The sequence below is a fragment of the Candidatus Eisenbacteria bacterium genome, assembly GCA_035577985.1.
GTDB lineage: Bacteria > Desulfobacterota > Binatia > DP-6 > DP-6 > DATJZY01.
This window is the reverse complement of sequence record DATJZY010000022.1, coordinates 1-86,734: the sequence shown is the minus strand read 5'-3', so window position 1 is coordinate 86,734 and position 86,734 is coordinate 1. Positions and strand designations below refer to the sequence as shown.

Annotated in this window: 76 protein-coding genes and 1 tRNA gene; 43 read left to right on the top strand and 34 right to left on the bottom strand. The window is 70.6% G+C overall.

Going from position 1 to position 86,734, the window contains the following annotated elements; all coding sequences use genetic code 11:
- On the bottom strand, positions 1 to 820 hold an 820-nt coding region (locus tag VMS22_03090; protein HXJ32999.1), incomplete at its 3' end, for a hypothetical protein.
- A gap of 60 nt (positions 821 to 880) precedes the next feature.
- A complete protein-coding gene (locus VMS22_03085) occupies positions 881 to 2,605 on the bottom strand; it encodes a hypothetical protein (GenBank protein ID HXJ32998.1) in 1,725 nt (574 codons plus the stop codon).
- A 136-nt stretch (positions 2,606 to 2,741) separates the two neighbouring features.
- Between VMS22_03085 and VMS22_03080 the strand changes: the two genes are divergently transcribed.
- Complete coding sequence (locus tag VMS22_03080) at positions 2,742 to 4,208, top strand: NAD(P)/FAD-dependent oxidoreductase (GenBank protein HXJ32997.1); 1,467 nt, start codon at positions 2,742 to 2,744, stop codon at positions 4,206 to 4,208.
- On the opposite strand, the gene VMS22_03075 is transcribed toward VMS22_03080, so the two are convergent.
- Complete coding sequence (locus VMS22_03075) at positions 4,177 to 6,243, bottom strand: S8 family peptidase (protein ID HXJ32996.1); 2,067 nt, start codon at positions 6,241 to 6,243, stop codon at positions 4,177 to 4,179. The genes VMS22_03080 and VMS22_03075 overlap by 32 nt on opposite strands.
- Before the next feature lie 103 nt (positions 6,244 to 6,346).
- Here VMS22_03075 and VMS22_03070 point away from each other — a divergent pair, with 103 nt between their 5' ends.
- Together VMS22_03070 and VMS22_03065 are read left to right on the top strand one after the other, a co-directional pair.
- Positions 6,347 to 6,895 (top strand): alpha/beta hydrolase, encoded by a 549-nt coding sequence (locus VMS22_03070; protein ID HXJ32995.1) that lies wholly within the window; start codon positions 6,347 to 6,349, stop codon positions 6,893 to 6,895.
- A 335-nt stretch (positions 6,896 to 7,230) separates the two neighbouring features.
- The gene (locus tag VMS22_03065; GenBank protein ID HXJ32994.1) at positions 7,231 to 7,527 is read left to right on the top strand and encodes a hypothetical protein; all 297 of its coding nucleotides are present in this window, start codon (positions 7,231 to 7,233) and stop codon (positions 7,525 to 7,527) included.
- 9 nt (positions 7,528 to 7,536) lie between these two features.
- Here the strand turns inward: VMS22_03065 and rlmJ are convergent, their stop codons facing one another.
- Both rlmJ and VMS22_03055 read right to left on the bottom strand, forming a co-directional pair.
- A complete protein-coding gene (gene rlmJ, locus VMS22_03060; GenBank protein ID HXJ32993.1) occupies positions 7,537 to 8,415 on the bottom strand; it encodes a 23S rRNA (adenine(2030)-N(6))-methyltransferase RlmJ in 879 nt (292 codons plus the stop codon).
- A 95-nt stretch (positions 8,416 to 8,510) separates the two neighbouring features.
- Complete coding sequence (locus VMS22_03055) at positions 8,511 to 8,897, bottom strand: HU family DNA-binding protein (GenBank protein HXJ32992.1); 387 nt, start codon at positions 8,895 to 8,897, stop codon at positions 8,511 to 8,513.
- A 191-nt stretch (positions 8,898 to 9,088) separates the two neighbouring features.
- Between VMS22_03055 and VMS22_03050 the strand changes: the two genes are divergently transcribed.
- On the top strand, positions 9,089 to 9,859 hold the full coding sequence (locus tag VMS22_03050) for a VCBS repeat-containing protein (protein HXJ32991.1): 771 nt from the start codon (positions 9,089 to 9,091) through the stop codon (positions 9,857 to 9,859).
- Positions 9,847 to 10,383, top strand: coding sequence for a VCBS repeat-containing protein (locus VMS22_03045; protein ID HXJ32990.1), 537 nt, complete (start codon positions 9,847 to 9,849; stop codon positions 10,381 to 10,383). The genes VMS22_03050 and VMS22_03045 overlap by 13 nt, the downstream gene beginning before the upstream one ends.
- On the opposite strand, the gene VMS22_03040 is transcribed toward VMS22_03045, so the two are convergent.
- A complete protein-coding gene (locus VMS22_03040) occupies positions 10,380 to 10,847 on the bottom strand; it encodes a hypothetical protein (GenBank protein HXJ32989.1) in 468 nt (155 codons plus the stop codon). The two genes, VMS22_03045 and VMS22_03040, sit on opposite strands and share 4 nt — an antisense overlap.
- Positions 10,848 to 10,978: 131 nt before the next feature.
- On the opposite strand from VMS22_03040, the gene VMS22_03035 reads away from it, so the two are divergent.
- From VMS22_03035 to VMS22_03020, 4 genes are all read left to right on the top strand, one after another.
- Complete coding sequence (locus VMS22_03035) at positions 10,979 to 11,626, top strand: glutathione S-transferase family protein (GenBank protein ID HXJ32988.1); 648 nt, start codon at positions 10,979 to 10,981, stop codon at positions 11,624 to 11,626.
- 2 nt (positions 11,627 to 11,628) lie between these two features.
- Entirely contained in the window at positions 11,629 to 12,024 is a 396-nt protein-coding gene (locus VMS22_03030; protein HXJ32987.1) for a DUF4260 domain-containing protein, read from the top strand.
- Positions 12,025 to 12,104: 80 nt separating this feature from the next.
- Complete coding sequence (locus VMS22_03025) at positions 12,105 to 13,250, top strand: amidohydrolase family protein (protein HXJ32986.1); 1,146 nt, start codon at positions 12,105 to 12,107, stop codon at positions 13,248 to 13,250.
- A gap of 100 nt (positions 13,251 to 13,350) precedes the next feature.
- Positions 13,351 to 13,980, top strand: coding sequence for a hypothetical protein (locus tag VMS22_03020; GenBank protein ID HXJ32985.1), 630 nt, complete (start codon positions 13,351 to 13,353; stop codon positions 13,978 to 13,980).
- Positions 13,981 to 13,990: 10 nt separating this feature from the next.
- On the opposite strand, the gene VMS22_03015 is transcribed toward VMS22_03020, so the two are convergent.
- The 3 genes from VMS22_03015 to VMS22_03005 form a co-directional block, all read right to left on the bottom strand.
- Positions 13,991 to 17,746: a DUF4215 domain-containing protein gene (locus VMS22_03015; GenBank protein ID HXJ32984.1), complete on the bottom strand. Its 3,756-nt coding sequence runs from the start codon at positions 17,744 to 17,746 to the stop codon at positions 13,991 to 13,993.
- A gap of 195 nt (positions 17,747 to 17,941) precedes the next feature.
- Complete coding sequence (locus VMS22_03010) at positions 17,942 to 19,270, bottom strand: NF038122 family metalloprotease (protein HXJ32983.1); 1,329 nt, start codon at positions 19,268 to 19,270, stop codon at positions 17,942 to 17,944.
- Between the two features lie 275 nt (positions 19,271 to 19,545).
- On the bottom strand, positions 19,546 to 19,767 hold the full coding sequence (locus VMS22_03005; protein ID HXJ32982.1) for a hypothetical protein: 222 nt from the start codon (positions 19,765 to 19,767) through the stop codon (positions 19,546 to 19,548).
- A gap of 134 nt (positions 19,768 to 19,901) precedes the next feature.
- On the opposite strand from VMS22_03005, the gene VMS22_03000 reads away from it, so the two are divergent.
- The 3 genes from VMS22_03000 to VMS22_02990 all read left to right on the top strand — a co-directional run bounded on the left by VMS22_03000 (position 19,902) and on the right by VMS22_02990 (position 25,669).
- On the top strand, positions 19,902 to 21,083 hold the full coding sequence (locus VMS22_03000) for a hypothetical protein (GenBank protein HXJ32981.1): 1,182 nt from the start codon (positions 19,902 to 19,904) through the stop codon (positions 21,081 to 21,083).
- 145 nt (positions 21,084 to 21,228) lie between these two features.
- Positions 21,229 to 23,481 carry a CSLREA domain-containing protein gene (locus VMS22_02995; GenBank protein HXJ32980.1) on the top strand — a complete coding sequence of 751 codons (2,253 nt, stop codon included), beginning with the start codon at positions 21,229 to 21,231 and terminating at the stop codon, positions 23,479 to 23,481.
- Between the two features lie 286 nt (positions 23,482 to 23,767).
- On the top strand, positions 23,768 to 25,669 hold the full coding sequence (locus VMS22_02990; protein HXJ32979.1) for an Ig-like domain-containing protein: 1,902 nt from the start codon (positions 23,768 to 23,770) through the stop codon (positions 25,667 to 25,669).
- Between the two features lie 41 nt (positions 25,670 to 25,710).
- Here VMS22_02990 and VMS22_02985 read toward each other — a convergent pair.
- Positions 25,711 to 25,806 (bottom strand) — tRNA-Sec (locus VMS22_02985).
- Between the two features lie 160 nt (positions 25,807 to 25,966).
- Entirely contained in the window at positions 25,967 to 26,197 is a 231-nt protein-coding gene (locus tag VMS22_02980; protein ID HXJ32978.1) for a hypothetical protein, read from the bottom strand.
- Between the two features lie 94 nt (positions 26,198 to 26,291).
- On the opposite strand from VMS22_02980, the gene VMS22_02975 reads away from it, so the two are divergent.
- From VMS22_02975 to VMS22_02960, 4 genes are all read left to right on the top strand, one after another.
- Positions 26,292 to 26,540 carry a hypothetical protein gene (locus VMS22_02975; GenBank protein HXJ32977.1) on the top strand — a complete coding sequence of 83 codons (249 nt, stop codon included), beginning with the start codon at positions 26,292 to 26,294 and terminating at the stop codon, positions 26,538 to 26,540.
- A gap of 63 nt (positions 26,541 to 26,603) precedes the next feature.
- Entirely contained in the window at positions 26,604 to 27,350 is a 747-nt protein-coding gene (locus tag VMS22_02970; GenBank protein ID HXJ32976.1) for a hypothetical protein, read from the top strand.
- A 90-nt stretch (positions 27,351 to 27,440) separates the two neighbouring features.
- The gene (locus VMS22_02965; protein ID HXJ32975.1) at positions 27,441 to 27,920 is read left to right on the top strand and encodes a hypothetical protein; all 480 of its coding nucleotides are present in this window, start codon (positions 27,441 to 27,443) and stop codon (positions 27,918 to 27,920) included.
- A gap of 29 nt (positions 27,921 to 27,949) precedes the next feature.
- Positions 27,950 to 28,666, top strand: coding sequence for a hypothetical protein (locus tag VMS22_02960; GenBank protein ID HXJ32974.1), 717 nt, complete (start codon positions 27,950 to 27,952; stop codon positions 28,664 to 28,666).
- Here the strand turns inward: VMS22_02960 and VMS22_02955 are convergent.
- From VMS22_02955 to VMS22_02915, 9 genes are all read right to left on the bottom strand, one after another.
- Positions 28,603 to 30,351, bottom strand: coding sequence for a creatininase family protein (locus VMS22_02955; protein ID HXJ32973.1), 1,749 nt, complete (start codon positions 30,349 to 30,351; stop codon positions 28,603 to 28,605). The genes VMS22_02960 and VMS22_02955 overlap by 64 nt on opposite strands.
- Positions 30,348 to 31,436 (bottom strand): GTP cyclohydrolase II RibA, encoded by a 1,089-nt coding sequence (ribA, locus tag VMS22_02950; GenBank protein ID HXJ32972.1) that lies wholly within the window; start codon positions 31,434 to 31,436, stop codon positions 30,348 to 30,350. Before ribA ends, VMS22_02955 begins: the two co-directional genes overlap by 4 nt.
- Positions 31,433 to 32,245 (bottom strand): cytochrome c, encoded by an 813-nt coding sequence (locus VMS22_02945; GenBank protein ID HXJ32971.1) that lies wholly within the window; start codon positions 32,243 to 32,245, stop codon positions 31,433 to 31,435. Before VMS22_02945 ends, ribA begins: the two co-directional genes overlap by 4 nt.
- Before the next feature lie 61 nt (positions 32,246 to 32,306).
- Entirely contained in the window at positions 32,307 to 32,972 is a 666-nt protein-coding gene (locus tag VMS22_02940) for an alpha/beta fold hydrolase (protein ID HXJ32970.1), read from the bottom strand.
- Positions 32,973 to 33,131: 159 nt separating this feature from the next.
- Positions 33,132 to 35,363: a PQQ-dependent sugar dehydrogenase gene (locus tag VMS22_02935; protein HXJ32969.1), complete on the bottom strand. Its 2,232-nt coding sequence runs from the start codon at positions 35,361 to 35,363 to the stop codon at positions 33,132 to 33,134.
- Between the two features lie 16 nt (positions 35,364 to 35,379).
- Positions 35,380 to 36,648 (bottom strand): DUF1501 domain-containing protein, encoded by a 1,269-nt coding sequence (locus VMS22_02930; GenBank protein ID HXJ32968.1) that lies wholly within the window; start codon positions 36,646 to 36,648, stop codon positions 35,380 to 35,382.
- Between the two features lie 52 nt (positions 36,649 to 36,700).
- Positions 36,701 to 39,079: a hypothetical protein gene (locus tag VMS22_02925; GenBank protein ID HXJ32967.1), complete on the bottom strand. Its 2,379-nt coding sequence runs from the start codon at positions 39,077 to 39,079 to the stop codon at positions 36,701 to 36,703.
- Positions 39,080 to 39,311: 232 nt separating this feature from the next.
- Complete coding sequence (locus VMS22_02920) at positions 39,312 to 40,958, bottom strand: proprotein convertase P-domain-containing protein (GenBank protein HXJ32966.1); 1,647 nt, start codon at positions 40,956 to 40,958, stop codon at positions 39,312 to 39,314.
- 64 nt (positions 40,959 to 41,022) lie between these two features.
- Positions 41,023 to 43,224 (bottom strand): thioredoxin domain-containing protein, encoded by a 2,202-nt coding sequence (locus VMS22_02915; protein ID HXJ32965.1) that lies wholly within the window; start codon positions 43,222 to 43,224, stop codon positions 41,023 to 41,025.
- Positions 43,225 to 43,333: 109 nt separating this feature from the next.
- On the opposite strand from VMS22_02915, the gene VMS22_02910 reads away from it, so the two are divergent.
- Positions 43,334 to 45,157, top strand: a complete 1,824-nt coding sequence (locus VMS22_02910; protein ID HXJ32964.1) for a PQQ-dependent sugar dehydrogenase — start codon at positions 43,334 to 43,336, stop codon at positions 45,155 to 45,157.
- A gap of 52 nt (positions 45,158 to 45,209) precedes the next feature.
- A complete protein-coding gene (locus VMS22_02905; protein HXJ32963.1) occupies positions 45,210 to 45,623 on the top strand; it encodes a peptide chain release factor-like protein in 414 nt (137 codons plus the stop codon).
- Here the strand turns inward: VMS22_02905 and VMS22_02900 are convergent, their stop codons facing one another.
- The 3 genes from VMS22_02900 to VMS22_02890 all read right to left on the bottom strand — a co-directional run bounded on the left by VMS22_02900 (position 45,624) and on the right by VMS22_02890 (position 49,901).
- Positions 45,624 to 48,311: a hypothetical protein gene (locus VMS22_02900; protein ID HXJ32962.1), complete on the bottom strand. Its 2,688-nt coding sequence runs from the start codon at positions 48,309 to 48,311 to the stop codon at positions 45,624 to 45,626.
- 81 nt (positions 48,312 to 48,392) lie between these two features.
- On the bottom strand, positions 48,393 to 49,094 hold the full coding sequence (locus VMS22_02895; protein ID HXJ32961.1) for a type I 3-dehydroquinate dehydratase: 702 nt from the start codon (positions 49,092 to 49,094) through the stop codon (positions 48,393 to 48,395).
- The gene (locus VMS22_02890; protein ID HXJ32960.1) at positions 49,095 to 49,901 is read right to left on the bottom strand and encodes a hypothetical protein; all 807 of its coding nucleotides are present in this window, start codon (positions 49,899 to 49,901) and stop codon (positions 49,095 to 49,097) included.
- Positions 49,902 to 50,274: 373 nt separating this feature from the next.
- On the opposite strand from VMS22_02890, the gene VMS22_02885 reads away from it, so the two are divergent.
- The 6 genes from VMS22_02885 to VMS22_02860 are packed head-to-tail and all read left to right on the top strand — an operon-like array spanning position 50,275 to position 55,635.
- Entirely contained in the window at positions 50,275 to 51,666 is a 1,392-nt protein-coding gene (locus VMS22_02885; GenBank protein ID HXJ32959.1) for an OB-fold domain-containing protein, read from the top strand.
- 3 nt (positions 51,667 to 51,669) lie between these two features.
- Positions 51,670 to 52,470, top strand: coding sequence for an inositol monophosphatase family protein (locus VMS22_02880; GenBank protein HXJ32958.1), 801 nt, complete (start codon positions 51,670 to 51,672; stop codon positions 52,468 to 52,470).
- Entirely contained in the window at positions 52,467 to 53,417 is a 951-nt protein-coding gene (locus tag VMS22_02875; GenBank protein ID HXJ32957.1) for a S1/P1 nuclease, read from the top strand. The genes VMS22_02880 and VMS22_02875 overlap by 4 nt, the downstream gene beginning before the upstream one ends.
- Positions 53,414 to 53,848, top strand: a complete 435-nt coding sequence (locus tag VMS22_02870) for a hypothetical protein (protein ID HXJ32956.1) — start codon at positions 53,414 to 53,416, stop codon at positions 53,846 to 53,848. Before VMS22_02875 ends, VMS22_02870 begins: the two co-directional genes overlap by 4 nt.
- Positions 53,849 to 53,880: 32 nt before the next feature.
- A complete protein-coding gene (locus VMS22_02865) occupies positions 53,881 to 55,023 on the top strand; it encodes an acetyl-CoA acetyltransferase (protein HXJ32955.1) in 1,143 nt (380 codons plus the stop codon).
- A gap of 9 nt (positions 55,024 to 55,032) precedes the next feature.
- Positions 55,033 to 55,635, top strand: coding sequence for a VanZ family protein (locus VMS22_02860; protein ID HXJ32954.1), 603 nt, complete (start codon positions 55,033 to 55,035; stop codon positions 55,633 to 55,635).
- Positions 55,636 to 55,810: 175 nt separating this feature from the next.
- Here VMS22_02860 and VMS22_02855 read toward each other — a convergent pair whose 3' ends face one another.
- Together VMS22_02855 and asnS are read right to left on the bottom strand one after the other, a co-directional pair.
- Entirely contained in the window at positions 55,811 to 56,248 is a 438-nt protein-coding gene (locus tag VMS22_02855) for a hypothetical protein (GenBank protein HXJ32953.1), read from the bottom strand.
- Between the two features lie 39 nt (positions 56,249 to 56,287).
- Complete coding sequence (asnS, locus tag VMS22_02850; protein HXJ32952.1) at positions 56,288 to 57,583, bottom strand: asparagine--tRNA ligase; 1,296 nt, start codon at positions 57,581 to 57,583, stop codon at positions 56,288 to 56,290.
- Positions 57,584 to 57,680: 97 nt separating this feature from the next.
- On the opposite strand from asnS, the gene VMS22_02845 reads away from it, so the two are divergent.
- From VMS22_02845 to VMS22_02820, 6 genes are all read left to right on the top strand, one after another.
- Positions 57,681 to 58,508 (top strand): efflux RND transporter periplasmic adaptor subunit, encoded by an 828-nt coding sequence (locus VMS22_02845; protein HXJ32951.1) that lies wholly within the window; start codon positions 57,681 to 57,683, stop codon positions 58,506 to 58,508.
- A gap of 9 nt (positions 58,509 to 58,517) precedes the next feature.
- Positions 58,518 to 59,672 carry an ABC transporter permease DevC gene (gene devC, locus VMS22_02840; protein ID HXJ32950.1) on the top strand — a complete coding sequence of 385 codons (1,155 nt, stop codon included), beginning with the start codon at positions 58,518 to 58,520 and terminating at the stop codon, positions 59,670 to 59,672.
- A complete protein-coding gene (locus VMS22_02835) occupies positions 59,672 to 61,012 on the top strand; it encodes an ATP-binding cassette domain-containing protein (protein HXJ32949.1) in 1,341 nt (446 codons plus the stop codon). The genes devC and VMS22_02835 overlap by 1 nt, the downstream gene beginning before the upstream one ends.
- Before the next feature lie 257 nt (positions 61,013 to 61,269).
- Complete coding sequence (locus VMS22_02830; GenBank protein ID HXJ32948.1) at positions 61,270 to 62,409, top strand: acyl-CoA dehydrogenase family protein; 1,140 nt, start codon at positions 61,270 to 61,272, stop codon at positions 62,407 to 62,409.
- Entirely contained in the window at positions 62,406 to 63,098 is a 693-nt protein-coding gene (locus tag VMS22_02825) for an HAD family hydrolase (GenBank protein ID HXJ32947.1), read from the top strand. Before VMS22_02830 ends, VMS22_02825 begins: the two co-directional genes overlap by 4 nt.
- 47 nt (positions 63,099 to 63,145) lie before the next feature.
- A complete protein-coding gene (locus VMS22_02820) occupies positions 63,146 to 64,969 on the top strand; it encodes a trypsin-like serine protease (protein HXJ32946.1) in 1,824 nt (607 codons plus the stop codon).
- Between the two features lie 74 nt (positions 64,970 to 65,043).
- Here VMS22_02820 and VMS22_02815 read toward each other — a convergent pair whose 3' ends face one another.
- Positions 65,044 to 66,075: an AraC family transcriptional regulator gene (locus VMS22_02815; protein ID HXJ32945.1), complete on the bottom strand. Its 1,032-nt coding sequence runs from the start codon at positions 66,073 to 66,075 to the stop codon at positions 65,044 to 65,046.
- A 143-nt stretch (positions 66,076 to 66,218) separates the two neighbouring features.
- On the opposite strand from VMS22_02815, the gene VMS22_02810 reads away from it, so the two are divergent.
- The 5 genes from VMS22_02810 to VMS22_02790 all read left to right on the top strand — a co-directional run bounded on the left by VMS22_02810 (position 66,219) and on the right by VMS22_02790 (position 70,677).
- On the top strand, positions 66,219 to 68,072 hold the full coding sequence (locus VMS22_02810) for a hypothetical protein (GenBank protein HXJ32944.1): 1,854 nt from the start codon (positions 66,219 to 66,221) through the stop codon (positions 68,070 to 68,072).
- Between the two features lie 85 nt (positions 68,073 to 68,157).
- Positions 68,158 to 69,309 carry an acyl-CoA dehydrogenase family protein gene (locus tag VMS22_02805; protein HXJ32943.1) on the top strand — a complete coding sequence of 384 codons (1,152 nt, stop codon included), beginning with the start codon at positions 68,158 to 68,160 and terminating at the stop codon, positions 69,307 to 69,309.
- 23 nt (positions 69,310 to 69,332) lie between these two features.
- Positions 69,333 to 69,689, top strand: coding sequence for a hypothetical protein (locus VMS22_02800; protein ID HXJ32942.1), 357 nt, complete (start codon positions 69,333 to 69,335; stop codon positions 69,687 to 69,689).
- A 5-nt stretch (positions 69,690 to 69,694) separates the two neighbouring features.
- Positions 69,695 to 69,949: a hypothetical protein gene (locus VMS22_02795; GenBank protein ID HXJ32941.1), complete on the top strand. Its 255-nt coding sequence runs from the start codon at positions 69,695 to 69,697 to the stop codon at positions 69,947 to 69,949.
- Between the two features lie 65 nt (positions 69,950 to 70,014).
- Positions 70,015 to 70,677, top strand: a complete 663-nt coding sequence (locus VMS22_02790; protein HXJ32940.1) for a glutathione S-transferase family protein — start codon at positions 70,015 to 70,017, stop codon at positions 70,675 to 70,677.
- Positions 70,678 to 70,684: 7 nt separating this feature from the next.
- On the opposite strand, the gene VMS22_02785 is transcribed toward VMS22_02790, so the two are convergent.
- Positions 70,685 to 71,962, bottom strand: a complete 1,278-nt coding sequence (locus VMS22_02785) for a metallophosphoesterase (GenBank protein HXJ32939.1) — start codon at positions 71,960 to 71,962, stop codon at positions 70,685 to 70,687.
- A gap of 34 nt (positions 71,963 to 71,996) precedes the next feature.
- Positions 71,997 to 72,419, bottom strand: coding sequence for an NUDIX hydrolase (locus tag VMS22_02780; GenBank protein HXJ32938.1), 423 nt, complete (start codon positions 72,417 to 72,419; stop codon positions 71,997 to 71,999).
- An 85-nt stretch (positions 72,420 to 72,504) separates the two neighbouring features.
- Here VMS22_02780 and VMS22_02775 point away from each other — a divergent pair, with 85 nt between their 5' ends.
- The 4 genes from VMS22_02775 to VMS22_02760 are packed head-to-tail and all read left to right on the top strand — an operon-like array spanning position 72,505 to position 78,684.
- Complete coding sequence (locus tag VMS22_02775) at positions 72,505 to 74,508, top strand: ABC transporter substrate-binding protein (GenBank protein HXJ32937.1); 2,004 nt, start codon at positions 72,505 to 72,507, stop codon at positions 74,506 to 74,508.
- Positions 74,508 to 76,718 carry a YfhO family protein gene (locus tag VMS22_02770; protein HXJ32936.1) on the top strand — a complete coding sequence of 737 codons (2,211 nt, stop codon included), beginning with the start codon at positions 74,508 to 74,510 and terminating at the stop codon, positions 76,716 to 76,718. Before VMS22_02775 ends, VMS22_02770 begins: the two co-directional genes overlap by 1 nt.
- Positions 76,718 to 77,683 carry an ABC transporter permease gene (locus tag VMS22_02765; protein ID HXJ32935.1) on the top strand — a complete coding sequence of 322 codons (966 nt, stop codon included), beginning with the start codon at positions 76,718 to 76,720 and terminating at the stop codon, positions 77,681 to 77,683. The genes VMS22_02770 and VMS22_02765 overlap by 1 nt, the downstream gene beginning before the upstream one ends.
- On the top strand, positions 77,680 to 78,684 hold the full coding sequence (locus tag VMS22_02760) for an ABC transporter permease (protein ID HXJ32934.1): 1,005 nt from the start codon (positions 77,680 to 77,682) through the stop codon (positions 78,682 to 78,684). Before VMS22_02765 ends, VMS22_02760 begins: the two co-directional genes overlap by 4 nt.
- Before the next feature lie 4 nt (positions 78,685 to 78,688).
- Here VMS22_02760 and VMS22_02755 read toward each other — a convergent pair whose 3' ends face one another.
- Both VMS22_02755 and VMS22_02750 read right to left on the bottom strand, forming a co-directional pair.
- The gene (locus tag VMS22_02755) at positions 78,689 to 78,829 is read right to left on the bottom strand and encodes a hypothetical protein (GenBank protein ID HXJ32933.1); all 141 of its coding nucleotides are present in this window, start codon (positions 78,827 to 78,829) and stop codon (positions 78,689 to 78,691) included.
- Between the two features lie 50 nt (positions 78,830 to 78,879).
- Positions 78,880 to 79,206, bottom strand: coding sequence for a YajD family HNH nuclease (locus tag VMS22_02750; GenBank protein HXJ32932.1), 327 nt, complete (start codon positions 79,204 to 79,206; stop codon positions 78,880 to 78,882).
- Between the two features lie 97 nt (positions 79,207 to 79,303).
- Between VMS22_02750 and VMS22_02745 the strand changes: the two genes are divergently transcribed.
- Complete coding sequence (locus VMS22_02745) at positions 79,304 to 80,056, top strand: GntR family transcriptional regulator (GenBank protein HXJ32931.1); 753 nt, start codon at positions 79,304 to 79,306, stop codon at positions 80,054 to 80,056.
- Complete coding sequence (locus VMS22_02740) at positions 80,053 to 81,150, top strand: ferritin-like domain-containing protein (GenBank protein ID HXJ32930.1); 1,098 nt, start codon at positions 80,053 to 80,055, stop codon at positions 81,148 to 81,150. The genes VMS22_02745 and VMS22_02740 overlap by 4 nt, the downstream gene beginning before the upstream one ends.
- A gap of 3 nt (positions 81,151 to 81,153) precedes the next feature.
- Here VMS22_02740 and VMS22_02735 read toward each other — a convergent pair whose 3' ends face one another.
- The 4 genes from VMS22_02735 to VMS22_02720 all read right to left on the bottom strand — a co-directional run bounded on the left by VMS22_02735 (position 81,154) and on the right by VMS22_02720 (position 84,697).
- Positions 81,154 to 81,546, bottom strand: a complete 393-nt coding sequence (locus tag VMS22_02735; GenBank protein ID HXJ32929.1) for an MAPEG family protein — start codon at positions 81,544 to 81,546, stop codon at positions 81,154 to 81,156.
- On the bottom strand, positions 81,543 to 82,487 hold the full coding sequence (locus VMS22_02730; protein ID HXJ32928.1) for a DNA-formamidopyrimidine glycosylase family protein: 945 nt from the start codon (positions 82,485 to 82,487) through the stop codon (positions 81,543 to 81,545). Before VMS22_02730 ends, VMS22_02735 begins: the two co-directional genes overlap by 4 nt.
- 112 nt (positions 82,488 to 82,599) lie before the next feature.
- Positions 82,600 to 84,081, bottom strand: coding sequence for a HAMP domain-containing sensor histidine kinase (locus VMS22_02725; GenBank protein ID HXJ32927.1), 1,482 nt, complete (start codon positions 84,079 to 84,081; stop codon positions 82,600 to 82,602).
- Positions 84,038 to 84,697, bottom strand: coding sequence for a response regulator transcription factor (locus VMS22_02720; GenBank protein ID HXJ32926.1), 660 nt, complete (start codon positions 84,695 to 84,697; stop codon positions 84,038 to 84,040). Before VMS22_02720 ends, VMS22_02725 begins: the two co-directional genes overlap by 44 nt.
- 155 nt (positions 84,698 to 84,852) lie before the next feature.
- Between VMS22_02720 and VMS22_02715 the strand changes: the two genes are divergently transcribed.
- Together VMS22_02715 and VMS22_02710 are read left to right on the top strand one after the other, a co-directional pair.
- Positions 84,853 to 86,091, top strand: coding sequence for a hypothetical protein (locus VMS22_02715; GenBank protein ID HXJ32925.1), 1,239 nt, complete (start codon positions 84,853 to 84,855; stop codon positions 86,089 to 86,091).
- Between the two features lie 15 nt (positions 86,092 to 86,106).
- Positions 86,107 to 86,625, top strand: a complete 519-nt coding sequence (locus tag VMS22_02710; GenBank protein HXJ32924.1) for a hypothetical protein — start codon at positions 86,107 to 86,109, stop codon at positions 86,623 to 86,625.
- Positions 86,626 to 86,734: the final 109 nt, after the last annotated feature.

Below are 86,734 nucleotides of genomic sequence, written 5' to 3'. Positions count from 1 at the left end.
TCGCGACGATCTTCACCGCGAGCAGGACGACGACGACGTACGGCACCGCCCCCCACAGCGTGGTCGGGAACTCGAACGAGCCGACGAACATGAGGCGCACGTACTTGAGGAAGAGCTCGACGAGCTGATCGGGATGGACGGCGTAGTTCGCCGCGTGGGTCGAGATGAACGGGAAGTACGTCCCGACGCGCCGGTGCCAGTAGGCGCACGTCGCGGCGTGGACGACGAGGCTCGCGATCGCGAACGCGATCGCGCCGCGCCAGCGGCGTCCGACGAGGTAGTAGAGTCCGAGCGCCGGCAGCGCGTAGACGACCCACAGCTTCACGTAGAAGCCGAACCACAGGCACAGGGCGAGCACGATGCCCTGCCACACGGGCCACCCCTCGAGCAGGACGAGCGCGGTGAAGCCGGCGGCGATCGCGAGCTCCAGGTACGAGTCGTTCGCGCGCACCGTCCCCAGCACCACCTCGAACGGCGCCGTCGCGACCAAGAGGCCGCCGAGGAACGCCTGCAGCCGCGTGTATCGCCACCGCACGAGGATGGCGTAGGCCATGATGGGAAACGTCGACGTGAGGATCCACGTCGGCGCGAGGAACGCCGTCTCCGAGACGCCGAAGAGGAGGAAGGCCAGGTGGTTGAAGATCCAGCCCGCGAAACGGACGTGGAGCTGGTCGGTCAGCAGCGGTCCGTTCGCCAGGATGTGCAGGAGCACCGCGAACTCCTGCGGGTCGTCGCCGAGGATGAGGCCCTGGAGGAGCCACCACCGCACCACGAACGCCGTGGCGAACAGGACCGTGGCGGCGAGCACGTGCACACGCATGGTCGCGTGCGCCGCTAGCGGCCGGACGGCGGGGGTGTCAAGCGCGCGGAGTCGCCGGCGTCAGTGCACGCAGTCCGGAATGTCGTCCGGCCCGCAGTCGGGATCGGTCGTGATGCCACCGTGCCCGCACGGGTCCAGGAACGTGTCGACGACCGGGCCGACGGTCATCGTGCCGACGTGAATCAGGATCGTGTAGTGGAGGTGGACCATCGGACACGAGGGGTGCGCCGGTTCCACGCAGCCGTCCGGGGCGGGCTCGACGTCCGAGAGGCAGATGTTGCCCGCGGGGACGCCCGGAATCTGTGCGAGTGGCACGAGCGCCCGCCCGGGCGGCTGCGTCGTCGTGGTGACGGGCGTGGTCGTCGTGGTCGTCGTCTCGTTGTCGACCTTCCCGGTCGGCGTGCAGAGCATGGCCGACTTCGTGATCTTCACGTCGGCGGTGCCGAACTGGTTCGAGATCGAGACGGTGCGCTTCTCGCGCTGGGGCTTCAAGGCGTAGCACACGAGATGATCGAGCGGGTTGCGGATGCCCTCGCCGTTCTTGCTGACCGGGTTGCAGAGCACGATCGCGCGTCCGGCCTTGTTCTCCTCGGTCTTGAACTGGTCGACCATCCGCACGTCGCGCTTGGCGGGGCCGCCCGGGAACTTGCCCGTGTAGCAGAAGAAGTGGTCGACCTCGATGGCGGCACCCTCGCCGTTCTTCTCGGTCGGCAGACAGAGCAGGCTCGTCTTCTTGGTCGTCACCTGTCCTTGCCCGAACTGGTTGTGGATCGTGACGGTGTGCTTCAGCTTCTCGGGCTTCACCGCGTAGCACGTGAGGTGGTTCGTTTCGTTGTAGAGCGGCTCGTTGCCCTTCGTGCTGGGCGTGCACAGGAACCGCGGCTTCAACACCTGCGCCTGGCGCTGGCCGAACTGATCGAGCAGCGTCACCTGCTGCTTGGTGAACTTCGGGAACTTCGCCGTGTAGCACTTGAAGTGGTCTGGCGGCGACTTCGGGCAGTGCTCGTGGGCGAGACCCGCGACCTGGTAGCAGTCGGGATTCGTCGCCGAGTGGTACGGCGGCAACGAGGCGACCTGGTTCGTCACGTGCACCGGCGCTCCCGGCGGACCGCCGGGCGGCCCGCCCTGCAGGACGGTGCCGCCGACGTCGACGTCGAAGAACACGTCGAAGAAGCTGTCGGCCTTGAAGTCCTTCGTCGGATCGGGGTTCGTGTCGGTCACCTTGCCGACCGAGGTCTGCATCGGGTCCTCGAACACGGTCACCATCACGTCGCCGGTCGGGAGCGCGCAGCCGACGCCGCCCACCACCGTCGCGATGCCGGTGAGCTCCATGGCGAGCATCTCGGTGTCGATCTGGCGCAGGCCGCCGCCCAGGTCGATCGGATCGCCGCGCCGGACCACGGTCGGGCCGTGCGCGTCGAAGTCGACGGTGCAGACGCCGAACGGCGTCGCAAGGTCGTAGCCGTCGAGCGTCATGTGCGAGTCGAAGACGTCGATCCCCGAGGGCGGGAAGACGTCCTCGACCGCGGGCGGAACGAGGCAGCCGGGATCGTCGATGTCGGTCGCGCCGTCGCCGTCGTTGTCGATGCCGTCGAGGCACGCCGGTGGATTGGCGACGCTCTCCGGCGTCTTGGTCGCGTCCGCCGGATCGGAGCCGAGCAGCGTCTCCAACCCATCCAGGTATCCGTCCTGGTCGGTGTCGACCGCCGCGGGCAGTGCGTACGCGAACGTGCCCCAGAGCAGAAGCGTTCCCACGAACCAGCCGCAAGCCGACATGCGAGCCATCGCATTCCCCCCTTCGGCCAAGCGAGCAGGATCCGATCGTCGTTCCCAGGGCGCCGCTACCAACTGAAGGCTCGCGCGTCAACGCGCCCGCGAAGTCGCTTTCCAGGACGGCGGCGGTGGTATACGCCGGCCGATCGTGCCGGACGAAGCTCCCACGATCGCCGTGCTCGGCGCCGGCGTCGCCGGCATCTGCATGGGCATTCAGCTGAAGCGCGCCGGCTTCGAGTCCTTCACGATCTACGAGAAGTCGCCGGACGCGGGTGGCACCTGGCTCGACAACACATACCCCGGCGTCGCGTGCGACGTGCCGTCGCATCTCTACTGCTTCTCGTTCGAGCCGAATCCGGACTGGAGCCGCAAGTACTCGGCGCAGCCGGAGATCCATCGCTACTTGGAGCATTGCATCGAGCGGCACGGCCTGCGGCCGCACATCCGCTACGGCGTCGAGATCGCGGCCGCGCGGTTCGACGAGGCCGCCGGCACGTGGCGCCTGCGCACGGCCGGCGGCGAGGAGATCACCGCCCGGGTGATGGTGAGCGCGACGGGACAGCTGAATCGCCCGCACGTCCCGGCGATCCCGGGGCTCGAGAGCTTCGGCGGCCGCTGGTTCCACTCCGCGCGGTGGGATCACACGCGCGACCTCACGGGGACGAACGTCGCCGTGGTCGGCAACGGCGCCAGCGCCATCCAGTTCGTGCCGTGCATCGCGCCGCTCACGAAGCAGCTCACGATCTACCAGCGCACGCCCAATTGGCTCGTCCCGCGCAACGATCGCGCGTACCGGCCCGCGGAGAAGTGGATCTTCCGGCACGTGCCGCTCGTGAACCGTCTCTATCGGAGCTGGATCTGGCTCATGCTCGAGGCGCGCTTCTTCGGCTTCTTCAAGGACAGCCGTCTCTCGAAGCTGGCCGAGCAGGCCGCACGGCAGCACCTGGAGGCACAGATCACGAACCCCCGCCTGCGCGCGATCCTGACGCCCGACTACCCCGTCGGCTGCAAGCGCATCCTCATCTCCGACGACTACTATCCGGCGCTCGAGCGCCCGAACGTCGAGGTGGTGACCGACGCCGTCGTCCGCGTGACCCGCGACGGCGTCGTCACGCAGGACGGCACGACACGGCCCGCGGACACGATCATATTCGCGACGGGCTTCGAAACGACGACGTTCCTGGCGCCGATGGAGATCGAAGGCGCCGGCGGCCGGCGGCTCTCGGAGGCGTGGCGCGACGGCGCCGAGGCCTACCTCGGCGTCGCGGTGTCCGGCTTTCCCAATCTCTTCATGCTCTACGGTCCGAACACGAACCTCGGCCACAACTCGATCATCTTCATGGTCGAATGCCAGGTGCGCTACGTCATCGCGTGCGTCCGCGCGATCACCGAGCGTCGGCTCGCGTGGCTCGATGTCCGGACGGATGCGATGGCGCGTTTCAACGCCCATCTCCAGGACGATCTCAAGCAGACGGCATGGGATGCGGGCTGCACGAGCTGGTACAAGACGGCGTCGGGGAAGGTCACGAACAACTGGTCCGGCTTCACGCTCGAGTACTGGTGGCGCACGCGCGAGCCCGACTTCAGCGCGTTCGAAGCGCAACCGGCCGGCTGAGCGCCGCATCCTGGTCCGCATCTTCGACCAGCCGGATCTCGGCGGCGAGGTCGTCGCCCGCGGCGACGTCGACGCTCGACTGTCCGAACACCTCGCCCGTCCCGCCGAGTAGGCCGTCGCCGTCACGGTCGGTGCCCGCCGCGAGGACGTAGTGACCCGCGCGCACCCCGCCGAGCGTGAACGCGAAGCCGCGCCCGGCATCGGTGTCGGTCTGTGCGACCACCGTCTGCGTCGCTGGGTCCACGAGCAGGACGAGGATTTCTTCGTCCACGGGAGGTGTCGGAGGCGTGGGCGGGCCCTCGCCGTCGTCCGGGACGGCGCTCTGCGCGGCCAGCACGGCCTTGTGCGCGTTGACGAGGCCGCGGCCGCCGAACCCGCCCGCGAGCGCGTCCGTGAGCGCACCGGCGCGCAGGAGCGCGTCGAGCGCGTCGGGCGTCATGCGCGCGCCGGCATGCGCCTCCATGAACGCCGCCTGCATGAGCGCGACGACGCCGGTCACGTGCGGGGCGGCCATCGAGGTCCCCTGCAGAAAGCCGAAGACGGCCGTGATCGAACCGCTCGTATCGTCGCCGAGCGTGGAGAGAACACCGTCGGCGAAGCCGTCGCGGTCGGTGTCGACGCGCGTGTCGCCGCCGGGCGCCGCGATGTCGACGACGGCGCCGAAGTTCGAATAGAAGGCCTTGGCGCGGGCGAGGTCGACGGCGGCGACGCACACCACCTCCGGAAACGCCGCGGGGCTGAAGCCCGCGGCGTCCACGTCGTCGTTGCCGGCGGCCGCGACGACGATCGTCCCGGCGGCGCGCGCGTCGCGGATCGCCTCCTGCATGGCGGGCGAGACGCCCGGACCACCCAGGGAGAGGTTGATGACGTCGGCGCGCTGCGCGGGACGTTGGCCGGAGACGTTGTCGAGGCCGGCGGCGAAGCGGATGCCCTGCGCGATGTCGAAATCGGAGCCGCCGCCCGCGCCGAGCACGCGGACCGGCATGATGCGCGCGTTCCAGTCGACGCCCGCGACGCCGGTCCCGTCGTCGGTGGCGGCGCCGATCGTGCCGGCGACGTGGGTGCCGTGGAAAGAGGAGGGAACGCTCGGCGTGCCATCGCCGACGTCGAACGGATCGGGGTCGATGCCGTCGCCGTCCTGCGCCACGGTCGGGTCGGAGATGAAGTCGAAGCCGGGGACGAGACGCCCGCGATCGATGTCCGGATGGCCGATCAGGAGTCCCGTGTCGACGACCGCCACGACGACGTCGGGCGAGCCGATGGTCACGTCCCACGCTTCGGGAAGCGAGATGAGCGGGTAGTGCCACTGGAGCGGGAAGAACTCGTCGTTCGGGACGCGCAGGGGCTTCCGGACGTAGTTCGGCTGTGCCCACAGCACGTCGGCGCGCGCTCGCATCGCGGCGACCGCGTCGAGCGTCTCCCGGCGCGGGTCTCCGAGCGAGCGCGCCCCCGGCCGCGCCGGCGGCGCCACGCGGTAGAGCGCGCCGCCGGTACCGTGCGGGTCACCGGCGAGGGGCGAGCCGGCGTCGGGGCCGGCCGGTCCGTTGGAGAGGGCGCGCGCTCCTTGCTCGCGGAAACGAACGATCATCTCGCCCGGCACGAATTCGGCGTCGGCCGCAGAGGCACCGGCTCCGGCGACGACGACCCGCCCGGTGATCGTCGCCGGAACGCTCGCGCTGAACGCGGCGGCGATGCCCGCGCGTCGCGCGCGAACCACGCCGAGGAGCGTCGTGCACCGCGGTGCCTCGGTCGTGGCAGCGAGCCGGACCTTTCCCGCGACGGCGGCGCACGAGCGGAAGACGGCCTTCACGCGCGTCGCTCCACCGCGGCTGGCGATGCGGGCGCGCGTGGTCCCGCACCCGGTGAGCGTGACTGCGCGATCACCGACATCGACGATCTCCGGGCTCACGTCGGCGGCGAGGAGCGGCGCGTCGGCGACGTACGTGCCGCGACAGGGCGGCTCTGCCGCGCCCGCCGTGGCGAGCAGACCGATCGCCAGCAGCCCTGCCCGGATCACGATCACGGATCGTCGCATCGTCGCCTTCCTGTGGCGCGGCGCCGCGCCGTCGTCACTACGCCCGGCGTGCGGGCGCGGATGCGCGATTGGACCTGCCGGACATTCGTGCTTTCGTGCCCGAATGCCCTCGCCGACCGTCCTCGTGCTGCCCGGGTACGGAGACTCCGGCCCGGAGCACTGGCAGACGTTGTGGGAGCGCCGCTTCGGCTACGTCCGGGTGGTGCAGGACGATTGGGAGCACCCCCAGCGCGACGCCTGGGTGGCGAACCTGGATGCGGCCGTCGGTCGCGCGCCGGGCGAGGTCGCCCTCGTCGCCCACAGCCTCGGGTGCGCGCTTGTGGCGCACTGGGCGGCGCGTGCGGCGTGCGACCGCGTCGTCGGAGCGCTGCTCGTAGCGCCTCCGGACGTGGACGAGGTCCGCCACCTCATCCCCGAGGTCGAGAGCTTCTCGCCGGTGCCGCTCGCGTCGCTTCCGTTTCCGGCGATCGTGGTCGCGAGCGCGTCCGATCCCTACATCGAGCCCGGGCAAGCACGCGCGTTCGCAGACGGCTGGGGCGCTCGGCTCGTCGAGCTGGGGGATCGCGGGCACATCAACGCCGAGTCGGGCCTCGGCGAATGGCTCGAAGGGCACCGTCTGCTGGAGGAGCTGCTGGACGCAGGGAGACGGTGAACCATCGGATTTTGCGCGCGTTTCAGTTTGACAGCGGCTCGGAAGAAGCCTATTATCAACCGTAGCTTGCGTCACCGACCTCGGGTTTCTCTCCAAGGCGGTCGACGTGGCGCCACCGACCCGCGAGTGAGGCCTTCGCGTGGTCGGCGCAGGGTCAAGGCCGCGACCGAGGAGGTCCAATGCCCCCCCGACCGTGGGGTTCCGCTTCGCAACCATATTCCGCCCGCGCCCGACCCTTGCCCGCGCCGACGAAGCGTGAGCGGGCTCCGGTCCTGGCCGTGGGTCGTCGGGTGGTGGTGACCTGCGGAAGCCATGGTTCCCGCCGAGTTGCGCTGATGGACTCGACCGGGACGGCTCCGGTGGCGACCGTCCCCCATGGGGCCGAGGTCGAGATCCTGGCCTGGCAGCCCCGCCGGGCTGCCGACCCGCGCTACCGGGTGCGCACCACGAAGGACGGGGTCGAGGGCTGGCTCGAGGCGGCGAGCCTCAAGCCGATCGAGGTTCCGCCGCCCCCGAAGATCGTCGTCGCGCACGCGCCGGCTCCCCCCGCTCCGGCTCCGAAGCGAAGCCCGGCCCGCGAGGCACCGGCGGCCGCCAAGCGTGGCGCGCCGGCCAAGCGCCGCAAGCGCTGATCGCCGCGCTCACGTCCAGGCCTGCATCCTCGCCGACCAGGCGCCCGCGTGCGTCGCGCACCGCTCGCCGATCACGGGTGCGGCGGCGGAGATCGCCTCGAGCGCTCCGTCCGGCGGACGAACCAGGAGGAGACCGCTGCCGTTCAAGCGCTGGCGCTGGTGCTCGAGCGGCGTCGTGACGAGCTCCGCGATCGTTCCCGGCACTCCCGCCGCCGCGAGCTTCGCGATCATCGCGTTCGGCCGCGTGAGACTCTTCACCGGGTACCAGAGCACGACGCACGCGCGACGCGAATGTCGCAGGGCGCGCACGAGCGCATCGGGCACGAGCGTCCAGTCCGCCTTCTGCGTGTAGGGCGGGTCGACGAGCACGACCTGCGCGTCGGCACCGGCTTCGGCGCCGTGGATCGCGCCGCCCAGCGCGGCGAGGCCGTCGCCGCAGACGAGACGCACGCGCGAGTCACTCTTCGTATGCTCGGCGAGGCGCGCGAGCGTCGTATTGTCGCGCTCCCAGAGCGTCAGCTCGGCATTCGCGCCGAGCACGTCGCGCGCGAGCGCGGGCGAGCCCGGATAGCGCGTGGGACGTTCGCCACCGGCGCCGAGGCGGCGGCAGAGCGCGACGTAGCGTGCAACGGCGTCGTCACGCGTCGTCGTCTCGAACGATGCCCACAGACGGCCGATGCCCTCGCTCCATTCGCCGGTCGGGCCGAGTGGATAGAACCCTTCTCCCGCATGGGTTTCCACGTAGGCGACGCGTCGTGCCGCGGCCACGCGGCGCAGGATCTCGACCAGCACGCAATGCTTCCAGACGTCGCCGACGTTGCCGGCGTGGAAGCGGTGGCTGTAGTCGCGCGTGTCGTCGATGCGATAGCGCGATCGGGGCGTGGTCACGAGCGCGTGATGCTACGCGACCAGCGGGCACTCCGATAGCCGGCCGGGGGCGAGATCTCTCGCTCGCACCGGCCGGCTGCGGAAGTGTTCTGCGATCAGACCATCTCTTTCAAGCCCGCGAGCGGCCGGACGCGCACCACGTTGCGCGCCGGCTTCGCCTTGAACATCACCTGCTCCTTCGTGAACGGGTTGATGCCCATGTGCGCCTTGGTTGCGGGCTTGCGCTTGACGGTGATGCGCATGAGACCGGGCACCTTGAAGACGCCGGCTCCGCCCTTCGACAGATCGGCCTTGATGACGGCCCCGAGCGCGTGGAACACCGACGCCACGTCACGCCGGTGAATGCCGACGCTGTCCGCGATCGTCCGGAAGACGTCGCCCTTGCTGCGCGGCTTGGACGACGCGCCGATCTTGAGCGGCTTGCTGAGGTTCAGCTTCGACTGAGCCCGAACCGGTGACGCCTTCGCTGCCTTCTTCGCCATATCCACATCCTTTCCCCTGGGTAAAAACGACCGGATTGAGGGCCCCGCATAGGTCGTGGCGAAGAGAAAGACAAGCGCTACGGCCCAAAAAATGCGACTTTTGACGGGGAAAGCGAGCGCGTGGCGCGGCGCATTGTCTCGCCGGCGATTGCCAAGACCGCTCCGGCTCGGGTAGACGACGCGTCCCGACGATGCCCTCGTCACGCGCCGCCGCCCTCCTCGTCGTGCTGTTCGTGGCGATGCCCGCCGTCGCCAAGGTGCCGCTCCAGGTCTGCAAGGAGAGCTGTGCCGCGCGCGTGGACGGGGACTGCGGCGGCCTCGCGAAGAAGAAGCAGCAGAAGCGCTGCCGCACGAAGCTCTGGCGGCAGTGCCGGCGCGGCCGGATCGTGTGCACGGCCACGGGGACGACCCTGAGGCCGGGGTCGGGCTGCGTCACGACGTTCGTGGTGGGACCCCAGCTCGCCGGGGGCACCGACCAGGCCGTCGCCGGCGCCGACTTGAATGGCGACGGGAAGCGCGACCTGCTGCTCGCCGCCAACCCGAGCGTCATGGTGCGTCTCGGCAACGGCGACGGCACGTTCGGGGAGCTCACCGGGGTCGACGTCGGCGGCGACGTCCACGGCATTGCGGTCGCCGACCTCGACGGGAACGGCACGGTGGATCTGGCGGCGGCGAACTTCATGAGCGACCCGCCGCCCACCGGACCCAGCACGGTGGTGAACGTGTCGGTCCTCATGGGGAGGGGGGACGGGAGCTTCGAGGGCCCCATCCCGTACTTCGTGGGTACCCGCGACTTCCACGACGTCGTCGCAGCCGATTTCAACGGGGACAACAAGCCAGACCTGGTCGTGGCGACCCAGCCGTCGGTGGTCGTGCTGCTGAACAACGGCAACGGCACGTTCGCGGGCAAGGTCAGTACCCCTCGGCCGACATCGGCCGGGCCGTTGCGGTGGCGGACCTGAACGGTGATGGGAAGCTCGACCTGGCCGCGACCGGCGGCGGTCCGCCCGGCGGCCGGGGTGTCGTCGCCGTCCTGCTCGGCGACGGCAGCGGGGGGTTCGGCCCCCCGGTGTCCTACCAGGTGGGCCGGTTCCCCTACTCGATCGTGGCCGGGGACGTGAACGGCGACGGCAAGATCGATCTGGCGACGGCGAACAACAACTCCTCGGACCTGAGCATCCTGCTCGGCCACGGCGACGGGACCTTCGGCTCGAGCGTCGAGTACTACGCCGGCGGCCTGCCCACCTCGCTCGCCGGGGGCGATTTCAACGGCGACGGCCGGCTCGACTTCGTGATCTCGGCCGGGCCGAACGCGACCGTCGGCCTCTTCACCGGCAATGGGGACGGCACGTTCGCGAACGTCGTGGGCACGTTCACCAGCGGGTCGGCGGCGCTGGCGTCCGCGGACTTCGACGGCGACGGGAAGCCCGACGTCGCGACGGCGACCCTCACGGGTCAGCGCGTGCTGCTCAGCCGCTGTCTCTAGCGCGCCTGCTTCGGCCCGTCGTAGGTCTTGCCGTTCCAGTGGCGGACCGGGAACTTCCCGAACCCGGGTCCGCCGACCTCGATGTCGGGCCAGCCCTGGCGTTTGGTCGCGAGCGCCGTCGGCACGCCGGCCTCCTCCAGGAGCGCGCGCCAGGCGCCGCTCTCGTCCTTCGTGACGAGGACGAAGAACTGCTCGGTGTTGCCGTAGCAGAAGGTGCTGCTCTCGGTGACCCAGGCCTCGGGGCGGCCGTCGCCATTCAAATCGACGACCTCGATCTTGCCGGGCACGTACGACGCGGTCGGCGGGTCCTCCTCGCAGCGGACGTACTGGTTGCCGCGTGCCTTGAACCGCGCCGCCTTGAAGACCGCGACACGATCCTGCGGCGTGAGCGCCGCGGGCGGCGGCGCCGCGACGGCCATGGCGGCCAGGCCGGCGAGCAGCGCGACGGCAATCTCGTACCTCATGGTGACGTTCCCCCTCCGTGGAATGACGGCGAAGCGCGAAGCTAGCGGGCCACGCCTCGTGCGACAACGCCTGCGCGTCGCTTGCACCAGTCGGCGTCCCGCTCTACCCGGATCTCCAGAGGAGGTCCGTCATGCTGCGATTCTTCTTCGCGTCCGGCTCGCCGTTCGCGTGGCGCGTGCACCTGGCCCTGGTCGAGAAGGCGATCGAGCACCAGGCCGTGCTCCTGAGCTTCCAGGCGGGCGACTTGAAGAAGGCCGAGTACGTCGCGATCAGCCCGCATGCCAAGGTGCCCGCTCTCGTCGCCGGCGACCTCGCGCTGTACGAGTCGCAACCGATCCTCGAGTACCTGGAGGATCGCCATCCTGCGCCGCCGCTCCTTCCCTCCGACCCGGCCGGTCGGGCCCTCGTCCGGATCGAGGAGACCGAGTGCACGCTGTACTTCTTCGAGGCCTTCAGCGCGCTCGCGCGGCAGGTGTTCTTCACGCCGGCGGACGAGCGGGACCAGAAGGCGATCGACGCGGGACGCGCCGCGGTCCGCGCACAGCTGGGGCGAGTGGATGGGCGCGCGGCCAAGCGCGGCGGCGACTTCGTCATGGGCAAGACGTTCACCCGCGCCGACACGAGCTGGCTGCCGTTCGTCGAGCTCGCGGGTCGGGCGGGCATCGACGTCGGCGGCGTCGCGCCGTGGATCGGCGCCTGGCGCGACCGGATGCGCGCGCGCCCGAGCTACGACAAGACCTACCCGCCACACTGGCGGACGTCGCCGCCGCCGGTGTGACGATGACCGGCGAACCGGGTGTGGTCACGGGATTCCCGGCGGTCCTGCTTCGCAGCGAGGGCGGCGCGCTGCTCGCGCTGTCGCTCTTCTTCTATCCGGCGTTCGGGTGGTCGTGGCTCCTCTACGTCGTCCTGCTGCTGGCGCCGGACGTCGGGATGCTCGGCTATCTCGGCGGGACGCGCGTCGGCGCCGTTGCCTACAACGCCGTCCATACGTACGCGCTTCCGGCCGCGCTCGGCGCCGCGGGTGTCGCCATGGGGAACGGGACGGCCTGCGCGATCGCCCTCATCTGGCTCGGACACATCGGCATGGACCGGCTGCTCGGGTTCGGGCTCAAGTACCCGACGAGCTTCCACCACACGCACCTGGGGATGCTGGGCGGCCGCGCGCGTTCGTGAGGTGGCGGTCGCTGGATCGCCGTGCCGCCGGTGGACTAGGCTGACCGCATGACGGCGTCTTCCGTGGAACCTGGCGCGCGATGACCTACGAGATCGTCCGCTTTCCCTACGACGGCACCATCGACGCCGACGGCCACGTGCTCGAGTCGGCGACGCTCTGGGAGGACTATCTCGAGGAGAAATACCGGACGCGCGCGCTTCGCATCCGCGTCGACGACGCCGGGCTCGAGTACCTGGAGATCGACGGCAAGCCGTCCGCCCGAACGCGCGACGGCTCGCTCGGGCTCCTCGGCGCCATGGGCGACGCCACGGCGCGGCCCGCGCCGGATCGTCGCTACGCGACCTCCATGCCCTTCGGCGCGGGCGACGCGCGTGAACGCGTCCGGCTCCTCGACCGGGAGAACCTCGCGAAGAGCATCCTCTATCCGACGATCGGGCTCCTGTGGGAGTGCGAGCTCGAGGATCCCGAGCTCACGCTCGCCTACCAGCGCGCCTACAACCGCTGGATCGCCGACTTCTGTCGCGACTCCGGGGGGCGGCTCGTTCCCATCGCGCACCTGACGCTGCTCGATCCGGTCGGCTCCGCCGACGAGCTCGAGCGCGCGGTCGCCGACGGGTGCAGGGGCGCGTTCGTGGCGCCGTTCACGCACTCGCGCAAGGCGCACGGACACCCGGACCATGACGCCCTCTACGCGCGCGCGGCGGCGCTCGGCGTGCCGCTCGCGATCCATCCGACCTTCGAGCCGTTCTGGGCCGCACCGGTCCGCTTCAAGCGTCTCGGTCGTGCGCGCGACTTCTTCTACAACGTCATGCTGCGCCAGGGCGTGCAGCAGGCCTATCTCTCGTGCATCGCGCTCGGGACGCTCGACCGCTTCCCGACCCTGCGACTCGGCGTGCTCGAGTCGGGCGCGGGCTGGATCGGGTCCTTCCTCGATCGTGCGAACGCCGTAGCGGAGGTGGGGCAGGGTCTGCCGGCCGGCCTGACACGACGGCCAAGCGACTACTTCCGCGAGCAGTGCTTCATCTCCGCCGATCCGGACGAGACCGCCGCGCCCTGGATCGTCGACCACGTGGGCGCCGACTGCTTCATCTGGGCGACGGACTTTCCCCACCCGGACCACCCCGGCACGTGGGCACGCGCGCTGGAGCGGTTCGTGGCCCCGCTCTCGGCCGAGACGCGCGCCAAGGTCCTCGGACGGAACGTGGCCCGGATCTACGGTCTGTAGACGGGCTCCCTCGCACTCGATGGGGCGCCGGCAGACCCGCATCCCCCCCTGCATCCGTGGCGAGGCCCCGTGCGTAGTGGCTCCGGAAGGAGACCACGACATGACCCCGCGCACCATCCAGACCCTCGCGTTCGCGTCCATCATGCTGCTCGCCGGCGTCGCCGGCGCTGCCGAGGCGAGGAGCACGAGATTCCGCGCCAGGATGCACGGAGCCCTCGCCCAGAGCGGCGTCACCTCCGACGAGATCGCCGACGGGGCGATCGGCTGCGCCGACCTCGCGCCGGAGGTCCAGCCTCCGGGCTGCGCGGAGCCTGGCAGCGATCCCGAGACGGCGGGCGTGCAGAACGTCTTCGTCGACGGCTTCACCCAGACCGACAAGGACCTTCCGAGCACGCCGTCGGCGAACACCCCGGCCGCCTCGATCGCCAAGCTCACCGTCAGCGACGGCAACCACGTCATCTTCGCGTCGATCGTGTGGTCGGCGAGCCCGACCGACTTCAGCGGCATCGTGACCTGTCACCTGGTCCCGCCGAACGGTCCCAACTCGAAGGCCGAATTCATCGGTCACGGCGTGACCACCAGTACGCTCTTCGTGCAGACGACGAACGTCGGCCCCGGCGTCGTCGACTTCCGGTGCAGCGACCAGGATCCGGGGAGCACCGTCCGCTACCGCTTCCTCCAGCTCACGGCGATCCCGGTTCCGGCACTCACGCGGACGCAGCTGCCGTAGTCGCCGACGCTCAGTCGCTCTTCGCTTTGAATTTCCCTCCGGCGTTCACGGTCGGAGTGCTGAACGACCCCTCGAAGCACGTGCCGGCCTCGCTCTGAAGCTGGACGAGGAGCGGCGCGTTGAGAGGTGGCGTCGGCAACCCGAAAGGACGGTTCGAGAGCCCGAAACCCTTTGCCTTGGCGGTGACCTTCGACTTCTGGTCGAGCCCGCTCTGGAGAAGGAGCGACTTCACGCCGTCGGGGAACGAGGAGGGCGGCTTGCTCTGGTAGGCGAACTTCGTCGGTCCCTTGGCCTTCCAGCACGGCTCCGGGAAGCACAGGCCCGACGCGTTCGTGGGCAGCCTCGCCTGGAAGGTCAGCGTGTTGCCCGAACCTTCGTAGAGACACAGCACGTAGTCGTGGGTGTTGAGGGGATCACCGAACTCCCCTGGCGCCACGGCCGGGCCGCGGGACCACTTCCAGGTGAGGCTGTCTCCCGCGTCCTTGGTGCTGTTCTTGATCGACAGCAGGCCTTTGGCCGGCACCGCGGATCGCTTGCACCCCGAGACGGGCGCCGGCGCGCAGGTGAGCGGCGGCGGGATCGTCGTCGACGTGGTGGTTGGTCCGGGGGTCGTGCTCGTCGTCGTCGTGCTACCCCCGGTGCAGCTCCGGTCGAACGGGCACGCGGCGGCAGTCCCGCTGCACACCTCCTCGATGTCGCACGACGCCGTCGACGCGCGGCAGACCTGCTGCGTCTCATCGAAGAGGTCGAAGGGGCAGGTGGGATTCACGCCGTCGCATTGGTCCGTGACGTCGCACGGACCGGCGCCCGGCCGGCAGACCGTTCCGGCCAGCGCCGGGTTCGTGTGGATGCAGGCGCCTGCGCCGTCGCACTGCTCGACGCCACATGGATCGCCGTCGTCGGCGCACGACGTCCCGGCGGCGTCGAGCATGCACGACGACGAGCAGCAATCGCCGTCGAGCGTGTTGCCGTCGTCACACTCCTCGACGCCCACCTTGACGATGCCGTCACCGCAGACGTTCGGCACGCAGCCCGTCGTACACGCGTCGCCGTCGTCGCCGTTGCCGTCGTCGCAGAGCTCGGTGCCTTCGATCGTCCCGTTGCCGCACGTACCGGCGTTCTCGATCTTGAAGAGCTGCGAGGTGCCGAGATGGCGCTCGTCCTTGGCCGAGAAGAAGACCGTCGTTCCGAGCGAGCCGAGGGCCGTCGGCCACGACGAGTCGGGACCTTTGACGACGTCGTCCAGCAACCACGTGCCGGCGTCCGTGCCATCGGTGCGCCAGAGCTCGCCGCCGTGCTCCGGATCCTGGCCCATGAGAAAGAAGACGCCGTCAGCCGAGCCGAGTGCATTGTAGCGGGAGTTGATGAAGGCGTCGTTCGGCACGCTCGGCAAAGGATGCGTGCCGAGTGCGGTGCCGTCGCTCGTCCAGACGCTGCCGTCGGTCGGCACGAAGATGAGGTGCTGACCGATCGTCCCGACGACGCTGGGAAGGTAGACGAACAGGCTGCCTCCGCCAGGTATGCCTCCAGTGACCATCGTGGTCCCCGCCAGCGTGCCGTCGGTCTTCCAGAGTTGCGCCTCGGTTACATTGTTGACGAAGAAGAGCACCTGGCTGCCGACGGTCGCCATGGAGTCGTACATCCCACAGCCGGTGTACAGGTTTCCGGCGGTCCCCGTGTAGGCGACGCCGTAGGTCCCGGCCGCGGTACCGTCGCTCCGCCACACCGCACAAAGGCCCTGGTCGGCCATGTTTCCGAAGATCAAATTGGAACCGGCGGAGAGCATCGCCTCGAGCGGAGGCGCCCCGATGGGGTTCGGCACATAGTTGAGGAGGATCGTCGTTCCCGGGAACGTTCCGTCGCTGACCCACAGTTGGTTGCCGCTGAGGTTCTGGAAGAAGAGCTTGTTGCCGACGGCGTGGAGAGCGTCGGGTGCCCCTGCGTTGAAGAGGACCACCTGAAACGTCCCGGCGGGCGTGCCGTTGGTCTTCCAGAGCGCTCCCTGGGTGGTCGGAAGGGAAGAGAAGTACGCGCTCGTCCCCATCACCACGGGGCACGCCACGAAGTTCGGAACGTCCGCCAGCTTCTGGGTGCCTGCGACGGTTCCGGTGGTTGCGGTAAGCTCCTCGCTGTTCCGGAAGAACAGGGCTCTCGTTCCGAGTCGGGTCAAACAGGGCTCGGTGAGCGTGTCCAGTTGGTACGTTCCGGCGTCGGTCCCGTCGGTGCGCCAAAGCGGCGTGGTCGACGAGCCAGAGACGCTGTCGGTGCCCGCGTACAGCATCGAGCCGGCGAGCTCGGCGGAGGCGCCCTTCAGGCTGGAGCCACCGCCACACGTGTCGCCGTAGTTGGGCGCGCCCAGCGGGGCGCCCGAGGTCGGCACCGTCGGGCGCGGCTGAAGGAGCGAGGTGCCGGGCTGGCCCAGCGCGAAGCGGCGGAAGGCGGGCACGTTGCACTGCGCGGACGGAATCACGAGCGTGTCGCCCACGTCCATACCGCCGTTGACCCCGGCGCCGTCGCCGTGCGGCGTGATGGGGTGGGTTCCACTCGGCGTCCCGTCGGTGATCCAGAGCTGGTCGTAGGTTCCGAACAGCGGCGTGCCGTTCACGAGGTAGAAGGCATTCGGCTGCTTCGGCAGCGTCGTGAGCGACGTTCCCGCCGCGGTGCCGTTCGTCCGGTAGACCCCGGCATCCTGGAAGAGGATGTAGCCGCGAGCGAGGAAATAGACGTCGTCGTCGACCGGGATCAGCGATCCGATGAACGCCTGCGAGTCGTACTCGGTGCCATAGGCCGGATCCCGCAGGATCTGCTTGATCGCCGTCGCGTTGCCGGGGCTGCCGTTCGTCCGCCAGAGCGTGGAGCTCGCGACGTCGCCGGTGATCGGCACGACCGGCGTGTTCGTAACGAAGTAGAGATCGCCGTCCTTCGCGAGCCCGGCCGTGTTTACGAGAATGGCATCGCTTCCCAGCTCCGGTCCTGGCGCATCGAGCACCTTCGTGGTGCCCGCGCCCGTGCCGTCGGTGGTCCAGAGCGAGCCCCCACCGGCCCTCGTCGGATTGATGACGTAGACGCGGTTTCCAGCTGCCACGAAGCGGAGCCGACCACCAAGATCGGTCCCGACCTCTCCGATGTCGGCGAGCATGGTCGTTCCGGCAACCGTGCCGTCGCTGCTCCAGAGCGAACAGATCGTGTCGCAGTTCTCGAACAGGAGAGTGCCGCCGACGGCCTCGGGCGGCAGATACGGCGACGCCGCCGCGTGCGCGAGGGCGAACGTTCCACCCGGCGTGCCGTCGCCCCGCCAGAGAGAGATCGGGGAGCCGCCGGGGTCGGCGACCATGAAGAACAACAGGTTCCCGATCACGCGCAGGGAGAATGGATCGGACCCGACGGCCCCCGGGACGACGTCGAGGTAAAGCGTCGTGCCCTGGGCCGTCCCGTCGGACGACCAGATCTCCCGCCCGTGCACGCCGTCGTCCGCCACGAACCAGATCGTGTGTCCATCGGTAGCGAACCGGTCCGGGAGCGAGTTCCCGAGCGGATTGATGTCCTTCACCAGAACGGTACCGGTGTCGGTCCCGTCCGTGCGCCAGAGCTCCTTCTCGCCGAAGTACCAGACCGATCCTGCACGGACCGCAGCGGTGGCGAACTGTGCGACCGCCGGAAGGTCCGGCCCCAGATCCTTTACCAGCTCGGCCGGGGCCTGGGCCGACGCGCTGCCGGCGTGCAAGGAGGCGACTAGGACGACGAGACAGGAGAAGACGCGGCGCATGTCGGACTCCTCTCGGGGGCAGGGTGAGGTGAGGTTCGTTCCTGGAAGCGAAATACCTTGGTGGTTGTAATACAATCCCATCGTCGGACGCCAGGCCAATTCTCAGCGGAGGCAAGCCTCGCATCTGCGCTCCCGTGCCGCCGGTGCGCCTGGAAGCCCGGTCATGCGTGTGCGTCGAGGGCTTCCGGCAATTGCTCAGCTGCAGGCGTGTGGTCGAGCGCGCTTGCAGCGCCCCACGATGGCGCTCTGACAGCGCTTCTTACACTTCTTCGCACGGGTCGTCGCCGCGCAGCTCGTCTTGCAGGCCGAGATGATCTGCCTGCACGCGGCCGCGCACTGCTTTGCCTTCGTCGGCTGTGCGCAGCACCCGACGTCCGGGAAGCCGAGTGCCGCGTCGCTGCATGGCGTCTCGCCCGAGGGACATTGCGGAGCCTGCGCGACGCAGAGACCATTGGCGTTGTCGCACACGGGAAGGGCCGCAGGGCAACACGCGCCATTGCCGCAGTCGGTTCCACACATGCCGCAGCCCGGCTGGCCCACCGGACAACAACCCACCTGGCCCGGTGCGCATGTGATGCAGAGACCATTGACGTTGTCGCACACTGGAAGGTTCGCGGGGCAGCAGCCCCCGTTGCCACAGTCGGTTCCACACACCCCACAGCCTGGCTGGCCCACCGGACAGCACTCCACCTGCGGCGACGGGCATGGCAGCGTGGTCGTGGTAGTGGTCGACGTCGTGGGTCTCGACGTGGTCGAGCCCGTTATGAGGTCGTAGCCGATGACGTCGAGGTTGATGCCTTCGGGCGAGGTCAGCGTCACGTCGGAGAATTGGTCCGGGCAGCTGAACGCATTCTGCACGAAGGGAGTCGTTTGCGGGCAGGACCCGCTCAGCCAGTCGCCGCGGTCGCCGCTCGGATCCTGGTTGAAGCCGACGATGCTCGTCGCGCCGCCGTCGATCGAGAAATACCGCGATCCGCTGGACGTCAGGCTCCGCACACCTGCCGCGGACCAGCTGAACAGATCCTGCGGCCGGAGGTCGGCACGCACGCCGATGCTGGAGCCGAGGCCGAGGACTTCGTCGATCTCGTGCTCGACCGACCGCTGCGCATCGTACGTCGCGCTCGCGGGCGGGCGCGTGAACGTGAATGCCACGTTCGAATTGATGGTGACGATTCCATCGTACGGCCCACCCAAACCCAGGCTGCCGTCCGCGAACATCACCGGCGGGGTATCGAGGCCGATCGCCCGACCGCTCGCGCTGGCCGTATCGACGTTCGTCGACAACGCCGTGCCGGGGAGTGAGGCATTCGCCGCGGTGTCGTTCGTCGTCGTCCCACCTGCCGCCAGCGCGCCGACGTACGTGTTCCACGGGATCACGTGGATTCCCGACTCGCTCGCGGCGAGGAGATTCGAGGGCAGGGGCGTCACGCCGTCGGCATAGACGGTCGAATAGCGGAACCGGATGGAGACGACGATCGGATCGTCGAACAGCGGCTGGATCACGCTGACGGCTGCGTTGACCATCGCCTCGTGTAGCGCGCTCCGGCCGCCGAGGACACTCCCTCGACACGAAGGGGCACTTCGGTCCGAGTTTCGAGCGCAAGAGGCAAAATGGGCCACACACGTGGTTCGTCACTTGCGATTTGCGTCACTCGAGTCGACTGCGACCGTCGTTCTCCTTGACGCTCCAATGGTCGCGTGTGAGCGTTGCGCCACATGCGCCGTCCGGTTCGTGTCCTTCTCCTCATGGCGCTCTTCGCTGCGACGGCCACGCGTGTTCGAGCAGCCGTCGCTCCGCACTACGTCATCGCCGACCCGTACGAGATGTGCGCCATCGGAGTCGGCGACGTCGGGTCCCAGCTCCCGGACGTGGGGCCCGTGACGTCGACCCCGATGACGATGCCCGACGGCGAGACCGGCTTCAGGGCCGGGTGCGGCGTCGCCGACACCTTCTTCTTCGGCGCCGGGCTGTCCCAGTACTTCGCCGCCCATGCCGCCGTCGCCGCGATCTCCCTCGGCAAGGTCGGGGTGCTGCGCGGCTACGGCTACGCGTTGGCGGAGACGTTTCCCCAGTCCTATGGGCCACCGTTCGTGGAAGCCATGAATGACCTGAGCGCGTACGCGCAGGGCCGGCGCGGGCGGCTTCTTCGTCGACGTGCTCACACCGCCGCCCACGTCGGCGGCCCCGCACGCCGGCGACCCGACGTCGTTCATCCTTACGCCGGTCCTCGACATCGATTGCGACCACTACACCAATGCCTTCATGGAGGTCGCGATCGGCGTCTCGTTCTGGTACGCGGCGCAGTACACCGACACGTCGACTGACTTCCAGAGCCCCGGCTTCATCTTCTCGACGGGTCGGCGAGCGTTCGGCAGCGCGTGCCCCGATTCGTTCGGCTCGTTCACGGTGAGCGGCTTGCACGTGGGACAGCCGGTCGCGATGCGCGTGAGCCTCAGCCTGACTCCCTACATGCAGCTCCTGGCGAGCCAGGTGCAGTTCGGGAGCTTCTATGCGGAGGTCTCCGCGCTGAACACTGCGACGGCGCTGGTCACCACGACCGACGGCGACCCCGTGACCGGAGCCAGTGGCCACGCGTACGTCGCCGTCGATCCGCTGCCGGATCTGACCGTCCCGACGACGACCACGACGATCCTCCCGGCGCCGACGACCACCACCACGCTGCCCGGATGCGGCGAGATGTGCGGCAACGGTACGGTTGAAGCGGCGTGCGGCGAGGCCTGCGATTGTTCGCCGACCGCCGACCCCTTCGCGAGCGCGTACGGCTGCTCGGGCGCCGCGGTCGTTCCTGCGCAGAGCGACTGCGTCGTGTGTCGCGGGTGCCAGCTCCTCTCGTTCTGCGTCGCGCCCACCACGACGACCACCACCACGACGGAGGCGGCGACGACGACGATGCCCGTCGCGACGACGTCGACGATCTTAGGGACCACGACCTCCACCGTCCTCGTGATCACGACTACGACGACGACCGTCCCGGCGTGCAGCGGGCTCGTCGCGGTGGATCTCGCTCGCTGTCGGCTCGCGACGGCTCTCGCCCAGCCGCTGTGCGGAGCCGACACGGTGCCCACGGTGGTGGACCGCGCCGTGCGCACGAAGCTCGAGGCCGCGGACACGGCCCTCGGCTCCGTGACGTCGGCAACCGGGAAGAAGGCGAACAAGCTTCGCAAGCGTGCGGTGGCCGATCTCCGGGCCGCCGGCAGCCGGGCCGCGCGGGCGGTGAACGCGAAGAACGCGGCACGACACGTATCGGCGTCGTGCGCCGCGACGATCACGAGTCTCACGGGTGAGGTGACGCAGGAGATCGCCGCGAGCCCCTGATCTGGCGTCAACGCAAACGCGGGCCGGCGATTGGATCCGAACGGTCGCCGTCCCGCTCGCGTGTCCCGCGACAGTGGCGGACGAGCCGGCGCATCTGGTAGGCAGGATCGCAGAAGGAGGGTTGGCGATCCGAGGCTTCGGGATCATGGCCATGGTGCTCCTACTCCTCGCCGGGCGGGCGGGAGCCCTCACCTTCACCGTCGACAGCACGGGCGACACCTCGGATACGAACACCGGCGACAACACGTGCGTCGCCATCGGCGGCGGCTGCACGCTGCGGGCCGCCATCGAGCAGGCGAACGCGAGCGCCGGCATGGACACGATCGAGTTCGGCATCGCCGGCGGGGGCGTGCACACGATCCAGCCAACGACCGGCCTCCCGCAGATTCTCGGCCCGGTGCTGATCGACGGCTACCAGCAGCCGGGAGCGAGCCCGAACACGCTCGCCAGTGGCGACGACGCCAAGATCCTGATCGAGCTCGACGGCTCGATGTGCGCCAGCTGCGCGGCGCTCGACGTCGAAACCGGCGGCAGCGGCAGCACCATCCGCGGATTGGCGATCGGGCGCTTCGACATGGGCATCATCCTCGACTCCGGCGGGAACACCATCGAAGGCAACTTCATCGGCACCGACCCGACGGGGACGATCGCGCGGGCCAACGCGAACGAAGGGATCGTCCTCGCCTTCCCCGGTGGCAACCTCATCGGGGGTAGCACCCCCGCCGCCCGCAACGTGATCTCGGGCAACGACGGCGCCAACAACACCCTCTCCGGTGGGATCGCCGCGAAGTTCGGATCGGACGCGAACACGATTCAGGGCAACTTCATCGGGGTGGATTCGACGGGCGCCGTCGCGCTCCCGAACGTCCACGGGGTGGTCGTCATCCAGTCGAACAACACCGTGATCGGTGGGACCGCCGCCGCCGAGCGCAACGTCATCTCCGGCAACCGCGGATCCGGCATCTTCCTCAGCCCCGCGGAAGACAGCATCGTGCAGGGCAATTTCGTCGGCACCGACGTCACGGGGACCGAGGCGGTCGGGAACGCCCAGGTAGGCATTCTCGTCGCCGCCGGAACCGGCAACATGATCGGCGGCGCGGCAACCGGGGCCGGCAACGTGATCTCGGCCAACACCCTTCACGGCGTGTTGCTGGCCGCGGGCGCGACCGGCTGCGTCGTCGAGGGGAACTACATCGGCACGGACGTCACTGGCGCGATGCTGCTCGGGAACCTCGCCGCGGGTGTCTTGATCGCCGACTCGAGCGACAACCGCATCGGCGGGACGGATCCGAATGCCGGCAATCTCATCGTGGGCAACGGCACCTACGGTGTCATCCTCAGGAACAATACGGCGGACCCGATCGGCAACCAGATCCTCGCGAACTCCATCTTCGCCAACGGCAACCTCGGCATCGGCCTCGCCGCGGACGGGCCCGACGTGAACGACGCGGGCGACGTCGATACCGGGCCGAACGACCACCAGAACTACCCCGTGCTGGACACGCCGATGTTCCCCGGCGGCTCGAGCGCGTCCGGCACGCTCGACTCGACCCCCGGCCGCACCTATCGCATCGAGGTCTTCGGGAACGCGACGTGCGATCCGTCCGGGTACGGCGAGGGCGAGACGTTCCTCGGGGCGGTCACGACCGGGATGACCGACGGGAGCGGCCACGTCGCTTTCGTCGTCGACTTCGGCCAGACGATCGGGGCGACGGCCCTCACCGCGACCGCGACCGACCTCACGACGAACGACACGTCGGAATTCTCTGCGTGTTCGTCGCCGCCGACGACCACCTCGACCTCGAGCACCACCACGCCGGCCGCGACCTCGAGCACGACCACGACCGTAACGGGGGCGACGTCCACCACCACGAGCACGTCCACGACGACGAGCACGTCGACCACCACCAGCACGAGCACGACGACGACGAGTACGAGCACGTCGACCTCGACCAGCACCTCGAGCTCGACGTCATCCTCGTCCACGTCGACGACGACCGCGGCTCCGGTCACGACGACGACGCTCGTCCCGGGATGCGACGCCGTCCCGACCTTCGCGTCGATCCTCTGCCGGCTGCAGCATCTACGTGCGACCACGGAGGCAACGGCGGAGCTCGGCAAGCTGGAGCCGAAGCTGGATAAGGCACTCGGGGGGGCGCTCGGGGGCACGCAGACGGCACACGACTTCTGCGCGAGCTCGGACAAGAAGCACGCCGCGGCGCGCCTGAAGCAACTCCTCCGCCAGCTGACCGGCTACAGCCATCGCCTGCGCGGGGCGAAGGCGCGGAAGACGGCGCCCGCGGAGATCCGCGAGCCGCTCGCGGCTGACGCCGACGCGATCAAGGGCGACGCGACCACACTTCGCGGGAGGCTCAGCTGTCCCGCCGACGCCACGTAGCGGTGGGATTGGCGGAGACGGGTTGGATTCTGCTGACGGCGTCGTTGACCATCGACCACGATGGCCGCCACGTTCGTATCGTTGGTGATCGCTCCGTCGAACGTGACGCCGCCCCCTTCCGGGGATGGGCCCTCGCTGACGACACGTCCGGCTCCGTTGAATCGCGGCCCTCGGCTCGGCTAGCGTAGCGCCCGCAGTTTTGCTGAGGGAGGTGCTGCCAGTGCTCCTACCACGCAGCTCACGCCGGGGCCTCTTGGCGATATCGCTCGCGCTCGCGGCTCTCGTCATGCCAGCACGTACGTGGGCGGCGCGCGGCGAGACGCTGCTCGTGAGCCGGGCGAACGGGCCGAGCGGCGTCGGCGCTGACGACGACTCCAGCAGGGCCAGCATCTCCGCCGACGGGCGCTTCGTGGCGTTCTACTCCGAGGCCGACAACCTGAGCGCCGACGACAACGACAACGTCACCAACGTCTTCGTGCGCGACATGCAGCTGGGGACGACGACGCTCGTCAGCCGGGCGGACGGCGCGGCGGGGGCCGGGGGCGACGATTACTCCTTCAACCCCACGATCTCCGCCGACGGGCGCTTCGTGGCGTTTTACTCCAGTGCCGACAACCTGAGCGCCGACGACGACAACAACGTCGTCAACGTCTTCCTGCGCGACACGCAACTGGGCACGACGACGCTCGTCAGCCGGGCGGATGGCCCGGCGGGCGCTGGCGGCGACGACTCCTCCTTCGACCCCACGATCTCCGCCGACGGCCGCTTCGTGGCGTTCGAGTCGGACGCCGACAACCTGAGCGCCGACGACAACAACAACGTCACCAACGTCTTCGTGCGCGACACGCAGCTCGGGACGACGACGCTCGTCAGCCGGGCTGACGGCGTGGCGGGGGCCGGGGCCGACGATGGCGCCGTCAACCCGAAGATCTCGGCCGACGGGCGCTTCGTGGCGTTCGAGTCGCGGGCCAACAACCTGAGCTCCGACGACCTCGACTTTGTCTCGGACGTCTTCGTGCGCGACACGCGGCTGGGCACCACGACGCTCGTGAGCCGGGCGGATGGCCCGGCGGGGGCTGGCGCCAACTACCCATCCGGCTCGCCCACGATCTCCGCCGACGGGCGCTTCGTGGCGTTCCAGTCGGGAGCCTTCAATCTGAGCCCCGATGACACCGACGCCGTCGACGACGTCTTCGTGCGGGACACGCAGCTCGGCACGACGACACTCGTGAGCCGGGCGGACGGCCCGGCAGGGGCGGGCGGCGACGGTGGCTCCTCGAACCCCTCGATCTCGGCGGACGGACGGTTCGTGGCGTTCGCGTCGCTCGCCGCCAACCTGAGCGCCGACGACAACAACGTCGTCCTCAACGTCTTCGTGCGCGACACGCAGATGGGGACGACGGTGCTCGTGAGCAGGGCCAACGGCCCGAGCGGCGCCGGCGCCGATGAGGACGTCTATATCTACGGCGACGCCATCTCCGCGGACGGGCGCTTCGTGACGTTCGAGTCGTTGGCCGACGACCTGAGCCCCGAGGACAACAACGGCTTCGCCGACGTGTTCCGCCGCGACCTCCGCGGCGGCCCGCCCCATTGCGCGGACGACGCCCAGACCGTCGTGCGGGACATCGACACGGCGGTCGGTCTCACCTGCGCGGACGACGACGGCGACGCCATCACGCTCGCAATCGTGAGCGGCCCCGCGCAGGGGGTCCTGGGAGCGATCGACCAGGCCGCCGCCACGGTGACTTATTCCCCGAACGCCGGCGCGGCGGGCGCCGATGCCTTCACCTTCCGCGCCTCGGACGTGAACGGGGATTCGGGGCTGGCGACGGCGCGACTGACGGTGGCGGGCTGCAGCGGGGCAGCGACGTTCGGCTCGATCGCTTGCCGGCTCGACGATCTGGTTGCGGCGAAGGCGGCGGGGGTGCCGGCGGGCCGCCTCGCCACCAAGCTCGGGCGGCTGCTGACCCGCGCGCGCGAACGCCTGCTGGCGGCCCAGGCTAACCTCGGCCGCGCACGCCTGGTGCGCAAGGCCCTCGGGCGGGCGGCCAAGGCGCTCGGGGCGTTCGGCCATCAGCTCGGGTCGCCGGCCGGGAAGAAGCTCGACCTGGTCACGGTCGCTGCCCTGCGCGGGGCGGCGGCGGCGCTCCGAGACGACGTGGTGAAGCTGATGCGGGCGAGCGGCTGAAGGGGCATAGGCCCTCGCTGCGCGACGCAATGGCCCCGAGTTGGCGGAGAAGGGAAGGAGTCGAACCTTCCATCCCGCGCTAGGCGGGACAATCCGGTTTTGAAGACCGGTCCGGCCACCGGGCCAGTTCCTTCTCCTTGGGTGTCAGCGGGCGGCGAGCGGCGGGACTCCTTCGGAGAGCGGCGTCACGCGCCAGCCGATGCGGCGGCCGTCCGCGCCGAGATCCGCGCCGGTGCCCCGATCAAACCACGATCGACGCGGATTTCTCGGGGCCGGCGCGGGCATGACGCTCGAGGCCTACCCGGCCCTTCCGGGCGGCGTCAACGCGGCCGCCTCGCCGTGCGCGGCGTAGTAGAGCCCGAAGAACACGATCGCCGCGCTCTGCGCGACGATGCCCATGCCGAACGACAACAGGAACCCCGGGTTGCTCGAGTAGACCTCGAAGCGCGTCGCCGCCATCGCGAGGTTCACGAGCACGTTCACCCCCTGCGCCAGCGCCACCAAGAGAGCCGCCATCCTGAGCGTCATCGCACCCCTCCTCGGCGCGGCTCTACCACGCGGCGGACAGGCCTCCGAATCGGCGGCCTTGCGCGATGAGGGCTCGCGGCGGTACCCGCCATGCGTGGCCTTCATCGCCACCATCGCACCTGCGAGGGCGACCGGCGAGACGCGCGACGTCTATCGCTACATGCGTGACGTCGGCGGCGCGGGCCGCGTGGCGCAGGTGGTGCAGCTCTTCAGCCTGCGCCCGGCGTCGATGCGGCGCATGATCCGCTCGTGGGAGCTCGCCATGTGGATCGGCGACGAGCCGCGATCGCAGCGCGAGTTCCTGGCCGCGGTGACGTCGCGCCTCAACGCGTGCCACTATTGAATCGACGCCCACGAGGCGTTCCTGCAGGCTGCAGGAGGGGACGCGAGCCGGGCCGCCGCAGTGGTGGACGGGCGCATTGCCGGCACACCGATCGAGAGCGCGCTCGTCGCGCTCGCGCGCAAGAGCTGTGAGGCGCCCGCGGGGCTCGAGCCGGCCGACCTGGAGCCGATCCGGCGCCTGGCCGGCGACGGCGCCCTCGACTACGTGCTGGTGCTCGCGTCGTTCCACTTCATCAACCGCATCGCCGACCAGCTCGGCGTCGACCCCGAGGTCGCGGGCCTCGGGTGGCTCCGCCGCATGGAGCCGATCCGGCGGCAGATCGTCGGCGTCACGTCGCGGCTGCTGCGGCGGATGGATCTCGCGAACCGTCCCTACGGCCGTTCGTTCGAGGATGCGCTCGCGCTGCTGCCGGCGTCGGTCGACCGGCAAACGCTGGAGCCGCTCCACCCGCGCCCGCACCTGGTCGAGGCGATCGCGCTCGCGATCGAAGAGCGCGACCGCCGGAGCCGGCTCGCGCCCTCGACCCTCGCGCGCGTTCATCGGGCGGTCGAGGCGTCACTGCCGGCTTGCGCCGACGACGCCGGCGGATTCCACGTTCGTCCCCCCGATCCCGTCCTCGCCTTCGCGTTCGTCGGGACGCGCTACGCGCAGCGGACGACCGAGGCGATGATCGACGACCTGCGCGCCGCCGACTTCGACGACGTCGACCTGCTCGACCTCGCGATCGCCGTGGCCGACGCGAACCAGTGGGCGCGCATGCATCGCCTGCTCGGATTGCCGCCCGGCATCTTCGGCCCGTCACAATCGTGACACGACGTTACGCCGGCAGCGCGTCCAGGGCCCCGAAACACCGGCGGCACATGGGTCGAGGCTGGCACGGCGCCTGCTCCAAGGCCCCGCATGCGGACCCTCGCCCGGCTCGTGCTCGCGCTGCTGCTCGCAGCGCCGCTCGCCGGGGCGCAGACGGTCCGGGACGACCTCGACCAGGACGGGGTCGCCGACGACGCCGACGCCTGCCCGGACACGCCCGCCTTCGACCTCGTCGACGCGGCCGGGTGCAGCGTGTGCGACTGCGAGGCGACGGCGAGCGGCGCTCCCTGGTCGTCGCGTGGCGACTACGTCCGCTGCGTCGTGGGCACCGTGCGCGAGCGGCGCATCGACGGCACGATCACGCGCAAAGAGGCCCGTGCGACGCTGCGGGCGGCGCGCAGCTCGGCGTGCGGTGAGCACCTCGTCCGCTGCTGCGTCATGTTCGACGGGCAGGACGAAGGCATGTGCCGCGTGATGGACGAGCTGCGCTGCGATGCCGGCATCCTCCGCGCGAACGAAGTCACCGACCTCGGCGCCGGGAGCTGTCTCCCGAACCCCTGCGTGCGCTAGCCCGCCGAGTTCGCTAAGAGCGCCCGGCGGTGTTCGCGAGCTGGGAGGCGCTCTACAAGAGCCAGGCGCAGGGACTCTACGCGCTGGTCGTGCTCCCCGCGCTCTTCCTCGGCGCGCTCGCGATCCGCGGGCGATCCCTTGGACCCGGCGTCGAGCGGTACGCATCGCGCTTCGTCCTGGTGTGGGCGATCGTGTTCGCCTGCCTCGCGATCGCCGATCCGATCGCGACCGGCCCACTCGGCTGGCCGCTCCTGCCGTTCGTGCTGCTCGGCGACTACCGGGTATTCGCCCTCGTCCTCGTCGTCATGGCGCCGGGGCGGGCACGGCCGCTGGCGCTCCTCGAAGCGGCGGCCTGGACGTTCGTCGTGCCGCCTGTCGCGTACGGCTGCTACCGCGGCATCGAGGCGCTGCGCGGCCCGCAGCCCGAGACGCTGCTCTGGCTCGTCTACGAGATCGCCTTCGTCGCGCTCGCGCTCGCCATGGCGATCTGGCTCGTGCCGAGGCGCGTCGGCATCGAGCGCATGCGCGTGCGGCGCTACGTGCGCGCCGTCCTCGGCGTCGTCGTGCTCTACTACGCCCTGTGGGGGATCGCCGACGTCGTGATCCTGCGCGGCGAGGACTGGGGCTGGGGGCTGCGCATCGTCCCGAACGTCCTCTACTACGGCGTCTTCGTGCCCGCGGCCTACTGGCTCTTCTTCGCGTCGCCCAGGGCGGCTGCGAGCACGTCGAGCCACGCGGCCAGGTAGCGGCCGCCGCGCGCAGCGGTCGCGGTGCGCGGATCGCCGACCGTCCCGCTCGGCGCCGCGCGCCGGAGATCGGGGTAGAAGATCGCCTGCGGATCGGTCGTGCGCTCCGTGTAGCCGGGCGCGAGCGCGTCGGTGCGCACCAGCTCGGGATGGAGAGCCAGCATGATCGACGTCTCGATCTCGCCGGCGTGGTGGCCGGCGGCCTCGGGCGTGACGCCGAACCCGGCCGCCTCGCGCTGCAGGGACCTGGTCACGAGGTCGAGGTCGGCGAAGACGTGGACGCGGAGCCCCGGCGCGGCCGCGCGCAGCGCCGGCGCGAGCTCCCGCAGCGTCGCGGCGTTGCCGCCGTGGGCCGAAAAGACGAACGCCTCGCGGATCTCGTGCCGGGCGAGCGAGCGCAGCGTGTCCGCCAGGACGGCGGCGAGCGTCGCCGGCGCGAGGTCGAGCGTGCCGGGAAACGACATGTGCTCGATCGAGCACCCGATCGCGAGCGCCGGCAGCGCGATCGCATCACCGGCGCACGCGGCGAGCCGCGCCGCGAGCGCGTCCGCGATGAGCGTATCGGTCGCGAGCGGCAGGTGCGGCCCGTGCTGCTCGGTCGCCCCGAGCGGCACGATGGCGAGCCGGGGCCGGGGCGCGTCGACGTCGGGCCACGTGACCCGCGCGATCCGCCGCTCGCCGATGGGCTGCGCGAGGTCGTAGATCGCCCCTTCCATGCCGCGCCCGGGCCAGGCGATCTGGTCGACGCCCCGCGCCGCAATGTCGCGCAGCATGAGGACGTTCATCATCGCCTCGTGCTCGAAGAGGGCGAGCACGCCCGGCAGCGAGGCGTGGAGACGAACGAGCGTGTGTCGGACGGGATCGAGCATGACGGCGAGGCGCGCCAGCAGCGCGTCCTCGCCGGCGGCATCCGCGCGCGAGAGGGCGAGGAAGGTCGCGCGCCCGTCGAACGCTTGCTGGAACGGCCCGTGCGCGATCTGCAGCGCGTCCCACACTGCCGGCATCGGACGCAGCATGCCTTCGAGCACCTTGTACTGGAGGTTCGCAGCGAGCTCGCCGTACGACCCGCTGGTGACGAACGCGAGCGGCGCGGCGAGCTGCTCCGCCGACATCGCTGGGACCGCGAGCGATCCGAGCGCCCGCTGGACGGGCGCCAGGTCGGGCACGTCGGGACCGCCGAGGGCGCACGCCACCTGGAGAGCGCCGACGTATCCCGCCATCGGACCGATCACGCGGACGAGGGTTCCCATCTCGTCCTCGCCGTCGATCCCGTGCACGACGACGCTGCGCTGCGTGAACGGCGCCAGCCGCTCCCGATCGGTCACGGCCGTGACGAGCACGACGCGCCGCCATCGCGCCGGTGCGGCGAGTGCCACCTGCGCGTTCGGCGACAGGCCCTGAGAGAAGACGACGAGCACGTCGTCGGGTCGGCTCCGGGACGGGTCGACGAAGGTGGAGAGCGGCTCGGTCGTGGCGTCGCGACCGGCGGCGCGGAGCACGTGGGCGAGGAGCGCGGCGTGCGCCGCCGAGCTCCCGACGCCGGTCGCGACCACGCGACGGACCTCGCGCGTCCCGAGGGCGAGCCCGGGAACGGTGCGCGCCGCGGTGCGCGCGATCGCGCGAGGGATCTCCGCGACCCGTGCGGCGAGCAGCGCGTGCCCGCGGCGCCACGCGTCCGTGGTCATGGCGCGATCCCGGCGCAGAGCGCCCGCTCGTCGTCGGCTTCGTCGGGCCAGAAGAGCGGCATTGCGCGTCGTCGGTCCAGATGGGCGCGGACGAGCGCTCCGGCGAGCTCCCGCACGTCCTCGTCGGCGTCCGCGAACACGACGACGGCGCGCCCGTGCGCCGCGATCCGCTCGACGACCGCATCCCAACGCCGGCGAAAGCGCGGCTCGCACAGCGGGAACCGGTCGAGCAGGGTCTCGCGCTGGACGCGGACCAGCACGTCGTCGCCGCCCGATCCGTGTATCAGGACCACGCGCTCGCGGCGCGTCGCCGTGTCGACGTAGGCGTGGAGCCGGAACCAGGCCGCGGCGCCGGCGCGGACCGGCAGCAGGTACGATGCCACGTGCACGAAGCGCGGCGTCGCCGGCAGCGCCTCGGGAGACGCCACGGTGACGGGCTCGGGCAGCGTCGCGGGGTCGATGCCGTCGGTTCGCGCGAGGGTGTGGCCCGCGCGCGACTTCGCGTGCAGATAGTGCTGGCTGTACGCCGACGCGTCGATCCTGATCGGCTCCGTCCCGTCGACGAGCGCGCCTGCCGCCCGCAGCGCGGCGACCTTGTCCGGGTTGTTGGAGAGCAGGCGCAGCGGCGCCGCGATGCCGAGCAGGCGCACCATCGCGGCCACTTCGCCGTACGATCGCTGATCGTCCGGGAGGCCGAGCTTCGCGTACGCGTCGAAGGTCGAGAGCCGGTTCCGGCTCGCCTGGACGAGCATCCGGTCGAGCGCCTTGGCGATGAAGCCCGCGCCGCGCCCCTCCTGCATGAGATAGAAGAGGGCTCCGCGCCCGCGCGCTGCGATGTGCGCCAGCGCCGCATCGAGCTGCTCGGCACAGTCGCAGTCGCAGGCGCCGTACACCTCGCTCGTGATGCAGGACGAGTGCACGCGGGCGAGGAGCGGCCCGTGCGCGTGGAGATCGCCGTGCGTGACGGCGAGCGCCGGCTGGCCCGTCGTGCAGTTGTGGAACGCGTGCACGACGAAGTCGCCGTGGCGGGTCGCGATCGTCTCCCCGCCGGTCGCGACCAGCATGCCGTCGCGGCCGAGGCTCATCGTCCCGCCCCGGGGTCGTGCTTGCGGTCCTTCATGGCGTCGAAGTACGCGACCAGCGCGTCCAGGTCCGCCGCCGAGAGATGCTCGTGCGCCGGCATGTTGCCGTATCGGAAGGTGGCGGGGTTCCTGATGTACGCCTTCATCTGATCCACGGGCCGGTATTCGACGATCGAGCGCGGGACGTTCAAGTCCGGCCCGACCGTCCCGCCCTCGCGGTTGATGGCGTGGCACGCCATGCACTCGCTGCGAAAGATGGCGTAGCCGTGCCACGCGGGGTCCGACTCGGGAAGCCCGGCGGGCACCGTGTGTGGATAGCGGGCGCGGACGTTCGTCAGCTCGATCGCGACCAGCTGATACGGCCAGGGATAGCGGTGCGTGTCGCGCTGCGCGGGCTTCGTCCACACGACGTAGAAGGGCCCCGGATCGAGCGCCTGCCGGCCCATCGGCGCGAAGCCGCTCGGGCGATCGACCTCGGCGAACGCGACGAACCCGCCGTCCTCTCCGGCGCGCGCCGGCGTCGAGACCTTGGCGTAGCCGTCGGCGGCGCGGAACACGACGTCTTCGCCCTCGAGCCGACCCGGCGGTTTGCCGAATCCGGCCTCGAAGACCGCCGCGAGCGGGCAGGCGCGGAAACGCTTGCGCGCCTCGTAGTACGGATCGTCGAGCTCGATCGTGCGCGGTTTGCACGTCTGCGCCAGCGCGGCGGCGTCGAGCGTTCGCACCACGGTGCCGTCGCGCAGGAACTCGAGCGTCGCGGCGCCGCCGGTCGACGCGATGAGCGCGAGCGCCGCGGCGAGAGGCCATCGCATCGACAGTCCGCTTATCGCAAGACGCCAGGGGAGGCGACCCGGCGCGCCGGGCGCGACGGCTTTACGCAGCCAGCTCAGCCACGCGGCCGGCGAGGGCACGGGGTCGCGTGAGGTAGCGCGCGACCGCGCCGAGCGCCCGCTCGTCGGTGAGGAGGCCCAGGTGCCCGCACGCGTCGATGATGCGCATGCGGCGGCGCGCGCGGTCGACGGGTGGCGGGACCAGCGCGTCGTTCGCGGCGAACACGGCGAGCTCCTGCGAGGGGTTCGCGTACGCGAGGTAGGGCGTGCCGAGCGTCACGAGCCGGCGCACGAGGTGCGTGCCGCCCGTCTGCATGAAGTAGCGCGCGGCGAGACCGCCCAGGCTGTGCGCGACGACGTCGACCTGAGCGGCGGCGGTCGCACGGCACACGACCTCGACGTGCTCGTGCAGGTCGCCCGCGAGCCGCTGATAGTCGAGGCGGGGGCGGTAGGCGAAGCTCGAGAAGCGCCGGATGCCGTGGCGCCCGAGGTGGCGGCGGAGGGCGCTGAAGTTCGTGGGATCGCCGAGGATCCCATGGACGAGCACGACGGGGACCGGATGGAGGCCCGCGTCGTCGAGCGTGTCGCTCGCGAGCGACCGCCAGGGGAGGGCGCCGACGACCCCGGCGAGGGCGGAGAGCTCACTCCCGAGGGCTCGCAACCTGCCGAGCCCTCCCGTCCAGCTACCCTTGTCACCCTGGGGCTGCATTCCTACTCGTCTTACGCCTGACCTCGGCTCCTTGGATGCGAGCGGCGTGCCGGAGGTTCCCGGGCGGATCCTCCAGTCGGGACGGGCAGTTCCGGCGGGGCGGCCCGGGTCGGCGCGAAACGATCGTATCGTCTCGCTACGCCACCGCGCCGGCCGGCCTCAGGGTGTGCAGCGGAAGCCCTTGCCCTTCTTCGAGCAGGTGACCGACGCGGAGTAGCACTGGTTGCCGAGCACCAGCTTGGCGGCGATCCCACCGCCGCCGAACGTCAGCAGCTGGTTGTTCTTGCCCTTCGCCTTGAGCGCGAAGGCAGAGCCGTGCTGCTTCAGCTGGAGCTGCTTCAGGCCACCGGCGCTGCCGGAGGCGTCCTTGTACTTGAAGAGGATGGGAGGCTTCGACTTCAGCCACCGCGTGTCGGTCTCGGGGTGGGTGAGCGTGCTCGAGAAGAGCAGCGGGCCGTTGTCGACGGTGAGCACGACGTCGTCCGTCGTCGAGAGCGCCATCGGCGCCGAGGGGAATACCTCGCCGCTGACGGTGATCCCACCGCCCTTCATGACGATCGAGTTCACGTTGAGCGCCTGCGGCGCGGCGACGGCCGCCGCCTGACAGACGCCGGCGGCGCAGGTCTCCGTACCGTTGCAGGCGTCGCCGTCGGGGCACGGCGTGCCGTCGGGCAGCGCGGGACCGGTGACGCAGGCTCCGCCCGAGCACGACCCCGCCGCGTGGCAGCCGTCCACGGCCGCGCAGCCCGTGCCGTCGGCGGCGTTGGAGCCATGCTGGCAGACGCCGCCCTGACACGTCTCGTTGCCGTTGCAGGTGTTGCCGTCGTCGCACGACGTCCCGTCGGGCTGGCCCTGGCACGGACCGCCGGCGCTGAGGCACGCGGGATGCGCGAACGGGTTGTCGATGCCGGCGAAGCAGCTGTCGGGCACGCGGCCCGTCGGACCGGAGTACGGCGTGTAGGTGGTCGCGTACTCGATCCGATAGACGACCGAGTCGTCGGTGAAGCCGGTGCCCTGCTTGCCCGCGACGTAGAGGGTGTCCTTGCCGATCGGGCTCGGGCCCTGCGTGATCGCCGTCAGCACCTGCAGGTTGATGGTGTCGAAGTCGCCGTCGCCGTCGATGTCGTAGATGGCGCGGAAGTCGTTGTCGTTGTTCGAGTCGTGGAAGATGAGCGGCGCGAGCTCGGTGCCCGACGGCATGAAGCACGGCGGCTGGAGGTCGATGCGGTAGATCCGCGCGCTGTCGCGCAGCAGATAGAAGACGTCGCCGTAGAACTGGTCGGGGTAGGCGAGACCGGTGTAGGCGGTGACCCCGCTCACGACCGGGTTGCCCGTGTGCGCGACGATGGGGTGGGCCCACGTCGAATGGTTCGCATAGACGTCGCTCGCCGGGTGCCCCGAGAGGCATCCGGCAACGCCCGAGCTCGCAACGCCGGCGCCTTCGAGGCAGGGCCAGCCCTGGTTGCTCCCGGACGAGACGAGGTCGATCTCGGCCTGCAGCGTGTCGCTGCGGTCGGTGACGTAGACCTGGCCGGTCAGCGGATGCACGGCGACGCCGGCGGGATTGCGCAGACCCGTGCCGTAGACGAACGGCGCACCCGAGAACGGATTGCCGGGGGCCGGGACGGCCGCCGCGGCGCCCTGCACCTCCATCCGCAGCACCTTGCCCGCGAAGTTCGGCGCGCCGTTGTTCATGACGGTGCGCGCCGGGTACTCCGACGCGCCGAGGCAGACGTTCGTGCAGAGGGCGGTGTTCTCGGTGCCCTGGATCGGGTCGGTGCCGCTGAAGAGCTGGGCGTTCCAGCGGTTGCCGCTGCCGTTGTCGCCGATGCTGGCGAGCAGGCAGCCGTCGACGCCGAACGCCATGTGCCCGCCGTTGCGGGTGGTCGACTCGGTGGGCGGCTCGAGCGACGTCTGCACGACGCCTTGGAGGTCGCCCGTGCCCTGGTCGTTCTCGTGGTAGACGCGGATGTGCTGGTTGACGGTCTCGTCGTTCGTCGTGAGGTAGACGTAGACGAGCTTCGAGCTCGCGAAGTCGGGGGCGAGCGCGATGCCGAGGACGCCTTCCTCGTTCGTCGTGGCGCGCACGCCGTCGATCGTCGCCCACACCGCGCCGGTGTCGAGCGTCGAGCCGTCGGCCGACTTGTAGTTGGAGAAGACGCGGATCTCGGCCGTGCCGGGCGTCGTGCCCGACGTCTGGCCGAGGGCCTGGATGGCGGCGAACATCCGGCCGTCGGGGGCGACGGCGATCGCCGAGATCGGATAGGCGGTCTGCGCGACGGCTACTGCGCGGAACCCTGGGGTGTCGAGCACGGCGCGAGCAATGCGCGGCGCCCCCGCACTTGCAAGTGCGAGGGCGAGCGCGAGCGACTGGTGGAAGCGACGGGACACGGCGGGGGCGCCTTCTTCAGGCGATCATGGCGGTGAACGGCGTCACCGTCGGGAGATAGTCCGAGGAGTTCGCGCCCATGAGGGTCACGAGCCCCGCCACCATGTTCGTGACGTCGAGGATCATGCCGCCGTTGTCGGGCGCGCCGGTCGAGAAGTTGACCTTGACGCCTTCCTGCGTGCTGTCGGTCATCCCGAGCGACACGCCGCCCCGCACGCCCTTGCCGACGATCAGCATCGACGTCCACGGGTGATGGTCCTTCCCGTTGTCGCCGTTCAGCTGGGGCGTGCGGCCGAACTCGGAGCAGACGACGACGGTCGTCTCGTCGAGGAGGCTCGGTGCGAGCAGACCCGACTGGGTCGAGAGCCCGGTCACCAGCCCGTTCACGTAGCTGAAGACGCGGTCCCAGCTGTTGTTCTGCTGGGTGTTGTCGGTGTGCGTGTCGAAGCCGCCGAACGGGTTCACCGTGACGCTCGTCGTGAGGCCGCTCTTGAACGCGTTGCCGAGCGAGGTCGCGAGCTGCTGGCCGCTGTTCTGGTTGAGGCTGAGGGCGCCGGCGAGCCGCGTGAGCTTGTCCGCGCGGCCGTTGGCGTCGTGGTAGGCCTCGAGCTTGCCGCTGACGGCGCTCGAGGGACCCGCCTCCGCGTGGAGGCGTTCCCACTCGAGCGCCTGTTGGACGTATGCCTCGCCGAGCGCGGAGACCGCGAGGGCGCTGTTCGTGCCCACGCGGTTGTACGCGATCGCCGTGCCCATCTGGCCGCCGAGGCGTCCGGAGAGGCCGGCGAACTGGCCACCGAAGCTCTGCCCCGAGAGAAGGAGGTGGGGCAGCGGCATGTCGGTGCCGTTCTTGTGCGCCGCCATCACCGCGAAGTCGGCGCGCGTCGGATCGAGGTAGCCCGTGAGGACGAGCTGCCGGCTCTGGTCGTGCGACGTCGAGCGGGTCCCGATGCCGTTCACGACCGCGGTCTTGCTCGCCCAGGTGTTGAAGAAGGTGTCGACGTTGGGCCGGGTCGTCGGATTCGACATGTAGGTGATGCCGCCGGCGGTCGCGATCTGCGACGGGGGCAGCCCCGAGATCGCCTGGGGCACGTCGACGTCGACGCCGTCCGTCATGTCGAGCGGGTCGTGCACGTCGAGCGCCTGGGTCGGATCCCAGCCGCCGTCGGCGATCAGCATGACCAGAAAGTGCGGGTGCAGGGGGTCGGCGTTGGCGAGCCACCGCAAGGGGGGCATCGTCATGAGGGCCGCAGTGGAGAGCCCGAGCTGCAGCACGCTACGCCTCGTCATTGCCTCTTTCCACGTCCACATGGCTCGTTCCCTTTCGTCGCGCACGATTGGTCTAGTAGATGACGATCTTCGGGCTGCGCAGCATCGCCACGAGCAGGCCGCGCCACGCGCGCACGCCCTGCGTGCCGGGCACCTGGCCGCTGCCCGTGCCGGCCTGCGACTGATCTGCGTAGAGATTGCGGTAGAGCTGGAACCAGTTGCTGACGTCCGACCCGTTGGGGTCGACCGTGTCGCCGTAGAGGCGCCGCGAGATGGCGGCGATGGCCGCGCGGATCGTGGCCTCGCTCGTCGCCGGATCCTCGGCGCCCGTGACGCCGTTCAGGAGCTTGCGCTGCCCGTCGGGCAGGAGGAGGTCGTTCGTCACGACGTAGTCCGCAGCCATGGCCGCGACCTTGCGCTGCACCGTGACGACCGAAGCGTTGAGGCTCGTCGACCGGCCCGTCACGCTGACGCCGTTGATGCTGCCCAGGATGATCTTGAACGCGTTCTCCTCGGTCGTGAGGAGCGGCACCGGCGCCATGCGCGGCGGATCCGAGTTCGGATCGGCGTCATCCTCGTCGTTCTCGGGCGCCCGCGTCCAGAGGAAGCCCGTGAGATCCTGGACGAGCGTCTCGAGCCGCTCGGGCGACGCGCGGCGCACCCAGTCGGGGTCGTTGTTCTCCGGCCGCTGCGTGTACGCGTCGGACATCATCCAGCGCTTCACGAGCTGGCGGAAGTTGTAGTTGTCCGCCGTCTTCCACTGCTCGGCGATCTGGTTCGCCAGCGTGATCTCGTGCGCCGTCTTCGGCTTGCGCAGGAAGAGCATCTGGAAGGCGCGCTGCGTCTGGCACTGCGCGAACTTGTCGTCCTGGACCAGCAGGCGCCCCATGTCCTTCAGGCTCGTGCCGGGCATGCCGTAGACCGCGGGCGGCCGCTTGTTCGCGGTGCGCCAGCGCTCGGCGTTGCCGTTGAAGAAGTCGGTGCGGAAGTTCGTTCCGTCGCCTTCCTCCAGCCCGGTCGCGTTGTCGGTCGGGAAGAGGAACGAGGCGAGTGGATCCAGCCGATCGTGGCAGGCCTTGCAGTCCGAGCGCGTCGTCACGGCCGAGAGCACCGCGCCGGCGTTGTTGTTGTCGACGTTGCGGGTCACGTCGACCGGGGTGTCGAGGAAGTTGTAGCAGTGGAACACGATCGACCAGCGGTTCGCGCGCCGGCGGTTGATGTTCGTGTTGTTCGTGTCCCACACCTCGTAGAAGGCGCTCGTCGAGAGCAGCCCCGCGTGCGGCCGCCCATCGAGGTAGTGCGTGGGCTGCCACTCGGAGCCGACGACCGGCTCCATCTGGTACGGCATGCGGCTCATGTCGCGCTGGAAGAGGTCGTTCGCGACCGTGTAGTCGGCGGTGCCGACCTCGGTGAACGGCCGGTCGTTCTTGACGATATAGGCGATCAGCTCGAGCGCCTCGCCGTAGATGGCGGCGGTCTCGTCACGCGCTTCGTCGGTGAAGTCCTCGCGGCGCACCAGGAGGGCGTCGTCGTAGGCGTCCTTCACGCGCTCGATGAACTCGGGCGAGTGGAGGTACTGGTCGACGAAGAACTCGTAGCTGCTCGCGTTGGCCTCGATCGCGTCGAGCTCCGCGGGCGCCGGGCGCTTGCCCTCGAGGTCCATGGCCGCGCGCACGAGGAGATCCGTCGAGTTCATCGCCACCATCGGGGTGTCGGCGGGACCGCCGCACTGCTGGCCGGCGGCGACGAGGTGCGCCCACTGACGGAGGATCCCCTCCTCCTCGCTGCCTGCGACGAGCCGCAGCCCGCCGGCGTGCGGCAGGATCGTGAGCGGCTTGTCGAGAATGCGCGAGTGATCGGGGTCGTCCTTGTTGATGTGCAGCGCGACGCTCGCCTGCGTGGCGAGCGGATCGGTCAGTGTGATCCGAAGCGTCGTGTGCTCGGCCGCGCCGCCCACTACGTGGCAGCCGGCGCAGGTCGTGAGCACGCGCCCCATCACCTGCCCGGTGAAGAAGTCGCTGTCGCAGGTCTGCGGCGGATCGGTGTTCGGCTGGTCGGCGCGCTTGCTCATCGAGAGCGAGCCCTTGGCGCGGACGCCCGTGCCCTTGAGCTTCGCCTTGCCGCTGAGCGCGGAGTCGCCGCTCGCCTTGCCCTTCCAGCTGAGCGTCACGCCCTTGTCGCTCGCGCCCGTGAACTTGAAGCGCGAGCCCTTGATGGAGCCGGTGACGGAGTAGAGGCCCGTCACGCCGGCGGTCGTCGCGTTGATGGCGACCGTACCGGTGAGCGAGCCGCCGGCCTGCATGATGCCGCCGGCCGCGATCGCGTCTTCACCCATCTTCGGCATCGACAACGTACCGTCGTACGACGCCGTGAGGTCCGCTGCGGCAGGCGTCGCCGCCACCAGCGTGACGCCGAGAACGCCGATGCACGCCGCCAGCGTCGGCAGCGACATCAGACCGACGGAACCGCGAAAAACTTGACGAAACCAGCCACTCATTCGCATGTCCGACCCCCGCAGCAAGGCGTGTGACCTCCGACATGGCGACGAAAATTGTGCAGGAACGGTGTGGCCGTTCGTGAACGAGTTGCGGGTCGCCGTGTCCAGGTTCGTACGCATGACGATGAGAGAGGGAGCAAGGCTCGTACCGTCATCGTGTCGCGCGCGTGACGGTCGGCGCGTACGTCTACGGATAGAGGCGTTTGCTGCCGCGAGTGCGGAAGACTCCGCCCCCCGCGAAGCGATGACCGCCGATCGATACGCCGACATTGACGTTGGCGTCGTCGAGCGCGGAGAGATCGAGGCCGCGTCCCTTCACGGTGACGAGCCCGCCGCGCACCGCGACGGTGACCTTGCCGTTGCCGACGGTCCCCGACGCGATGAGCTTCTTACCCTTCTTCACCGCGTCGCCCAGGCCGGCGCAGATGATCGGGCCGTTGCCGTCACCGAAGACGACGATCACGGGGCCGCCGGCACCGTCGGGCATCGGCACGTCGCCGCGCATGGTGAGCGTACCCTTGGTCGACGCGTTCGAGCGGTGCAGCGACATCGCGCCCTCGGCGCAGCCCGGATCGGCCGCGTCGGCGCGGCCGTTGCCGTCGTTGTCCTGGCAGTCGTCGCACACCGCCTCCGGGAGCCGGCACGCGCTCGAGCAGCCGTCGCCGTCCACCGTGTTGCCGTCGTCGCACTCCTCGGCGGGCGGACCGACGATGCCGTTGCCGCACACCGAGACGGTGCAGTTGTGATCGCAGCCGTCGCCGTCGGTGCCGTTGCCGTCGTCGCAGGCCTCGCCCGGGCCGACGACTCCGTCGCCGCACGCGGCGGGCGTCGTGATGTGGAGCTGCCAGCTGTCGAGGCTGCCCGTCACGCCGCCGGTGTCGTCGACGACGGTGAGCGTCCACGTGCCGTTCGGATCCTCGCCGATGAACCCGCCGAGCGCGCCCTCCGGGACGACGGCCGTGAACGGGTTCGGACTGGTGGGAACCGTCGCATCGCCGATCGCGACCGGCGCGCTGTCGTCGAAGGTGGTGCCCTTGTAGAGGTCGACGTTGTTGCCGCCGATGTCCGTGACGAGGTCGATCCGCCGGCCGGACGGCGAGGTGAGAAAGAGGTCGATGTCGCCGCCACGGTTGTGGGTGATCGAGACCGTGACGTCGACGTCGAGGAGATGGGCGCCGAGGCCGGAGACGCCGATCGTCGACGCGAAGCCGGTGGCGTTGTTGTCCGGGATGTTGCCGCCCGGGCCGTCGAAGGTGGCCACGGGCGCCGGCGGCGGCAGCGACGAGAGCGTCGTGAAGGTGAGCGACCAGTTGTGCAGCATGCCCGTGCTGCCGTTCGTGTCGTCGATGACGACGAGCGCCCACGGGCCCGCCGCGGGCTCGCCGACGAAGGCGCCCATGGCCCCTTCGGGCTGGATCGGCCCGGTCGCGAGGAGGTTCGTGAACGTGAAGTTCCGCACGTTGGGTGCGCTGGGCGTCCCCATGGCCTGGTCGTCGAAGGTGGTGTCGGCGAACACGTCGTCGTTGGCGGCGCCGTTGTCGGTGGTCATCGTCACGGTGATGCCGGACGGCGACACGAGGAAGATGTCGAGGTTGTCCGCGGAGGTATGGGTGATGTCGACGTGGAGATCGACGTCGATGACCTGGCCAGCGACGTCGCTCGTCAGCACCGTCACGAGCGAGCCGTTGTCCGGGATCGGGAGATCCGAGTCCGCGCTCGGGACCGTCGTGGTAATGACGCCCGGGAAGACCGGGGCCGACGCTCCTACGTCACCCGCGACCAGTAAAAGCCCGACCGCACAGACGATTGCCCACCAGCCGCTGCGTGCTCGCATACTCGGCTAGCAAGTCGCTCGCCCGCGCGGTGCCGAAGGGAGTGCCGCCGCACATGCTGCAGCTTCACGGTGCGGTGGCGGACGTCACACCGAGCTGCAGCGCGAATGCATCCACGTCGGTCGCCGGCAGCTTGCAGACGTGACGCTCGCACACGTACGCCGTCGGTTTTCCGCCGAGCGGCGGCTTCTCCGCGACGAACGGCACGGCCCGCGCGAGCGCGGCGGGCGGAGCGCCGCCCGCGACGACGACCAGCACGTGGTTCGGGATGAACGACGCCGTCAGGCGGTCGGCGAACGCCTGGACCGCCGCGCCGTCGCCGGGGGCGACGAGGACGATCTCCTTCACCGGCCCGAGCGCGAAGTCGAGACCGACCAACATCTGCGGCAGGTCGCTCGGTTGGTGCGCGAGCACCATGGCGAAGGACTTGAGGAGCGCCGCGGCGCGCTCGCGGTAGCGGTCGTCGGTCGTGAGCTCGTGGAGGCGGAGCAAGTTCGACAGCGCGACCGAGTTCCCCGTCGGCTCCGCCCCGTCGTAGTCCGGCTTCTCGCGCGTGAGCAGCGCCTCGTCGCCGGCGGCGGTGAGAAAGTAGCCGCCGTCCGGATCGGCGAAGCGGTCGTCGAGCACTTGCTGCAGCGCGATGGCCTCGATGAGCCAATGCGGGTCGGAGGTCGCCTCGAAGAGGTCGAGCAGCCCCGCGACGAGAAAGGCATGGTCGTCGAGGTACCCATCGCCCCGAGCGTCCCCATTGATGAGGTAGCGCGGAAGACGACCGCCGCGGCGCGTGTCCAGCAGCGTCTGGGCGGTCCGCCGCGCGACGTCGGTCGAGTGGGGGTCGCCGAGCGCGGCCCCGGCGCGCGCGAACGCGGAGACCGCGAGGCCGTTCCACCCGACCACCACCTTGCGGTCGACGTGCGGGGCGACACGGCGGGAGCGGGCGCCCAGCAGGAGGCGGCGCGCCTCGCCGAGCTCGCGGTACGCCTCCTCTATATGTGTCCGCTGCGCCCCCGCGACCTCGCCGAGGGGGGTGGGCGTCGCGAGGGTCGTCGGCCGGTCGTGCACGTCGAAGTAGGCCGTCACGAGGCGCGCGCGCTCGGGGCCGACCACCGCGGCGACCTCGGGCGCCGTCCAGAGGAAGTACTTGCCCTCCTCACCGTCGCTGTCGGCATCGCTCGCCGCGAAGAAGCCGCCGCCAGGCGCCTGCATGTCGCGCTCGAGATAGGCGAGGGTCGTGCGGGCGACGTCGGCGTAGTCCTCGCGTCCGGTCGCCTGCCAGCTCTCGAGGTACGCGACGGCGATGAGCGCGTTGTCGTAGAGCATCTTCTCGAAGTGCGGCACGCGCCAGGCCTCGTCGGTGGCGTAGCGGTGGAATCCGCCCCCGACGTGGTCGTGGATGCCGCCGATCGCCATCGCGTCGAGCGTGCGCACGACCATGGCGAGCGCCGTCGCGTCACCGGTACGGCGGTAGTGGCGGAGCAGGAGCTGGAGCTGCGCCGGGCGAGGGAACTTCGGGCGTGACCCGAAACCGCCGTGCTCCGCGTCGAACGTCGGCGCGATCTCGTCGTAGGCCGCGGCCAGCGTGCGCGCGTCCGGCGCGCCGGCGTCACCGGGTGCGGCCGCCAGCATCTCCAGGCGTCCCGCGACGTCGCTCGCGGCGATCTCGACCTGACTCGGATCCTTCGCGTACTCGTCGGCGAGACGCTGCAGCAGCTCGAGGAAGCCGACCTGCATGCCGCGCGCGCCGGCGCGCGGCGGGAAGTACGTGCCGCCGTAGAACGGGCGGCGATCGGGCGTGAGCCACACGGTCATCGGCCAGCCGCCGCCCCCGTGCGTCATGAGCTGCACCGCGTTCATGTAGACGGCGTCGACGTCGGGCCGCTCCTCGCGGTCGACCTTGATCGCCACGTAGTGCGCGTTCATGTAGCCCGCGATCTCCTCGTCCTCGAACGACTCCTCCTCCATCACGTGGCACCAGTGACAGGTGGAGTAGCCGACCGAGAGGAGGATGGGCTTATGCTCCGCGCGCGCTTTCGCGAACGCTTCGTCGCCCCACGGATACCAGTCCACGGGATTGTGGGCGTGCTGGCGGAGATAGGGACTCTGCTCGGTCGCAAGACGATTGGTGTAGACGGGCGATCCGTCCGGTGTGAGGTGGCGCGTGCGCGGCGGCTCCTCGGGCGGCGTGTCGCGGTGTGGCCGCACCCCGGCGAGCCAGGCGCTCGCGACGATCGCCAGCAAGGCGAGCCCGACGAGCGCCACGCGCGACATGACGGCCCCTTAGCGCGACGCCGCGCGCGAAGATAGGCGCCGCGCCGCGCGAAATTCCGTTGACGGGAGCGCGCTGAGCACGATAATCGACATGACGGAGGGTTCTCTCGTGCGTAAGACCGCCGCGCTCGTGCTCCTCGTTGCCACCACCGCCCTGGGTGCCGATCATCCGGTCGCCGGCGACAAGCTCGTTCTGAAGGATCGGCAGGGCGACGCGACGCGCCGCACGGTCCGTTTCAAGGCGACGCGCGACCTCGGAATCGACCCGACGGCCGGCGGCGACCCGCGCGGCGGCGGCGCGACGCTCGAGATCGTGGGTCGCGGCGCGGGCGACGGCACGAGCGGGATCGTCCCACTCGATCAGAACCTGTGGGTGGGGCTCGGTACGCCGTCCGGCGCCAAGGGCTACAAGTGGAGCGATCGCTCCGGCGGCGTCGGCATTCGCAAGGTGGCGTTCAAGGGCGGTTCCCACGGCGGCTCGCTCACGATCGCCGGCAAGGGCAGCAGCTGGGGCTACGCCGTCGCCGGCTCGCAGACGGGTCCGGTCGACGTTCGCTTCACGATCGGCGCCGACACCTGGTGCGCGCGCTTCGACGCGACGACGTTCCTCGACAATCGCACCGACAAGCTCCGGGCAGCGGCGGCGTCCGCGCCGGCCGACTGCGAGGTGCCGCCCCCGCCGACGTGCGGCAACGGCGTCGCCGAGGGCACGGAGGAGTGCGACGACGGCAACACCAACGACGGCGACGGCTGCTCGTCGACGTGCGCGCTCGAGAACACGTCCGCGGTGTGCGACGGCGTGCCGACCGTGTCGGGGACGGCGCTCGGCAGCGTCCGCGTCGCGTCCGGGCTCGACCGGCCCGTCTACGTCACCGCGCCGCCGCTCGATCCGAACCGGATCTTCATCGTCGAGCAGGACGGCGTCGTGCGCATCGTCAAGAACGGCACGCTCTTGCCGACCCCCTTCATCGACGTGACCGGCGACGTGACGTGCTGCGGCGAGCAGGGGCTCCTCAGCATGGCGTTCGCGCCCGACTACGAGACGAGCGGCATCTTCTACCTGAGCTACACGAACAACGGCGGATTGCCCGAGGTGCGGCGCTACACCGTGAGCGCGAACCCCGACGTCGCCAACACGTCCGGCACGCTCGTCATCTCGACCGAGGACTTCGCGTCGAACCACAACGGCGGCCTCGTCCTGTTCGGGCCCGACGGCTACCTCTACTTCGCGATGGGCGATGGTGGGGGCGGCGACGATCCGCAGGAGACGGGACAGGATCTGACGCGCCTGCTCGGGAAGATCATGCGCATCGACGTCAATGCGCCCACGTACACGATCCCGCCGTCGAACCCGTTCGTCGGCGCGCCGCCCGCGCTGCCGGAGATCTGGGCGTACGGCGTCCGCAATCCGTGGCGCATCAGCTTCGATCGCGGCACCGGAGACCTCTACATCGCCGACGTCGGGCAGGGCGCCCGCGAGGAGGTCGACGTGCAGCCGGCGTCGAGCACCGGCGGCGAGAACTACGGCTGGGACATCTTCGAGGGGACGCTGTGCCACGAGCCCGAGCCGCCGGCGACGATGTGCCCGAGCCCGCCGACCGGCTTCACCTTCCCGGTCCTCGAGTACGACCACGGACAGGGCTGCTCGATCACCGGCGGATACGTGTATCGCGGGTGTGCGATGCCGGACCTCGCCGGCACGTACTTCTACTCCGACATCTGCTCGGCCTTCATCCGCACCTTCAAGGGCGTCTCCGGCGGCGTCGCGCAGAACCAGGACGATCGCACCGCGGACGTCGCGCCGGGCGGCGGTCTCTCGATCGGCGGCGTCAGCTCGTTCGGCGAGGACGCACGCGGCGAGCTCTACATCGTCGACTACGGCGGGGGTGTCGACGGCCAGGGCGAGGTCTACAAGATCGTCCCCGGGAGCTGACACCCGCCGGCTGCACGCGGGGCGGCGCTCGTGTACCTTCGAGCGCACGCCGATGTTTCCCGTGAGTCCGGACAAGGTGCGCGCGCTCGTGGCCCGCATGGAAGCCCTGGGGATCCGCGAGAGCGAGCTCGAGGAGACCTTCGTGCGCTCCGGTGGACGGGGCGGCCAGAACGTCAACAAGGTCGCGACGTGCGTCGTGCTCCGCCATCCGCCGTCGGACGTCGCGGTCAAGTGTCAGGAGAGTCGCTCGCAGGGCATGAACCGATTCCTCGCGCGGCGTCTCCTGTGCGAGAAGATCGAGACCCGGCGTCTCGGCATTGCGAGCGCGGCCGAGCAGGCGCGCGAGCGCATCCGGCGCCAGAAGCGCAAGCGGTCGCGACGTGCGAAGGAGAAGATGCTCGCCGGCAAGCGCGTGCAGGCCGAGAAGAAGGCTGCGCGCCGCCCCATCCGTAGCGGGGATGAGTAGCTACTGCACCACCAGGCGCACGTGGTCGACGAGGATCGCCGAGTCGTAGATGCTGTCGCCCACGTCCTTGGCGGCGAAGCTGAGGAGGTCGGCCTGGCCCGCGAACGCGGTGACGTCGATCGCCTGCGTGCGCCATCCCGTCATGTAGACGTCGCCCTTGTCGAAGCTCACGTCGGCGGGCGTGACGCTGGCGCACAGGTCGTCGATCTTGGTCGACTGCAGGACGCTCGCGCCGAACTGGACGACGAAGCTGTCCTGGAACTGGCTGCCGCAGTACTCGAGGAACTCCTCGGAGAAGAAGTTCCAGTCGTACGTGAGCGTCATCGAGGTCGCGCCGGGCGGCAGCGCGGGCAGGCAGACGGGCTGGGCGAAGGTGCCCGCCTCGGTCGTGAAGCCGAGGCCCGTCGAGACGAGCGCCATGCGCGTGCCGTCGGTCGGCAACGTGGAGCCGAGCTCGCCGACGATCCGGCCGTCGCCCGTGACGGTGAAGCCGGCGACGCTGGCCTCGAACCCGCTCGCGATCTCGAAGCTGCCGTTGACGATCGGCGTCGCCGTGAGGCTGGTGGCCGGCTGGCCGGCCATGGTGAACGTCGCCGGCGGCGTCGCGCCGTCGCTCTGGCCGGGCGTGAACGCCTCGGCGGCGCTCTTGCCCGACAGGAGCTGCGTGAAGAGATCCACGCCCACGTCGTGCGCGAACGCCGACGTCACGTAGCCGTCGTATCCGAAGTACGTGGCGGCGCCGCGATCGAAGAGGGCACTCGACATGGTGGGATTCGCCGAGCTGCGACACGTGCCCATGTAGACGAGGCTCGCGGGTAGCCGAATGCTGTACGTCGTGACGAACGACGGCAGGATGGCCGCGACCCCGTCGGGGAAGACGGCCAGGCGGCCCAGCCGCAGATCGCGCTCCCAGGTGGCGCGGTTCTCCGACGTGAGCGTCGTCCCCGTCAGCACGATCGCCTGCGCGCCCGTCGAGCTCCACTCCCATTCCGGCCGGTAGGCGTCGCCGAGCCCGCCGAAGAGCGTGTCGCCGTGCGAGGCGACGGCGATGACGCCGTAGTCCTCGAGGTGCTGGAAGTGCTCGAGGGTGGCCGTCGACCCGAAGTGCGACTCGACCTGGAACTGGGGGCACGTGCTGCCGAGGAGGAGCGTCTGCACCGCGAGCGGCTCCTCGCCGTCGAAGTAGGGCGCGAGCAGGAGCGAGCGACGGCTGCCGACGCCGGCCGGACCCTGCGTGATCGGACTGGCGAGGCTGCGCGGCCGCGGATCCGGCCCCGGCACGACGGTGGACGGCGCCGCACGACCTCCGCGACGCGTCGTCTCGTCGTAGGCGAGCACGCCGCCCAGGATGCCGTTCTGGTCGAGCCACCAGGCGCCGAGGCCGCCGTCGGATGGCCCGGCCGCTCGGGCGCCGTTCACGAACGCGAGATTGACGATCTGCTCGAGCACCGCCTCCGGCGAGGCCCCGTGCGCCGCGAGGTTGTCGCGCAGCGTCCGGGCGTCGTTCGCGAGCTTGATCGCCGCGTCGAGCTGCGGCTGCGTCACGCGGTCGACGGTCGGGAGCGACAGCACGGGCGACCACGCGACCAGCTCGGGGTGCGACAGCGTTCGCGCCGAGACGCGGAAGCGCTGGCGCGCGCCGGCCGTCGATCCCGGCAGCGTCGTGAGGCCGGTGTGGACGCCGTCGGCGGCGATCTTGTCGCCGCCCTCGAGCACGCCGTCGTCCCGCAGCGGCATGACGGGGCTCGGGGCGTCGCCGTCGACGCTCTCGAGCTGGACGCTCGCCGGATCGAGGTCGGGGTTCGAGACGATCGCCTGCCGCACCGCGATCTCCGTCACCGCGCCGACGGCGAGGGCGTCGGGTTCGGCGACCGGCACGCCGTCGAACACGATGCCGTTCGTGTTGTAGGCGACGTCGATCGCATCGCTCGCCGTGTTGCCGGCGGCGTCGGCGGCCTCGACCGTAATCCGGTTGTCGCCGGGCTGGAGGGACACGTCCAGGACCGTCCAGTCCGCGCTCGCCGCGAACGACGCCCCGCCGCCGCGGTCGCTCGACCACGTGAGGCCTGCGACGCCGACGTTGTCGAGCGCCACGCCGCCGAGCGTGATGGTCGGCGTCGCGGTCGTCGTCCCGTCTGCCGACGTCGGGCTCGTGATCACGATCTGCGGCGGCACGTGGTCCGCGCCGTCCGCCGCGGGCGCGCACGGCACGAGCGGTCCCGTCGCGATCTTCTTGGTGCCGTGCTTCCCCGAACGGGCGGGCGCGGTCTGCTCGCCGCTCCACACGATGCGCCCGCAGGCGACCGCCTCGGGCATCGCGAGCGCGAACATCACGGGGCTGGGAAGCGTGCCGAGCTCGACGCCCCCGCCGACGACGTCGAGAGTCGCCTTCTTGGCGTTGATCGTCACCTTCTTGACGCCGAGCAGGTAGCTGCGCCACGTGTACACGCTCTTGCGGCGGCGAAATCCGCCGGCGGGAATGTCCACCTTGAGGGCGCCGAACCGCAGCGTGACGGGACCGCCGACGATCACCATGGGGTCGGCGCCGGCAAGACGACCGCGAATACGAAACGGATCCTTGCTGCTCGCCATCAGCGTGGCTTCGATGCGCGGGCTCTCGAGCGTGAGCGCGTGCGCGGCCGCGGCCCATGCGAGAACGGCGGCGATGAAGACTGCACGATTCGGCATGCGCGCGTGGGGCAGCAAGGGGCATGCCGCCGCCGCTCGTCAGCGCGTTGACATGATTCGACGCACTCGATGCGGGCTGACTCAGGTCGGGAACAGCCGGCGCACGAGCACGGCCAGCTCCGCGACGGGCATCTGGCCCGGCGCCGTCGGATCGCCGACCGACGCGTAGGTGAGAAGCGAGCCCGCGGCCGAGAGGACGAAGCGGGAGAGCGGTCCCATCGGCCCCATCGCGAGCGTGACGATCGGGCGCGGCGCGGCGCCGCGCGTGACGTCGATGAGCGTGCGCAGCTCCGCCAGCGTCGCTGCGTGCGTGGCGATCTTCGCCACGTCGGCGCCCGCCGCGAGCGCGCGGTCGGCGCGCGCCAGCAGCTCGCCCGCCGCCGGCGTGGTCGTGAACTCGTGCGTCGAGAGCAGGACCAGGCGCCCCACGGTCTTGGCGCGCGGGATCAGAGACGCCGCGAGCGCCGTCGACGCGATCTCGACGTCGATCGCATCGACGAGTGGCAGGCCCGCCTCGTAGATCGCGGCGCGACGCTCGTCGGGCATCGGCCCCCCGCCCTCGCTCGCGGCACGCGCGGTGAGGATGATGGGCCGGCCGGCACGCCGCAGTCGTTCGAGCGCCGCGGTGACCGCTTCCGGAGTGGGATCGTCGAACAGGTCGGCGCGCAGCTCGACCACGTCGGCGCCCTCGGCGCCTGCGAGCGCGTCGACCTCGTTCGCTCCGCCCGCCGCCACGATGACCGGGCGGCGTCCGAGCTCGACCGTGCCGAGGCGGGGCGCCACTCAGGTCCCGCCCGGACCCGTCAGGTGCGCGCGCGGCCCGATCGTGACCGAGTCCCCGACGAGCGCTCCCGTCAACTTGACCGCGCTGCCGAGCTTCACCTCGGCGCTCGGCGCGTAGATGGTGCCGGCGATCGTGGCCCGATTCTTCGCGTCGAAAGCGGTCCGCTCGCCCTGCGCCGCGACGTTGAACACGACGCCGCTCGCCGGCACGCCGTCGCCCGCCCCGACGCGGGCCGCCTGTCCGACCTTCACCGTCGTGCGCACGGTGACGTCGCAGGCCGCGAGGCAGGTCATCTTCGCGCGGCTGCGGACGTCGATCGACTCGAACTGGTAGCTGCCGCCGGCAAGCGCCACCTGCGCGGCCGTGCCGACCGAGAGCGTGCCGTACGCGCCGGCCGCGAGCGCCTGCTGCGCCTTGGTGTGCCGCGACGCCGACACGTCGAGGTTCCCCGGTGAGGCGAGCACGATCGCCGGCCCGTCGATGAGCGGATTCGGGAGCGGCATGCAGGTGTCGGCGCTGCCCTCCAGCGTCACACAGAAGTAGCCGCCCGAGGCGCGGGCGCTCTTGCGGAGCACGATCGTCGGTGCCGCGCCGCTGCCCGTGACGCGCGTGCCCTGGCCGATCGAGAGCTCGTCGAAGAGACAGCCGACGTCCCCCGTGACGCGCGCTTTCGATCCGACGCTCACGCGCTGCATCCCGAACGCCGCGTAGGCGAGCACGCTCTTGGACGGCTGCGCTCCCACCGCGGCGACTCCCACCACGAGCCACGCCGCGACCATCATCCCCACGACCACCTGCCGCATCATCATCATCGGATGTAGCACGCACGCCCGCGACGGGCGACCGCGGGCGGGGCGGCTCGATGTTCGCCCGAGTGCGCCGCTCCGCGGATACTCGGCCGAGAACGTGAGCCGCCGAGCGGCACGAACGTCGCGGGCGTCATGCTCCCCTCCTCTAGTAGGGAAGAGTAGCGGCCAGCCGACAGGCGGTGCCGTTGCGTCCGCGAGGGTGGGGGCGACGCGGAGGCGCCTGCGAAGCGGCGCGACGAAATGTCAGGGCCGTGACGCTCCGTGTGATTTGTCGCGCGGCGGAGCCGAAGCCGAAGCGTCGCCCCCACCCCCGCGGCACCGACGCCCCGAGGTGGCGGTTTTCGAGCGTCCTGCTACTGTCCCCGCCCTCATGGTGGGGATCACGCGACTCGGCACGTACTTCCCGCGACGCCGGCTCGACCGGGCGCTCATCGCCAAAGCGTGGGGCGGCCGCGCGTCGGGCACGCGCACCGTAGCCGGCGTCGACGAGGACGCGCTCACGATGGCGGTCGAGTCCGCCATGGAGTGCCTCGGGGACACGGGCGCGAGCGACCTCGACGGCGTGTACTTCGCGAGCACCAGCGCGCCGTATCTCGAGAAGCAGGTCGCGAGCGTGGTCGCGACGGCCCTCGACTGCCGGCGCGACGTCGCGGTCGCCGACTTCACCGGCTCGGTGCGCGGCGGAATCGGCGCCGTGCGCGCCGCCTGCGATGCGGTGGCGGCGGGGAGCCTCCGCAGCGTGCTCGTCGCGACCGCGGACACGCGCCTCGCCGAGCCGGAGTCGGAGCTCGAGGCCCTGTTCGGCGACGGTGCGGCCGCCGCCGTCGTCGGCCGCGAGCAGGTCATCGCCGAGCTCGTGGCCATGGCGAGCGTCGGCGAGGAGTTCACGCACTTCTACCGCACGGACGCACAGCGCTACGTGCAGGTCGCCGACGCGCGCTTCGGGACGACCTACGGGTTCGCCGCCGTCGTGCCCGAAGCGGTCGCGGCCGCGCTTCGGAAGGCCGGGATCGAGGCCGGGAAGATCGCAAAGCTCGTGCTCGCGGCGCCCGACGTGCGTGCCGCGCAGGACGTCGCCAAGCGCGTGGGCTGCGACGCGGCCAGGCTGGTCGCGCCGCTCGTCGCCGAGGCGGGCGTCCTCGGCACGCCGGATCCGCTCGTGCTCCTGTCGCGTGCGCTCGAGACGGCGAAGGCGGGCGACGTCCTCGTCGTCGCCGGCTACGGCGAGGGCGCCGACGCGCTCGTCTTCCGCGCAACGGACGCGCTCGCCTCCGCGCGACCGCGCACGCTCGAAGCGCGGCTCGCGCGTCCGCTCGCGATGGCGTCCTACGAGAAGTACCTGAAGGCGCGCAACGTCATTCCGGTGGACTACCAGGGCGAACCCTTTCCGACGTACCTCGAGTGGAAGGAGCTGAAGCAGGACATCCGGCTGTACGGCAGCCGCTGCGAGGCGTGCGGCCTCGTGCAGTATCCGATGGCGCACGTGTGTCTCGGGTGCAAAGCGCGCGAGCGCCTCGTCGACCACAAGCTCGGCCGGCGTGGCGCGGTGTTCACGTACACGATCGACAACCTCGCGCCGGTCGCCGAGCATCCGATGCCGATGCTCGTGATCGATCTCGCGGGTGGCGGCCGGATCTACCTGCAGGGCACCGACAGCGCCGAGGGCGAGATCGACGTCGGCACACCGGTCGCGCTCACGTTTCGGCGGCTGCACGAGTCCGGCGGCAACCGCAACTACTACTGGAAGGCGCGGCCGGCGTAGGCGGTGCGCGCTCCCGGCGACGTCGCGGCGCTCGTCGTCCTCGCCACGCGCGTGGCGCGCGCGGCAGCGCGCGTGCACCGCACCGGGCTCGGGCGCACCCAGGAGATCGCCACCAAGTCGACCGCCACCGACATGGTGACGGAGGTCGATCACGAGGCCGAGCGTGTGATCGTCGACAGCATCGTCGCCGAGCGGCCGGACGACGCGATCCTCGGCGAGGAGGGCGCGCAGCGCGCCGGCACGTCCGGCGTGCGCTGGATCGTCGATCCGCTCGACGGGACCACGAACTATATCTACCGGTATCCGGCGTTCGGCGCCTCGATCGGCATCGAGATCGACGGCGTGCTCGCGGCGGGTGTCGTGCACGACTCGGCGCGCGATCGCGTCTACACCGGGATCGTCGGCGCGGGTGCGGCGTGCAACGGTGCCCCGATCGCCGCGCGCGACCACACCGACCTCGCGACGGCGCTGGTCGCGACCGGCTTTCAGCCGCAGCCCGAGCGGCGGGCGTGGCAGGCCGCCGTGCTGACGCGCGTGCTGCCCCGCGTGCGCGACATCCGCCGGGGTGGCTCGGCGGCGATCGACCTCTCGTGCGTCGCGAGCGGCCAGCTCGACGCGTTCTACGAGGTCGGGCTCGCCGAGTGGGACATGGCGGCGGGAACCGCGATCGCGCGCGCCGCCGGCGCGACGGTGCACGTCCTGCCGCGCGCGACGGCGCCGACCCCGCTCCTGGTCGCCGCCGGACCGCGGCTCGTGGACGCGCTGCTCGCGCTCCTGCGCGAGGCCGGCGTCGAGGCGCCGTGACGACGCGCGTCGCGGTGCTCGGGCTCGTGGCCCTGCTCGCGATCGCGCGGCCGGCACATCCCTGGGGCTGCGACGGACACCACGTGGTGGCGCTGCTCGCATGGGCGGAGCTCTCGCCGCGGGCGCGCGACGGCGCGACGGAGCTCCTGGGGGCGCATCCGATCGCCGCCGAGCACCGCGGGTGCGAGCGGCCGAGCCGCAACGTGCTGGCGGCCGTCTCGACGTGGGCCGACGCGATCCGCGACGACGAGCCGAAGACGGCGCCGTGGCACTACGTGAACGTGCCGCTCGATGCCGCGCGCAGCGAGCTTCGCCGCGGGTGTCGGTTCGGCAACTGCATCCTGTCCGCCCTGCAGCGCGAGATCGACGTGCTGCGCTCGTCCGCGTCGGGGGCGGAGCGGGCGCGCGCGCTGCGGTTCGTCGTCCACTTGGTCGCCGACCTGCATCAGCCGCTCCACGCGACCACGAACGGCGACCGCGGCGGCAACTGCCTGCCGGTGGCGTGGTTCGACGCCGCGCCGCACGCGATCGCCGGCGGCGAGAAGTACGATCCCAACCTCCACGAGGTGTGGGACGTGCAGCTCGTGCGCGACCTCATGCGCCGCGAGGGCGGCTCGCCGGGCACGCTCGCCGACGCGCTCCGCAGCCGCCGGCGCGCGACGCTGCGACGAGCCGTGGCGGCGCCGGTCGACGTGGACACCTGGGCGTGGGAGGCGCACGAGGTGGGCGTGCGCGCCGCCTACGGACGCTTGTCGGCTCGGGTGCCGCGCGAGCCCGACGGGCGTCTCGACTCTTGCCTCGACGCGGACGACGTCGGGCGGCGCATGCTGCGGCTCGGGGCGCACGTCGACGCCGCCTACGTGGATGCCGTCGAAGCGATGCTCGAGGAGCAACTGACCGCGGCGGGCGGACGCCTGGCGCGGGTGCTGAACGAGGTGTGGCCATGACGGGCGGCATCGCGTCTCCGACGATCGGGCGAGCGCGGCTCGTGTGGGGAGCGCTCCTCGTCTCGCTCGTCATGTACGTCGTCGTCCTCGTGCTGCTGCTCGGGCAGCCCGGGACGCCCGCCCCGACGGACGCCACGATGATGCGCTACCTCTTCATCGGGCTCACGGTCGCGAACCTCGGCGTCGTCCTCGTCTTCCGGCGGAACCTGCCGCCGTCCGATGCCGGACCCGCCACCGCGGCGCCGGACCCGCAGGCCGTGTTCACGACCTACCTCGTGTGCTGGTCCCTTTCGGAGGCGGTGGCGCTCTATGGCCTCGTCCTCGGCTTCCTGACGCACGGCCTCGACGCCGCGCAGCCGTTCTTCATCGTCGGCGCGGCGCTCCTGCTCTGGCAGCGGCCGCGCGCCGAGCACTTCGCCGAGCGCGCTTGACTCTCCACCCCGCGGCGGGCTGAAACGAGCCCATGAAGGACAAGGTCGCCGTGATCGGCGTCGGCTGCACGAAGTTCGGCGAGCGCTACGATCGCGGCTACGAGGAGCTCATCTGCGACGCGGCCTTCGCGGCCTACGACGATGCCGGCATCGATCCCGCCGAGATCGAGGCGGCGTATCTCGGGACGTACATTCCGGGTCCGGGCGGCGGAAAGTCGGCGGTGTCGCTCGGCGACGCGCTGCGGCTCTACGGCCGTCCCATCACACGGGTCGAGAACTACTGCGCGACCGGCACCGACGCCTTTCGCAACGCGTGCATCACCGTCGCGGCCGGCGTGCACGACGTGGTGCTCGTGGTCGGCGCCGAGAAGCTGAAGGACCGGGGCGGGCGCGGCCTGCCGCGCTTCGGCCATCCGCTGCTCGGGCGGGGCAACTCGGCGCCCGGCCTCTTCGCGCTCGCGGCGACGCGCTACATGCACACCTTCGGCATGGGTCGCGAGACGCTCGCGAAGGTGGCGGTGAAGAACCACCGCAACGGCGCCAAGAACGAGCGCGCCCACCTGCGCTCGGAGATCACCGTCGAGCAGGCGCTCAAGTCGCCCATCATCGCGTCGCCGTTCGGCCTCTTCGACTGCTGCCCCACGACCGACGGCGCCGCCGCGGCGATCGTGTGTCGCGCGGATCTCGCGACCAGGTACCAGACAACGCCCATCTACGTGAAGGCGGCGGCGCTCGCGGTCGAAACCGGCAAGCCGTTCTACGACCCCACCTTCGACTACCTCGGATTTCCGTCGACGGTGAAGGCGTCGCAGGCGGCGTACGCGATGGCGGGCATCGCCCCGAAGGACGTCTCGTTCGCGGAGGTCCACGACTGCTTCACCTGGACCGAGATCTCGAACACCGAGGACCTCGGGTTCTGCAAGAAGGGGGAGGGCTGGAAGCTCGTGGAGGAGGGGCGGACGGCACTCGACGGCGACATCCCGATCAATCCGTCGGGCGGGCTCAAGTCGTTCGGGCATCCGATCGGCGCGAGCGGCGTGCGTATGATCTTCGAGTGCGTGACGCAGCTCCGCGGCGAAGCGGGTGCGCGGCAGGTGAAGAGCCCGACGCTCGGCGTCGCGCACAACGTGGGCGGCCCGGGCGCCGTCGCCTGCGTCGTCGTGCTGGGAAACTAACCCCCCGCGATGCGCCGCTGGCTCGCGCTTGGCGCGTACACGGCGTTCCTCTACGGGCTCCTGCCGTTCGGTCCGGCGATCGGCACCGCGGTGCAGGAGTCGCCGGCGGGCCGCTTCCTGCTGGGACGCGGCGCGGTCGCCATCGTCCTCGCGGGCGCGGTCGCGCTTCTCGTCCGCCTGCGGCGTCGCGCCGCGTCGTCGTGGGCGTACACGGCGCTCACCATCGCGGCCCTCGGCTATGCCTTCGGGCTCGGCTGGCTGCGCGCGATCCGGCTCGAGCGCGTCCATCTCCCCGAGTACGGCATCGCGGCCTGGCTCGCCTGGCGCGCGCTCGTTCCCGCCTGGACCGACCGCGGCTCCGCCTACGTCGCCGCCGCGGTGCTGGCCGCGCTCCTCGGCTGGGGTGACGAGCTCCTGCAGGCCGTGACCCCCGGGCGCGTCTACGACCTGCGCGACGTCGCCGCGAACGCGCTCGGCGCCGCGCTCGGCGCGCTCGTGCTGGCGGTGTGGCGGGCTGGGGTGCCCTCGACGCAGTCCTCTAGGGCCGCGGCCGTGTCGGGCCAAGATCCGGCGCAGCAGGGGGCCGCTGCAACGGCCGATAGGAAGCGGTAAGCGGAACGCTGACGAGCTCGACGACCGTGCGCGAGGCGGGGGCCGATGCGGAGCGCCTGCGAGCGGCGCGACGTAGCGCTCCGGCCAAGACGCCGCGTCTCATCCGCGCGCCGAGCCGAAGCGGAGCGTCGGCCCCCGCCTCGCGCAACCCGCGTTCCGTCGTCAGCGCGACGCCCTACCGCCGCACCGTCATCACCAGGATGACGAACACCATGAGCAGCATGAGGGCGAGGAAGAAGCCCGAGTAGGCGCGAAAGCGGTAGACGTTGGTGTCGACGCTGCCGATGTCGCCCTTCAAGCCTTCGATCTGCTGCTTGACGCTCGAGAGCTCCACGTAGAGGCCCTTCACCTCGTCACGCAGCTTGCCGACCTCTTCCTGCGTGGCGGTGTGCCCCTCCTTCGCCTCGGCGATGATGCCGGGAAGGGCGTCGACCTCTTCCTTGATGTGCCACACCTGCTCGCCGAGCCACTTCTGCGCTTCCGCCATCTGGTTCTGGAGCGACTGCTGGCTGCTGGTCATCTCGGCGGGCTTGGTCGCGGCCGGCTTGGCGCCGGCGCCGCCCGCCATCGCGATCGCGAGCACCAGAGCGGCGGCGAAGCGGCGTGGTCGCATGCGGCGAGGTGTTTATGTGCGGCCCTGAAAACGGTCAAGTCACGGGCGCAGGCGTTCGAGCATGCGCGGGAAGGGAATGGTTTCTCGCACGTGGTGGAGGCCGCAGAGCCACGCCACGCACCGCTCGATACCCATGCCGAATCCGGCGTGCGGCGTGGAGCCGAAGCGCCGCAGGTCGAGGTACCAGTCGAACGCCTCGCGCGGCAGCTGGTGCTCGGCGATCCGGGCCTCGAGCCGCGCGAGATCGTCCTCGCGCTGACCGCCGCCGATGATCTCGCCGTAGCCTTCGGGCGCGAGCACGTCGACGCAGAGCGCGAGCCGCGGGTCGGCGGGATCGGCCTTCATGTAGAACGCCTTCGACGCGAGCGGATAGCGGTGCACCATCACCGGGCGGTCGAACTCGCTCGACAGCGCCGTCTCCTCGTCGCCGCCGAAGTCGTCGCCCCAGGTGACGGGAAAGCCCTTGCGCTGGAGCCGCTCGATCGCCTCGCCGTACGTGATGCGCGGGAACGGCTTCTGCACGCACGCGAGCTTCGTCGTGTCGCGCTCGAGCACGCGCAGCTCGACCGCGCGGCGCTCGAGCACACGCCCGACGACGTGGACGAGGAAGTCCTCGGCCAGGTCCATGTCCTCGTCGAGGCCGGCGAACGCCATCTCCGGCTCGACCATCCAGAACTCGGTCAAGTGCCGGCGCGTCTTCGACTTCTCGGCGCGGAAGGTGGGACCGAACGTGTAGACCTTGCCGAACGCCATCGCGCCGGCCTCCGCGTAGAGCTGCCCCGACTGCGTCAGGAAGGCGTGCTCGCCGAAGTACTCGACGGGAAAGAGCGTCGTCGTGCCCTCGCACGCCGCGGGCGTCAGGATCGGCGCGTCGAAGCCGAGAAAGCCGTGCCCGTCGAGGTATTCGCGCACGGCGCGAATGATCTCGGCCCGGATGCGCATGACGGCGTGCTGGCGGGTCGAGCGGAGCCAGAGGTGACGGTGCTCGAGCAGGAACGCGGTGCCGTGGTCCTTCGGCGAGATGGGGTATTCGGCCACGGGCTTCGCGACGACGCGCAGCCCGCTCACGCCCAGCTCGTACCCGATCGCCGAGCGCTTGTCCGCGCGCACGACGCCGTCGACCTCGAGCGAGGTCTCCTGCGGCAAGTGGTCGGCGAGCAGGAACACGTCTTCCGGGACGTCGGATTTCCCCATCACGCACTGGATCGTGCCCGTGCCGTCGCGGACCTGCAGGAAGTGCAGCTTGCCGCTCGAGCGCCGCTGCGCCAGCCACCCGCGCAACGTGACCGTCGCGCCCTCGTGGGCGCCGATGCCATCCACCGTGACCACCGCCATGGCCGTGGGATAGCAGAAGGGGCGCGGACGGGACAGGTCGGCGAGCATTGCTCTCCCGCACGTGAGCAGACTAGAAGGTTCGTCGAGGACGGACCGCATGCCCCGATGGACGACGAGACTGTTCGGATCGCTCGCGGCCGTCACGTTCGTCGCCGCCGGATGTCAGTCGACCGATCGCTCGGCGGACGCGACCGCGGGCGCGCAGCCCGGAGCGCCCGCGGGCGTGAGCGCCCTCGGGCGGATCGAGCCCAAGGACGGCATCCTGCGCATCGCGGGCCCGTCGCGTCCCTCGGCCGTCATCGCGAAGCTCTACGTCGAGGAGGGCGATCGCGTGAAGGTCGATCAGCCGATCGCCGACCTGGACACGATGACGGCCGACGAAGCGGCGGTCACCAAGGCGAAGGCCGCCCTCCGCAACGCCGAAGCCGAGCTCGGGCGCCTGCGACCGCTCATCGCCCAGCGCATCGTCTCGCAGGAGGCGCTCGACAACGCGCAGCTCCACGTCGACACGGCGCGCGCCGACCTCGTCGCCGCCCAGGCGGTCCTCGATCTCGACGTCGTGCGGGCCCCCGTCGCCGGACAGATCGTGCAGATCTTCGCGCGACGCGGCGAGCGGGTCGGTCCGGGCGGCATCGCGGAGCTGGCGCAGACGGACGAGATGTTCGTGGTCGCGGAGGTCTACGAGACGGACATCGGACGCGTGAAGGTCGGCCAGCAGGTGAGCGTGAAGAGCCCCGCGTTCGAGGGCACGCTCACCGGGAAGGTCGACCGCATCGGCATGAAGATCGGCAAGCAGGACGTCCTCGGCACCGATCCGGTCGCCAAGACCGACTCGCGGGTCGTCGAGGTGCGCGTCAAGCTCGACGAGGCGAAGCGCGCCGCCGGCCTCTCGCACCTCCAGGTCGAGGTCGCGATCCAGCCGTAGGCGACGTCCATGATCTCCGGCGCTCGACTCGCCTGGCTTCAGCTCCGCCGCCAGAAGGGCCGCTTCGCGGTCGCGATCGCCGGCGTCGCGTTCGCCGTGATCCTCATGTTCATGCAGTTCGGATTCCAGGACGCGCTCTTCAACAGCGCCGTCAACGTCCACATGCGCTTGAAGGGCGACCTCTTTTTCTTCCACCCGCACTACAACGTGCTCGCCTTTCCGAGCCAGTTCCCACGCGTGCGGCTCTACCAGGCGCTTGCCTTCGACGGCGTCGAGTCCGTGACGCCGGTCTACACGGGCACGGTGCCGTGGAAGAACCCGGAGACGGGACGGACGCGTGACATCTTCATTCTCGGCATCGATCCGGTGGCCGACGCATTCGATCTCCCGGAGGTGAACGCGCAGGTGCGCCTCACGCGCGAGCCCGACGTCGTCCTGTTCGACGAGTACTCGCGGCCCGAGTTCGGTCCGATCGTCTCGCTCTTCAAGGAGGGCAAGGAGGTCTCGACCGAAGCGCGCAACCGCAGGGTCACGGTCGGCGGCCTCTTCAAGATGGGCACCTCGTTCGGCGTCGATGGGACGATCTACACGAGCGACCTCAACTACCTGCGCATCAACCCGCACATGACGCTCGGGAAGCCGGGCATCGGGATCGTACGCCTCAAGCCCGGCGCCGATCCGAAGGCCGTCCAGGCGGCGATGCGCGCCCATCTCCCCCAGGACGTGAAGATCGTGACCAAGCAGGAGATGATCGACCACGAGGTCGGCTACTGGGCGACGGCGACGCCGATCGGCTTCGTGTTCACGTTCGGCGTCATCATGGGGCTCGTCGTCGGCATGATCATCGTCTACCAGATCCTTTTCGCCGACATCTCGGACCACCTGAAGGAGTACGCGACCCTCAAGGCGATGGGCTACACGAATCGCTACCTCGCGGCCGTCGTGCTCTTCGAGTCGTCGATCCTGGGCCTCGCGGGCTTCGTGCCCGGCGTGGCGCTGTGCGAGCGCCTTTACGTCGTCACGAAGAAGGCGACGATGCTGCCGATGGCCATCGAGCCCGTGCGCGCGACCCAGGTCCTGGTGCTCACGCTCGTCATGTGCTGGGCGTCTGCGCTGATCGCCGTCCGCAAGCTCCGCGCCGCGGATCCGGCCGACGTGTTCTGATGGCGGGCGACGCGGTCATCACGGTCGCCGAGGTGTCGCACTACTACGGCAGCGGCCAGCTCCGGAAGCAGATCCTGTTCGACGTCTCGGCGGAGATCGCCGCGGGCGAGATCGTGATCCTCACCGGCCCCTCAGGCTCGGGCAAGACGACGCTCCTCACGCTCATGGGCGCGCTGCGCGCGACGCAGGAGGGGAGCCTCAAGGTGCTCGGACACGAGCTGAACGGCGCGGGCGAGGCGGCGCTCGTCGCCGTGCGGCGGCAGATCGGCTTCATCTTCCAGCTCCACAACCTTCTCGATGCGCTCAGCGTGACCGAGAACGTCACCATGGGGCTGTCGACCGAGCTCGGGCTCAAGCCGAAGGAGGGGAAGAGTCGCGCGATCGAGATGCTGAAGAGCGTCGGGCTGGAGGATCGCGTGAACCACTACCCCGACCAGCTCTCCGGCGGGCAGAAGCAGCGCGTCGCGATCGCGCGCGCACTCGCCGCGCGGCCGCGCATCATCCTCGCCGACGAGCCGACGGCGTCGCTCGACAAGAAGTCCGGGCGCGACGTCGTCGACCGGCTCCACGATCTGGCGAAGAGGGAAGGCACCGCCGTCGTGCTCGTCACGCACGACAACCGCATTCTCGACGTGGCCGACCGCATCATCCACCTGGAGGAGGGGCGGCTCTCGACCTTCTCGGAAGCGGTGCGCGCCAGCACCCAGCGCTTGCTCGCGACGCTCGCGCGCTCGAACCGCGTCGGGGAGATCACCAAGCAGGTGGCGGAGATGCCGCCGGGACAGTTCACGAAGTTCCTCGAGGACCTCACGGGAGAAGCGAATCAGCTCCTCGAGGTCATGACGCTCGGGACGGACGAGGCCTTCGAGGTCATGCTCGCCCAGATGATCGAGGTGCTGACGCTGAAGGTGGGCCAGCTCCTCGACGCCGATCGCGTCTCGCTGCTGCTCGCCGACGAGCAGCGCGGCGAGCTCTATTCGATGGTCGCGCAAGGGGAGGGTGGAAAACCGCTCGAGATCCGCATCCCCGCGAGCGGCGGCATCGCGGGCCACGTCTATCGTGGCGGGCAGCTCCTGAACGTGCCCGACGCCTACGAGTCGCCCCTCTTCAACCGCGACGTCGACCAGCGCACCGGCTACCGCACCAAGAGCGTGCTGAGCGTCCCCATCCTCGATCGCCGGGACCGTCCGTTCGCCGTCATGAGCCTTCTCAACAAGAAGGGCGCCCCGCACTTCGACGAGCGCGACGAACGCATGGTCCGCGACCTCGTCGCCTCCGTCGGCGTCGTCCTCCGCACCTGGCATCAGGCCCACCGCTCCCGCCACCTCGCCAGAGCATAGCGACCCCGAGCGATCGGGCGGTGCACGGGGCCTGGCGAGGCGGGGACGGCGGGGCGGCGGGGCGAGGTCTTCGCTCGCGGTCCTCGGGCCACGCGCGCCTCGTAGGCCGCGGCGACAGAACCGCAAACCGTTGCGCGCGCAGGGCCCTGCGGGCTCGCTCCGACCTCGCCCCGCCGCCCCGCCGTCCCCGCCTCGCCAGGCCCCGTGCACCGCCCCCGACCGCGCTGCTACAGTCCCGCGCTCGGAGGGGCGACATGCTGGGCTTCACCCTGAACGAGGAGCAGGAGGCGTTCCGTCTCGCGGTGCGCGACTGGTCGACGCGCGCCCTCGCGCCGCGCGTGGAGGAGCTCGAGGCGACCGAGACGTTCCCCGTCGATCTGTTCCGGGAGCTGGGGCGCCTCGGCTACCTCGGCGTCGGCATCCCGGAGACCTACGGCGGCAGCGGCGGCGACATGGTGATGCGCTGCCTGCTCATCGAGGAGATCGGGCGCGTCAACTGCGGCTTCGCGGCGGCCCTCCTGGGGCACGTCGGGCTCGCGACGATCCCGCTCATCAAGTTCGGCACCGAGGCGCAGAAGCAGCAGTACCTCCGGCCGGCCCTCACGGGCGAGAAGCTCGGATGCTTCGGGCTCTCCGAGCCGAATGCGGGCTCGGACGCGGCAGCCATCCGCACGACGGCGGTGCGTGAGGGCGACGAGTACGTCATCAACGGCTCGAAGATCTTCATCACCAACGGCACGATCGCCGACTACTGCATGCTGGCCGCCTACACCGATCGCACGCGGCGCGGCGACGGCATCAGCATGTTCATCGTCGACACCGCGACGCCGGGCTACGTCGTGTCGAAGAAGCTCCGCAAGCTCGGCCATCACACCTCCGAGACGGCGGTGCTGGCGTTCGAGAACATGCGGGTGCCGGCCTCGTGCCTGCTGGGTGGCGTCGAGGGCGGCTTCAAGCAGGTCACCTCGACGCTCGAGGGCGGCCGTATCACGCACGCGGCGCGCTCGGTCGGCGTGTCGCAGGCGGCGCTCGAGGTGGCGCTCCAGTACGCCGGCGAGCGCGAGCAGTTCGGGCAGCGCATCGGGAAGTTCCAGGCCATCAAGTTCAAGCTGGCGCGCATGGCCATGGAGGTCGAGACCGCGCGCACCATGGTGTGGCGCGCCGCCTGGCTCTTCGACGAGGGCGTGCCCTGCATGAAGGAGGCGGCGATCGCCAAGCTCTTCGCGTCCGAGGCGGCGCAGCACGTCACGTGGGAGGCGCTCCAGATCCACGGCGGCTACGGCTACATCACCGAGTTCCCGGTCGAGCGCTTCTTCCGCGATGCGCGGCTCATGACGATCACCGAGGGCACGAGCGAGATCCAGCTGACGCTGATCGCGCGGGAGCTCGGCATCTGAGCGCCCGCCCGACGATCCTCCTCTTCGACATCGACGGCACGCTCTTGCACGCGGGAGGCGCCGGCCGGCGCGCGATCGCGCGCGTGTTCGGCGACCGCTTCCGGCGCGGCGAGACGTTCGACGACGTGCGCTTCCACGGCATGACCGATCGCGCGATCATCCGCGGCGGGCTCGAGCGGGCCGGCCTGCCCGCCGATGAGGCCACCATCGACGGGCTCTGCGCCGCCTACCTCGTGGCGCTCGCGGCCGAGATGCCGCACTCGCAGGGCTTTCGCGTGCTGCCCGGCGTGCGCGAGCTCCTGTTGGCGCTCGACGCGCGCGACGGCGTCGCGGTCGGGCTCGGCACCGGAAACCTGCGCGAAGGTGCGCGCATCAAGCTCGGGCATGCGGGCATCGACCGCCACTTCGCCTTCGGCGGCTACGGCTGCGACCACGAGGATCGCGCGACGATCATTCGTCTCGCCGCCGAGCGTGGCGCCGCGCACCTGGGCGCACGCCCCGGCGAATGCCGTGTGGTCGTCATCGGCGACACGCTGCGCGACGTCGCTGCGGCGCGGGCGATCGGCGCCGAGGCACTCACGGTCGAAACCGGAGGTGCCGCCGGCGCGGAGCTGCTCGCGGGTGGTGCCACCTGGGCCTTCGCGGACCTGACCGACGCCGCGGTTCTGCCCGCGCTCGTGGGCAGGTGAGAAAGATCCTGGCCAGGGTGCCCCCAATGCGCGTATACCCATGCGTCATGCGTCGCGCGATCGCCGGGGCCTTGTTGGGCCTGCTCGTCGTGACGGACGTCGTCGCGTCCGGGACGCTGCGGCCGCGCATCGTGAATGGTGTGCCCACCCAGGCGCGACCGACCACCGGCGTCCTCCTCCAGGCGTACCCCAACACCTTCCACGCCGGCTTCTGCTCCGCGACGCTCGTCGGCTGTCAGCACGTGGTGACGGCGGCGCACTGTGTCTGCGCCGGCGACGACTTCGCGTCGTGCGGCACGCCGTCCACCGCGAGCCTGCGCGTGTATCTGCAGCACGCCGGAATCCTCGCCGTGAGCGCCGCCGACGTGAATCCCGCCTATGCATTCTCGGTCGCCGGCGACGTGGCGGTGCTGACGCTCACGCAACCCGTCACCGGGATCCGGCCGACGCCGATCAACACGACCGCCAATCCGAGCGCAGGCACGACGGCGACGATCGCCGGATACGGCATCACCGACGGTGCGAACGACGACTTCGGGCTCCTGCGTCAGGGCGCGGTCACGCTCGCCGCGTGCTCCGGCGTGCCGGAGCCGGCGCACGTCTGCTGGACGTACGATCATCCGATCGGGTCGCCCGGCACCGACTCGGACACGTGCTCGGGCGATTCGGGCGGCCCCCTCTTCGTCGACTTCGGCGGCGGCGAGGTTCTCGCCGGCGTGACGTCCGGTGGATCGTCGGCCGACTGCCGCCCGACCGATCTCTCGTTCGACTCGAACGTCTTCCAGAACGCGGCCTTCATCCAGTCGATCGCGGGCGGGGACCTGGGCCCCGCCTCGTGCGGCACGATCTCGCAGGTGGGCGATCCGGCGACGAGCGTCACGACGCTGCAGTTCGGGAGCCTCGGCACCGACGCGCAGCGCTGTCGGACGGAGGTTCGCAAGCGGTACGAGAGCTACACGAAGACGCGCCTCAAGCTGATGCGCCGCTGTGTCGACCGCGTGCAGCGCGGCAGCGCGACGCCGTGCCCCGACGCGTCCACCGCCGCGGCGATCGCACGCGCCGCGACCAGGGTCGATCCCCTGCGCTTGGGCCTGCGATGTCCGGCGAGCGTCGTGCCCGCGATCGGCGCGGCGGGACCCTGCACGGGTGCCGCGAACGCCGACGACCTTTCGGCGTGCATCCTCGCGGCCGGCGACGCCGCCGCCGACGCCATGGTCGACGCCGAATACGCCGATCCCACCGCTGCGCCCGGCAACGCGGGACTCTTCGCGTGTCAGCTCGTGATCGGCAAAGCGGCGAGCAAGTACGGTCTCGCCGTCCTCAAGCTGGGCACGAAGTGCCAGGGCTACCTCGACGCCGGGAAGGTCGGCGCCTGTCCGGACACGACGTCGCAGGCGAAGGAGGCCGAGCTCGCGGCCAAGGTGCTGCCGGCGATCCAGGGCAGCTGCAGCGACGCCCAGGTGCAGCTCCTCGACGCGGCGGGAACGTTCGGCGGCGGATGCGCCGGCAGTGCGACCACGGCGGCGATCGCCGCGTGCGAGATCGCGGCGCACGCGCTCGAGGTCGATACGCTGGTCGGAGCGCTCTCCGAGGTCGGGACGCAGCGGGAGGTCTCGCTCACCGTCCCTCCGGGCGCCGCGACGCTGCGCTTCACCCTCAACGGCATCGACGCCGGTCTCAACGACGTCGACCTCTACGTCCGGCAGGGCGCGCCGCCGACGACGAGCGCGTTCGACGCGCGCAGCATCAACGTGGGCGTGTACGACGGCATCGAGATCCCGTCGCCGGCGAGCGGCACGTGGTACGTGCTGGTCGATCCCTACGCGGGCGGCAACGTGCCGTTCCAGATGACCGCGACGGTCTTCCAGTAGGACGAGCGACAGGACCCCCGTCGCCTCACACTCGCGTCCCCCCTCGAGCCACGACGTAGTCTTGGCTCGAAATCTCATCGAGCCGGGGCGAGGCGCGCACGGCGACGGTAGACGTCCGGCGCAATGCCGGTCCAGCGACGGAAGGCCTTGTGGAACGCGCTCGGGTCCGCGTATCCGAGCATGAACGCCATCTCGCTCACCGTCTTGTCGGAGACGGTGAGGTAGCGCTCGGCGAGATCGCGGCGCACGCTCTCGAGCAGGCGCCGGTGGCTGGTGCCTTCGGCCTGAAGGCGGCGGCGCAACGTCTTGGGATGGAGTCCGAGGTGCGCCGCGACGCGATCGGCGCTGGAATTGCCCGATTCGATCTCGCTCGTGAGGAGATCCTGCACGGCCCGCGTGAAGCGCCGTGGCTCGGGCAGCCGCGCCAGGAGCTGCTCGGCCTGACGCTCGAGGAGCGTGCACAGGCGCGGATCGTGGCTGCCGATCGGGAGGTGCAGCACCGCCTCGTCCAGCACGAGGCCGTCGTGCGGCCGGCGGAAGCGTACGGGCGCGCCGAAGAGCTGCGTGTGCAGGGTCGTGTCGTCGGGCTCGGCGTGCGTGAAGCGGACCTCGAGCGGGACGACGTTGCGACCGCTCAGGTGCCGGCCGATGATCGCGATGACGGCCAGGACGAACTCGGTGATCTCGGGTAGCGCCAGCTCGGGATACGGGTTGCGATAGAGAAGGAGCGCGCGCTTGCCCTCGACGTGCAGGCTGAGCTCGGTGGCGTCCGAGATGAGACGCAGGTAGCGCCCGGCGCGCAGGAGGGCGTCGCCGAGCGTGCCGCTGCTGCGCACGACGTAGCCGAGCATCTCCCAGGTTTCCGGAAGCACCTGCGCGGCGAAGCGAAGGCCGAAGCCTTGCTCGCCCGTCACCGCGTGCATCGCGGCGAACAGACGAACGACGAGCGCGAACGGGACGCGTTCGGGCAGACGCTTCAGCGCCGCCTCGTCGAGGTCGCAGCGGCGGAGCACGGCGACGCCATCCACCCCGAGCAAGCCGAGCCCGAAGGCGATCTGCTGCACGATGAGGCGCGCGACCGTGGGCCCCGGCGGCGGCGCGATCACGGGTTCGGAGCGGACAGCGCGAACCCTCGATGTGTCCCGAGCGGACATCCCAGTTGTCCGAAAATAACAAATCTTTGAGCCGGCCTGCTATAGGGATCGAGGGGATGGGGGCGTAGGGACACCCGCCGGGAGGGACCCCTACGATGCATGTGACCCGTCTCGGCCTGCTCCTCGCATCCCTGCTCGCCCTGGCCCCGCGTCCGTCGGCGGCATCGTCGTCGTGCTCCTCGAGCGCAGACCTCGCCGCGCTGGCCGAGGTGAAGTCCCTCGTCACCCAGCAGTGCGACTGCGCGAGCGCGATGACCCCGCACACGTACTTGCGCTGTGCGATGGCCGTCGCCGGGGTGGCGGTGGCCCAGGGCCGGCTCTCTTCCGGATGCCTCTCCACGCTGCGCAAGTGCGCCTCCCAGTCGACCTGCGGGCGGCCCGGCGCGGTCGCGTGCTGCCGCACCACCCTCAGCGGACGCAAGAAGTGCTCGATCAAGCGCGACGCGATCCTGTGCCGCGCGCCCAAGGGCGGCACCGCCTGCGTGAGCGAGGTGGCGAGCTGCTGCGAGGCCTGCGATCCGAACGGCGGCTGCTCGGGGACGACGACGTCGACCACCTCCACGACGTCGACGACGACCAGCACGAGCCCGGCGACCCTGCCGCCGCCGACGACCACGACCACCACGAGCGCCACACCCACCACCGCGCCGGGTCCCGTGTGCGGCAACGGCGTGCGCGAGGCGGGCGAGGTCTGCGATTGCGGATTCGACGGCTGCGACGCCGGCGACGACTTCGGCGGCGTCACCTGCCCCGGCTCGTCCGCGGCGGGCGCCTTCCTCGAGTGCGTGAACGACTGCACGGCCATCGACGCGAGCGCCTGTCCGACCGGCGGCAGCACGAGCACGACGGCACGGCCGCCGAGCACCACCACGTCGACGTCGTCGACGACCACCACCTCGAGCAGCACCAGCACGACGTCGTCGACGCTGCCGCCGGTGCAGTGCACCGATCCCATCCTCCACCTGCCGCCGCTCCTGAACGTGCCGCTGCAGACGATCGGCGGCTCGAGCACGTGCGGCGGGCCCGGGTTCGTACCGCCGGCGTCGTCGCCGTTCGTCGGCACGGTGTCGGACGGCTCGAACCACACGCTCGCGCAGCTCGGCACGAACTGCCTGTACGCGGGCTCGGGCGCGGCGCCCGTCGGCGGGCTGCCGATCCCGTCGGGCAACGAGACCGTCGTCAGCATCGTCGGGCTGCGCGGCACGCGCGCGATCTTCGGCCCGAGCGACGGCGACGGACCCGCGAGCTGCACGCGCGGCGCCGGACCCGGCCGCCACTGCATCGACGGTCGGCCGGGACGTGACGGCCACGGCCTCTGCACGACCGACGCCGACTGCAGCGGCGTTCCCGGCAGCTGCGCGCTCGACGCCAACTGCTTCTTCGCGCCACCGCTCGGGATCGCGAACGTGCTGCCCGGCGTGAGCGCCTGCGCAGTGTCGACCGCGCTCGACGATTTCTGCGGCGACATCGACATCCTCGGGTTCGCCACCAACGTCCGCGGCGCGCTCTCGAACCGCATCTACCTCGCCACGTGTCCCACCTGCGTCTCCGGGCGGTGCAACGGCGGGCCACGCGACGGACAGCGCTGCTCGGCGAGCAGCGCCGGCACCAGCGTCGACTGTCCGCCCGACGGCGCCGCGTTCCTGGGGGCGTTCGCATCGAACATCTCGCTCTCCTCGGAGCCGACGACGCTCACCGGCACCAACGGCGCGTTCTGTCCCGGGCAGAGCGTGGCGGGGGCCTTCGGTCTCCCGGCCGCGCGCCGCATCCGGACCGACGGCACTCGTCCGAATCTCTTGACCCTCCAGGCGACCATCGCCGGCCCGTTCTGCGTGACGGCGACCGGTAACCCGGTGGTGGACCTGACGCTCGGCCTTCCCGCGCCGGCGGCCGTGGGCGCGAGGGCCCGCATCAACCTCCTCGACGTGCTCCGGCTGTTCGGCCGCTGACCGCGACGCGGGCGTCCGCTCCCCCATCGGGCGGGCGCCCGCGGCCGGTTGCGTGGAACGGGGCGTCCGCATACGCCCATGATCCATGCGCCGGGATCTCTTCAGCGAGGAACACGAGCTCTTCCGCCAGCAGGTGCGCCGCTTCGTCGAAAAGGAGGTGGCGCCCAAGGTCGAGGGCTGGAACCAGCGCGGCACGAGCGACCGCGAGACGTGGAAGCGCGCCGGAGCCGAGGGATTCCTCGGCGTGTGCGCGCCGACCGAGTACGGCGGCGCGGGCGCCGACTTCCTGTACGCCGCGATCGTGAACGAGGAGATGGCGCGCGTGCGGGCGCACGGCATGATGCTCTCGCTCCACTCCGACATCGTGATGCCGTACATCACGGAGTACGGCAGCCCGGAGCAGAAGAAGACGTACCTCCCCGGCACGATCAGCGGCGACATCCTGCTCGGCATCGCGATGACCGAGCCCGGCACGGGATCGGACCTCGCCAACGTCCAGACGACGGCGCGGCGCGACGGCGATCATTACGTATTGAACGGCGCCAAGACGTTCATCTCGAACGGGCAGATCGGCGACCTCTTCGTCGTCGTCGCGAAGACGAACCCGCAGGCGAAGCCCGCACATGCGGGCGTGAGCCTGCTCCTCGTCGAGGCGAGCTCGCCCGGCTTCGTGCGCGGCAAGAAGCTCGACAAGCTCGGCCTCCGCGGCCAGGACACGAGCGAGCTCTTCTTCGAGGATTGCCGCGTGCCCGCGGCGAACCTCCTCGGCAAGGAGGGGCAGGGTTTCAAGATGCTGATGCAGAAGCTCCAGCAGGAGCGGCTGGTCATCGGCATCACCTCGATCGCGTCGTGCCGACGCGCGCTCGAGGATACGATGACGTACGTGAAGGAGCGCAAGGCCTTCGGGAAACCGATTGCCGCGTTCCAGAACACGCAGTTCACGCTCGCCGAGCTGTGGACGGAGGTCGAAGTCGGCCAGGCCTTCGTCGACAAGCTGCTCGCCGCCCACGTGCGGGGCGAGGACATCGTGATGGAGGTGAGCGGGGCCAAATGGTGGACGACCGACCTCCAGAAGCGCCTGGTGGGCGCCTGCGTCCAGCTCCACGGAGGCTACGGCTTCATGATGGAGACGCCCATCGCGACCGACTACGCCGACGCCGCCGTGCAGTCGATCTATGCGGGAACAAACGAGATCATGAAGGTCATCATCGCCCGGCGGCTCGGGTTGGGATCGTAGGGGTTCGGGGCTATACTCGGCCCATGCGGATGGCGCACGTGGTGGCGGTGGTGCTGGCCCTCGGAATGGCCGGCTGTGCGATGGATCAGGAGAAGATCGCCAAGGACGAGGAGATCACCGCCGCACGCTTGAGCGGCAAGTACAGCCAGGACGATCCGATCCTGCAGATGCTCTCGCCCGAGGAGCGCCAGGCGCTGCGCCAGGCCGGCATGATGCAGGAGGAGCTCCCGGAGGGCGACCTGACGGAAGTCGACGGCGCCGCGCCGAAGAGCGACGAAGACCAGCCGACGTTCGCGCAGAAGGCCCAGGGCACGATCGTATCGGTGCTCCAGGTCGGCGTGACGCTCGGCATGATGGCCGCCCCGTTCCTGCTGTTCTGAGCCGCATGCCGCTCGCACGCGTCGCCCTCATCGCCGCCGCCGTGCTCGGCATCCTCTGGACCTGCCTCGACGCCGGAATCGGCGGCACGGCGCCGGCGCCACCCGCTACGTCGGCGGCGCTGCTCGTGCTCGCGATGGTGTTCGGCATCGGCACGTGGGTCATGCGGGTCGGCGGGCGACCGGAACGCGCTCCGCTGCTGGCCGGTCTCTCGATCGGCACGGCCGTGTACGCCGTGCTACGCCTGACGCTTCCGGGTTGAGCCCCGCGCGAGTCGCTGTCGATCCGGCGCCCCTTCGTTCGACCTACTGGTAGAGAGGAGGCGACATGATCAACTGCTACGCGTTCGGCGCCGTGCCCCCGTTTGCGCAGGGGCTCGTCCGCGACCTGCGGGTGCGCTGGGCGCTCGAGGAGGCGGGGCTACCCTATCGCGTCACCCTGGTGGGCGTTGGCAAAGGTGCGATCTCGCTGGACGACTATCGCGCGATCCAGCCCTTCGGCCAGGTTCCGGCGATCGAGGACGGGGACGTCCGGTTGTTCGAGTCGGGCGCGATCGTCCTCCACGTCGCGGAGAAGAGTCACGCGCTCCTGCCCGCCGATCCGGCGGCGCGGGCGCGCGTCGTCCAGTGGATGTTCGCCGCGCTCAACACGATCGAGATGCCGATCCAGGAGCTCGCCGCGATCGATCTATTCTATTCCGAGGAGCGGTGGGCCAAGGAGCACCGCCCGGCCGTCGCCGCCGCCGTACGGCGCCGCCTCGGTGAGCTGGCCGCGTGTCTCGACGGCCGTGCCCATCTGGTCGGGTCGTTCTCGGCGGCCGACATCCTCATGACGACGGTCCTGCGGATTCTGCGTCACACCGACCTCGTCGCGGAGCAACCGGCGCTTCTCGCCTACAAGGAGCGGTGCGAGGCGCGCCCGGCGTTCGCGAAGGCCCTGGCCGGGCAGATGGCGCCCTTCGAGGCGGCGATGGCGCAGGCGCGCGCCTAGGGCGCGGTCAAGCGCGCACGATCTCCAGCACCGACGCCTCGCCCGGCACGCCGATGCGGATCGGGAATCCGTAGAAGCCCGTTCCACGGTGGACGTACAGGCGGTTCGTCCCGTGGGCGAAGAGCCCGTGGTCCGGCCACCGCGTTCCCGACAGCACCGTCCAGTCGAAGCCGAGGCTCACGAGCCCCACCTGGCCACCGTGCGTGTGGCCGGACAGCACGAGATCGGCCTCGCCGTTCGGCACGTGCACGAAGCCGAGTGGATCGTGCAGCATGAGCAGGCGAAGGTGTCCGTTGCGGCGCGGAAAGCGCGCGCACAGCTGGGCCAGGTGCTCGGCGTGTCCGCGCGGCACCCAGTCGGCCCCGAGGATCTGCACGGGCCCGACGGCCGTCTCGGCCGTTACCTCGTCGTCGACGAGCAGGCGGATGCCGTGCGCCGCGAGCGCGTGTCGCACGACCTGCGGCGCCTCGTGATCGTGGTTGCCGAAGACCGCGTAGCAGCGGTCGGCGATCGGGGCGAGCGGCGAGAGGGCGCGCACGAGCGCGCCCGACGTCCCGGCGCTCTCCATGGTGAGGAAGTCGCCCGTGAGCAGGACGAGGTCCGGGTCGCGGGCGATCAGGCGGGCGATCCGCCGCTCGAGCCGGTGCACGGGCTGCCAGGGTCCGATGTGCGGGTCGGCGATCTGCACGACGCGCAGCGGCCGAGACGGCGACGGAGCGGGCGCGCGCGGCCGGCGGCGCTCGACGGGAAGGCGGGTGAACGTCGCGTGCTCGACGTCGTCGAGCGGGATGTGCACGATCTCCTCGACGGCGCGGATCGAGGTGGCGACCGAAGCGAGACCGACGGCGAACGGCACGAGGTCGAGCCACCGCAGGGCCGCCAGCGCGCCGTTCCAGCCGGCGAGGAGGCACAGCGCGCAGACCGGCAGCAGGGCCAGGAGCCACAGGCCCGAGAGCGCGCCGGTCGCGATGAAGACCATGCCGGGCAGGCTGATGGCGTAGCGGAAGAGCCGCGACCGCAGCCGGGCGCGCACGAGCCCGCACAGGTGCGTGCAGGCGGCCGCCATCGCGTAGGCGAAGCCGGCGTGCAGCCAGGGCGCCATGGCCGGTGGCAGGAGCGCCACCAGACGCGCGTGCATCACGAGCGCGCCGGGAAGCGCGATGGCGAGGATCACGAGCCCGAAGATCGCGTAGCCGCGGCCGCGCACGCGCCAGGCGTAGAGCGGAACACCGACCAGCGTGCCGAGCGCGAGAGCGGGAAAGGCGACGTCCAGGAGGGCGGTCAACGTCGCGCGAGTCTACCAGTCGCCACGAATCACGCTACACCGGTTGCTGCGCGGCCCAGCGTCGGATCGCGGCGTGATAGCCCCGCGGCAGGGGAATGCCGTCGAGCGCGTCCGGCGCGAAGAAGCCGACCCGCTTGCCCTCGGGGCTGACGACGCTCGACGGCCACGACGCGACCGTGCAGCCGTAGGTCATGACCAGCACCTCGACGTCGGCGGCGATGGGATACACCCACGCGTCCAGGAGCGGACCCACGCTGGCGGTGAGCCCGAGCTCCTCGGCGATCTCCCGCACGACGCAGTCCTCGGGCGTCTCGCCGCGCTCGAGCTTCCCGCCCGGGAGCTCCCACTCGCGGCGCGGATTGCTCACCAGGAGCACCTGCCCGGCGCACAGGATCACCCCCTTCACCGAGACCGGGAACCGGACGCTGGCCCCGTCACCTCCTGCGTCGCCCGCCATTGCAGGGCGCCTACCACGCCCGCCGCGCTTGCCGCGAGCCGCGTCGGGCTGGCGCGCCGGACGCGTGCGTGCCAGGAAGGCGCTCGTGAGACGGGCAGTCGTGCTCGTGACGCTGGTGGGGCTCGCGATCGGGTGCGGCAACGATCCGTATCCCGACGCCGACGCGACCAAGAAGATCGTCTACTCCGCGTTCTCCGAGCCGCCGAAGACGCTCGATCCTCAGGTGGCGTACTCGACGACCGACCACGTCGTGACCGGCGCGGTGTACGACAAGCTCCTCGAGTACGCATTCCTCGACCGGCCCTACCGGCTGATTCCCGGCCTCGCCCGCGAGGTGCCGGAGCCGCGGCCGCTTCCCGGCGGGCGGGTCGCGTATCGCTTCCGGCTGCGTGAAGACCTCCTCTACGAGGACGATCCCTGCTTCGCGCTCGGCGCTCCCGGGCGGACGACGCGGCAGGTCGTCGCGGGCGACGTCGCGTACGCGCTCATGCGCATTGCCGACCCGGCCGTCGACAGCCCGGTCGGGAGCTCGTTTGCGCGCGTCGTGGGCTTCCGCGAGTTCACCGAGAAGCTGGCGGCGCTCCGCAAGGATCCCGCCGTCGCGGCCAAGCCGGCGGCCGAGCAGTACGTGGTCGCCGGCGGCATCGAGGGCGTGCGCGTGCTCGATCCGACGACCCTCGAGATCGTGCTGACCGAGCCGTACCCGCAGATCCTGTTCTGGTTCGCGATGGAGTTCACGACGCCGGTCGCGTGGGAGGCCGTCGCCTACTACGACGGCGAGGACGGCCGCGACCTCTTCAGCGAGCATCCGGTGGGCACGGGTCCCTTCCGGCTCGCCGTGTACGACAAGCGAAGCCGCATCGTGCTCGAGCGGAGCCCGTCGTGGTACGGCATCCGCCACCCGGAGTGGCACGCGCCCGCCGCCACCTACCCGACGACCGGCGAGCCGGGCGACGCCGCGAAGGGGCTGCTCGACCCCGCCTACGTGGGACGGCCGCTTCCCTTCATCCAGCGCCTCGAGCTCCGGCTCGACAGGGAGGACATCCCGGCGTTCACGAAGTTCCTGCAGGGCTACTACGACGCCTCGGGCATCATCGAGGAGAGCTTCGACCGCGTCGTGAAGGCCGGTGGTCTCTCCCCGGAGATGGCGGCGTTCGACATGCGCCTCTCGCGCACGGTCGTGCCCTCCGTCTTCTATCTCGGCTTCAACATGGACGACGCCCAGGTCGGCAAGCCGGCGGGCGAGCGCGGCCGCAAGCTGCGGCAGGCCATGAGCCTCGTCGTCGACTCGCGCGAGTTCTCGCGCATCTTCCAGAACGGGCGCGGCATTCCCGCCGAGTCGCCCCTGCCGCCGGGCATCTTCGGCTACGATCCCGACTACGTGAACCCGTTCCGCCAGGTCGACGTCGAGCGCGCGAAGCGCCTGCTCGCCGAGGCCGGCTATCCGGACGGCGTGGATCCCGCGACCGGGAAGCCCCTGCACCTCACGTTCGACACGCAGGACACGAGCGCGCGCGGACGGCTGCGCTATCAGTTCTTCTGCGACGAGTGGCGGAAGCTCGGCATCGACGTCGAGATCGCCGCCACCACCTACAACCAGTTCCAGGACAAGGTCCGGCGCGGCGCGTACCAGGTGTTCATGTGGGGCTGGGTCGCCGACTACCCCGATCCGGAGAATTTCCTCTTCCTGCTCTGGAGCAAGATGGCGCGCAGCCAGGGTGGCCCGAACACCGCGAACTTCAGCGACCCCGAGTACGATCGGCTCTTCCTCGAGATGCGCGACCTGCCCGACGACGAGCGGCGGCTCGCGCTCATCCGCGAGATGCGCGGCATCCTGCAGCGCGAGGGGCCGTGGATCGAGCTCTTCCACCAGGAGCAGTACGCGCTGATCCATGGCTGGATGCACAACTTGAAGCCGCTCGGCATGTCGTTCTCGACGCTCAAGTACGAGGACGTCGATCCGCGCGTGCGTCGCGACAAGCAGCTCGCCTGGAACCAGCCGATCCTGTGGCCCGCGTACGCCGGGCTCGTGCTCGTCGGCATCGTGCTCGCGCCGGGCGTCGTGTCCTTCTGGCGACGCCGGCGATGATGGCGCGGCCCGCGGCTCGCGCGAAGAGCGCCGGCATCGCCGCCGCGCTCGCCGTCTTCGGGCTCGCGTTCTGGGAGCTGCGGATGGTGCGCCCGGTGCCGCTGCCGCAGGCCGTGAGCAAATGGGCCGGGGACCTCTACACCATCTACTATCCGGGCTTCGCATTCGCCTACCGCGGCGGCGACTTCCTGCCGAGCTGGAACCCGCTCCAGATGGCCGGGGCCCCGTTCCTCGCCGGCTACAACGGCGGCTTCCTGTATCCGCCCAACTGGCTCGCAGCGATCGTTCCCGTGCATCTCGCGCTCGGATGGGTGTGCGCACTGCACGTGGCGGCGGCCGGCGTCGCGACCTTCGCCCTCGGCCGCTTCGCCGGCCTCACCCGGCCGGCGGCCGTCGTGGCGGCGCTCACGTTCATGCTGAGCGAGCGCTTCCTCGGCGAGGGCTACCGGCCGTCGTACCTCGCCTCGATCGCCTGGGTGCCGATCGTGTGTCTCTGCGCCGCGCGGCTCGTCGTGGCGCCGACGCCGTGGCGCGGGGCGTTGCTCGGCGTCGCGCTCGCGCTCCAGTTTCTCACCGGCATCGCCCAGCACGTGTGCTACGAGGCATATCTCCTCGTGCTCGCCGGCGCCGTCGTGTGGACGCGCATCGGCGGGTGGAACGGCGGCTACGTCCGCCGGCTCGTGGCCGCGGGCGGCGTCGGCGCCGCGGTTGCGCTCGGTCTCTCGGCGGTGCAGCTCTTCCCGACGCTCGAGGTCGTCGCCGCGGCGGTGCGCGGGCCCGCGGGCCTCACGCTGGCGCAGACGTATCCGATCAAGACGGGCGAGCCGGAGCTGCGGCAGCTCGTCTACGTCTTCGGTCCGGTGCTGGGGTTCGTCGCCCTCGCCCTGATCGAGCGCGCGCGCCGGGCGTGGGTCGACGCGGCGGTCGTGGTCCTCGTCGTGGCGATGCTGATCGGGATCGGCTCGCCGCTCTACACGCGCATCTTCTACCACCTGCCGGGCGTCGCGCTCTTTCGCATGCCGATGCAGATGGAAATGGTGGGCACGCTGCCGCTGGCGCTGCTCGCCGGGCTCGGCGTCGACATGGCGCTGCGCGTGCGCACGGTGTGGCCCGCGGGCGTGCGGGCGGGGGTCGGCGTCGTCCTCGGCATCGTCGGTGCGCTGTCGGTCACCCCGTTTCTCATGGGGACCTGGGCGGCCGTGCTGATCCTCGTCGTGACGACCGCGCTGCTCGTCCATCCGAGCCGGCGCACGGCGTGGCTCGTCGTCGCGGCGCTCGCGTGCGAGCGCCTGGTCGCGATCGAGAGCCGCGTCATGATCACGCAGAACAACACCGCAGCGTTCTTCGACCCGCCGGCGTTCGTCCGCTTCCTCTCCGAGCACGCCGGTCACGATCGCGTCCTCGTCGTCAAGAACTGGCGGCGGCGCTTCCCGTTCATGGAGAAGCTCGGCACGCTCTGGGGTGTGCACGTGGCGCAGGACTACGAGCCGCTCGTCGCGGCGGCCTACCACGGGTTCCTGCGACCCCTGGAATCGTCGAACGTCGACAAGCCGCTCTTCGCGGGCCGCTACCAGCCGCGCCCGAGCGATCCCGGCTGGCGGGTCCTCGACCTGTTGGCGGTGCGCTGGGTCGTCGTCGCTGCGGGACGCTCCTGGACGCCGTCCGGCGACCGCTTCCGGGTCGCCTACCGGGACCGCGACGCGACCGTGTACGAGAATACGATGAGCGCGCCGCGCGCCTACCTCACGGAGCGCTGGCGCGTCATGCCGAACCCGGACTTCGCGCTCGCCATGCTCCACGGCGGCGGCATCGACCCTCGCGCGCAGCCGTCCATCGATCGGCCCGATCCCGTGCGGCTCGATCCGCAGGCGCCGGGCGAGGCGGCCGTGCACATCGTCGGCGAGACGAACGACACGGTTCGCCTGCGCGCAGTCGCTCCGCGCGGTGGCCTCGTCGTGCTGGCCGACGTCTTCTGGCCGGGATGGCACGTGACCGTCGACGGCGCCGAGCGCAGCGTGCTGCGGGTCGACTACCTGTTCCGCGGCGTCACGGTCGAGCCGGGCGAGCACGACGTCGTGTTCCGGTACGTGCCGCTCCGTCTCTACGTCGGCGCGGCGACGACGGGGGCGACCGTGCTCGCGCTCGCGGCGGCCGCTCTCGCCGTCGCGCTTGACAGGCGCCGGCAGGACCCTAGGCTCGGCGCCGCATGATCCTCGCCTACGTCGTCCGGCGCGCCGCCTACGGGGTCGTCACGGTGCTGGGCGTGCTCTTCTTCCTGTTCGTCCTCTTCTTCCTGGTGACGAAGCCCGAGGACATCGCGCGCAAGGCCGTCGGCGAGAAGGCCCCGCCCGAGGCGATCGCGCAGTGGATCGCGAACCACGGCTACGACAAGCCGCGCTTCTGGAACCCCGAGCACCCCGCCGACACCCTCATCGTCGAGCACTTCCGGCGCGCGCTCACGTTCGAGTTCGGGCGCAGCGACGCCGACGACGTCCCGATCGCGCGCCGCCTGCGCGAGGGCGTGGGCCCGAGCCTCGCGCTCACGGGCCCGCTCTTCCTGCTCGAGATTCCGGTGACGATCGTGCTCGCGCTGCTGGTGGCGCTCTTCCGTGGCACCTACATCGACCGCATGGGGATCGTCGCCTGCGTGCTCGCGATGAGCGTCTCGATCCTCCTCTACATCATCGGCGGCCAATACGTCCTCGGGAAGGTCCTCAAGTGGTTCCCGATCTCGGGCTTCGATCCGCGGCCGTCGGTCATCGTGCGGTTCCTCGCGCTACCGATCCTGGTCGGGCTCATGGCGGCGGTGGGCGAAGGTGTGCGCTTCTACCGGACGGTATTCGTCGAGGAAACCGACCGTGACCACGTGCGGACCGCGCGTGCCAAGGGGTGCACCGACCGCGAGGTGATGACGCGGCACGTGCTGCGCAACGCGCTGATTCCGATCCTCACGCAGGTGGTGGTCGCGATCCCGTTCCTGTTCACGGGCTCGCTGTTGCTGGAATCGTTCTTCGGGATCCCGGGGCTTGGCTCGATGACCGTCGAAGCCATCCACGGCAACGACTTCGCGACCCTGCGCACGATGGTCTACATCGGCGCCCTGCTGTTCGTCGCCGGGCAGATCGTGACCGACGTGAGCTACGTGCTCGTTGACCCTCGGGTGCGTCTCGAGTGATCGAACCGTACGTCGTCTCGAACTGCGTGGTGGCGGTTCTCGCGCTCGGTGTCGCGGGCGTCGCACTGGCGGCGCGACGGAGCGGGCCGTGGCGCGAGGCGGCGGGCGAGCTGTGGCGGCGGCGGCCGATCGCCGTGCTCGTGGTCGCGCTCTACGTCGGCGTCGCGCTCGCCGACTCGATTGCGTGGGTAGGGGGCGCCGACCCGGTCCGCCCGCGCTCGCTCGTCGACCGCCTCTTCCCGATCGACTTCCAGGAGCGCAGCTACTCGGCGCCGCTCGCCGACGTGCTCTTCTACGAGCCGCAGGTGTCGCTCACGTACCCGGGACGCCACCTCCTCGGCACCGACATCCTGGGGCGCGACGTGCTCCACATGACGCTCAAGGGGGCGCGCGTGGCGCTCCTCATCGGCGGGCTCACGACGCTCATCGTGATCCCGGTGGCGCTCCTGTTCGGCGTCTCGGCGGGCTACTTCGGCGGCGTCGTGGACGACGCCGTCTTCTTCGTCATGTCGACGCTCGCGTCGATCCCCGGCATCCTCCTCCTCTCGGCGCTCATCATCGTGCTCGGGCTCGGCACCTGGCAGGTGTGCGTCGCGCTCGGCGTGACCGGCTGGGTCGGATTCTGCCGTGTCGCGCGCGGCGAGACGCTGAAGGTGCGCGAGCTCGACTACGTGCAGGCCGCGCGTGCGCTCGGGGGCGGTCCGGCGGGCATCATCGTGCGGCACGTGCTGCCGAACCTGATGCACCTCGTCGTCATCACCTTCGTGCTCACGTTCTCGGGCCTCGTCCTCTCGGAGGCCGTGCTGTCGTGGCTCGGCATCGGGATCGCGGGAAGCTGGGGGCAGATGATCGATCAGGCGCGCGACGAGCTGTCACGCGATCCGATCGTGGTCTGGAACCTGGCGGCGGCGTCGGTCGCGCTCTTCGGCCTGATCCTCGCCGTCAACGTCGTGGGCGACGCCGTGCGCGACGTGCTCGATCCGCGCACGCGGCATGGCTGAGCCTCTAGTGGCGGCGCAGGACGTCGCGCTGCTCGTGGTCCATCGTGACCGCGTAGCCGAGGGCGAGCGCCCCGGCGAGCGACAGGGCCACGAGACCCGTCGCCGTGAGGAGCAGTCCGAGAGCGATCTTCCACACGAGTAGCATCGGCCATCACCTCCACCCCCTTTGACGCCGCCCGGGTCGTCGTAGTGTCGCTACCTCTCCTTCCCGGAGAGGTAGTCCCCGAGGATGCCGCGGCTGTGCTCGTCGTCGTGGCAGTAGACGCAGAGGTTCTCCCAGTTCGAGCCGTCGGGTGGGTTGTTCTGGTGGTTGCCGTCCTTGTGGTGGACGGTGAGCAGGTGCAGCGTCTTGGCGTCGAACTCGCGCGCGCACTTGGCGCAGATCCACCCGTGCAGCTCGAGCGATCGGGCGCGGTAGTCCCGCCGGCGCTTGCCGGCATCGGCCTGCGCCTCCTCGATGATCCGGTCGACCTCGGCTGCCGTCTTCCGGCGACCCCTCGGGCGAAAGCTCCGCGTGCCCACGGGCGGCAGGGTAGCCCCGGACCCCGCGACGGCAACCCCGGGGGCCCCGGCGAAAAAGGGTTGCAATTGGTTGGACCATTGGATAACCGATCGAGTGATGGCCGTGGTCGCCTTTCGTGCTCCCGCCCGCCGCCGCCTGCACGAGGCCGTCGCCGAGCAGCTGCGCGATGCGATCCTCGACGGCCGCTTCCCGGCCGGCCAGAAGCTGCCGCCCGAGCGCGAGCTCGCGGTCGAGTTCCGCGTGAATCGCACCTCCATCCGCGAGGCCATCAAGGTGCTCGAAGGGCTCGGGCTCGTGAGCGTGCGCCAGGGCGACGGTGCGACCGTGCGGCCGCTCGTCGACGCGACGCTCGACACGCTGGCGCCCATGATCTTCCACGGCGGACGCGTGAACCTGGAGCTCGTCGCCGAGCTGGCCGAGGTCATGCGGCCGCTCCTGCTCGAGATGGGTCGTCTGGCGATCGAGCGTGCGCAGCCCCAGGGGCTCGCCACGATCCGTCGCCTCCGCAACGTCGCCGCCGACGAGACGCGCGACCGCGAGGTGCGCTACGCGGCACTGCACGAGACGCTCGTCGTCCTCGGCGACATGACGTGCAATCGGGTCTGGCAGATGCTCGCACGCCGCTTGCGCGCGCTCCTCCAGGAGCCGGCGCTGCGCGCGGCGCGCGAGCGCCTGCGCCGCGACCCCGGCCGCTTCGTCACCCTCATGGACACGTGCCTCGCCGCACTCGATCGCCGTCGCACCGCCGAGGCCGTCGAAGCCCTGCAGAGCCTGATCCAGCTCCTCGGCGACGTCGCCGCCGACATCGACCGTCCCGCCAAGTCCCGCACCAGAGGAGTCACCCGATGAGCGAGTTCGACATCACGACCCCCACGCAGGAGCCGGGGTACGAGACGGCCATGGAGGTCGTGTTTCAGTGGAACTACGATCCCGAGGTGGAGGAGCTGCGGAACCTCTACGTGAAGGCGGCCGAGGCGCAGTGGATCGGCTCGCGCGACCTCGACTGGGAGCGGCCCATCGACCTCGTCAAGTTCGCGACCACGCCGCTCGGCGCCGGCGTTCCGATCGAGCGGACGTCGTACTGGCGCTCGCTGCCCGAGGCGACGATGGTCGAGCTCACGCGCCGCACCGCGGGCTTCCGGCTCTCGCAGTTCCTGCACGGCGAGCAGGGCGCCCTCATGGTGGCCGCACAGCTCGTCAACGCCGTGCCGCACACCGACGCCAAGTTCTACGCCGCGACCCAGACGATGGACGAGGCCCGGCACGTCGAGGTGTTCGCGCGCTACATCGAGAAGCTCGACGAGATCCGGCCGATCGCGCCGTCGTTGAAAGGCATCCTCGACCAGACGCTCCAGACCGGCGACTGGATGAAGAAGCTCGTCGGGATGCAGATCGTGGTCGAAGGCCTCGCGCTCTACGCCTTCCGCGACATGCGGAACCTGACCGAGGAGCCGCTCCTGAAGGACCTCCTCACGTACGTCGCCCGTGACGAGTCGCGCCACCACGCCTACGGCGTGCAGTACATCGAGCGGTGCGTCCCGTGTCTCGGCGACGCCCAGCGCATCGAGCTCGAAGACTTCGCGCTCGAGTGCGCGCGGTCGCTCATCGATCGCAACGCACAGGGCTTCTTCACGACGCTCCTCGGGATCTGGGCCGAGATCGGCGTCGACCCGGTCGCGATGCTGACGAGCCTCCAGAACGAGCGCGAGGAGATCACGCGCGACCTGCCGCGCGGGCGCCGCCTGGGACCCGTGCAGGGGTTCGTGATCCCGACGCTCCGGCGCTGCGGGCTCCTCTCCGAGCGCGTCGCGTCGCACTTCCACGGCTTCCTGCGCGAGAACTTCGGCACCCGCGTGGCGGGCGAGAGCGTGGAGGAGTTCCTGCAGTACCTCCCCGAGCTGCCCGCCGACACGGCGAAGTGGGTGCTCGGCGAACTGCAGTAGGCGTCAGCGGAAGAGCTGCAGCAGGATCATCAGCTCGCCGGCGGTCCCGACGAAGAAGGCCGCGGTGCGGAGGTAGACGATCCCCGCGCTGTAGATGGCGGCGTGCGCGACGCGTCCCCAGAAGAAGAGCTCGGCGCCGAGCGCCGTCGTGGCGTTCGCCTTGCCGGCGACGTGCGCCACGAGCACGAGGATGGCGAAGGGCGCGAGGTTCTCCACCAGGTTCGCGTGGGCCCGTTCGGCGCGCCCCGTCCAGGCCGGGACCGCGAGCGGCGTGTCGCGGTTGCCGAAGCCCCACGCGAGGCCGCCGGGGACGCTCGAGCGCCCCATGAGGTAGACCACCGGCAGCGACACGCACAGGAGCGCGCTCCAGACCAGCATCCACAGGTCGGTCGTCATGGCGCCCGGCTAGCACGGCCGGGTCCCCGCCGTACAGGGTCCGTCCCGGCGCGGCGTTCCTCCAGCTCCTCCAGCGTCCGCGGCCAGTCGGCCCGGAGCAGGCGCGACAGCGAGCGGTCGGCGAGGAGCCTCCCGCCCGTCTGGCAGGTGGCGCAGTAGTTCGACTCGTTCTCGGCGTGGCGGATGCGCTGCACGGGCGCGCCGCAGACGGGGCAGGGCTGGCGATATCGACCGTGGACGGCCATGCCGTCGCGGAACGCCGTCACGTGCTCGGGAAAGCGGTCGCCCGTCTCGCGTCGCAGGCGATCGATCCAGCCGGCGAGCGTCGCGCGGGTCGCCTCGTGCAGTCGCGCGATCTCGTCGTCGGAGAGGCGATCCGTCATCACGACCGGCGACAGGCGCGCCGCGTGCAGGATCTCGTCGGAGTACGCGTTGCCGATGCCCGCGAAGATGCGCGGATCGGTGAGGCTGCGTTTGACGGTGTGCCGCTCGCGCCGGAGCGCGGCCGCGAAGGTCGCCAGATCCGCGTCCAGCACCTCGATGCCGCCGGGATCGAAGTCGCGGAGCGCCGCCTCGCCGCGCACGACGTGGAGGGACGCCCGCTTGCGCGTGCTCGCTTCGGTGAGCAACAGCGTCCCGCGCGTGACGTCGAAGGCGGCGAGCCCGAGCTTGCCCGGGATCTTGGCGCCGCGCTCGCGCCAGCGCAGGCGCCCCGCGATCATGAGGTGCACGACGAGGTACACGTCGCCGGCGAGCGCGACGACGATGCGCTTCCCGATCCGGCGGAGACCCGTGATCTCGCGACCGAACGCGTCGCCGAGCGGCGGGTCGACGCTGCGCACGAGGAACGGGCTCGCCACCCGCACGCGCTCGAGCGTCGCGCCGACCAGACGCGGGGCGAGCGCGTCGAGGTAGACGGTCACGTCGGGCAGCTCGGGCACGACCGCTCACGTGCTCGATCGCCGGCCGTTGTGCAAGCTCGTGGGCGGGCATACCGTCGCTCGTCGATGTCGCCGGCGGCTGCCTGTGCGGCGGCGTGCGCTTCCCGCGCTCCTAAGCCGAGTGCGCGTCGCGCGGGAGCGAGAGCACGAAGACGGTTCCCGGATTCGCCGCCTCCCACGCGATCGTCCCGCCGTGCGCGTCGACCAGCTCCTTTGCGAGCGCGAGGCCGAGCCCGACGCCGTCGGGCTTGGTCGTGCAGAAGGGCGTGAAGAGCCGATCGCGGACGTCGGGGGCGACGCCCGCGCCGTGATCGCGCACGACGATGCGCACGACGCCGTTGTCGGCCGCCGTCGACACCTCGACGCGGCTGCCCGGCGGCGCGGCGTCGATCGCGTTGTCGAGCACGTTGCCGAGCGCCTGCTTGATCTTGTGCTTGTCGAGCGTCGCCTCGAGATCGGCCGACGCCGTCACTGCGAGCGCCACCTGTCGCTTCACGGCGCGCGGGCGGCACTCCTCCAGGCATTCGTCGACGAGCGTGCCGACGGCCTGCGGGTAGAGGTTCAGCGTGCGGTCCTGGCCGAAGGCGAGGAGCTCGTCGACGACGCGGTTCGCCTCGTCGACCGTCGCGATGATGCGGCGCGCATGCTCGCCCACCGCCGGCGGCCAGGCGGCCCCGCCTTCGCCGCCGCGCGCGAGCAGGTGGGCGTACATGCCGATGGCCCCGTGGTGACGCCCGAGCTGATGGAACACCGTCGACGCGGTCTGGCCGATCACGGCGAGCTTCTGGCGCCGCTCGAGCTCCCCGCGCGTCTCGGAGAGCCGCTTCAAGACGGCGTGGAGCGCGAGCGTCCCGAGGCTCGCTCCGGCGAAGGCCCACGGGCCCGCTTCGCGGTACACGAACAGGAGCACGAGAATGACGCTCACGTCGAGCACCAGCGACGCGATGAGCATGCCCGGGCCGAGCACCGCCGCGATGCGCTCGCGCCAGCGGGCCGGCGCCATGCGGCCCGGGATCGGGACGATGCGCAGCCAGAGCTGGACGGCAGCCTCGGTGACGATGACGCCGGTGAAGATGGCGAGGCCCAGGGCCTCCGCGCCCGCGAACACCGCGGCGCGGACGGCACGCTCGGAGACGAGCAGGAAGTGCCGGAGATCGCCGTCGACCACGCTGTCGGGCCGATACGGCTCGCCGCGGAAGCGCTTCGCGGAGTCGGCGGCGAACCCGACGGCGGGAATCACGCCGCGCTTGTCCAGCACGATGATGAGGACGAAGCCGAGGAAGCTCGCGATCCAGTACACCGGGAGGATCGCCGGCCCGATGATGTAGGTCGCCGCCGCGCTCGTCCACATGACGGGGAAGTAGATCTCGACGTCGTCGGCGAGCGAGATGCAGAACGGCCACTCGACGATGAGCAGCACGGTGAGCAGCAGGTAGAGCGGCCACGCGCCCGGCTCGATCCACCACAGCCCCGCGAGCGCGAGGGGCTCGTGCAGATATCGCAGCCACGCGAAGGGCGCATCCTGGCCGGGGACGTCCCGCGGCCGGATCCTACCCCTCCACGAGACCTGCTCTGACGGCGAGGACGGCGGCACGGGTGCGATCGGACACCTCGAGCTTTCGGAAGATGGACGCGACGTGGGACTTGACCGTCTCTTCGGACACGAAGAGGCGCTTCGCGATCTGGCGATTCGTCTCGCCGGTCGCGAGCAGCCGCAGCACGTCCGCTTCGCGCGGCGAGAGCTGCGGCAGCTTGTGGCGGCGGGTCGGCGACTCGCGCGACTGGAACTCGCGCAGGAAGCGCGACGCGAGACTCGGCGTGAGGACGTGCTCGCCGTCGAGGATGCGCCGCAGCGAGCCCGCGAGCTCGCTCGCCGGCGTGTGCTTCAGGAGGTAGCCGACGGCGCCCGCCTGCATGGCGTCGAAAAGGAGATCCGCCTCGGCGAACGCGGTCAGCATGACCACGCGGAGGTCGGGAAGCTCCGCGCGCAGGAGACGCGTCGCGTCGATGCCGCTCCGCTCGGGCAGCTCGATGTCCATCAGGACGAGATCGGGTGCGAGGCGCCCGACCGCCTTCGGGTCGATGGCGCCGCTCGCCCAGTGGCCGACGACCCCGAAGTCGGGCTCGGCGTCGAGGCACTGGATGAGGCCGTCGCGGAAGATCGGATGATCCTCGACGACGACGATGCGATGCGCCGCGTCGCTCCCCACGAGCTGGATTGTCCCGCTCCGATCCCGGGGCCGTCAACGTCGCCTCGCGCAAATTGGCCTTCCGGGGCGCAAAACCCCCCGGTCGGGGGATCGACTGTGGGCCCCCCGGCCGGAAAACTGGACGACGAGGGGGGCTGCATGCGATGAGGCAGGTCATGATGATGCGTGTCCTGGGGGTCATGCTCGTCGTCGGACTCGTGGTCCCGTCCGCGTGGGCAAAGCCGCAGAAGAAGGTGCGCGTGAAGCTGGGTCCGTTCCGGATCGAAGCCAAACGCGACCGCGAGGTCTGCCAGGCGGTGCGCGTGTCCGGCGTCGCCGGCCTCGAGATCGCGAGCTGGGAGGCGCGCTCGCGCGTCAGCAACCACGGCAACACCGGTAGCCATCACCTGGTGCTGTACGGCTACTCGGGTGTCGACTCGACCAAGTTCCCGAACGATCTCATCGACGACAGCGCCGGGTGCGCCGGCTTCGGGCCGCCCGACTTCTTCAAGACACGTGTCTTCCTGTCGGGCTCCGGTGGCGAGAGCGCGACGGGCAAGTGGTCGGTCACCAGCGCCTCGTGGCCGGGCGATCTCGCGCAGGTGATGCCGGCCCCGAAGGACGACCCCGGCGCCACGTGGATCATCATCAACTCGCACTACTTCAACCAGTCGTCGAAGCCCGCGCACGGACTCGTGAAGGTCACCTTCAAGCTGCGCCCGCTCGATCCGCGCAAGCGCGTCATCCGCCAGGTGATCCACGGCGACGCGAACCAGCACATCATGCTGCCGCCCGGGACGAAGTCCGATTCTTCGAACAACCCCGTCGCGTCCGCCTGGCGCGCCGACGGCGCGCCGAACTCCCAGACCGAAGGCGGCGCGAATCCGAGCGGCGACGTGTGCATCTTCAACCTCTCGACGCACATGCACAAGCGCGGCACGCGCTTCCTCATCTCCCATGCCGAGAACGGGCAGGTCGAGGAGGTGCTCGACTGGCCCGACTGGCTCCACGCGGGGCTGGTCCTGCTCCCGTCGCTGAGTCCGATCACCGCCGCGCCGAGCGATCGCTTCGCGGGCCTGCTGCGCGCCTACACGGCGGAGAACGGGTTCCCCGAGGTCCGCTACAGCTGCGAGTACGAGAACGGCGTCGGCGACCGCGAGATGAAATACGGCTGCGAGGAGACGCCGGGCGTGGTCCCCGGCGTCGTGTGGGACGGCGTCAGCGATCCCACCACCACGCACCCGAAGCCCTGCGGCAAGGACGGCGTCAACTGCGACGGGAAGCCGTGCGTGCCGGCGAACCTCGTCTTCGGGCCTCTGTCCGACGACGACATGTGCATCCTGACGGCGACCATCTACGATCCACTGCCGGGAGTGCCGCCATCCGAGGCGTGTCGCTTCCAGGCGCTCGACTGATAGAAGGAGCTCTGCATGCGTCTCGTCCTCGCCCTGCTCGCCGCGCTGCTCGCGCTTCCGCACGCCGCGTCGGCGGGCATGAACCGCAACTACCTCGTCCCGTCGTACGTCGCGTGTCCCGGCTCGGGGAACTGCAACCCTCCGACGCTCGCTTCGGCGTACACGTTCGACACGATCATCCTCATGACGCCCCAGCAGCGTTACACCGGGCCGGGCAAGCTGGCGCTCTCGGTCGTCATCAAGGGCCTCAAGGATCCGAGCGGCAACCTCTTCACCGGCACGATCAAGATGAGCAGCGGGACGACGCGCGTCACGATCCTCTCGCAGGGGGTCGGAACCCTGGGCGAGACGAGCCCGCTCGCGATCCAGCCGCCGTACTCGATCCAGGTGAAGAACGGCGCCGCCCGCTTCCGCTACAACACGCCGGACGCCGCGCCCGAGCACGGGCTCATCGCCGAATCCGTGTCGTCGCCGGTGGTGCTCGATCCCGACGGCAAGCCGCTCGCGACCACGGGCAGCCAGTCGAAGCCGTAGGTCCTCCCCGCGGCTTCCGTCGTGGCGGAGGCGTGGCGCGCGCCGGGGGCGAGGCGTCGCTCGCGGTCCTCGGGCCATGCGCGCCGCGTAGGCCGTGACGCCGGCACCG

Coding starts and splice junctions, on each gene's coding strand:
- VMS22_02855 (HXJ32953.1), bottom strand. CDS start 56,248: ATGCGACCACGCCGCTTCGCCGCCGCTCTGGTGCTCGCGATCGCGATG.
- VMS22_02905 (HXJ32963.1), top strand. CDS start 45,210: ATGTTTCCCGTGAGTCCGGACAAGGTGCGCGCGCTCGTGGCCCGCATG.
- asnS (HXJ32952.1), bottom strand. CDS start 57,583: ATGGCGGTGGTCACGGTGGATGGCATCGGCGCCCACGAGGGCGCGACG.
- VMS22_02820 (HXJ32946.1), top strand. CDS start 63,146: ATGCGTCGCGCGATCGCCGGGGCCTTGTTGGGCCTGCTCGTCGTGACG.
- VMS22_02870 (HXJ32956.1), top strand. CDS start 53,414: ATGACGGGCGGCATCGCGTCTCCGACGATCGGGCGAGCGCGGCTCGTG.
- VMS22_03070 (HXJ32995.1), top strand. CDS start 6,347: ATGCCCTCGCCGACCGTCCTCGTGCTGCCCGGGTACGGAGACTCCGGC.
- VMS22_02740 (HXJ32930.1), top strand. CDS start 80,053: ATGAGCGAGTTCGACATCACGACCCCCACGCAGGAGCCGGGGTACGAG.
- VMS22_02715 (HXJ32925.1), top strand. CDS start 84,853: ATGATGATGCGTGTCCTGGGGGTCATGCTCGTCGTCGGACTCGTGGTC.
- VMS22_02770 (HXJ32936.1), top strand. CDS start 74,508: ATGGCGCGGCCCGCGGCTCGCGCGAAGAGCGCCGGCATCGCCGCCGCG.
- VMS22_02925 (HXJ32967.1), bottom strand. CDS start 39,079: ATGTCGCTGCCGACGCTGGCGGCGTGCATCGGCGTTCTCGGCGTCACG.
- VMS22_02755 (HXJ32933.1), bottom strand. CDS start 78,829: ATGCTACTCGTGTGGAAGATCGCTCTCGGACTGCTCCTCACGGCGACG.
- VMS22_02955 (HXJ32973.1), bottom strand. CDS start 30,351: ATGACCACGGACGCGTGGCGCCGCGGGCACGCGCTGCTCGCCGCACGG.
- VMS22_03065 (HXJ32994.1), top strand. CDS start 7,231: ATGGACTCGACCGGGACGGCTCCGGTGGCGACCGTCCCCCATGGGGCC.
- VMS22_03075 (HXJ32996.1), bottom strand. CDS start 6,243: ATGCGACGATCCGTGATCGTGATCCGGGCAGGGCTGCTGGCGATCGGT.
- VMS22_03030 (HXJ32987.1), top strand. CDS start 11,629: ATGACCGGCGAACCGGGTGTGGTCACGGGATTCCCGGCGGTCCTGCTT.
- VMS22_02800 (HXJ32942.1), top strand. CDS start 69,333: ATGCGGATGGCGCACGTGGTGGCGGTGGTGCTGGCCCTCGGAATGGCC.
- VMS22_02795 (HXJ32941.1), top strand. CDS start 69,695: ATGCCGCTCGCACGCGTCGCCCTCATCGCCGCCGCCGTGCTCGGCATC.
- VMS22_02835 (HXJ32949.1), top strand. CDS start 59,672: ATGGCGGGCGACGCGGTCATCACGGTCGCCGAGGTGTCGCACTACTAC.
- VMS22_02805 (HXJ32943.1), top strand. CDS start 68,158: ATGCGCCGGGATCTCTTCAGCGAGGAACACGAGCTCTTCCGCCAGCAG.
- VMS22_02930 (HXJ32968.1), bottom strand. CDS start 36,648: ATGACGAGGCGTAGCGTGCTGCAGCTCGGGCTCTCCACTGCGGCCCTC.
- VMS22_02915 (HXJ32965.1), bottom strand. CDS start 43,224: ATGTCGCGCGTGGCGCTCGTCGGGCTCGCCTTGCTGGCGATCGTCGCG.
- VMS22_02995 (HXJ32980.1), top strand. CDS start 21,229: ATGGCCATGGTGCTCCTACTCCTCGCCGGGCGGGCGGGAGCCCTCACC.
- devC (HXJ32950.1), top strand. CDS start 58,518: ATGATCTCCGGCGCTCGACTCGCCTGGCTTCAGCTCCGCCGCCAGAAG.
- VMS22_02900 (HXJ32962.1), bottom strand. CDS start 48,311: ATGCCGAATCGTGCAGTCTTCATCGCCGCCGTTCTCGCATGGGCCGCG.
- VMS22_03085 (HXJ32998.1), bottom strand. CDS start 2,605: ATGGCTCGCATGTCGGCTTGCGGCTGGTTCGTGGGAACGCTTCTGCTC.
- VMS22_03055 (HXJ32992.1), bottom strand. CDS start 8,897: ATGGCGAAGAAGGCAGCGAAGGCGTCACCGGTTCGGGCTCAGTCGAAG.
- VMS22_02790 (HXJ32940.1), top strand. CDS start 70,015: ATGATCAACTGCTACGCGTTCGGCGCCGTGCCCCCGTTTGCGCAGGGG.
- VMS22_03025 (HXJ32986.1), top strand. CDS start 12,105: ATGACCTACGAGATCGTCCGCTTTCCCTACGACGGCACCATCGACGCC.
- VMS22_02890 (HXJ32960.1), bottom strand. CDS start 49,901: ATGATGCGGCAGGTGGTCGTGGGGATGATGGTCGCGGCGTGGCTCGTG.
- VMS22_03020 (HXJ32985.1), top strand. CDS start 13,351: ATGACCCCGCGCACCATCCAGACCCTCGCGTTCGCGTCCATCATGCTG.
- ribA (HXJ32972.1), bottom strand. CDS start 31,436: ATGAGCCTCGGCCGCGACGGCATGCTGGTCGCGACCGGCGGGGAGACG.
- VMS22_02710 (HXJ32924.1), top strand. CDS start 86,107: ATGCGTCTCGTCCTCGCCCTGCTCGCCGCGCTGCTCGCGCTTCCGCAC.
- VMS22_02845 (HXJ32951.1), top strand. CDS start 57,681: ATGCCCCGATGGACGACGAGACTGTTCGGATCGCTCGCGGCCGTCACG.
- VMS22_02990 (HXJ32979.1), top strand. CDS start 23,768: ATGCCAGCACGTACGTGGGCGGCGCGCGGCGAGACGCTGCTCGTGAGC.
- VMS22_02860 (HXJ32954.1), top strand. CDS start 55,033: ATGCGCCGCTGGCTCGCGCTTGGCGCGTACACGGCGTTCCTCTACGGG.
- VMS22_02745 (HXJ32931.1), top strand. CDS start 79,304: ATGGCCGTGGTCGCCTTTCGTGCTCCCGCCCGCCGCCGCCTGCACGAG.
- VMS22_02735 (HXJ32929.1), bottom strand. CDS start 81,546: ATGACGACCGACCTGTGGATGCTGGTCTGGAGCGCGCTCCTGTGCGTG.
- VMS22_02865 (HXJ32955.1), top strand. CDS start 53,881: ATGAAGGACAAGGTCGCCGTGATCGGCGTCGGCTGCACGAAGTTCGGC.
- VMS22_03050 (HXJ32991.1), top strand. CDS start 9,089: ATGCCCTCGTCACGCGCCGCCGCCCTCCTCGTCGTGCTGTTCGTGGCG.
- VMS22_03035 (HXJ32988.1), top strand. CDS start 10,979: ATGCTGCGATTCTTCTTCGCGTCCGGCTCGCCGTTCGCGTGGCGCGTG.
- VMS22_02810 (HXJ32944.1), top strand. CDS start 66,219: ATGCATGTGACCCGTCTCGGCCTGCTCCTCGCATCCCTGCTCGCCCTG.
- VMS22_02780 (HXJ32938.1), bottom strand. CDS start 72,419: ATGGCGGGCGACGCAGGAGGTGACGGGGCCAGCGTCCGGTTCCCGGTC.
- VMS22_02965 (HXJ32975.1), top strand. CDS start 27,441: ATGCGGACCCTCGCCCGGCTCGTGCTCGCGCTGCTGCTCGCAGCGCCG.
- VMS22_02980 (HXJ32978.1), bottom strand. CDS start 26,197: ATGACGCTCAGGATGGCGGCTCTCTTGGTGGCGCTGGCGCAGGGGGTG.
- VMS22_02945 (HXJ32971.1), bottom strand. CDS start 32,245: ATGCGATGGCCTCTCGCCGCGGCGCTCGCGCTCATCGCGTCGACCGGC.
- VMS22_03010 (HXJ32983.1), bottom strand. CDS start 19,270: ATGGTCAACGCAGCCGTCAGCGTGATCCAGCCGCTGTTCGACGATCCG.
- VMS22_02920 (HXJ32966.1), bottom strand. CDS start 40,958: ATGCGAGCACGCAGCGGCTGGTGGGCAATCGTCTGTGCGGTCGGGCTT.
- VMS22_02885 (HXJ32959.1), top strand. CDS start 50,275: ATGGTGGGGATCACGCGACTCGGCACGTACTTCCCGCGACGCCGGCTC.
- VMS22_03015 (HXJ32984.1), bottom strand. CDS start 17,746: ATGCGCCGCGTCTTCTCCTGTCTCGTCGTCCTAGTCGCCTCCTTGCAC.
- VMS22_02940 (HXJ32970.1), bottom strand. CDS start 32,972: ATGCAGCCCCAGGGTGACAAGGGTAGCTGGACGGGAGGGCTCGGCAGG.
- VMS22_03040 (HXJ32989.1), bottom strand. CDS start 10,847: ATGAGGTACGAGATTGCCGTCGCGCTGCTCGCCGGCCTGGCCGCCATG.